The sequence below is a fragment of the Nautilia lithotrophica genome, assembly GCF_054656815.1.
In genome coordinates, this window is sequence record NZ_BAAHXN010000005.1 from 1 (window position 1) to 83,514 (window position 83,514).

Here is an 83,514-nt window from a genome sequence, read left to right on the forward strand (position 1 = left end):
ATTGAAGTTATTGAAGTTATTGAAGTTATTGAAGTTATTGAAGTTATTGAAGTTATTGAAGTAAATTGGTATATTAGGATATTTGTGTATTAGTTATTAAAGTTTTTAAAGTTGTTAGGGTTACTTTGGCGGTTTGTGTCTGCCGCTGTTAATTCCCAATTATTTCTCTACTCCAAATAAAATCTACCGATTTTTTTGGGACCCCGTTTTTTCTGCCCCATAAAATCTACCGATTTTTTGGGGACCCCGTTTTTTTAATTTTCATTGTTTAGTATTGTGTTATAATTAATAAAAAAGGTTTTAAATGAGGGTATTTTTACTTTTTATTTTAGCGCTATTTTTAAACGCAAAAACAATGATAGCAAGTTATTACGCAAAATATGGGATTTTCGGAACTATTGCAGAAGCAAACGCAATATACGAAACAAATGGAACAAATTATAAAATATTTACAGAAAGCAAGGCCCTGGGACTTGCCGCTACACTTTCAAAACATATGATTCAGACTTATTCAAGTATAGGTGTGATTAAAAACAATATCCTGATTCCCAATGCATATATATCCACAAGGAAAAAAGGTGATGATTTTTACAAAAGAATATATCTTTTTGACCATAAAAACAAAAAAATAATCCGTCTTAAATACAAAAATGGAAAACTTGAAGCAAACGAAACCATGCCTTATTATACCCCTGATGACGTGCTTAGTCTATATTTTAACCTCCCTACTTACTTAAAACGACTTCCTAAAAAAGAAATTTATACATTCTATGCATTAGGCGGTAGAAAAAGTGATGGAAAAGTTGATGTAACCTTTCCAAAAGGCAGGGAACTTGAAAAAGTAAAAGATACTTTTGACAACGCAAAAGGCGTATATATAAAAGCAAATTTATACAACAAAGTGTTTGCAGGTGACAAAGGTATCTTATATTTGGTAATTGATCCAAAGAATTGGGTAACCATTAAAGGAATGGTTAAAAATGTTTTAAAAATAGGGGATTTAAAAGGAGGAATTAAAAATTTTAAACTAATCCCTTAGTTTCCAGATATTTTGTATCGTAATTATTGTTTATGAAATCTTCGTTTTCAAGCATTTTAAGATGGAAAGGTATTGATGTTTTGATTCCGCTAACCTGAAATTCTTTAAGCGCTTCTTTCATTACATTGATAGCTTCATTTCTGTCTTTACCCCAAGTAATTACCTTAGCAATTAAACTATCATAATACTGAGGGATTACATATCCTGCATATACATGAGTATCAACTCTTACATCTTTACCACCAGGGATATAAAGTTTTTGAATTTTTCCTGGACTTGGAATGAATTTTTCAGGATCTTCCGCTAAGATTCTGCACTCAATCGCATGCCCTTTGATTTCCACTTCATTTTGAGAAGGTATTTTTTCACCTTCCTCAACTCTTAACATCCATTCTACAAGGTCTATTCCTGTAACCATTTCACTTACAGGATGCTCAACCTGAAGTCTTGTATTCATTTCCATAAAATAAAAGTTAAGATTTTTATCCACTAAAAACTCAATTGTTCCGGCACTATAATAACCAATAGCTTTTGCGGCTTTTACTGCAGTTTCATGCAGTTTTTTTCTTGTTTCTTCATCTAAAATATTTGCGGGTGATTCTTCTATAAGTTTTTGATGTCTTCTCTGAAGAGAACAATCCCTTTCACCCAGATGTATTACGTTTCCGTGTTTATCCCCTAAAATCTGCACCTCAACATGACGAGGTTTTTCAATATATTTTTCCATATAAATGGTAGGGTCCCCAAATGCGCTTTCAGCCTCACTTGATGCAGCAAGAAATGCGTTTTCGATGTAACTTTCATCCTCAACAACCCTCATTCCTCTACCGCCTCCACCACTTGCGGCTTTAAGGATTACCGGATATCCGATCTCACTCGCCACTTTTTTGGCTTCTTCAACAGAACTTATAGCACCTTCGCTTCCCGGAATTACAGGCACGCCTGCTTTTTTCATAACTTCTTTGGCTTTGGATTTATCGGCCATCAGTTCCATAACTTCAAGAGAAGGTCCTATAAAGGCGATATTGTGTGCTTTACAAACTTCAACAAATGTCTGGTTTTCACTTAAAAACCCGTATCCCGGAAATATTGCGTCACATTCTGTCATTTCGGCAGCGGTTATAATTGCAGGGATATTGAGATAACTTTCGTTACTTCTTTCCGGTCCTACACATACGGCACCATCCGCAAATTTAAGATATATAGCATCCTTATCGGCTTTTGAATATACACAAACAGCTTCTTTATTTAATTTATGAATAGCCCTGATTGCCCTAAGGGCAATTTCCCCTCTGTTTGCTATTAAAATTCTTTTCATTTATACCCTTTTAACCCTAAAAAGAGGGGTATCGAATTCCACTGGTTGCCCATCTTCAACAAGAACTTCCAATATTTCACAATCAAATTCGGCTTCAAGTTCATTCATTATTTTCATAGCTTCAATAATGCAAAGAGTTTGACCTTTTTTAACCTTGTCCCCAACTTTTACATATGGTGGTGAATCTGGACTAGGTGCTTGATAAAAAGTTCCAACCATTGGTGATGTAATAAGCTCACCTTCCATACACTCAACACTACTTTCGGTGCTTTGTGTATTAGCTGGTGCTGGTGCTGGTTGTGCAGCTTGGACTGGTTGAGGGACTACGTTTTGAGCAACATTTTGCACCTGTGTTGCAGATTTATCCAAATAAATTCTAAATTCTTCATTTTCATACTCTAATATGTTGGCCGTTGATTTATCAAATGCTTCAAGAAGCTTTTTAATTTCTCTTAAATCCATTTATACTCCTTATTTCTTTAGTTTATCTAAACATTCGTTTACAGCAAAACTAATTACTTCTTTTGCCTTTTGCTTATCTTGCAAAGCGGTAATAAATTCATTTAATGTATATTTATTTTCTATTGCATTTAATGTGCAGATACAATAGTTTTCCATGTCTTTATTATTTCCTATGCATCCTTTTAAATAATTATATTCTGCTACCATTGGATATCTAGCAGCAAAAAGCATGCCTGCTACACTTAATAAAACTAATATCTTTTTCATTTATTCTCCTTTAGTATTTTAAAATAATAACATAAATTTGATACAATTTTAAATAATTGTAATGCTGAAATTATGGTGATATAGCAACTATAAAACTATTAAACAAAGGAAAAATATGGGTGTTAAATCCGATATATGGATTAGAAACATGGCTAAAAATTTTGATATGATATCCCCTTTTGAAGAAAAACAGGTTAGAAAAGGAATTATAAGTTACGGGGTAAGTTCATATGGATATGATATTAGGGTCAGTGACGAATTTATGGTATTTACAAACATCAATTCCACGGTTGTAGATCCTAAAAATTTTGACGAAAGAAATGTGGTAAACATAAAAGGCGACTGCATTATTCCCCCAAATTCATTTGCTCTTTGCAGAAGTGTGGAATATTTTAAAATGCCAAGAGACGTGCTTGCTATTTGCGTTGGCAAAAGCACATACGCTAGATGCGGCATAATCGTAAACGTAACTCCGATAGAACCTGAATGGGAAGGACACATAACGATAGAAATAAGTAACACAACACCTCTTCCGGCAAAAATTTATGCAAATGAGGGTATCGCACAGCTTATTTTCTTAGGCGCTGATGATAACATATGCGAAACAAGCTATGCGGACAAAAGCGGAAAATACCACGGACAAAAAGGAATAACATTACCTAAGGTAGACAAATGAAACTTTGTATTGCATTAGACAATCCGTCAAAAAAAGAAAATCTGAAACTCGCAAATGAATTAAAAGAATATGCAAAAGACTTATGGCTTAAAATAGGTTTTAGAAGTTATATTAGAGACGGAAATGAATTTATAAAAGAATTAAAGTTAATGGGTTATAATGTTTTTCTGGATCTGAAACTTTACGATATCCCAAACACTATGGCAGATGCGGCAGAAGAAATAGCAAATCTGGAAGTAGATATGTTTAATGTCCATGCAAGTGCCGGTATAAAAGCATTGCAACAGGTTATGAAAAGAATTGAAAAATATGAAAAAAGACCTTTAGTGCTTGCCGTTACGGCTCTTACCAGTTTTACTGATGAAGAGTTTAAAAAAATTTATGGTGAAAGTATTGAAAAAAAAGCAAAAGAATTCGCAAAACTCTCACACGAAGCGGGGCTTGATGGTGTAGTGTGTTCAGCGTTTGAGAGTAAAATGATTAAAGAAATAACCAATGAAAATTTTATTACCTTAACACCCGGAATAAGACCTTTTGGAGAAAATGCAGGGGACCAGGCAAGAGTTGCTGATATTAATCTAGCAAAAGAACAAAAAGTAGATTTTATAGTTGTAGGAAGACCGATATATAAAGATGAAAACCCAAAAGCAAAAGTTGAAAAAATATTAAATAAAATCAAGGAGATTTAATGAAAAAAATTATTTTAAGTTTAAGTATTGCAGCAAGTTTATTTGCAAGTGACAAATTACTTTCTCAAAAAGAACTAAACGAAGTTTTAAAAGCAAGTTTAATATATCCAAAACTATCACAAGACATCAAAAAAGGAATAGTTAAAGTAAGAGGCGTATTTAAAGACGGATTTTATATTATAAATATCAAAACGCCAAGAGGAGCGGGAAATATATATATTACAAAAGACAAAAAATACACAATACTCGGAAACGTTCTAAACAATAAAAACGGAAATCCATTAACAGCAAACTTTCCGGTTAATAAAAAAATAGTTCAAGAAGGTGTAATTTTCACATTCGGAAAAGGTGATAAAGAAATATATTTAATAACAGACCCTGAATGTCCTTACTGCAGAATGATGGAAGCCAAAACAAAAGAAAACTTAGAAAAAAACTATAAAGTTCACGTAATTTTATTTCCTCTGTCATTCCACAAAAATGCAAAAGCTATGAGTTATTACATTTTAGCAGGTAAAAATGACGCGGAAAAAGCGAAAAGATTCAGAGAGGTGCTAAGTGGTAGCAATGCATGGAAAAATTACCATCCTTCAAAAGAGGAAAAAGCAAAATTTGATAAAATATTAAGTAATTCAAAAAAAGCGGTAGAAGAATTGGGTGCAAGAGGCACACCTAGCGTATATGACAAAGATTTCAACAAAATCAACTGGACTACATTGGGAGAGAAAAAATGAGTTTTATTGACGCTACATTATGTGCAAGTCTCAAAATTATAAGAGCTCTTCATGAAGAAGAAAATATTTTTGAAGAAAAAGGTATAGGTTTTGGCGGGGATAGAAGTCTTAATATTGACCTTATAGCTGAAAAAATATTTATAAAAGCTCTTAGTGATTACGGAAATATTTTAAGTGAAGAAGCAGGTTTTATAGACAACGGAAAAGATAAAAAGATAATAATAGACCCTATTGACGGAAGTTACAACGTTTCAAACCATATTCCTTATTTTGGATGCAGCGTATATCTTGAAAATGAAGCGGCCGTTGTTGTAAATTTAAGCAATGGTGATTACTTCATAAGAGATAAACACGGAAAAAAATTCGACAATCTTTTTAGAAAACCTTTTGCGGCCAATTACAGACACGATGTGATTATTTTTGAAAAAGCTTATAAAAATCCTGATATCGTTCAAAAATTAAGTAATCACTCTCTTAAATTCAGAGCGCCGGGCGCACTTAGTTTGTCTTTATGTTATGGAGAGTTTGCAAAAGCGGTTATTTACAAAGGTGAAATAAGAGAATTCGACATAGCAGCTGCAAAATTTTATAATAGTGAGTGTCATTGGCATTTTGAAGATGATTTAATTTTAATGAGTCCTAAAAAGCAAGATTTAGAGGAAGTTTTGAGTATAATAAAGGAATAAAAATGGGATTTAGCAACTTTTTAAAAAAATTTAAAAAACCTCAACCCACCAAACAGGAAAAAAGCACAACATGGATAAAATGTCCGGCTTGCGGTGCCATCAGTTTTTATAAAGAGGTTCAAAAGGAATTTAATACATGCCCTAAGTGTGAATATCATTTCAGAATGAGTGCACAGGATAGAATAAATCTGCTTGCAGATGAAGGCACTTTTGTGGAATTTGACAAAAATCTAGAACCAAATGACCCTTTAAACTTCGTTGATAAAAAAAGTTACAAAAAGAGGGTCGAGGAAAACTACAAAAAAACCGGAAGAAAATCATCCGTTATTAGCGGTGAATGTAAAATTAACGGCATTCCTACACAGCTTGTTGTATTTGACTTCGCATTTATGGGTGGAAGCCTTGGAAGCGTTGAAGGTGAAAAAATAGTAAGAGCCGTAAACAGGGCAATAGAAAAAAACCATGGTTTAGTGATCGTATCCACTTCAGGCGGGGCAAGGATGCAGGAGAGCACATTTTCTTTAATGCAGATGGCAAAAACGTCTGCGGCACTTGCCAGCCTTGCAGAACATAACCTGCCATATATTTCTGTTCTTACGGATCCTACATTCGGAGGGGTTAGTGCTTCATTTGCGTTTTTGGGTGATTTTATTATTGCAGAACCGGGTGCTATTATCGGATTTGCAGGACCTAGGGTTATTAAACAGACAATTGGAGAAGACCTTCCTGAAGGTTTCCAAAGAGCCGAATTCTTACTTGAACATGGTCTAATTGATATGGTAATCAAAAGAAATGAATTAAAAGACACTATCGGGAACTTATTAAAATATACATTAAAACAAGTTAGCTAATCCCTTTTCTTTCTTCACAACTTATCCACTTACCTACTTCACAACTTAATAACTTTTTACTATAATTCGCCAAAAAGGCAATATGTGGCTATATATGCTCTTCTGGACTGGGACACTTTAAAAAAATATGATGTTTCAATAAAAGATTTCTGTAAAACAGCAAAAGGCCTAAAAGCCAAAATACTACAATACAGAGATAAAAATTCACCATTGGAAGAAAAAAAAGAGCGTCTTTTTGAAATAAGAAAATACTGGAAAAAACCATTAATAATCAATGACACCATTGAACTGCTCCCTTACTGCGACGGAATTCATATAGGACAGGAAGACCTCAAAAAATTATGTGATACTTACAATTTGTCTGCTTTTGAAATAATATATGCCATAAAAAATGGAGAATGGAGAATGGAGAATGGAGAATTTAAAATTATTAAAAATAATTCCCGGTTTATGAATCAAAACTCTCAATTCTCAATTCTCAATTCTCAATTCATAATTGGTCTTTCCACCCACAACAAAGAAGAAATCCTTGAAGCAAACAAACTGCCGTTAAATTATATCGGACTTGGTGCATATCGCCCCACTAAGACTAAAAATACATCAAATATTATAGGAGAAAAAGTTATAGATTTAATAAAATTTTCTAATCATCCCGTCGCTGTTATCGGAGGCGTTAAAATTTATGATAAAATTCCGTCAAAATTTAAAGTGATAGGAAGCGATATATGCAGATTAACGTCTTCTCGATTGAGAAAAAAGAAGATTTTCAAAATGAAATAAAAGATTTTATAAAAAAGTCAAAACCTTTCGCTGATGTTAAAAACCACATTTTATACTCCAATAAACTTGCCAAATCAGAAAACCCGAAATCAGAGTATTCAAAAATATTTGCAAAATATGTTAATGACGGATATAACGTTATATTAACCCCTGAGGGGAAATTAATGGACTCTTACGAATTTGCAAATATTTTCGAGCACTCTAAAATTAATTTTTTTATAGCAGGTGCTTGGGGTTTTGATGATGAATTCAAAAAAAAGGGAATTAACATATCGCTAAGCCCTCTTACTATGAGCCATAAAATCGCAAAATTAGTTTTGTTCGAACAAATTTACAGGGGGTTAAGTATAAAAAACAATCACCCATACCACAAATAAGGAGAAGGAATGAATATGAAAAAGTATCACTTATACAAGGAAATGCTGCTGATGAGAAAGGCCGAACTTGAAAAAATATTAAGCAGTCTTTCAAACGAAATAAAAGATATAAACAAATGCGAAATAAACGATGAAGCGGATTTTGCTGCCGCAAGCATGGATAGCGGAAGAGATTATCAGATATATTTAAACCAAAAAAAAGAACTTGAAGAAATAAACGACGCACTTAAAAAAATAGATGAAGGCACATACGGAATTTGTGAAATGTGTGAAGACCCTATTCAGGAAGCAAGACTTAAAATTAAACCATATGCAAAATATTGTATAATATGTAGAGAAATAATCGAAAAAGAAGGAAAATAACATAAAATGAAAAAATATACTCTTTTTAGCATAATTTTAATCGCATTAATTACTTTATTAGTATATATGGAAGAAAATAGTGTAACAACATTCAGTCTGCTTGGAATAAACATTACACTACCAAATGCAGTTTGGACTGCAATATTTTTGGGTATATTTTTTCTTTTTTCAATTATATTTTTCGGTGTTCTGAATATAAAAGAATATTTTTATAAAAAAAACATACAAAAAGATATTGAAATTTTAATAACAAATATTAAAAACAGAATTCTTTTCAAAGAGCCTCTAAAAAAAGAGGTAAAAATCCTAAAAAACTGCAACAATTTCGTAAATAACATAAACGGGCTTGAAATAAAACCCAAAAAATGTGAAAGATTTGAGTTTTTAGAAGATATAGAAAAACTTATAAACGGGGAAGTAATAGAAATTAGTAAATATAAATTAAATGAAGATAATCCGTGGTTTATCCAAAATATAAAAAACAGACTCAAAAAAGATGAAAACTTTGCAAAAGAGGTTTTAAAAAAATACAAAAATGAAGAGCTGAAAAAACTGGCATTTAAGATTTATGCAAAAAACGCAAGTATAAATGAGATTTTAAAATATGACTATGAAATTGACGTTGAAACAATTAAAGCACATTTAAAAGACCCTGACGTAAAATTATTATTTGAAAAAGCCTCTTTAACACCTAAAGAAGAGATTGAAATAGCAAAAAGCATTCATCAAACACTTGATCCTGACAGAGAATTTGAAATAGTAGAACCCCTTAAATGGGCAAGTGCGTATTTAGCGTTAAAATACGAACACATAGAAAAAGCTAAAGAAATAATTGAAGAAAACGAGCTTAAATTTTTTGAATATTTCTTAAAACTCAGAGAAGCGGGTGTGAGGGCGGATATTGATGAATATATCGATTCTGAAATCTAATCCCCCCTATTTCTTTTTAGCTCCCCTGGCCGGTTATACCGATTTACCTTTTAGAAGCGTTGTAAAAAAATTCGGATGCGATATGACATTCAGTGAAATGATAAACGTAAACGCCGTTGCTTATCATAATGAAAAGACAAAAAAAATGATGGAAAAATCTCCTCTTGAAACACCTTATTTTGTGCAAATTGCAGCAAACAACATAGAAAACGCCATTAAAGCCGTAGAAATTATAAATGAAATCGAATGGATAGACGGAATAGACATAAATTTAGGCTGTCCCGTAAACAAAGCAAGACGCAGCGGTTTTGGAGGCGTGCTTCTTAAAGATGAAAACAGGGATTTTTTAAAAGAAGTTGTTGGTGCCATTGTCAAAACATCAAAAAAACCGGTAAGTGCAAAAATGCGTATAGGATTTGACAAGAGTGTCGTGGAAGACAGGGCTAAACTGCTTGAAGATTTAGGCGTAAAGTTTTTAACGATACACGGAAGAAGCGTTAAACAGATGTATAAAGGCAAAGCCGATTATGACGAAATAAAAAAAGGCGTAAAAGCGGTAAACATCCCCGTAATAGCAAACGGCGACATTACTGATTATGAAAAAGCGAAATTTGTCATTGAATATACCGGGGCAGCCGGAGTGTCAATCGGAAGGGGGGCTGTCGGAAAACCTTGGATTTTTCTTGAAATGAAACAACAAGGTGCCATAACCCCTAATCAAAAAAAAGAAGTAATACTTGAACATTTCAACCAAATGGTTTACTGGTATGGTGAATATGGGGTAATATTATTCAGAAAGCATGCACATGCATACTCAAAAGGTATTGCAAAAGCAAGTGAATTCAGAAGCAAAATGAATGAAGTAAAAGACCCTGAGACTGCAAGAAAACTTATTGAGGAATATTTCAATGTTTAACGGACTTATAAGGGAAACGGCAAAAATAAAAAGTTTTGGAAACAATAAATTAAGAATTTTGGCAAAATACAGACCCAAAATAGGTGATAGCATTGCAATAAACGGCGTGTGTCTTACAGCCACAAAAATATATCCGGACGGATTTGAAGTAGAACTTTCGCCTGAAACCCAAAAAATAGTCCCTCTTGAAAACTATCAAGCCGGAAAAGAGGTGCATATAGAACCGGCCCTCAGATTTGGTGACAGAATTGACGGACATCTAATTCAAGGACATGTGGATGCAATTGGTGAAATACTTGAAATCAAAAAAAACGCCAATTCTTACGATGTAATCATAAAAACCGACCCTAAAATAATGAAATACATCGCCCCAAAAGGCTCGATTGCAATAGACGGCGTCAGTCTGACCGTCAATGAAGTCTTCAGTGACAGATTCAGACTTACCATTATCCCCCATACTTTTGAAAACACTCTTTTTAAAACATATAAACTTCCCCAAAAAGTAAACATTGAAACAGATATGTTCGCAAGATATATCTATCATATGCTTAAACATTCTCCCGATGATATCAATGAAAAAATTCTTGCTTGGTGGTGATAATCAAGTTATGGAAGTTAGTTAAAGTTATTGATGTTAGTTATGGTTATAAAAGTTAGTTAAGGTTGTTGTGGTTAGTTAAAGTTGTTTAACTTTTATTATTGAAAAACCCTAATTACCAATATACCAACTACTAATACACTAATAACAAATATACTATTTAACTAATTAAAAACTTAACCAACTTTAACAACTCAATGACCCTAAAAAACCCTTCCTTATTTTAAATTTTTCAAAAACTGCTTGGCTTCATCCAAATCCATAAGGGGTATAAGTTCGCCCTCTTTTACGTAATACCACTCCCTTTTATCTATTTTTCTGCCAGTAGTTAGCCTTGTCTCAAGCACGTCATTTTCGAAAATCTCCACATCCCAGTCTTCTTTATAAGATTTGCTTTTTTTGCACCACTCTTTTCCGTTTGAGTGTATAAAATCCCTTTCAATCTCATCACCTGAAAGATATAGTTTAGCAACATAAGCAGGACCGAATTTAGGAATAAAACACCCGTTGGTTTTAAAATGAATCCATTTTCCTTCTCTTCTTTTAGCAAGTTCAACTTTTGCTTTTTCTATAATATCGATTAATTCTTCGTCAGTATATTTTGAAAAATCCATTCAAACTCTTTTTTATTCGAATGATATTAAAAAGATACAATTTTAAGCAAACTTTAAGAAATTTAATATTTTTAATCCATTTTTAACCCTGATGTTGTATACTGATAGCGGGAAATTAACTTTTAAGGAGTGGAAATGAAGAAATTAATTATGGCTGTAAGCGTTAGTGTAGCTTTAATGGCCGGAAATTTAAATTTAAAAGTGGATAATTCAGCTATTCAAAGAATAGCACCAAATCAAAACGGCCTTGTAATGTCATACTCTTCGGTAGTTCAGAAAGTAATTCCGAGTGTTGTAAACATTTCAACGGAAAAAATGGTTAAAACTAAAATACCGGAACAATTCAGAAAATTTTTTGAAGATCCTTTCTTTAAAAGATTTTTCGGACCTTTTGGAGAGATGCCAAAAGAGCCTAAAGAACACAAAGAATATGCACTCGGAAGCGGTGTGATTGTTACAAAAGACGGATATATAGTTACAAATAACCATGTAGTTTCAGGTGCTACCAAAATTATTGTAAAACTGCATGACGGAAGAAAATATACGGCAAAACTTATAGGAACGGATCCTAAAACGGATATTGCGATTATTAAAATAGACGCCAAAAATTTAAAACCGATAACAATTGCCGATTCAAGCAAAATAAAAGTGGGAGATATCGTCCTTGCAATAGGAAATCCGTTTGGACTTGGGGAAACGGTTACTCACGGAATAATAAGCGCTCTTAACAGAACGTCAATAGGGCTTAATGATTATGAAAATTTTATCCAGACAGACGCCGCAATCAATCCAGGAAACAGCGGGGGAGCACTTGTAGATCTTAAAGGAAGACTAATAGGTATCAATTCAGCAATTATAAGCAGAAGCGGTGGAAACAATGGTATAGGATTTGCAATTCCGAGTAATATGATGAAATTCGTAATCACATCACTTATCAAACACGGAAAAGTGGTAAGAGGATATTTAGGCGTAATGATAAGCAATATTGATTCAGGTAAAGCAAAACTTTACGGAATAGACCATGGTGTGCTTATCAATAAGGTAGAACCAAAAAGTGCGGCAGACGCGGCAGGGCTTAAACCTGGCGACATTATTGTGGCGGTAGACGGGGAAGAAGTTAAAAACGCAGGGGAACTCAGAAACAAAATAGCTTTCAAAGGACCGGACGCAAAAGTAAACATCAAAGTATACAGAAACGGAAAATATATTACTTTAACGGCAAAATTAAAAGCACTTAAAACCAAAGTGGAAACAATTGAGAGCATAAAGCTTCTTGAAGGAATAACACTTAAAGAAGACAAAAACCAAATCGTAATCGATAAAGTAGCACCAAATACATATCCTGCAATGGTTGGATTACAAAAAGGTGATATAATCCTAAGAATAAAAACAATTAAAACAGGAAAATGGATTGATGTAAAATCAATTGATGAATTAAAAGAGCAATTAAAAGATCTTGATAGAGGTGATGTTCTTCTTGAAATAAAAAGAGATAATTCAATCTTTATAATTCAGATGTAAGGAAATAAATGAAAATACTTTTAGCACCGAGCGAGAGAAAAACGTTAGGGGGAGAGAATCCCCCTATTTCAAAAGAGAGTTTCATCTTCCCAGAAATTTACGAAAAAAGAATAGAAGCCGTTAAAAAATACGACGAATTTTTAAAAACAACCGATGATATAAAAAATTTTGGAGATGATAAAACTTCCGTATTTAAAAGACCTACAAAAAAAGCAATACTCAGATACAGCGGGGTTGCATTTGATCATTTAAAATATAACGAACTTGATGAAGATTTCCAAAAATGGATAGATGAAAACGTATATATCTTTTCCAATCTTTTCGGAGTGATAAGCGCCGGAGATATGATTCCTCACTATACCTTAAAACAGGGGGCAAAACCCGGATTTGACATCTATTCATATCATCACAATCTATTTGCGCCAATACTTGAAAAAATCAATGAAAACGAGCCTTTTATAGATTTAAGGGCTAAATTTTATGAAAAAATATATAAACCAAAAAACGCAATTACTTTTAAATTTATAAAAAACGGCAAAGTGGTAAGTCATTTTGCAAAAGCTTACAGGGGAAAACTTACAGCAATTATCGCAAAACACAAACCAAAAACTTTGGAAGATGTGCTTAAAATTCCTTTTGAAGATATTAAAGTAATAGAAATTCAGGAAAAAAAGGGAGTTAAAGAGATAATTTGCGAGGTTGATTAAACGTCAAAATCATCCAATCCTTCAAAATCGTCAAACCCTCCCTCAAAATCATTATCTGCTATTTCATCTTCATAACTCTCAAAATATTCGCTCGTCATAACATCTTCATCAAGGTCCGCAGACACATCGTCAAGTTTAGCGTCAAGCTCTTCAAGCTTAGAATCTATCTCATCAAGTTTTGAATCTATTTCACTTAAATCGTTTTGCAAAACCTCGTTTATTTCACTACTATCCATTCCCAAACTCTCCCCCATCTGAACAGGAGAAACATTATGGTTAAAAAGCAGGTTATAAAGCCCCATCCCCGCCATTGCACCGGTTAAAGACCCTAAAAAGCTACTTCCAAAGCCACTTGATAAACTGCTTGAAGTCGAATTTGTCTGAGTTTGAGGTTTTACTTTGAGATCCTCGCTTGAAAACTTTTTTTCATCTTTTCCTTCAAGTTTTGCCACTCTTTTATCCAATTCATCAACTTTTTGAACAAGTTTTTCTAGAACAAGCCCCATTTTTTTAAGTGTATTTTCAATATTTTGAGTATCCATTACTACTCCTTTTTTTTAATTATATCTTTATTTTTAGTTTTTTGTAACTTTTGAAGAGGTGTTTCTACGACATAAAAAAATTCCGGATTCAAATCATTATAAAAAAGTCTGACTTTTGCTTCCTGATACAATTTTTTCTGTTTTATTTCGGTTATTTCACCTACCCTTGCACCCTGATAAAAAACGCCGTCAAGCCCGCTTGTTATCACCAAATCACCTATATTTATCTGTTTAAATTTCGGAATGTATTTTATTGTGTTTATTTTTCCGTAAAAAATTCCCGGAATTTTATCTTTTCCTATATATACCGTGTAAGAAGTTTTCTCATTAGAATTTAAAAGTGCCAAAGAGTAATTTGAATAGTGTTTAACAACAATACCGGCAGCCAGATTATTATAAACCAGTCCTCTAGGTGTTGTAAAAGGTTTGCTGTAATTTACATAAACCTGCGTAAAATCAGGAAGTTTTGCATAAGAAATCACCTGTGTAAAAACTACATTCGGAACATCCAGACTCTTAAAATATTTCAAATCTTTACATGTGGCGTATTTAACGGCAATTTTTTGTATTTCGTCTTTTAAAAATTTATTTTCTATAAGAAGTTTTTGAAGCGTGTCTTTTTGGTCTATATATTCTTCGTAAATCTCTTTCCATGTTGTTAAAAGGGAAGAAAAAGAACTTTTAAGAGCGTTTGCGCTCTCAAGTGTGTATTTTTTAATAACCGGAATCTGAAAAAACAACACTATTACAATAGTTAATATTAATAATAAGCGTCTACTCATCAAGCGTTGCTAAAATTTCTATTTCATCCAGGACTTTACCCGTTCCTTTCGCTACCGCCAAAAGAGGCTCTTCAGCAATATAAACCGGAAGCAGCACAAGATCGCTAAGATATTTATCAAGCCCTTTAAGAAGTGCACCACCACCTGTAAGCACTATTCCGTTTTCAACAATATCTCCGGCAAGATCGGCAGGCGTTTCTTCAAGAACCTGTTTAACGGCTTCGCCTATCTCTTTTACCGGTTCTTTAAGTGCTTCTCTTATATCTTCACTGGTAACCGTGATTGTTTCAAGAAGACCCGAAATTCTGTTTTTACCCTGAACTTGCATTTTAAGCTCTTCTTCGAGTTTAACCGCACTTCCGATTTCCATTTTAATCTCTTCGGCTACTCTTTCACCGATGATTAGGTTGTATTTTTTATTTATGTAATCGACGATGCTCCTGTCAAACTTATCACCAGCAACCCTGATCGACTTACTTACAACAAGTCCGCCTAAAGAAATAACGCCTATTTCGGTCGTTCCTCCTCCGATATCAATAACCATACTTCCCTGAGGTTCTTTTACTGGAAGTCCTGCACCAATTGCTGCAGCCATAGGCTCTTCAATCAGATATACTTCCCTAGCCCCTGCACTCATTGCAGATTCTTTTACGGCCTTTCTTTCAACCTGAGTAAGTCCGTAAGGAACGCATATAACAATTCTGGGTCTAATTAGACCTTTCCTGTTATGAACTTTTTGAATGAAATATCTTATCATTTCTTCCGTTACGCTGAAATCGGCAATTACCCCGTTTTTCATAGGACGGATGGCTACAATGTTTTTGGGCGTTTTACCCACCATCTCTTTTGCGGCTTTTCCGACGGCTAAAACTTTCTTTTTGTGTTTGTCGTCTTTAATAGCTACAACGCTTGGTTCGTTTATTACTATCCCTTTGCCTTTTACGCTAACAAGCGTATTGGCGGTCCCTAAATCTATTGCAAGGTCGTTACTGAAAAGTCCAAGTAATTTATTTAGCATTTTCTTCCTTTTTGATTAAAATAGGCTCGGCTTTGTTTTCAATTACATCTTTTGTAATAATAATTTTATATCCTCTATATTCCGGAAGGTTGAACATAATATCAACCATTGCTTCTTCTAAAATAGCCCTGAGTCCTCTGGCTCCGGTTCCTCTTTTAATTGCTTTATCGGCAATTGCTTCAAGGGCTTCCCTTTCAAATTCAAGTTCAACGTCGTCAAGTTTAAACAATGCCTGATATTGCTTAATAAGAGCGTCTTTAGGCTCTGTTAGAACCCTGATTAAATCATCCCTTCCGAGTTCCCTAAGAGTCGCAATTACCGGAAGCCTTCCTATAAGTTCCGGAATAAGGCCGTATTTGACTAAATCTTCCGGCTCTACAAGTGCAAAAATGTCGTCTTTTGTAAGTTTTTCTTTTGTTTTACCTAAAAATCCGACCGTAGCGCCTTCGAGTCTTTTTTGAATAATCTCTTCAAGCCCGTCAAACGCACCGCCGCAGATAAACAGGATATTTGAAGTGTCTATCTGAATAAATTCCTGATTAGGGTGTTTTCTTCCTCCCTGAGGCGGAACGTTAACAATTGATCCTTCTATAATTTTAAGCAGTGCCTGTTGAACACCCTCGCCGCTTACATCCCTTGTAATGGATCTGTTTTCGGAAAGTCTTGAGATTTTGTCTATTTCGTCTATAAACACAATACCTCTTTGGGCTTTTTCGATGTCATAATCGGCCGCCTGGATAAGTTTCAAAAGCACGTTTTCTACATCTTCTCCTACATATCCCGCTTCCGTTAACGAAGTGGCATCGGCTATTGCCAAAGGAACGTCAAGAAGTTTTGCAAGAGTTCTTGCTATAAGCGTTTTACCGCTTCCGGTAGGTCCTATCATAAGGATGTTTGATTTTTGAATTTCCACATCCGTTTTTGCACCAAAAAGTATTCTTTTATAGTGATTATATACTGCTACCGAAATAATTTTTTTGGCTCTTTCCTGCCCTATTACATACTCGTCCAAATGCGATTTTATCGCTTTTGGCGTTAAGAGTTTTATGTCTGCCGGTTTTTTATTCTCTTTTTTTTTGTTTTCGGCACCCATTATTATTTCATATGCGGTTAATACGCAGTTTTTACATATAAACGCCGCATCATCAGGCGCCGCCAATAGCGGATTGTCTTCTGTTTCAAGACTGCCGCAGAAACTACACTTTTCTATCATATGGTATTCCCCTTTTCGAATTTAATACGAATTCGCATAAATGTTTTACATATTCGTTATCTGTATTTTCAATTATCTCTTTTGCCGTGTCTTTAAGCGGTTTTCCGCTTTCAAACAGAGCTTTATACGCCTTTTTAATAGCATCTATATCACTTCTGTTTTCAAATCTTCTTCTAAGTCCCGTAAGATTAAGACCTCTTAGTTTAGCTCTGTTGCCTTCCGCTATTGTAAACGGCGGAATATCCTGTGCAACGGCGCTTGCACCGCCTATCATGGCATGTGCACCTATTTTTACAAACTGATGAATAGGCGTCATTCCTCCCACTACTACAAAATCTTCCAAAACCACATGTCCTGCAAGTGTTGCCGCGTTTGCCAAAATGCAGTTATTTCCTATGATTACGTCATGAGCCACATGGACATATCCCATTAAAAGATTGTTATCACCTATTTTAGTTACGGCCCCTCCGCCTTCGGTTCCGGGGTTAATAAGTGTAAATTCTCTGATTTTGTTGTTGTTTCCGATAATAAGTTCCGTTTTTTCCCCGTGATATTTCAAATCCTGCGGCTCGCTTCCAAGCACCGCGTGAGAATAAATATGATTATTATCCCCTATTGTCGTATATCCGGTAATAATTGTATACGGGTCAATTATATTATTATCACCTATTACTACGTTTTCGTCAATTATTACGCCTTCACCTATTTTGCAGTTTTTGCCTACTTTACCTTTTATAATCGCTTTCATTAATTCTCCATTCTCAATTCTCTATCTATACCCCAAAAAGTTTACCAACTTTTCGGGGACCCCTTTTTTAAATTCTCTATTCTTCATTTTTAATTATTTATCCATTATCATGGCTTTAAGCTCGGCTTCGCTTACCAGCTCTCCGTCCACATAAGCTTCACCTTTAAGCTGCCAGATTTTTCCTCTGTGTTTTATCGTAGAAACTTTATATACCAGTTTATCACCCGGAAGCACAGGTTTTCTGAATTTAGCTTTGTCAATACTCATAAAATATACCACTTTGTCGCTTAATTCTTCTTTACTCATAATTGTAAAAGGTAAAATCGCACCCGTTTGCGCCATACCTTCGATTATTAATACACCTGGATATATCGGATGTCCCGGAAAATGCCCCTGAAATACCTGGTTTGTAATGGAAATATTTAAATAACCTTCAACATATTCGCCTTCTTTAACTTCCGTAATTCTGTCAACCAATAAAAACGGATATCTGTGAGGAAGCATCTCTTGAATCTGATTAATATCATAAACCATATATTATCCTTTTTTATTAAAATTTTATCAAAATTTCTCTTACATCAGGATAAACTTTTGCTTCAATATCGACTTCATACTTTTCTTTAATCTCATCCACAACAATTATCGGCGACAAAGAGTATTTGGTATTGGTTATTTTTTCCCTAAACTCAATCTCTTCTTCAACACTTGGGGGATTTTTGATTATTTCTTTAACATTTTGGTATTTTTTATTTAAAATTTCATTAAATTTCGCAATTTCCACAAAAATTATCTGCATTCTGTTAAAATACCCGATCCCGTCTTTTACAAAATCAATTCTTCCTCTCGCAGGTCTTTGAAGATACGAATAAAACAGAATATAACTATCCACAATTTCCCACTTTGCATCTTTACCCCAAAAAGTCTCAGGACTTTTCGGGGACCCCTGATTTTCCATTTTCCATTTTACATTTCCTCGCAGCAGTCTGTAATTGAGGAAATTTTCTTTGATTATTTTATATTCTATACCTTTATCTTCATATTCAAGCCTCTTTTTATAAATCTCTAACCTTTCTTCTATGCTTGCAGGAAGCGTTTGTCCGGTTATGGGATTTAAAAGTTCATCTATTATTTCCTGATGCCGTTTTTGCTGCCAGATACCATAAATACAACCGCAATAATCCTGCCTATACATCTGAGTTTCTTTTGCAAACTGCTGCTGAGCCTGGGTTCCGCCTTTTTTTCGGTAATCGGGAGCGTAAAAATCAATGCCGTATTTTCTTTTTATAACTTTTCCGATTGAATTTAACTGCTCTTGTGATTTCATGGGTGACATTAAAAGAGATGTTGTTATTTTATTATCCCCCGTTTTTTGTGCAAACTTTGCGGTAGCTTCCAAAGAATGGTCAAAACATATAGAGCATCTAACACCCTTTTCCGGCTCGTTCTCTTTTCCCTTCACGGCGTTAAGCCAGCTTTCATAATCATATTCGCCTTCAACATATTCTATTCCGAGCTTCTTGCAAATCCTTTCGGTATCAAGAGAACGAAGTTTAAATTCGGAATAAGGATGAATATTAGGGTCATAAAAAAAACCGATTATTCTTTCATTAGGAAATTCTTCTTTTAATCTTTTTAAAAAATATCCGGCATCAACACTGCAGCAAAGATGGGCAACCATTAAATTAGCCTTTTTGTAAGATTATAACAAAAAAGCCCTCAGCTAACGCCAGGGCAAGAGAGTTCAACATAAATTTTAAATGTATCCTCTTCTTCATTTACAAAAAATCTGTGTTTTTTACAAAAATTTCCATTCATATAATTTGCAATTTTTAAAGATTCAAATTCGGCTTCTTCTTTTGTATCAAATGTTTTTGGAAACTCAAGATTACTATTTTTTATACATCCACACATTTTTTCTACATCGATTTTATACATTTTTACTCCTTTAAGATAATTTTTGTCCGAAATATATCAAATTTTTTTGCAATTTCAAATTTTTTTGATATATTAAGCCAAAAAAAGGATAATAATGACTCAAACTCAAAAAGAGATGATGGCTCTTGTAGGTGCATGCACACAGGAAGCCGGTGATAAATTTTTAGTTCCAAGCGAACTAAACGGGGAATTTAATAAAATTCTTACTAAAAAATTCGAAATTTTTAATGAAGACACTCAGGAAAAATATGATCTGATTATTGAAGAAAAACCGGGTGATTTAATAAAAATTTACGAAAAATTAAACGATAAAGGCATATATATTACAACAGCCTCTTCTTTGGAAGACAGAGATCTTTTTGCAAATCTCAGCAAACTTTTTTATATCGTAATGCCTTATTATTTCATTGAAGATAGCGGAGAAAGAAAAGCTTTGGTTTTTGCAAGCAAAGAGATTCATCCTACAGCCGACCTAATAAGACACAGAAGCGACTTCGTAGAAAACACCCATTATTACCATACGGATATTCATCTTGCAAGCTTCGTTCTGCCTAAATATATTTTTGAAAATATCAAAGACGTTATTAAATTATAAGTGAAAAGTGTAAAGTGAAAAGTGAAAAATTTTCTAATGCAATCGTATTAACAGGCGGCATAGGGACGGGCAAAAGCACCGTCGCCTCCTTTTTGAGGATGTTTGGTTATAAAATAATAGACGCCGATAAAATAAGCAAAGAGGTATTTGAAGAAAAAAAAGAAAAAATAAAAGAAATTTTCAAAACTACAGATAGGAAAAAACTAAGAGACATCGTATTTAACGATAAAGAAAAACTAAAAACACTCGAAAGCATCATTTTGCCGGAAGTTAGAAAAAGAGTAATAAACCTCGCCGAAAAATATGAAAAAGACGGCGTTAAATATTTTGTGGATCTGCCTTTGTATTTTGAAAAACAAAATTATCCCGAATTCAATAAAGTTTTAGTAATTTACGCCCCAAAAGAACTGCAGATAAAAAGGGTAATGCAAAGGGATTGCGTGAGTGAAGAGCAGGCCCTCTCAATTTTAAACAACCAGCTTGATATTGAGCTTAAAAAGCAAAAAGCCGACTACGTTATCGACAATTCAAAAGATTTAAAACACCTCCAAAAAGAGATAGAAAAATTTATAAAAGAGATATGAAAAAGTTATTAAAGTTAGTTAAGTTTTTAAAAGTTATTAAAGTTAGTTAAGTTTTTTAAGTTATAAACCCAAATTAACTTCAATTAACCTTAACTAACTTTTATAACCTTAACTGACCTCAATTAACTTTAATTAACCATAAAAACTTCTTCCCATTTTTTTCATTTTCCTTTAATAAAGTGCTATAATATTTCAAAGGATTGAGATGAAAAGAATATTCGATCTGGATAGAGAGGCATATTTAATTATCGAAAATGCCGATAAAGAAATAAAAAAGCTTTTTGATGAGTTCGAAAAAGAAAAAAAAGAATTTATAACTAAATTTAAACAAGATCTTGTGATATATGAAGAATCTTTGAAAAAAGAGATGGATTCAAATTTAAAAAAATATGAAATTTCTTTACAAAAAAATCTTCAAGAAAAAGAAAAAAAACTGATATCCGTTTCGGTTGATAAAAACAAACTTTTTCAAAAAATAAAAGAAGAAATATGCGGGCATTAAAATACGCTTACGTAAACGCGCTTGTAAGAAGCCTTAAAAGTGAATTTTTAGATAAAAGCAAGCTTCTTTTATATGAAAACAGCGCCGATTTATACAATATGTTAACCCAAACCCATTATAAAAACATTTTAACATCCCCCGAAAAAGTGCATATTGATTTAGACACACATTTTAACAAGCTTTACAATAAAATAACAAAACCCTTAAACAAAGATGAAAAAAATCTGTTTTATCTATTTTTTTCAAATGAAAAAATAGACAAAAAAATAGCAAACTTAATAAAAACCTCTATTGATAAAATCTCTTCAAAAGACCAAAGGGAATTTAAAAACATTATCGGTAAATATTTTGATCTAATCAACATATTTACAATATTGAAATACAAAATAATATATAATCTCAAAATAGAGGATTTTTTTCACTCTTTGCTGCCCTATGGCAATTTGGATAAAAACAGACTTCAAACCCTAAGTTCGTCAAACAACTTATACGAATTTGCTACAAATTTACAAAACCTAATCGACATTCCTAATAAAAATTACAATTTTACTTTATTAAAAAAAGAACTTTTTACAAATTATTACAAATCACTTAACGGCGTCTGGTTCGGATACCCCTTTAAACTCTCCGTTCCTTTTGTGTTTTTGATGCTTAAAAAAAGAGAAATATCAAATATAAAAGCCGTTTTTACGGCGTTTAGTTATAATCTCTCAAAAAATGAAATTGAAGAGATGGTGGTATAAGATGTTTTTCCCGGAAAAAATGTTCAAAGTAACGTTTGAAATCCCCAAAGAAAAAATAGACACGTTTTTAGAAACTCTGGGGAAAGAAAAAATATTTCACATTAAAAAAGATTCCGTTAAAAAACACCCCTTAATTTATAAAATCAACAATTTAATAAAAAAAACGGCCGATCTGCTTTCAATTATAAACGAACCGTTACCTTCACCCAAAAAACACGAATTTACCATTGAAAATATTGAAAACATCCTGTCTTTACTGATTTCAGTATATGAAAACGTGTCATTCCGGGAAAAAGAGTATCAAAGGAAAAAAGAATCCCTTCAAAAACTTGAAAAGTTTTTGAGTATATTTAACCTTTCAAAAGAAGAATTAAAATTCAAATTTTTAAAATTCAAAGCATTTTACGCCGGTTATGAAAATTTTGAGGAAATAAAACTCGTATTGAGTGCTTATGATATATTGTGCGTTTATGAATATTTAAACGATTTCATCCCCGTGATTGCCGTTTACACGCCAGGTTCGGAAGAAAAAACCTCAGAAATTTTGCAAAAATTCACAATTACCCCTTTTAACGACGATTTATTCAATTTGGACATTAAAGATTTGGAAAAAGAACTTGCGCTAATTAATGAAGAAAAACAAAAAATAATAAAAGAAAAAGAAACCCTTAAAAAAATATATGCCCATTTGTTGTATCTCAAAAACCTTTATGAAGTTAAAACACACTTAAAGGAAAAAAGGGATTTTTATATTTTAGAAGGGTGGATACCAAAAAGTAAATTTAAACCCATGCCTTTTATAAAACATAAAGAAATAGATTATATAAACGCCCCTACATTGCTAAACACACCGGAATTTTTCAAACCTTTTGAAAATCTCGTAAAGACATATTCCCTTCCGAAGCCTTATGAAATAAACCCTACAATGTTTTTTGCCGTAATTTTTGTGTTTTTATTCGGACTTATGTTCGGGGATATAGGACAGGGGGCGGTTTTGGCCGCAATAGGTTATTTTTTAAAAACAAAACAAGAAATTCTTGGAAAAATTATGTTTTTAAGCGGCCTTTCGTCAATGGTTTTCGGTGCAATTTACGGACATTTTTTCGGTTTTGAGCTTTATCATCTGTTTTCCCCTATGGAAAACATCAATACGCTTATAGCTTTAAGTATATTCGCCGGCGGTGTAATCATTTCAATAGGCTTTGTTTTATATATGACCACAAATTATAAAAAAGGCGATATTAAAAAGCTTATTTTTGGCGAAAACGGGCTCTTGTCTTTTAGTATTTATCTGCTTCTGTTATGGATAGGCGTTAAAATGTTTATTTTACACACGGATATCAAACTCGATTTATTTATTTTAGCAGGCTTGTTTATTGTGTTTACCGGCTATACAATATATGAAAGCAAAAAAACATCCCAATCCCTTTTTCATTCCGTTATAGCGCTTTTGGAAAATATCACAAACACCGTATCCTTTGTAAGGACAGGTGCTTTCGCACTGGCTCACGCGGCACTTTTTTTAGCGGTGTTTACCATTGCTGAAATGATGAATAAAACGGGATACTGGATTACGATTATTTTAGGCAATATATTCGTTATAATACTTGAAGGGGTAATCGTTACCATTCAAACGTTAAGACTTGAATATTATGAATTTTTTAAAAGATTTTACGAAGGAGGAGGATATGAATACAAACCGTTCGAACTATAAAAAAATGGCGGCAATACTGCTATTCTTACCTATGATATTGTTTGCGGGTGATAACTCTTATGCTTATATAGCTTCCGCACTGGCTGTGGGACTTTCAAGTATTGCAGCCGGAATAGCGGTAGGAATGGTGGGAGCGGCTGCTATGGGAAGTATAGGTGAAAAGCCTGAGATTTCTACAAAAGCCCTGATTTTCTTAGGGCTTGCGGAAGGTATAGCGATATACGGACTTATCGTATCAATTATGATTTTAGGAAAAATATGAAAATAACTTTTATTGGAAACAAAGAAGAGTGCCTTGGTTTTTCACTTTGCGGGATAGAGACTATTGAGGTTAAAAATTTTGAAGAAGATCTTCAAAAAGTTTTAAAAAACAAGCAGATCGGACTGGTTATCGTAGCGGACAGATATTACGAAACCTTTAAAAACAAATTTTCTAATTACACCAAAAAAAACGCTCTTCCTGCCATTGTTTTTATTCCGTCATTCGAAAAAACATACATGCAAGAAAGCATAAAAGGATATCTCTCAAATGTTCTCGGAATCAGACTTTGAAAAATTAAAAATAAAAGCCTTAAAAGAGGCTGAAAATTTGGCAAACCGAAAAATAAATAAAGCAAAAGAAAAACTGCAAAAACAAAAAGAGCTATTTTTTAAAAGCTTTGATATGGATAAAGAAAAAAAACTATTAAAACTGAAATACGAAAAAATATTGAAAGAACAAGAACTGCTCTTGCAAAAAAAATACGAATCGGAATTTAAAACGATTTATGAAAAAGTTTTTGAAAAAACCAAAAAAGAGCTTTTGGAAAAAATACGACAAAACGCCCCAATCCTTTGCAGATGCTTTCTTAATAAAATTGACGAATATGAAGGCTGCCTTATATTGCCTAAATATTTAAAAGGAAAATGTAAGAGCCGTTTTGAAATAACGTATTCGGACAATGACTGCTTCATTTTTAAAACCGAAAACAAATATATCGTGTTTGACCCGGAAGAAAGTATCGAAAACGTATTAAAAGGCCTATTATGCTTAAAATAATTTCCGTTAACGGACCTATAGTAAAAGCTCTTTATGAAAACGAAACGCCTTTAATGTTTGAATTCGTATATATAGGGCAAAACAGACTAATCGGCGAAATAATCGGAATTGACAAAAAAATCATCACCATTCAGGTTTATGAAGACACTACATCGTTAAAATTAAACGAACCGGTTTACCTAACCGGCAATCTTTTAAGCGCCACTCTCGGGCCCGGACTTCTTGGAAACGTATATGACGGAATACAAAGGTCTCTTTTTTCAATGCCCGAGAGGATTCAAAAAGGCACAAAATCAAAATCTTTGGATGAAGAAAAAAGATATTTTTTTAAAGCTTTAAAAAGCAAAGGTGATGAGGTAAAAAAAGGAGAAATAATAGGCGAAGTTGATGAAAACGGAATAAAACACAAAATTTTAAGCGATTACGAAGGCGTTATCGAAGAAATTGAAGACAAAACCTGCACTATTAAAGACACAATAGCAACAATCGGCGGCAACACCCAAACAATGATCAAAAAAAGACCCCTGAGAATTCCCGCTTCTTTTGAAAAAAGACTCTCACCAAAAATTCCTCTTATAACCGGACAGAGGGTAATTGATTTTATGTTTCCGATTGCAAAGGGAGGGTCGGCTTCGATACCAGGCGGATTCGGGACGGGCAAAACCATTTTGCAACAGACACTCGCAAAATACTGCGATGCGGATATAATCATTTATATCGGTTGCGGTGAGAGGGGAAATGAAATGACGGAGGTTTTGGAAGAATTTCCAAAACTAACGGACCCTTACACCGGAAAACCTTTAATGAACAGAACCGTTTTAATCGCCAACACTTCGGATATGCCGGTATCCGCAAGGGAAGCTTCCATTTATCTCGGTATTACCATAGGCGAATATTATAGAGACCAGGGCTATCATGTGGCTCTTATGGCAGATTCCACATCCAGATGGGCTGAAGCTATGAGGGAACTTTCAAGCAGAATGGGAGAGCTGCCTATGGAAGAAGGATATCCTGCGGATATTTCATCAAAAATAGCATCTGTCTACGAAAGGGCTTCAATCGTCCAAACACACAGCTCAAAAATCGGCTCGCTTAGCATAATAGGTGCAGTCTCACCGGCCGGCGGCGATTTTTCGGAACCCGTAACCATACACACCAAACGCTTTACAAGCGTATTTTGGGCCCTTGACAAATCCCTTGCGAATGCAAGGTTTTATCCGGCGATAAATTACTTAAACAGCTATTCGAGCTATGAACTTGACGAATGGTGGGAAAAAATCGGAAATCAAAAAGAGATAAAGCAGTTTTTTAACGATATACTTCAAAAAGACGCAGCACTACAAAAAATCGTCCAGCTTTTGGGCGTTCAGGCACTCCCTGAAGAGGAAAAAATCACACTTTATACCGCAGAACTGATAAAAGAAGCATTTTTGCAGCAAAACGCTTTTGACGAAATTGACGCATTCTGCACCGCGCAAAAACAGATGGAAATGGCAAAAACTATAGTGTTAATACACAATATGTGGCAAAAAGCGTTTTTAAGCAAACAGATTCCTATAGACATACTTAAAAACCAGCCTGTAATTTCTGAATTTATAAGGGCAAAATATGAAATTCCGAATGAAGAGTATAAAAAATATGAAACGTTAAGAGAAAAAATAGAAACTTTTTACAATGAATTTATAAAAAATTACGGAGAATGATATGAGAGTAGAATACGAAGGGGCCGTAAAATTAAAAGGAAACCTGCTTTTTTTCGAAACTATTGAAGGCGTGGGTTACAATGAAAGCGTAACATTAAGATACGGAAATAAAACCCTCAAAGGGATAGTAAGCGCAATAGATGAAAAAATAAGCGTTATAGAAATTTTAGGTGACACATACGGGCTTGATATAAACAAAATAAAAGCCGAATTTCATTTTAAGCCTCTAAAAATAAAACTAAGCGAAAATTTAATAGGCAAAACACTTGACGCATTTGCCAATCCTATTGACGGGATAACGGAATATTACGAAAAAGAATCGGATATTAACCTCGGTGCTTACAATCCGGCTTACAGGGAATACCCAAAAGATATAATTCAAACCGGATTCAGCGCTATTGACGGATTAAACACTCTTATAAAAGGGCAGAAATTACCCGTTTTCGCTTTAAGCGGTCTGAAAAACGACGAATTTGTAGCAAAACTTGCTACACAAATATCCATAGAAAATTCCCTTATAGTTTTAGCCGCAATAGGTATGAGATTTGAAAGAGCCGAATATTTAATTAACAACATATCCTCAAAAAATTCACAAATTACCATTTTCTTAAATCTTGCAAACGAACCTACGATAAACTCCCTGCTGCTGCCAAGATCCGCCCTGACATTTGCCGAATATATGGCTTTTGAAAAGGGTAAAAACGTTATAGTAATATTATACGATATGACAAATTACGCCAATGCACTACGCGAAATTTCATCCAAAAAAGAAGAAATCCCCGGCAAAAAAGGATACCCGGGATATATGTATAGCGATTTGGCATCAATATATGAAAGAGCCGGAATTATAAAAGGCAAAAAAGGCTCAATTACCCAGATTCCTGTTTTGACCCTTCCGGATGACGACATAACCCACCCGATAGCGGATCTGAGCGGATATATTACGGAAGGTCAGATTGTATTTAGCCGCTCTCTTCATAAAAAAGGGCTCTTTCCGCCTATTGATGTATTAAGTTCTCTTTCAAGACTGATGAATTCGGCTATTGATTCAAGACATAAAAAATTTGCCTCCCAGCTTTATTCGTCTTATGCAAATGCAAAAAAAATAGAAAGTTTCGCTTCAATCATCGGTGAAAGCGAACTTAGCGAGCTTGAAAAAAATTATCTAAAGTTCGCAAAAAAGTTTGAAGAAAACTTCATAAGCCAGGACCTTCCGAGAAATATAAACGAAACTTTTGAAATTGCGAAAAAACTATTAAAAATATTGCCTCAAACCGAACTTACAAGACTTTCACAAAAAGAAATCGGAGAAATATATGATTAAAAACAAATCAACTCTGATTGAGCTTAAAAAAGACCTTGAAATTGTCCATGAAGGGGAAGAGATTTTAAGCAAAAAAAGAGATTTATTACTTAAAGAAATTATGCAGATAGTGGATATTGTGGATAAAAGAAGAAAAGAATTAAACGAAACAATAAAAAGCAGTTATAACATACTGATTAAAGCTCTTATGGAAAACAAAAATTTATCGCCCGTTCCATTTGTAAAAACGGAACTCAAAGTCGTTCAAAAAAGTTTTTTAGGAATTGTAATTCCGAAAATAGATTTTAAAATTACAAGCCGGCCCCAAATAGAATTAAATACAAATATTTTTGAAGATTTGGCAAGGGAAAGTTTTTTTAAAAGCTTAAAAATGATACTGGAACTTGCCGAACTTGAAATAAAAATATGGAAACTTTCAGTAGAGTTAAAACAGACCCTAATAAGGGTAAACGCATTAAAATACCACTATATACCAAAATATGAAAAAGAGATAAAAGAAATCAAAACATATCTTGAAGAGAGTGAAAGGGAATTTATAGCCGTAATTAAAAAGCTGAAATAAAAGTTATTTAGCTAATTGGTATATTTGTTATTGGTATATTGATAAGACTCTGGAAAATATTATTTTGAGAAAACATCTGCAGCGTAACGGTCAAAATTTTAGAAAATTTTGGGCACCGTAGCGAAGCCGTTTGAAAAAAATAATATTTTTCAGAGAAGAGGATTAATATATTTTTTCATTTTTTACATCTAAAATGATATAATTAATCAAAAAAGGGCTTCACATGAAAACAAACACAATAATTGCGGAATTTCCACTGGCTAATACCAAAGAAGGACTTATAACAGTTTCACATATTAACGAGCCATACGGGGAAGGAAGTAAACCGGTGGTAAGTATAGGTATATCTTTAAACGGAGATAATGAAAAACCCGACTGGAAAGCACATATTCCTTATGAAAACATTGATGACGTAATTGCGGCGCTTAAAGCTGCAAAAGAGAAATTTTCAAAATAACGGATGAGATTTTTCTTTTTGGTTTTACCGGTTCTGTTGTTTTTGGGATGTTCGAGTAAAATAAATCTTGCCGATTACAGACCGACTTTCGTTCCTAAAAATAGCGTGGCACCTACAGATTTTTCACCGAAAATAAAAAAAATATCCATTGTCAGATTTCCGAAATACAATTACAGACATTTAGATTTGAGTCAAAACGCAACATACAGATTAAGTTTTTTACTGCAAAATTCCAAATTTGTAAAAGTATTAAGAATCATAGACGAAAATCAGATAAATGACGAAATAAAAACTGCAGAAATAGCAAAGGAAACAAAAAGCGATATCGGGGCCGATTATTTGATTAAAGGCTCAATCCTAAACGTCACTTACACACCAAAATATCACCGAGGCTATTACTATTACGTAAAGAATAAAAACGGACAAAAAATCAGAAAATACTCACCTCCGTATTATTCATACGAAGCCTGCACGCAAATAAATATCCAGATATTTAACCTTCCTGAATTCAATAACGATTACGACAGAATTTTCAGTGCATGTTCGTATTATTCCGATAATATCTCATATACAAGGTTTTATTCAAATTTAATAATCAAAGCTTTAAATAAAACCATTTCAAACGCTTATAATTCCATCAAAAAATTTTTCGCACCGAAAGGTTACATATACGAAGTAAGAAAAAACGGGGATGATTTAATAGCCAAAATCACACTCGGAGCCAATCAGGGAATGTATGAAGGATTGAAATTAAATATTTACGATTTGAAAAAAGACCCAGTGACCGGCGAAATTGAAAAATATAAAATAGGTGAAGGCGAAGTCAGTAACATAATATTTGGCAATTCATGCTGGATTACCATAGACCTGGACGATAATAAGCAATTAAAAATAGGTGACATGGTAGAGCCTAATTTTGATACCTCTTTTTGGGATCTGTTCTGATGAAAAAATGGCTGGTTTTATTAACTATTTTTTTTATTTCCTGCACAAATCCGCAACCTCCAAAATGGTATATAAATACACCAAAAGATAATCCAAACTTTTTTTACGCCTCTGCCGAAGGATATACAAAAGAAAATGCCATCAAAAACGCTTTAAACGACATAGCTTCAAGAATAAATGTAAAAATCTCCTCCAATTTTGTCATAAACAAAGGTATTCACAACCAAAAAACATACAATGAAATATACCAGCAGATAAATACACAGGTAAACGATATAAGCTTTAACAATTATGAAATTTTAAAAACAAAAAAAGAAGATGATAAATATTATGTGCTCTTAAGGGTAAATAAACAAAAACTGATTCAAAATTTAAAAACAAAAATTCAAATCTCTCTTGCAAATATAAATTTTAACAATCAAAATGCAATAAACAACGTGATCTACGCATACAAAATCTTACACAAACTAAAAAAATTAAAAAGCGAAATTTTTATACTTGAATCACTTGGATTAAATATTTCCAATTACATTGATAAACTAAAAAATATCGAAACAAAAGCTATGAATATTATATTAAACACAACTTTTAAAATTAAAACAAACATGTTTAAAAACCAGACAATCGAAGCTTTTTCAAAATATATCGTTATTTCCGAAAACTCGGAAAATATTATAAAAATAAAAATCGATATTCAAAAATATCACCTGCTTGAAAATTTCATAATAAAAGGCAAAGCTTTAATTTATATTGACAGACCTTATACCCTAACTTTTTTAGGCAATTCTGTTTCTTCTTATAAAGAAGCCCAAGCTTTCGCGAAAGAAGAATATAAACTCAGACTCTTAAAATTATTAAACAAAATTTTTAAATTCAGTGTTTTTTAATTTTTGCAAAATAAAACCCGGAATATGCACCTTTTGGCAAAATTCTTATGGTTTTGGCTACATCGGGATGATACTCTTTATCTTCCCATTTGGTAATTCCTCTTTGAATATTGTCAATCGGAAGATCTACCTCAACAACTTCCGCGTTGTCGTATCTGTTCAAAAGAAAATCAACACTTTCTTCATTCTCTTCAGGCGCAAATGTGCAAGTTGCAAAGATCATCTCCCCACCAGGTTTTAAGGATTCAAAAGCGGAAATAATAAGTTCTTTTTGAAGTTTGGCAAATCTCCTTACCCTTTTAAGGTTCCACCAAGTAATACCCTCACTGAAATCTATATGTGCCTCGCTGCTGCATGGTGCGTCCAAAAATACTTTATCAAACATTTCACCCGTCGCCTTATATACAAACCTTCCGTCTTTATTGTAAGTTTGTATGTTTTTTGCGCCGTGTTCTTTAAAATTCCTTTTCATTCTGAAAAACCTGTTTTTGTCAGGCTCTACGGCACTTACCTTGTTTGCCGTTTCGCTGAATATAAGACTTTTACCGCCGGGTGCCGCCGCCAGGTCCAATACCCAGTCGTTTTCGTTTACATCTAATGAAATAGCGGATATTATGGATGAAAGGTTTTGAATGTATATTTTATTGGCCGTGTATGTTTTTGATTTGGTAATTTTTTTTCTCTCTTCAATAGGAAGGGTATATACCCATTTGCTCCACTTAACAGGTTTTGGGTTATATCCTTCTTCTCTTAATTCATTAATAGCTTCAATTCCTGCTTTATGTTTGTTTATTCTAAACGAAAACTCATTTTTTTCTTTTAATCCTTCTAAAATTTTAGGATTTATTCTGTTTATTCTTTCAATAAAAATAGCTTCATTGTCTTTATTTCTCACTTATTAATCTCCTTTTATAATTTAGGAACTTTAAAAATATCGGGATGAAGAGGTGCAAGCTCTTCATTTCTGTCAATATTGCCATACCATTCGTGAAATTGATCGGCAACTTTAAAAAGCCAGTCTATAAGTTCTTCTTTTGCTTCTTTTTTTTCTCTGGCCTTATCAAGCACATCTTCCACAAAATGGGCAAAATTTTTAATTCTGTCTATTTTTAAATAAGCGACCGCTGATTTAAGATTATGAAACATTCTGAATAAATCATTAACAGCTTCATCGTAATCAGTATAAAGCCTCTCAATCGTTAAATCAAGATTGTCTTCCATAATATCAAGCATCATTAAAAATTCTTCAATGATATTAGAATCAAATTCATTGTATAAATAATCCTGAATTCCCATTTTAAGCCTCCTTTGCAATGAGAGGCAACTAAATTAACCTTTCATACTCTTCAAAATCCATTTTCCAAACTTTAGTCCCACAAAATCTGTCACCTTCCGGACATACAGGTTTAATACCTTCAATATATCTTAACGCACAAGGCGGCAGGAATTTATCTGCAGCTTTTATGCCTGCTTGTTTAAGCTCCATAACCTGCGCGTAAACAATATCGAATATCTCTTCCTGGGCGTTATAACAAAGCCTCATCTGAGCTTTGTGTGCAAATTCCTGGAAATCGTTATGTTCAATTATTTCAATATTGTGAGCATTTAAAAGCGCATAAGCGGCTTCGCAAAATCCGATAGATTCTTTTTGATTTTCAAAAAAGTCATATGAATACTCAACGGCCCTTAAATACAACTCTTTTACGCTGTTGCATATTTTCGGCATATAAAAATCTCTTTTATAAATACTTTCTAATTTCGGGCGAACTGCCGGGGAGCGTCTGTGACGCTGGTTTTGAGCATCAGCACTTAAAGAAAGTTTTATATATGAATTAAAACTTCCTAGTATCGCTTCGTCAAGATATATGTTTGAAACTCTTAAAACGCCCGCATAATTTGCGTTAAGTTCAAAATCGTAATCCACTATATCAAACACCTCAACTTTTTTGGTGACATTTTTTTCTTTTTTAATTTTTTCAATATCTATATTCGGAAATACAACTTCTTCATTTTCGGCAAATTCAATTAAAGGTGCAAGATTTTCGTCAATTTTTAACATTTCTCTTTTAAGCTGAGATATAAACTCTTTTGCTTCGGCTTTTGCTTCGGGTATCACCTTTACTGCGTTTATGTATCTTAAAGCCGTAATAATATTTATAGTATGGTAAAGATGTGCGTTCATTCCCATCGGAAGCAAATATCTGGCAAATTCCTGGGCTCTTTTTTTTGCTTCTTTTTGTTTGAATTTAGGAAGAACCTTTTCTATTTCAGGTGTAAGCTCTTCAATCAGCTTTTCATAATAAAAAAACATATTTTCATAGTATTTTTGCCACTTTTCTTTATCTGCATTTTTAGGATACGTAAAATTTTCTATTTTCATTTTGGCATATCTCTGGCTTACCTGCTCGGAATTGTAAAAAGGATGAGCATGTAAAAGCCTCCATATCAAAAGCCTGCTCATTCCTTCAATTAAAAAAGTAAAATTGTAATGCATAAGCGTAGTGTGGTGCCCCGCTTTGAATATGGAATTTAAAAGTTCATTTTTTTTATCCCACTTAGCCGCACTTTCAGGCGTCACTATATGCTTTCCGAAATAACAGCTTCTCGCACTTCCGACTGCTATATCCGTAGGTTTATATTTACTCTCAAGTGCTTTTACAATCATTAAAATCCTTTATACATTTCAAAATAAATTGGTTTTCCGTCATCTAAATAAATAAAATATTTACCATTTTTAATATAAACTTTGAATATTTTAACATTTTGCGCAAATTTATCCAAATAATAATTATTTGCGTCTGATAAAAAAGTAATCTTTTTTGGCAATTCCATTCTCATAAGTGCATTGTCTTTTTTACTTACATACCAAACCACATAAGGTGCAGGTATGTTATATAAAGAATTAGTCGTTTGCATTGATATAAAAGAATAGTTCTTTTTTTGAGAAACATTTATATATTTCGAATTTAAAATGTCATAATACAAAACTTTTAATGCAATGTTTTTATAATGTTCGTTTTGAAAATTTTTTTCAAGAATATTTTTTGAAACATTCATATTTTTAACGACATCACTCAAAATAAATACCATTATAGAAAGAATTACAATGGAAATCAAAATTTCTATCAGCGTAAAAGATTTTTTCATTTTATATCCACCGAATAATATATAACTTGATGATTATTGTTATAAACTTTAATTTTATTTATAGAAACATTTACATTTTTATTGTTGATATTTTCGTTCATTGAATAGTCAAGTTCTTTTTTTACATTTATTTTATCCCGTTTTAAAACATGAATAATTTTATCGTTACGAATATCAAAATCTTTCACTTTTTCATAAATATTTTTCCCGTTTCCAAAAATTGCGACACTTGATTTATATACGAAAGTATTGTAGTCCTTATTGATCAAAAATAAATGTTTTACATTTGAAGTAACTTCCAAAACTACACCCATTATAATAAAAACAATAACAACACTTATCATTATTTCTATTAAAGTAAACGCTTTTTTCAATAATAACTCCCGATTTTAGGAAAATATTTTTTGTTTAAAAACATCTCTTCAGCTTCTTTTTCAGTTTTTGCTTTTTTTATGCTAAAAGGTTTAAATACATACCATCCGTTTTGACATTTTAATATAAAACTATCCCCTACTCCGTTTACTACTTTATATTTAAAAACCGGTGTTTTTTCATCTTCTTTTTCATATAGTTTTTTTTCAAATTCTCCGTTTATAAATTCAAAAACTTCGGGGTTGTTACAATCAAAAACAACTTTTTTATTACTAACAATATCATCATTTTTATACACAACAATTTCACCATTTGGAGATAACTCATCTAATAAATCGCTAATTTTAGAAGTAAGATAAAAAGAAGGAAGCTTTACAGCTAAAAAACTGACAATGCCTATTATTAATACGACAATTATTAGCTCAACTAAACTAAAACCTAATTTGCGCATTCACTAAATTTTATGTCTTTATTTTCCCCGCTTCCGCCTTCTTTTCCGTCTGCACCCAAAGATATGATATCTACACTGCCGTCGTTGTTTACATAAATATAATCATTCCCCCATGGATCTTTTGGAAGTTTTTGCGAATTTAAAAATCCGTTTGCTGGATAATTTTTATATTTTTGCGCATCGGGATTGTGGATAAGCGCTTTAAGGCCTTCTTCGGTAGTTGGATATGCCCCTTCATTTACTTTAAACGAATCCAGTGCATCTTTTAGTGATTTCATCTGAACACATACAAGTTTTCTTTTAGCCTGTTCACTCTGTCCTATTAAATTTGGAACTACAAGTGAAGCAATAAGTCCCAAAATTACGACAACAATCATTACTTCAATTAAACTGAACGCTTTACGCATCTAAAACCTTTTTTAAAATTGTAACAAAAGAAAACTCCAAAAGGAGTTTATCTTATTGAAGAGGTTTATTTGAACCTATAGAAAGATCACCATTTGAAAAATTAACACTTACATAATATCCTGAATCAGAATCAATAAATACAAATTCGTTAGTCAAGTTACCATCTTCATCTCTTACTTGAGCAATACCGTTTAATGTAACATTATTATCTGTGCTTGGATCTCCATCCGGATCAATAGTTGGATTTAAAACCAATGTTCCGCTTCCTGAATCACTACTACCATCACTACACCATTCTGTTTGATAGTTAAATCCATTTTCATTAACACTTACTTTTCCATAACATTCTGTATCATCTGCCGCACTTGAATCATAATAGTAATAAGTTCCTTGTAAATCATTTGTTGTTAATGCTTTAGCTTCTACACCTATACCAAAGCCTCCATCAACATTATCTACTACAATACCAGCTCTTGTTGTTCCAGCTCTTATTATTACGTTCGCAATTTTCCCTCTTGCATCAAAAACATCTAAATGAGAACCATTTACTTCCCATGTTCCATTAGAACCATCTACATAATCAACCCACGTTCCATTTAAATCCGCAGTATTTGTTGAATTAATTTCTATAACACTAAAATAAATACTTCCATCTGTATCAAACTCCATATAATTATAAGTTTTATTAACTATTAAATTTAAATCATCAGCTGTAATATTTTTATCAGGCTGTTGTAAACCAACTACAAACGATGTATTCGTATCTGAAACTGGAATTACTGCAACACCCAAACTTCCTGAGAAGAAATAGAAAATATCACTATCATTTTTATCTCTAAAAAATACGTTTCCGTATAAGTTTTCAATTTCTCTACTTCCATTTACGTCGCCATATGCATTACCTTTGATTTGATAAGTAATAGTGCTGTTTTCCGAATTGTATGTAAATGTAGCATAATCCCCTGCTCTTGCAGCACCGTTAAAACTATAACTTGTAGCGCCAGTCATTGTCGGATTTAATGTTGCATATAAAGTCGCATTTACATCAGTTATAAGAACAGCATTTCCATTTCCATTTACATTTACATTTATAGTTGCAGAAGAATTTTGTTCTAAAATCTGCTTTACTTCATTTACAATTGGTAAATTAGAAGAAGTATTTACATCCACCGTTGTAACATTTGAAAAATCACACACATTACTTGTTAAATCACAACCAGCAATACCATGCAACATTGCACCGATATATGAAGCAATGGTTGAATTATTTTCAGCCAATACCGCAGGTGTAATTCTGTAACTATTTGTAGATACATTCAAATCAGCCAAAACACTATTTCCTATTTTAAGTTCCAATTCTACAGGTGCACTAGCGCCATTTAATGTAAAATGACCAGTTGAATCCGTTCTGACACAATTATCTGTGCCCTTTACACATACACTAATACCCTTTAAATAACTTGCTTCTATCGTTCCTGTCACACTAGATGAACTACTTCCACCGCCGCCACCGCAGCCAATCAATAATAAAGATGCAGTTACACCTGATAATATTAAACTTGTATACTTTTTCATTTTTTCTCCTTTTTTAATATTCATTTAATTATAATTCTTTTTGTGATAAAATGTCAATACAATAAAAAAAATTTAACCTTTAAAGGAAAAAATGAGAAAATCAATTGCTTTATTAATTACAATGTTTTTTTTACTTTCTATAATATTTATTTTGAATGTTATTCTTAATAAATACGAAATTTATACAAACAAAAATCACACAACTTATATAGCACAAAACTCCATAATCATCCGCAATACTTTAAAAACTTTATCAAAAATTTCCGATCAAGTAAAAACATCAGAAGATTTAAAAAAATTATTTACAACAATTCCTTTATCAAGTAATAAAGGTGATTTCAGGATTATTTACACAATTCAACCACTTTTTAATAAAATTGACATTAATGCTTTATTAAATCAAAATAAAATTAATACTTTTATAGAAAATTACATAGATAATATATTAAATTATTATCAGGTAAAAGATCCTGTTTTGTTTAAAGATTTATTATTAGATACAATAGATTCGGATGATAAAGAGAGAGAAGCATATAGTGAAATTATTATTCAAAACCCTTTTTTTCAAAACGGAAAAATTTATAATATTACACATTTAGAACAAATTGAACACTATTATTACAAAAAAACAAATGATAAAAATATCTTTAATATCCCATGGAATGAACTGATTTTTTTTGGAAATGGAAAAAAACACATTATTGAATGCAATTTAATAAATAAAAATGTCGCACAATTTTTAGGTTTAACCCGCAATAATGCAGATACATGTAAATCCTTACAAACGGAAGAAAATAATGAAACTATTAAAAATTTAAATATAATTGCATATGATGGTAATCAAAGTTTTTGGATAAAAACTAATATAACTTATTTTATAAACCAACAAAAACAAAATATAAAAATTACTTATGATTTACATAATAAAAAGGTGATTTCAATTGAGAGTAATCCTATATACTAAAGATTTTAACGAAAAAATTAACGAACCTGTTGATATAATTTTATCACCTCAATATTACTGGATTAAAAAAATTGATATCCCCTTAAAATCCTTAAAGGATGCTAAAAAAATAGCAAAAAGTTTATTTAATTTAGATAGCTCATATATTTACGACGCTTTTGAACTTGATAATAAATTTTTTGCTTACGCAATCAAAAAAGATCTAAAACTTAATATAGACAAAAAATATATCAATTCCATAAGATTAGCCCAAACTGAACTTTATAACTACGATAAAATAAACGTTTCAGAAAATCACTCAATCCAAAAAATAGATGATTTGCTTTTTTGTTTTCCAAATGTTGAAAACGCACCGGATATTAATGATATTATTAGTAAAATAGAATTATCAAAAAATACAATAAGCCTTTATAATCGAATAAATATTAACAAACCTTTATTAATAAGTGTCGGAATAATAATATTATTAATCAATATTTTCTTTTTTTTAGGATATATTCAAAATAAATATGCAATCAACAAATTAAATCAAAAAAAAGATAACTTACTCAAAAAATATAACTTGCCATCAACTACATTACAATTAAATTCTATATTAAACAATTTAAAAAAAGAAGATAAAAAACAGACACAATTAAGAAAAAATTTAGAATTTATAACCAATACACCATTAAAAAACAACGAAGAATTTTTAAATCTTTCATATGATAAAAATTTTAACTTAGAAATAAAAACGAATAGAAGTTTTGATGAATATTTTTCAAAAAAATTTAAAGTAACCTCATTTCTTAAAAATAATATATATAAAGCGATTTTATATGAATAAAAAATTACTGATTTTATTATCAATTGTATTATTACTTATCACTCTAAATATAATAAATTTATATGTAAAAAGCCAAAAAGAATTACAATCACAATACCAAAACTATCTTTTAATAAATAATAAAGTAAATCAAATCTTAAGCCTCAAAAAAAAATATTCTAATAATGCTTTAAAAATATTAACATCGATTTGCATTATCAAAGATAATCAAATAACTTGCAATAACCTTTCAAAATCTGATTTAAGAAAAATAAATTATTTTTTAAAATCTAATATTAAAATAAAAAAATTCAATCTTTTAAAAAAAGATAATAAATACATTTTTTATGCGGAGATTATTAAATGAAAAAATTTTTTGCAATACTTTTAGGTTTTATAATAGGATTTTATTTTTTTATGCCTAAGAAAAATTTATTTTATTTAATCCAAAATAAACTTTATCAAACCTACAATATAGCTTTAAAAACTGACATCAAATCAAATATTTTTAAATTATCACTAACAAATGGAAATATATATTTTAAAAATATTAAAATAGCCACATTTAAAAATGCTGATATTTATCCTTATATTATTTACAATAAAATTGAGATATCAAATATCAAAATTCCTATTAATAACCTAATAATATATAAAAGCAAACTTATCCAAACTATAACAAACCCATTAATTATAAAAATAAAAGCTTTTTCTAATTTTGCAAAAAAAATTTATGGTGAAATAGACATTTCAAAAAAAGAAATTAAATTATACTTTAACGACATAAAAAATAAATCTATTAAACAAATTCTAAAAAAAGATAAAAAAGGTTACTATTATTATGAAAAATTTTAAATATATTAATATATTCATTATATCTTTTTTATCAATGGGTATTATATGGGAAATTGTAAGTTTTTATTTACCTAAATATCCGGAAATATATAACTTAGAAAAAAATAATAACAATTTTTATAATATAAACATATCCAAAATTTTCATTTCCAATAAAAAAGTTACAAATACTAATCAAACAAATATTAAACAAATTTCAAATACACTAAATAATCTTGAATTAAAAGCAGTATATAATGATGGTAAAAAAGCTTTTATTATTGTAAAAGATAAAAAAAATACCATTTTTTTAGATTTATATCAAACATATAAAGAATATAAACTGATAAAAATATCAAGCACTTACGCAATTTTTCAAAAAAACAACAAAAAATATATATTGTCATTTAACAACAAACAAAAAAATAGAGTAAAAAAATATTCAAATTCTTCAACCAAAAAAATATCAAAAAAAGTAATTAATGAATATAAACACAATTTTTCAAAAATCTGGAATGAAATAGGAATAATAAGAAACAAAAAAGGTTACAAAATTACTTATGTAAAAAAAGGCGGAATTTTTGATAAATTAGGTTTAAAAACAGGTGATATAATTGTAAAAGTAAACGGTGAAGAAATAACAAATGATATACAGGCCTGGAATTTGTATAATAATATTGATAAATACAACTATCTCGAAATCGAAATTAGAAGAAATAATCAAACAAAGGTTATAAATTATGAAATTAATTAAATTATTCATTATTTTAAGTGTGATTCTTTACGGAGCCAAAATTGAGCTAAATTTTAAAAACTTACAACTTAACGATTTTATTAATATGGTTGCCAAAATAACAAATAAAAATATTTTATTAACAGACACATTAAGAGGCGAAGTTAATTTTATTTCCGTAAAACCTGTCGATGAGAGAGAAATTTATGACATATTATTAAATGTTTTACGCTCAAAAGGTTATACGATAGTATCGGAAAACGGATTTTTAAAAGTGGTTAGATCATCCGAAGCGTTAAAAGAAGCACCGGTTTTAAACAATTCAAAATATTTTATGACTACCAATATAATTAAACTGAACAATATTCCCGTTAGAACAGCTTATGCAACAATAAATTATTTAAAAAGCAAATACGGCAAAATTGTAATAAACAAAGAACAAAACATATTAATTATTACTGATTACCCAAAAAATATCAAAACAATAAAACAACTATTAAAAAAAATTGATACCAAAAGAAAAAATGACATTATATTTTATGATCTAAAATATACTCAAATTTCTAAAATTTATTCAAAAATCACTGATATTGCCGCCTCTTTATTTGATCCAAAAATATATACATACAAAATTATAAAAAACGAAAACAGCAACGGAATTATTTTAGTCGGAAACAAAAAAATAATAGAAAAAATATTACAAAACATACAAAAACTAGATACAAAACCAAAACAATTGGATCAGATAACAGAAATAATTACACTTAAAAATTCAGACGTTTCAAATATGGCAAAAATAATAAATAAAATAGCTTCGCTTAAATATAAAAAAAACACACCTTCCATTACAGAAGACAAAGAAACAAACTCACTGATAATAATAGCAACACCAGAACAGATGGATACAATAAAAACAATAATCAAAGCTCTTGATATTCCTAAAATGCAGGTTTATGTAAAAGCAAGAATATTGGAAATAAGCAATCTTAAAGCATCACAAATCGGATCAAAACTGGGTCTTTTCGGCGGAAGTGCAGGAAGTAGCGGTTTATACACAATGAGTGCAAATATGGGAGGTCCAGCGATTGCATTTGATGTCACTTCTTTAGGATTGAGTATTCCGACAATAAAACAAGGATTAGCACTTGGAGCAACTATAGATTTATTAGAAACATTCGGTGCCGCAAAAAAATTAAGCGAACCATCAGTTCTATGTATAAACAACACACCATCTACAATTTACGTAGGAAAAACAATTTCAGTAAAAACAGGACAAACTACTTCAACATCAACAAGTATTTCTTATTCAAGACAAGACATAGGTTTAACTTTACAAATCAAACCAAGAATAGATAGCGACAATAAAGTTTCATTAGATGTAAAAGCGGTAGTAGAAGACATTTTACCTGGTTCTCCAGATCTTACACTCCCTACAACATCAAAAAGAGATATTAAAACAACTACGATTGTAAATAACGGGCAAAGTATTATAATAGGTGGTCTTGTTAGAAACAATAAAGATATAACTATTAAAAAAGTTCCTTTTTTCGGTGATATACCAATTCTCGGCGCTTTATTTAGACATAAAGAAGTTAATGAAGACAAAACAACACTTGTAATAGTTTTAACTCCTTATATCGTTAAAAAAAGTATTGATTTAGATAAATTAAGATTAACTCTTGGAAAATTAAACGAGCTTGAAAAAAAATTTGCACTTGAATATATTAAAAAAAGAAAAATCAAATGAAACAGATAAATAATATAAATCCAAAAGCTCTGCAAATTGAAAATTTCAATATAGAAGACGGAATTAAATATTCCCTTCTACCCGGAATTTACGAAGAAAAAAAATTTTTTTTCACAACACAAAACTCATTAATAGATGCACTAAATTTTTACAATAAAACAGACATTCCTTTAGAATTGATAATTACAGATGAAGAGTCTTATAATAGACTTTTAAATCAATTTTTAGAAGTTAAAACACAAAAAGAGTTGCAAAACAGCGATATTGAAGTGGAAGAAGAACTAACTCTAGATGATTTTATAAAAGGCGGACTTGATATATTAAATTCCGAAAATTCAGCTCCTATTATAAAATTTGTAAACTCAATGTTTTTTCAGGCCATCAAAAAAAGAGCCAGTGACATACACATAGAAACACATGAAACATTCGGAAGTATAAGATTTAGAATTGACGGCATTTTGATTACTCAAACAACACTTCAAAAAAATATAATAAACCTGATAATCAACAGAATAAAAGTAATATCAAATTTAGATATTAGCGAAAAAAGAATTCCTCAAGATGGTAGAACTCAAATCAAAATAGCAAATAAATCAACGGATATAAGAGTTTCTATTATTCCTACATATTTTGGTGAAAAAGCAGTATTAAGACTCTTAATGGAAAGTGAAAATATTCCGACTCTTGAAGAGTTAGGATTTAATTTGGAAATTACAAACGGATTTCAAGAACTGCTTGAGCATTCATACGGAATGATACTTGTTACTGGTCCTACCGGAAGCGGAAAATCAACGACTCTTCATAGTTTTTTACAAACAATTGCGACACCAACAAAAAACATTATTACAATAGAAGACCCGGTAGAATATAAAGCAAATAATATCAATCAAATTCAGGTTAACAATAAAGTAGGACTGACTTTTAGTTCTGGGCTTAGAAGCATATTAAGACAAGATCCGGATATAATCATGGTAGGTGAAATAAGAGATAAAGAAACGGCTAATATTGCAATACAAGCCGCACTTACAGGGCATTTAATGTTATCAACCCTTCATACAAACAATGCTGCCTCAACAATAACAAGATTAATGGATATGGGTATAGAACCTTTTTTAATCGCCTCATCCCTTATAGGAATATTATCTCAAAGACTTGTAAGAATACTTTGTGATTGTAAAATTGAAGACGATCCTACAAAATTTGAAAAAATAATTAAAAAAAATCCTTTACTTTCTCATTATAAACCTGAAAAAATTTATAAAGAAAAAGGTTGTCCTAAATGTAATTTTACTGGATTTATAAAAAGAAAAGCTGTAGGTGAACTTTTTATTATGAATGATGAGGTCAAATCTTTAATAGCTAAAGGAACAAACGATATAGAAATTAAAAATAAAATGATCGCAATGGGAATGAAAACATTAAAAGAGAATATTGCCGAAATGGTAATTAAAGGTGAAACATCAGTATCAGAAGCAATAAGAGTTGGAATTAAGGATTAATTGTGGTCTTTAAATATGAAGGTTTTGATAAAACCGGAAAGAAAATAAAAGGAAAAGTAGAATCAGATAACATAGAAAACGCTAAAGAAAAATTAAAAGATCTATATTTAACTGACATTAAACCTATAAAAAAAATAAATTTTGATATTTCATTTTCAAAAGTTCCCAAAAAAGAATTAATCAAAACATTTAATACCTTAGGATTATATTTAAAATCATCTATTCCTTTGGTTAGCGCATTAAACTTAACCAAAAACCAAAGTGAAAATCAAAAGATAATTAAATTTCTGGACTTTTTACAAAAATCTGTCAAGGAAGGGAAATCCTTACATTCATCCTTAGAATTGCAAAAAATTATTAAACTACCAAAATACATAACAAATACAATAAAAGTAGGAGAGGAAAGCGGAAAATTAGATATTGTTTTAATTGAAATTGCCAAATTTTTAAAAGATGAAGATAAATTAACATCCAAAACTTCACAGGCATTAATATATCCGTTTTTTATTATTATCGTTGCCATTTTTACAGTAAGTTTTATGCTTACCGCTGTAGTTCCGAAAATAGTAAAAGTTTTTGAAAACCTACATCAAGATTTACCGACGATTACAAAAATAGTAATTTCAAGCGGAAACTTTATAAAAAACAATTTTTTATTGATTATTTTATTTATAACTATTATTTCTTTAATTTTTTATTTATTCTATATCAAAAATTACAAATTCAAATTATATATACACAAATTACTTTTAAAATTACCAATAATTAAAAATATCATAATCGCAAAAGAACTCGGAAGATTCAGTTATCTAACCTCAACGCTTGTAAATTCTGGAGTTAATTACATTAATGCGGTAAATTTAGCCGTAAATACAATTCAAAACGAAGCTATAAAAGAAAAATTCGAAAAAGCTTTAAATGATGTAGTAGAGGGTAAAAAATTATCAATCTCTCTTAAAAAAGCGGGATTTGATTATGATATAAGTTTTTTACAGGCAATTGCACTTGCTGAGGAAACGTCACAAATAGATGTTGTTCTTAAAAATTTGAGCGAAATCTATTTTGAAGATAATGAAGCAAGAATAAATACTCTTTTAAGTTTAATAGAACCGACCCTAATAATAATTGTAGGAGGAACAATAGGATTCATAGTAGCAGCAATGCTGCTTCCTATGTTTAGTATGAGTATTATTAAATAGCTATTTTTCTATTTTTTCGCTGTCTATTTCTATTATCGTATGAACGTTTCCTCTGGGGTTAAAATCCATTGTTATTTTCATATATTTTGGTTTTAGTTTATTATAAAGTGTATCGAATATTTCGTTGGCGCTGTCTTCATGAGAGATGTATCTGTTCATAAATGAATTTATATAAAGCTTTAAAGCTTTAAGTTCCACTACCCATTCATTAGGAATATATTCCAAATACACTGTCGCAAAATCCGGATAACCGCTTCTTGGACATTTACACATAAATTCGGGAAGGGTAATTTTGATTAAATAGTTTTTTTTATGCTTATTAGGCCATATTTCCATATTTTCCGGATTAAATTCAAGTATTTCCCTCTCTCCGTATCTGATTTCACTCATCACTTTCCTTATACGTCTATATTTTCTACTTCTTTTGCATTTGCCTGGATGAATTCACGCCTTGGCCCTACTTCGCTTCCCATGAAAAGTTCAAATTTTTCTGCGGCATTTTCTGCATCTTCCATAGTTACTTGGATAAGCACTCTGTTTTCAGGGTTCATTGTAGTTTCCCAAAGCTGCTCAGGGTTCATTTCCCCTAATCCTTTGTATCTTTGGATATGTGCGCCTTTTCTTGCTTTTTCTACAACCTCATCAAGAAGTTCAAGATAATCTCTGTCAATTATATCTTTGTATTCCTGAAGTTTTTGATATACCTTTTTAGCTTCAACAAACAGCTGATGATTTAAAAGTTTATCGTCAATAGTAATCTCTTCAAGCCCTCTGTTTGTCTGAATATAGTAATGGTTGTCATGTTTTGAAATAATATTAAACCCTAATCCTTCAAGGAATTTAGGAAGTTCTTCTAAGTTTCCGTTTTCAATTAAAAACCTGATAACTTCAGGGATATTGAATCTTTTTGAAAGTCTGTCAAGAAGCAGTTTGTAAAGCGCTGCGTATTTTAAAAGTTCTTTAAGTTCAGGCTTCCCTACTCCAGTAATATCGATAGAATTAATACCCTGCTCGATTAGAAACTCATTAAGTTCTTTGTCGTCTTTAAGGTATTTTTCTATTTTTCCTTTTTTGTATCTATATAACGGCGGCTGTGCTATATAAAGATACCCGTTTTCTATAACTTCCCTTAAATGATTGAAGAAAAACGTCATAATAAGCGTCTGGATATGGCTTCCGTCAACATCTGCGTCCGTCATTATAATGATTTTATTGTATCTGATTTTGTCTATGTCGAAATCTTCACCTATTCCTGTTCCGAGTGCTGTTATTATGTTTTTGATTTCTTCACTGCTGAGAGCTTTTGCATCAGTTGATTTTTGTGTATTTAAGATTTTACCTCTTAGTGGAAGAATAGCTTGGAATACTCTGTCTCTTCCTTGTTTTGCACTTCCTCCTGCACTATCACCCTCAACCAAATATAGTTCTGATTCGGTCGGGTCTTTACTTTGACAATCAGCTAATTTTCCCGGAAGTGTTCCAACTCCTACTTTTGCCTGTTTTCTTGTTAAATCCCTGGCTCTTTTGGCTGCAATTCTACTTCTTGCTGCCGCAATTGCTTTTTCCGCAATTATTTTAGCTTCGTTTGGATTTTCTTCAAAGTATCTGGTTAAAAATTCATAAGTCACTTTTTGAGTTATAGGTTTCACATAAGAGCTTCCGAGTTTTCCTTTAGTCTGTCCTTCAAACTGAGGCTCACTCATTTTAACGCTAACAATTGCGTTAAGCCCTTCTTTTACGTCATCACCCGTTACTTTGATGTTTTCTTTTAATTTGATATTTTTATTAATGTAATTAATTACTGCTTTAGAAAGTCCCGCTTTAAATCCGCTTTCATGCGTTCCGCCTTCAGGCGTTCTAATATTATTTACAAAACTTAAAACCTTTTCATCATAACCGCTGTCGTAACACAGAGCCACTTCAACATCTAATGCTTTTTCTTCATCGCTGTAATGGTCGTTAAAATATATTACATCCGTAATGCATTCTTTGTTTGTAAGTGTTTTTACAAAATCTTTTATTCCGCCTTCGTAATGATACTCTTCTTTTACGCCGTCATTTTCGTTTTCGAATTTTATGGTTATATTAGGGTTAAGATAGGCAAGTTCTTTTAGTCTTTTTTGAAGTATTTCACTTTTAAACGTAGTTGTTTCAAATATTTCTTCGTCAGGCCAAAATTGAATAGTTGTTCCGGTTCTGTTTGTGTTTCCGATAACTTCCAAATCGGTTACAGGTTTACCTCTTTCAAATTCCTGTCTCCATATTTTGCCGTCTCTTTTAATAGTCATTATAAGTTTTTTGGATAAAGCGTTTACTACGGATACCCCCACCCCGTGAAGACCGCCTGAAACTTTATATGTTTTATTATCAAATTTACCACCTGCATGTAATACGGTTAAAACCACCGTAGCTGCCGGGATTTTTTCTTCCGGATGGATATCAACCGGGATTCCCCTCCCATTATCTGATATTTCGGCACTTCCGTCTTTGTTTATTTTTACTTTTATTTCATTGGCATATCCCGCCATTGCTTCGTCAATAGAATTATCCACTACTTCATAAATTAAATGGTGAAGGCCTTTTACAGATGTATCCCCTATATACATTCCGGGTCTTTTTCTAACGGCTTCAAGACCTTTTAATACTCTAATATTTTTAGCACCATAATCGCTCATTAAATTCCTTTAATCTATGCTTTTTTAATATTATATCAAATATTAAGCGGCATTACTATTGTTATAAAATTATCGTCTTTGAGCACAAAAGGAATGTTAGGCTCATTTAGGCCTAAAACAAATGTATCGTTTTCTATTACGTTTAAAAAGTCCATAATATATCTGCTGTTAACGGCAAATGTAAATTCTTCTAATGGTGTATTTATTTCGAAACTTGTCTTAGCCAGCATTGTTTCATCACTGATACTTTCGAATATTATTTTGTCGTTGTTGATAGTTATTTTTACTTCATTTGAAATAATACTTACCTGCTTTAGATGTGAAAGAAAATCACTTTTTGGAATAGTTATTTCGTATTTTAAGCTTTGAGGAATAATTTTTTCATACGCAGGGAATTTTCCGTTTATTAGTTTTGTAAAAAACATAGTTTCTTGATTTTTTAATATTAAATATACATCGTCATAGAAGACTTCCATATCGTCTCTAACAACTCTTTTTATTTCGGCTATACTTCTTTTAGGAACTATTATTTTAGATTCTTTGGCACTGGCGTTTGAATAGTAAACTGCCAGTCTTCTTGTATCTGTAGATACAAAATTCGTTTTGTCTTTTAGATCAAATAAAGCTCCGTTTAGTTCGTATTTTGGATTGTTATTGTCAATTACAGGGTATATTTTTTTGATTGCTTTGTTTAACTCTTCTATTTGAATGTCAATTTTATTCATTTCATCTGTATTAGGAAATTCAGGAAATTCGCTTGCGTTAAATGAAGTTAGTTTGTATATGGAGCTTTCTTGGGTAATTGTTATTTGATTGTCTTGGGTTTTTATTTCTATTTCTTTATTTTGAAGTGTTTTGATAATGTCTAAAAATCTTTTGCCGTTTATTGTAATTGTTCCCGGTTCGATAATTTCAGCGTTGGTTACAACTTTTATACCTATTTCTTTGTCTGTGGCTTTTAAAATTATTTTTTCATTTGCCTTTATTAGTATATGTGATGTAATTTGTGTGTTGTCTTTTTTTTCGGTAAAAGGTATTATTTGGTTTAAAATGCTTTCAATTACCGGTTTTTCTATTTTGATATGCATTTTATCTCCTTTTAATTTAGATAATAGTAATAATAAGTCGCGTTAATATGTGAAAAGTTAATTTTTTCCCCATTATACCTAAAATTAAAGCGTGAATGTGAAAAACTTATTTTTTCACTTTATTCACTTTTTTTGATTTGAATTTTATTTTTAAGTTCTTCAATTTTAATTCTAAATTCGCTGTCTTCTTTTAATTTTTTATTAAAGCTTTTTATAGCGTGACTAACTGCGCTGTGATCTCTAAGCCCAAAATATTTTGCAATTATCGGTGTTGATTCTTTTGTAAATTCTCTTGCTAGATATATTGCGCATCTTCTGGCTGCAACTATGTTTTTGTTTCTGCTTTTTGAAACTATTTCGCTCGGTTTTATATTAAACTCTTTTGCTATAAGTTTTATAATGTCTTCAAGGGTAATGACCTCTTTTTTGTCTTTTATATGTTCTTTAAGGGCCTGTTTTGCAAAATCGAGGGTAATTTCTGTTATACCCAGAATTTTTGACATTGCGTTTATTTTAGTAATCATTCCTTCTATTTCTCTTATGTTAGAATCTAGTTTTGTCGCAATGTATTCTATTATTTCTTCAGGTAGATAAATTCCGTTTAGTTCGCATTTTTTTCTTATAATTTCAATTTTCGTTTCAAGTTCAGGCGGTTGAATATCTACGATCAGTCCCGCTTCAAACCTGCTTCTTAATCTATCTACAAGATCATATAGTTTTTTAGGCGGTCTATCAGCGGTTAAACAGATTTGTTTTTTTTGGTTATAAAGCTCATTAAATGTATGGAAAAATTCTTCCTGGGTTCTTTCTTTTCCTGCAAAAAACTGAACGTCGTCTATAAGTAAGACATCGCAGTTTCTGTATTTTTCATGGAATCTCTCAGGTGTTTTCATTCTGATGTTTTCGGTAAATTCGTTCATAAACTGCTCACTTGTTACATACAGGACGTTTAGGGAATTTTTCAGGTAATTTCCTATTGCCTGAAGCAGGTGTGTTTTACCAAGCCCTACCCCTCCGTAAATAAACAGAGGATTATAATTTTTGCCGGGATTTTCGGCTACGCTTTTAGCTGCTGTATATGCAAATTGGTTTGAGGGTCCTACTATGAAACTTTCAAAGGTATATTCCGGAATTAAAACGCTTGGTGTTGTCGGTTCTATTATTTCTTCAAGGGTTACAGGTTTATGTGTAATTTCTTTAGTGATAATATCTATTTTAGGTTTTATTCCTGTTTCTTTTTCATAAAGTTCGCTTATTTTATTAAGATATTTTCTTTTTACAAAATTAGCTATGAAAATATTAGGAGCTTTAATTATTAAATGTGTGGAAGTTGATTTTTTTTCGTCAAATTCCAAATTTTTTATAAATTTATTATAATTCACAAGGTTTTCACTTTTTAGTGAATCTTTTATTTTTTTAAATATACTCAATTCAATCCTTTGTGAATAGATTGTTTTTCACATTGTGAAAATTTTGTGAAAAATTATGTGAATTAAATTTTATCATATCGGAAAATAAATGTAAAATAATTTCATTCACATAGTGAATAAGATGTGAATAATTGTTGAAAACAATGTGAAAGGTATAAATGAAAATTTTAGGAATTGATCCGGGAACTATTAAATGCGGATATGCAATTATAGAAACAAAACCAAAATTAACCCTCATTGATGCAGGATTTATAAAAATTACCGAAAAGGAACTTCAATATCAGCTTACACAATTGATAGAAGGAATTGATATGATATACGATTCTTCTATTGATGAAGTGGCAATTGAAGATATTTTTTATGCATATAATCCCAAAACGGTTTTAAAACTTGCCCAGTTCAGGGGGGCTTTATCTTTAAGAATTCTTCAGATACACGGAAATTTCAGTGAATATACGCCTCTTCAGGTTAAAAGAGCGGTAACCGGAAACGGAAAGGCAAAAAAAGAGCAGGTGGCTTTTATGGTTAAAAGAATACTCGGAATAAAAGGTGATATTAAACCTTTGGATATAACTGATGCAATTGCTGTTGCAATTACCCATTCTCAGAGGGTGAAATGTTAGAAATAACCGATATTATAGGAATAATAGCTTTTGCAATAAGCGGATTTATCATAGGAGTAAAAAATAAACTTGATTTGCTCGGTATTACAATCAGTGCATTTTTAACAGCTCTTGGAGGCGGGATTATCAGGGATGTTTTAGCAGGAAGAAATATATACTCTTTTACCGATATCATTCCGGGAAGTATTGTTTTGGCTGTTTTGGTTGTAGGAATATTTTTTAAACTTCACAAATACGATTTTGAAAAAAACGATCTGTTTTTAATCAGTGATTCAATAGGGCTTGTTTCTTTTTCGATATCGGGAAGTATTGTGGCTTTAAATGCAGATTTTAATATATACGGGGTGGTGTTTTTGGCTCTGATTACAGCGGTCGGCGGGGGAATGATAAGGGATATTCTTATTAATAAAATCCCTTTTATTTTAAAAGAAAATTTTTACGGAAGTGTTAGTATTTTTGTAAGTGTTTTTTTATATATGTTTGGAATTACAGATAAGATAATTATATTAATTTTAATTATAGGCGTAATAATAAGAATAATTGCGCATAAAAAAAATTGGAAATTACCTACTTTTTGAGGTATAATTAATATACAAAATTAAAAGGAGACGGTATGAAAGTTGGAGATTTAGTAATTGTTGCAACTCTTGGTGAAATTAAAGCTTACAGAGCTAATCCAAGAACACCTGAAGCAGAAGCTGGTCTTAAACCAAATGAAGTAAAATTAGATTTAATAACAGCAATAGATATAGTTGAAGCGCATAAAAAAGTTCAGGATTTGGTAACAGGAATTGAAGGTGCTAATAAACCTGGATTTTTAAATAGAGCTTTTAGCGGAGAGAATCATAATTTAAAAGCAGAAATATATAAAGAAGCAGTAAAAGCTGTAGCTGAAGATATAGATATGTTAATAGATCAATATGGTGATAAAAAAGTGTTTTTATCTTTGCCTAAAGTAATTGCAAAAGATGTTTTGGATAACCTTAAAAATTCTTCAAAAATATATAGACTTGTAGAAAAAGATCTTTTAAAAATTGATAAAAACAAACTTATTGATGAATTTAAACCTGAAATTTTAAAATAAGAAGGGCTATTTAAGCTCTTCTATATCAAATGGTTTTGAAAAATGATAGCCTTGGGAGGCGTCCACATTAAGTTTAATAAGCTCTATATATAATTCTTCATTTTCAACAAATTCCGCAATAGTTTCAAAGTTAAATTCTTTTGCTATTTCAACTATCTTTTTAAGAAGTTTTTTCAGTTTTTCATCTGCTAAAATATCTTTAACAAGAGTTCCGTCTATTTTTATTGTATGTATAGGTAAATTTTTAATTAAATATACAAAATTTGAATATCCGCTTCCAAAATCGTCTATAGCGATTTTTACTCCCATATTTGAAAGTTTATGGATTATTTCATTTACTTTTTTGTCTGAAATCATTTCTTCATCTTCAAGAAGCTCTATCGTTAATTTATTTGCAATATTATATTTTTCTATCTGTTTGATTAAATAATTTACAAACTGGTCATTTTTAAGATCTCTTAATGAAAGATTTATTGAAAAATTATAAGGAAGTTTTGAAAATTTTTTAAAACATTTTTCAATTATTATTTTTTGAAGCGTTTCATATTGGTGAGTTTTTTTTGCTATTTCAAGAAAATGGTAAGGAGTGTAAATTTTATCTTCATATTTTATTCTCATTAAACATTCATATTTTTCTACTTTTTTTGTTTTATTATTTATAATTGCCTGTATATAAGGAATAACTCCATTGTTTTCAATCGCATCATTAATTATTTTTTTCCACTTGAGATTTTCTTCGAATTCTTTTAATATAGGGAGATTTTTATTATAAACAATTACTTGTTTTTTTCTTTTTTTGGCATATTTTAGTGCAGTATCCGCTTCTGAAAGTGTTTTTCCAATTCCTACAGTTATGTTTATTTTAATTTCTTCATTGCCAATTTGGAATTTTTTATCTTTAAGTTTATTTATTATTTTAGTTGCTATATGTTTAAGTGCTGCTGGTTTTTCAGCTATCATTGCATATTCATCACCTGATAACTTATATGTTGTTTCTATATTGTTTAAAAATTCTCCAAATTCTTTTATAAGTTTATCTCCCTCTTCTATTCCAAAAAAGTCGTTAATTTCTTTAAAATCATCTATATTTATAATTGCAATATATTTGTTTTCAAAATCATTTATTAATTTTTCCCTATTAGGAAGATTTGTAAGATTATCCGTAAACATGTTTTTTGTTAATTCGTCAGATTTTTTTATAACTTCATTCATTAAATTTTTATTTAAATGTTCTAAAAGATTATTTTTTTCTTTAAGTTTTCTTTCAAATTCATCCGTTATTGTTTTAATGATTCTGTTTTCTTTTTTGACTATGTAATATGTTATAAGTAACATTATTATATATAAAGCAACATAATACTTAATAAGTTTTTTAATTTCTTTATCAAACATTGCTTCTTTTTGGGCTAAAACTTCATTAATATCATCTATAAAAACACTTGTGAAAATTAACCAATTCCAAGGTTTATAAAGCTTAACATAAGAAATTTTTGGTCTAATTACTTTATCAGAGTATTTATAAAACCAATAACTTACAAATCCTTCGCCAGTTGTATTGGCGATTTTTAAATATTCTTTTCTATAAAGTTTACCTTTTGCGTCTTTTTTATCATCACTTAAAAGTTTTCCGACCATTGAAGGTTTAACTGGAAGAGCGACTACTTTTGCAAAGTTTTTACCGCCTTTATAATTAAGTATTTCAGCGATTGAAATGTATCCTTCGTTTTTTGCACCAAATCTAATGTTATAAATAATATTGGTGATTACTTTTTTAATAATTTCATCTGTCTCATTTTTAAACATAGCTGATGTAAGAAGATATTTATCAAAAATGTGTTGAAATGTTATTTTTTCTCCATTTTTTGTATTGTGTTTGAAATAAATATGATTTAATTTATTTTTAAGTAAAGTATGAATGAGATTTAATCTTTTACTTTTATTAAAATCATTCATACTTAGATAAATTATATTTGCATTTAAATCTGTTAAAGCCCAGTGAATTGAAGGTGTCATTTGATCTATATTGAATAATATTTTTTTGATTTTTTGAATATTGTTTATATCCATTTCTATAATATTTGCAGTATGAATATTGCTATTTTTTAATAATGTTTTTACTTCGTGACATTCTTCGTGTCTAAGAGTTTCTATTAATTTAATTATATTATTAACTTGATGTTTCATGATGTTTTTTTGATTTTCAATATAATTATTTTTTATTATATTTATTTCAGTTTTGTATTTTTCATAAATAATATAGTAAGTAATAAAAAAAGAGGCCAAAGTAATAAAAGTGAGAATAATAAAAATTGAAAATGTATTATGTCTTAAAATTTTATCTTTTAAATTTTCAATTTTACTCATTTTTTCATATTTTCCTTAGCAACTCTGTCTAAAATTCCGTTTATGAAACTTTTTGCTTTATCTTCAGAAAAATTTTTAGCTATTTTTACAGCTTCGTCAATTACTATTTGATAAGGTGTATCGGTATATAAAAGCTCGTAAATTCCGACTCTTAAAATTTGTTTGTCTACTTTGTCAAGTCTGTCAAAATCCCAGTCAATTAAATGGTTTTTGATAATTTCATCTATTTTATTTAAATGTTCTAAAACCCCACTTAATAACTTTTTTGCAAATTCAGCTTTACTGCCTTTGACTTTTTTATCTTTCAGTATTTCTTCAAATTGTTCAATTGCTTGATCATTTCCCATTTCTTGTGCATAAAGAGTTTGTATTACAGCTTCTCTTGCGTGTGTTATTGTTGCCATTTAATGCCTTTCAATATTTTTAAAGCTATTAATATTAGTAAAATTACTATTTCAAATAATAATATATATGATAAATTATTAACAATTTCAGGGGTTAAGGTATATTTAAAAAACCTTAAAAAAGCCCCTGTTAATATGAGAATTATAGCAGAAAGTATTAATGCTGTATCAATCATTTATTTATATTTTATAATTCTTTATATAAATTTATCATTTCAATAAGTCCAAGCATTGCCTCAAAACCTTTGTTTCCGGCTTTTGTTCCAGCTCTTTCTATTGCCTGTTCTATAGTATCGGTTGTCAATAGACCAAATGTAACTGGAATATCGGCTTGAAGTGTTGTATTTGCAATACCTTTTGTGGCTTCTGCTGCAACATAATCAAAATGAGGTGTAGCACCTCTTATAACGGCACCTACACAAACAATTCCATCATATTTTCCGGTTTTTATTGCTCTTTTCAGTCCAAAAGGAAGCTCAAACGCCCCAGGAACTAAAATAAGTTCAAGATTTTCTTCTTTTCCTCCATTTCTTAAAAATGCGTCTTTGGCACCTTCTACAAGTCTGTCTGTTATTAAGTGATTAAATCTACTTGCAATAATAGCTATTTTTTCATTTCCGTTTAATTGTAAATTTCCTTCAATAATTTTCATTTATTCTCCTTGACATTTTGTTATGCAGTCTATTTCTTTTAAGGTTTTTTGCAAAGTTTCTGGTGTGATCATATTAGGTCCGTCACTTAAAGCTTCATCAGGATTGTAATGAGTTTCAAAGAAAAATCCGTCAATTCCGACTGCTGCTGCAGCACGGCTTAAAACAGGGACGTATTCTCTTTTTCCACTGCTTTTACCGCCTGCGCCACCAGGCATTTGAACAGCGTGTGTTGCATCAAATATAACAGGTGCGTATTCTCTCATAATATAAAGACTTCTCATATCTACTACAAGATTTCCATACCCAAAAGTAGTTCCTCTTTCAGTTAGCCATACACCATATTTTTTAGAATTTTCAAAATTTGCTTCACTGCAGCCTCTTGTTTCCAGCACTTTTAAAACAGAATATTTCATATCGGCAGGGTTCATAAACTGCCCTTTTTTTATATTTACGATTTTATCAGTTTTAGCTGCCTCTACCAAAAGGTCTGTTTGCCTGCATAAAAAAGCAGGTATTTGAAGCACATCTACAACTTCAGCTACTTTTTTAACCTGCCATGTTTCGTGAATATCTGTTAAAAGTTTGTATCCGAATTTATCTTGCACCTCAGCAAGTATTTCAAGTCCTTTATCTATCCCCGGACCTCTGTAGCTATTCAGTGAGGTTCTGTTTGCTTTATCGAAACTTGCCTTAAAGTAAAAATCGTATTTTTCGTTGTAAGGTTTTAAATATTCGGCTATTTTAAAAATCTGCTCTTTACTTTCTATTACACATGGTCCGGCAATAAGAATCATTATGAAACCTTTGAATTTTATTAAAATTATAACAGATATTTTTAATTTAACATTTAATGATATAATACTTCAAAAAGAAAGAATATAAAAATGTATAAAAATAAATCGAAACTTATACCGAAGCTAATAATAGCACTACCGGTAATTTCGGTTTTACTTTCAATAATTTTTATTAGTTTCGGAACTATTTATACAATAAAACATACCTTTGAAAAAGAACTTGTTCAAACAGAAGAAGAGTTTTTTAAAAATCTTAAATTTATAACTAAAAAGAGAATTGATTTAACATATAATATAATTGATGCACTTTATAAAAATAATTCAAATGATATTAATAAAACCATAAATTTAATTAAAAAAGTTATGGATAAATTTAAATGGCCTAATAACGGCTATGTATTTATTTTTGATTCAAAAGGCAATACGATTTATCATATTAATCATAAATTTATAGGTCAAAACAGATGGAATGTGCAAAGAAACGGACAAAAAATAGTTCAGATGATTATAAGTAGCGCTTTAGAACATCCTGAAGGTGCATTTGTAAGATATTCGGCTTATTTTCCAAATGGAAAATCAATGGAAAAAATATCATATGTTAAATATTATAAACCTCTTGATATGATTATTGGAACAGGTATATATTTAAATTATTTAGATAAAGATTTATTAGCTAAAAAAGAAAAACAAAAAGAATTACTTAATAATTTAATCAAAATAATAGTTATAGTTTCTTTTATTTCTATGATAATTACAATTATAATAATGTATGTATTCTCCGTAATTGTAAATAGAATTTTTAAAGTTTATGACAATGCATTACAAACGGAAAAACATAAATTATTTTTAAGGGCCAACTATGATAATTTAACTGGTCTTTGTAATAGAGAATGTTTTATGCAAAAATTAAAAGATGTTTTTTATGAATCAAAAAGAGAAAATAAAAAATTTGCCATCCTTTTTATTGATATAGATTATTTTAAACAGATAAACGATTCGGATGGACATAAAGTTGGTGATAAAGTTTTGAAAATTTTGGCAAATAGACTTAAAGAGTGTGTGAGAAAAACTGATATTGTTGCTAGGTTTGGAGGTGATGAATTTTTAATTGTTTTAAAAGATATCCATAATATAGAGGATGTAGCCGTTAGAACTCAAAAGATACTTCAAAAAATAAGAGAAGAAATTGTTATTGAGAATAAAAAATATTTTGTTTCCGGGAGCATTGGTATTAGTATTTTCCCTGATAATGGGGATGATTTAGGTAAATTGATAGTATTTGCAGACATTGCTATGTATAAATCTAAAAACGATGGAAAAGATAGGTTTAACTTTTATAATATCGAGTTTAATAAAAAAGCGGAAAATTTTATTACTTTAAAACAGGAAATTATTAAAGGAATTGAAAAAGGTGAGTTTGAAGTATATTTTCAACCTCAGTTTGATAGAAATGAAATATTATATGGAAGTGAAGTTTTAGTTCGCTGGCATCATCCTAAAAAAGGATTTATGTATCCCGATGAATTCATTCCTTTGGCAATTGAAATGGGATTAATAGATAAAATTGATTTATTTGTATTTGAATCAGCTGTTAAAATTTATAAAAATTGGTATGAAAAAGGGTTTAATCCTGGTATTCTTTCGTGGAATGTAACAATGTATCAGTTGCAAAAAGATGAGTTTTTTTCTCAAATTAAAAATATAATTGATAAATACAATATAAATCCGAATATATTAAATTTAGAAGTTACAGAAGAAAGCATTATGAATAATCCCAAAGTATCTTTAGAAATGCTGCATTTAATTAAAAATTTAGGTATTAGTATTAGTATTGATGATTTTGGAACAGGGTATTCATCTCTTGCGTATCTTAAAAAATTACCGATAGATAAAATTAAAATAGACCAAAGTTTTGTCAGTGATATTCCATATAACAGAGATGATGTTATAATTACAAAAACCATCATAAATTTGGGGAAAAACCTTGATTTGAAAGTTGTAGCCGAAGGTGTTAAAACTAAAATACAAAGGCAGTTTGTAATTGATAAAGGTTGTGATTTTATACAGGGTGAGTATTATTCCATGCCAATAAATGCAAAAGAATATGAAGAAAAATATTTAAAGGTAATATATGGTAGTTAGTAAATATAGTGCGAGTGGAAATGATTTTGTAATTTTTCATACATTTTTAAAAAAAGATAGAAGCGAGCTGGCTAAAATTTTATGTGACAGGCAAAATGGAGTAGGGGCTGATGGTTTAATAGTTATTTTACCGCATGAAAAATATGACTTTGAGTGGCAGTTTTACAATGCCGATGGAAGTGAGGCTGAAATGTGCGGCAATGGGAGTAGGGCAGCTGCTCATTATGCATATAAAAACGAATTGGCACCAAAAAAAATGAAATTTTTAACTTTGGCAGGTGTAATTGAAGCTGAAGTGGATGGTGATGTAGTTGAATCTCAATTAACTGCTCATAAAAAAATAAAAGAAATGGGTGAATGGAATTTATTTGATACCGGTGTTCCTCATTTAGTGAAAATTGGAAATATAAACAATTTCGATATTGAAGAGTGCAGAAAATTAAGATATGAGCATAATGCTAATGTTAATCTTGCTGAAGTAAAAAATGGCAATTTATATGTAAGGACATATGAAAGAGGTGTAGAGGATGAAACATTGGCTTGCGGAACGGGAATGTGCGCGAGTTTTCTTTTAGCAAAAGAAAAGGGGCTTGTGGGAAACGAAGTAACAGTTTATCCAAAAAGTGGTGAAAAGTTACAAATTAAATTAAAAAACGGACGTTTATATTTTAAAGGAAAAGTAAAAAATACATTTATTGCAAACTTTATGTAACAATTAGTAACAATTCTTCAATAAAAGATAAAAATACTCTTTTTCTTTCTTTCTTTTCTGTTATACTTCAATAAAAAAAGGATTAAACATGCCAACATTAACAAAATTAAAAGGAAATGACGTAGCACTTTACGGAAATCAGGTAAATGTAGGAGATAATGCTCCAATAGTTACTTTACCAAATAGTGCATTAGAAGAGGTAACAATAGGTGGTGCACAGGATAAAGCTCAATTAATCGTAGCTGTTCCAAGTTTAGATACTCCAGTATGTGCAATGGAAACAACTAAATTTAACAATCAAGCGGCATCTGTAGAGGGTGCGACTGTTTACGTTGTATCAATGGATTTACCATTTGCAGCTAAAAGATTCTGTTCAACAGAAGGAATTGAGAATCTGCAAGTTCTTAGTGATTTTAGAGATAAATGTTTCTCAGCTGCATACGGAACTTTAATAGCTGAAGGACCTTTAAGAGGACTTAGTGCTAGAGCGATTTTTGTAGTTGGAAAAGATGGCAAAGTCGTATATAAAGAATTGGTTGACGAAATTACTGCAGAGCCAGATTACGAAGCTGCTTTAAATGCTTTAAAAGAAGCGGCAAAATAATCTCTCTTCTTTTCTTCTTTCTTAGTTTCTTATTTTAATATAACTTGACTTAATTAATTACACTTGCAATAATTGCATAATCAATTGAAAGGATTTCCAATGCAATATAATAAGGAAACATCAGTAGGTTATGCATTAACAACGACATTGAATTTACTTAGAAAAAATTTCAATAGAGAAATAAAAAATTTTGATTTAAGCTCTGAACAATATGGTGTATTAAAATTAGTTTCAGAAGCTAAAAAATTAACACCTACTCAAATTGCGGAACTTCTAAATCGAGATAAAGCAACTATTACTAGAATTATCAAGTCTTTGGATAGTAAAAAATTGATAAAAAAAGAGAGTATTAATAATCGCTCATTTTATATAAAATTAACCAAAAGCGGTAAAGAAATGTTACAAAAAGCTGATGAAATAGCTATAAAGTATCATAAAATTATTATGGAAAAAGTAGGGGAAGAAGATATAATGCATATGCTTCAAACATTAAAAAAAATAAGAGAAATATTTTAAAGGTTGTTTATGAAAAAAATAATATTTAGTTTAAGTTTGATTTTTTTATTACATGCGGAGGTAATTGATAAAATTGTTGCAACGGTAAATAATATTCCTATAACATCATATGAAGTAGAAAAACTTTCTAAAAATTTAAATATTTCATATGATAAAGCGTTGCAATATTTATTGGATCAAAAACTTATCCAAAGCGAAATAAAAAAAAGAGGAATTGAAGTTGATGATTTTGAGATTGAAAATGCAATGGAAAAAGTAGCAAAACAAAATGGGCTAAGTTTATTTGAATTTAAAAATATTTTAATGCAAAAAGGTCAATACGATCAGTTAAGAAATAAAATAAAAGAAGATTTGTTAAAAGAAAAATTATTCAATGAAATAGTTCAAACAAAATTAAAAATAACCCCGGATGAAATTAAAAATTATTATGATAACCATAAGGATGAATTTAAAGTATTTAAAAGTATCCAAGTTACTAAATATACTGCAAATAATAAACAAGCTTTAAATGATATCAAAAAAAACCCTTTGGCAAATTATAGCATTCAAACTCAAACAAAAGTATATGATTTTAATGAATTACCTTTAGGTCTTTTGTTTTTATTTAAACAGACAAAAGTAGGGGAATTTACGCCTATTATAAACGATGGATTAAATTATAGTATGTATTACATAGCTAGAAAAGACGGAGCTAATTATATTCCATTTGACAAAGTTAAAAATATTATTGCAAATAAACTAATTGCACAAAAAAGAGAAATGATTTTAAAAGATTATTTCAATAAACTTAAGAACAGAGCATATATAAAATTTTATAATTAAATTTTACAAGATTTATTATTAATTTCTCCTTCTATTTTTTTAAATCCATTATCATATACCCAAATTTCAAAATTAATACTTTCTTTTTCTAAAAGCTTTTTAATCTCATCTTTATTAGTTGTAAGTATGGAAACACCACAATCTTCAAAAATATCATTTGGCGTGGGAATCGATTTAATGTTATGTTTTTTTAAAAGTTTTTCAGCCTTTAAACCGGTTGGAATGTCTTCAAAATGAAAATAATAATATTTGGTTAAATCGTCAGTAATCTTATAAAAAATTTCTTTAATATGAAGTCTTATACCTGCTGGTAGATATTTTAATTCGGCCATTTTAATCCTTTAATTATTGATTTCTTTTTCTCTAAGTTGTCCACAAGCTGCAGAAATATCCATTCCTTTACTTTTTCTTATTGTGCACATAATTCCTTTATTTATTAAAAAATCTTGAAATTTTTTCATTGTTTTATCATCCGGTCTTTTAAAATCTGTTCCTGGATAAGGATTAAAATAAATAAGATTTACTTTGCTTGGTATTCCGTTTAAAAGTTTTACAAGCTTTTTGGCTGATTCAATATCATCATTCACATCTTTAATTACTAAATATTCAAACATAACTTTTTTTCTTTTATCAATAGGAAATTCTCTTATTGCATCTATTACACTTTGGATATTGTATGCCTTATTTAAAGGAATTAATTTTTCTCTTAAATCATCATCTACAGCATGCAATGATATTGCTAAATTTACACCTAAATTTTCGTTTCCTAATTTTTTAATTTTAGGTGCAATTCCTGATGTTGAAACGGTTTGCCTTCTTGTTGCTATATTCATTCCATCCGGATTTGCTAATATTTTAATAGCTTTTATTAACGCATTATAATTATCAAGTGGTTCTCCCATTCCCATATATACTACATTTAACGCTTTATTTTCATCAAAATTTTTAAATTTTTTCATCCACCAAACTTGTGCAACAATCTCTCCTGCACTTAAATTTCTTACAAAACCCCCTTTTGCAGTTAAACAAAAAGCACATCCTACTTTACAGCCTACTTGTGTCGAAACACAAACGGTGTATTTTGCTTCTTTTATTTTTCCGTCTTTAATTTCTTCGTCTCTCATTTTAATTAATACGGTTTCAACCGTATGATTGTCATGCATTTTAAATAAAAATTTTTCCGTCCCGTCGCTTGCTGTTTCATGATTAATAAGCTCAAGCGGATTTATAATAAATTTTTCGTTTAATTCTTTTCTTAACTCTTTTGGTATATTTTTCATTTCTTCAAAATTATCCACATATTTTCTATATACCCAATTATAAAGCTGTTTTATTCTGAATTTTGGCTGTATCCCCATCCCTAATAGTTCTTCAGGCAGATAGTCCATAAATATTTTTTTATCCATCTATTTCCTTTATAATTTTTTTATCTAAAAGTCTTTGAATAAGCAGTTCTTTTGCCTTTTTTATATTTGAAATGTATTCTTTATGTGCATCCTTATGGCAGTAATTCGTTACAACAAAAATTCCTAATGTAGGTATTTCAAATTCTTTTGCCACAGACATAACGGAATAAAATTCCATATTTTCCAATTCAATATTTAATTTTAAATACTTTTCAGCAATATTTTCATTTGTTGTAATATAATTGGATGAATTTACAATGGTTTCACGGGAAACATCTTTTGCAAAGGAAATTATATTTTCAAGAGGTGTATAACAATTTTTTTGTATAAAGCAGTTTTCAATATTTGATGCACTTCTGCTTTCTACTATATCAAATATTTTTTTATTTCCATAACTTCCGGCAGTTCCGACAAAAATTATATAATCAGGTCTATCAAATAAACATAATCTTGTTAGATTAATAGTAGAATTTACTAATCCTATACCAATTGGTATGGCAAAATCAAATATTTCTTTATTGCCCGCACTAACTATGATTATTTTTTTATTTTCCATTTTTTTCCATTAGAATTTTGTTTCACGTGAATCATTTACATTTCAAAATAATTTTATATTTAATACTTAAATTAGTCGGTTTTGTTATGAATTTATCTTGATCAGGCGTAATAAAAATAATTTTTTTAATTTTGCAAGTTTTATAAATCTGTTTTGTTTTAGTGATAATTTTGTATTGTATTTTATCAAAATTTATTTTTGCAAATTTTATTGTTTTAAATTTAGCATCATCAGGTGCATAAAATTCATTGTAAAGCCACATATTAATTTGATCAATATTTCCGTATAAAATATATCCGTCATTAGTTTTAATATAAGGAAAAGGAAAAGTTAGTCCATCTTTTTTTGTAATTATTTTAATCGCTTCTTTTTGTGGAACAATATATTGTGTATAAACCTTAGTATATTCCACCTCAAAAGCAAAAAGTAAAGTAGTAAATATTAAAAATAAAAAAATTCTCAATTTTCCATTCTCCATTCTTAATTAATTCTAACGCTGATATTATTATTTTTTAAATATTGTTTTAGATCCATAATATCGATTTCCTTGAAATGGAATATGCTTGCGGCAAGCGCGGCATCTGCTGAATGTTCAAAAACTTCTTTAAAATGTTCCATTTTTCCTGCACCGCCGCTTGCAATTACGGGAACGTGAACAAGTTTTGAAATAATCTCGGTTATTTCAATATCAAATCCGGCTTTTGTGCCGTCGGTATCCATTGAAGTAAGGAGTATTTCACCCGCACCTCTGTCAACTACTTCTTTTGCCCATTCAATTGCGTCGATTCCAGTATCTTCCCTGCCGCCTTTTATAAAAACATGCCATTTATTATCTGTTATTTTTTTTACATCTATTGCAACAACTATACATTGACTTCCGAATCTTTTACTTGCTTCGTTTATAAAATTCGGGTTTTTGACGGCTGCGGAGTTTATGGATACTTTATCACAACCTACATTTAATAAATCATATATATCATTAAGTTCACTTATCCCTCCACCAACTGTCAAAGGGATAAAAACTTCTTTTGCCACTTCTTTTACAATATCGACTATCGGTTTTCTTCCTTCATGACTTGCAGTAATATCTAAAAATGTTAATTCATCAGCACCTTCTTCATTATATCTTATTGCAGCTTCGACCGGATCACCTGCATCTCTGAGTCCCACAAAATTAACACCTTTTACAACCCTGCCGTCTTTAACGTCAAGACAGGGTATAATTCTTTTAGCAAAATATTCCATTCAGTTCCTTTATGCTTTTTATATAATATATTTTCTATTATCTCTTTTTTGATATAATTTTATCAAACTATTTACATTTAGTAAAAGGATATGATATAATCAAGGCAAAGAAAAAATTTGGACAAAACTTTTTAAAAGACAAACATTATTTGGAAAAAATCGTCCAAGCGATGCCCAATACCGAAAATCTGGTTGTAGAAATTGGGCCTGGCTTAGGCGATTTGACAGAAAAGCTGCTGGAAAAAAGAAGAGTAACAGCTTATGAAATTGATAAAGATTTATGTGAAATTTTAAAAGAAAAATTTCCAAATCTTAATTTAAAGTGTGGTGATGTATTAGAGTTTTGGCAAGAAACTCTTGAAAATGAAAAGTATGATTTGATTGCAAATTTACCTTATTACATTGCAACAAATATAATTTTAAAAGCATTAAAAGATAAAAATGCAAAAAACATACTTGTTTTAATTCAAAAAGAAGTTGCGGATAAATTTTCTGCAAAAGCGGGGGATAAAAATTATTCATCTTTAGCGATACTGGCTCAAAGTGTAGCAAAGGTGAAAAAGCTGTTTGATATACCGCCGGGTGCATTTGTTCCTGCACCTAAGGTAATAAGCAGTGTGATACTTTTTGAAAAATTTGAAGACTCTTATAATGAGGAGTTTGCAAAATTTTTAAAAGTCGCTTTTGCGAATCCGAGAAAAACACTTAAGAAAAATTTATCCGCAAAATACAAGGATTTTGATCCTGAAAAATTCTCACTTGCCAAAAACATAAGACCTCATCAGGTGGACGGCTCTACTTTTTTCCAGCTCTTTTCTAATGTGCGCTAAGGCAAAAGAAAGGAGAATAAATGGAAGAAAAAAATCAAAAAGCCGTTGTTAAATCTAAAAAACCAGTTCAACAGCAAAAAAAAGTTGACCCTAAAAATTTTGTATGGTTTAAAGATTTAAATAAAGCCTTCAATGAAAACGAAAAAATTCAACAAGCAAGATTAAATTCTCATAATAAAATTGATACTAATGCAAAAGGGTGGGTGAGATTCACTCCACTTGGGGGATTAGATGAAATCGGCGGAAACTGTGCCGTGTTAGAAACAGAAAACAGCGCTATAATTATAGACTGCGGTATGAGTTTCCCTAATGAAGACATGCATGGGGTGGATATATTAATACCCGATTTCAGTTATCTTAGAGAAATAAGACATAAAATAAAAGGTTTGATTATAACCCACGGACATGAAGATCATATCGGTGCAGTGCCTTATCTGTTTAAAGAAATGCAGTTCCCGATTTACGGGACTTCTCTTCCGCTTGCAATGATTGAAAACAAATTTAAAGAACATAAATTGCTTCAATACAAAAGCTATTTCAGAAGTGTTAAAAAACGTCATCCGATTCAAATAGGCGATTTCAAAATAGAATGGATTCATATGACGCACTCTATTATTGACAGCTCGTCTCTTGCAATTCAAACACCTGTGGGAACTATAATTCATACGGGGGATTTTAAAATAGACCATACACCGATAGACGGATACGCACCTGATCTGCACAGATTTGCGTATTACGGCGAAAAGGGTGTTTTGGCACTTTTCAGTGATTCTACGAATTCGTATAAACCAGGGGTTACACCGAGTGAAAGCGTAGTGGGAAATACGTTTGACGATTTGTTCCTTAAAGCCAAAGGAAGAGTGATAATGTCCACGTTCTCGTCAAATATCCACAGGGTTTACCAGGCAATTGAAAGAGGTATTAAATACGGAAGAAAAGTTTGTATCATCGGAAGAAGCATGGAACAAAACCTGAATGTTGCAATGGATTTAGGATATATTAAACTCCCACGCGATATATTTATAGATCCTTATGAAATAGGTAAATATGAAGATCATGAAATTTTAATAGTAACAACAGGAAGCCAGGGTGAGAGTATGAGCGCCCTTTACAGAATGGCGATTGATGAACACAGACATGTTAAAATCAAAGAAGGCGACCAGATCGTAATCAGTGCAAAGGCTATTCCGGGGAATGAGCCGACCGTATCACAGCTTATAAACTTTTTGATGAAAAAAGGTGCAAAAGTAGCATATCAGGATTTCAGTGAAATACACGTATCAGGACATGCCGCTCAGGAAGAACAAAAACTGATGCTGCGTCTTGTAAAACCTAAATACTTCTTTCCGGTTCACGGGGAATACAACCATTTAATGAAACACAGAGAAACCGCAATGAGTATCGGGATGGACGAAAACAACATATTTGTGATGGAAGACGGCGAACAATGGGAGATTACACCTAAAAGGGTCAGAAAAGTAAAATCCGTAAAAGTAGGAAAAATTTACATAGACAATCAGATAAATGAAAAAATAGAAACCGATATAGTTCTTGACAGACAAAAACTCGCAAACGAGGGAATTATTATGATTGTGGCTCAAGTTGACAAACAGAAGAAAAAACTAATTTCTCGCCCTCGTGTTACAACATACGGAATTATTGCCGATAAAGAGGATAAAAATTTTGCAAAAGAGATGGAAGATATTTTAATCAACTATATAGACCATGCAAAAGATTATGTATATGAAAAAACAAGAATTTTTGAAAACGAACTTAGAAACGTAATCAGAAAGCATGTATTCAGAAAAACAAAAAAATATCCTACAATAGTTCCGGTGGTTTACTTTATGTAAACCGGCTTTTCTTAACTTTTCCTTAAAAATTTGGTATAATATTAAACAATATATAAGTTTTAAGGAGGATAGTTATGTCTAAAGAAAAAAAAATAGAATATCCAAGAATGTGGGGATTTAGAATAATAGGTGAAGATAAAGAAAAAATGAGAGCTGCCGTTAAAGAATGCATTCATAATCAGGAATGTAAAGTGGAAGACAACAGAACTCACGGCAAATATCATTCTCAAAAATTTGACGTATATGTAACGAGCGAGGAAGAAAGAAACGAGTTTTTCAGAAGGCTTCAGGAACATAAGGACATAAAATTCGTTCTGTAAAATTTTATAACCAGTATGCTTATGATTTGGCTGAAAAATATGATAATGCCGAAATGAATGAATTTTATAATTTTATAAGCCCGTATTTAAAAGGTAAAAGATTACTTGATATAGGTTGCGGAAGCGGTAGGGATATAGGATTTTATCTTCAAAAAGGTTTTGAGGTAGTCGGGATTGACCCTGCCGTTGAATTTTTAAAAATATGTAAATTAAAATATCAGAATCTTAAATTTTATAATTCTTCTCTTCCGAATCTTAAACTTCCCGTTAAAAACTTTGATGTAATTGCCCTTACAGCTGTTTGGATGCATATTCCAAGAATATTTTACACTTCTTCCATCAAATCACTTAAAAGATATCTAAATAAAAACGGCATAGTAATTCTCAGTTATTCGACTAATAAAAGAGAAGGATTTTCATATATTAATCCGAAATTTCTACAAAGAAAATTTTTAGAAAACGGGTTTGTTAAAATGAAAGAAAATTTTTCATATGATGCAATGAATAGAAATATAGAGTGGGTGACTCAAATCTATGCTAAAATTACATAAAAAAGGCTACAAATGATTAAATTAAACACTCCTATAGATATGCATCTGCATCTGCGTGAGGGTAAGATGCTGCGTGATGTGATACCATATACTTTCAATCAGTTTGCGGCAGCCGTTGTTATGCCAAATTTAGTTCCACCAGTTGATAATAAAGAAAGACTTGAAAATTACAGAAAAGAGATATTGGAAAATAGTGAAAATTTCACACCGCTTATGAATATTTTTATGAGGGAATATACAAAAGAAGAACTTGAAGAATTAAAAGACAAAATCTTCGCAATAAAGTTATATCCTGCCGGAATTACCACTAACAGCGAAGCCGGGGTTAAATCTATAGAAAACGTATATCCGGTGCTTGAAATTATGCAAGAACTTGGAATTCCTCTTTCCGTTCACGGAGAAACAAACGGATTTGTGCTTGATAGAGAAAGGGAATTTGCCGTAGTTTATGAAAAACTGGCACGCGATTTTCCGAATCTTAAAATTATAATGGAACATATCTCAACCTATAACCTTGTGGAACTTTTAGATAAACATGATAATTTATATGCAACAATCACCCTTCACCATCTTTTATTAACTCTTGACGATTTAATCGGCGGTAGTTTAAATCCTCACAATTTCTGTAAACCGGTTGTAAAAACACCTAAAGATAGGGATGCGTTGCAAGAAATTGTAAAATCGGGACATAAAAAGGTAATGTTTGGAAGTGACAGTGCTCCGCATTCTATTGAAAATAAATTAAAAGGTGCTGCTGGACTTTTCAGTGCTCCTATTATACTCCCGGCGTTAGCGGAATTTTTTGAAGGCGACAATGATACTTTCCAAAAATTTATAAGCGACAACGCAAGAGAAAATTTCAATTTAGATATTCCTGAAAGAGAAGTTATTTTGGTAGAAGAGGAGTATATAGCACCTCAAATGGTAGGAGAAGTCAAACCTATGTTTGCAGGTAGAAGATTTTCTTATAGCATAAAAAATTTTTAAAAAATTTTTTTTCTCTTTATTGCCCGAAAATAGGACAAAAAACTCTTATTAAGATAAAAATACTCCCGTAATCCCGGCATTTTTTAAGCGTTAATTAAGAAAAAAGGATATATAATTCTTATTATTATTGAACTAAAATTCAGGAGTAAAAATGAAAAAAGTAATTAAACGTGACGGCACTCCTCAAAATTATTTTCCTTATAAGATTGAAGATGCAATTAGAAAAGCTTTCGATGCTACGGGTGTAACGTATGATCCTCAGGTGTTTGAAGAAGTAATTAAACAGATTCAAAAAATTGAAATGCCTGAAGTTGAATATATACAGGACTTAATAGAACATTCTCTTTACAAACACGGCTATTTTGATGTAATGAAAAATTTTATGCTTTATCGTCATTTACATAAACTCCAGCGCGAAAATCTGCTTGATAAAGAAGCTACTTATATTAATTGTAATACGACAATTGATGAGTATATTTCCAAACAGGACTGGAGAATTAATGCAAACTCAAATACGGGATATTCCCATGCCGGGCTTATTAACAATACGGCGGGAAAAGTAATTGCTAACTACTGGCTTGATAAGGTTTATTCTCCGGCAGAAGGTAGAGCTCACAGGGATGGGGATTATCATATTCACGATCTTGATTGTCTTGCTCCGTATTGTGCTGGATGGAGTTTAAGAAACCTTTTAAACGAAGGGTTTAACGGCGTAAGGGGACGTGTCGAATCAAAGCCACCTGCTCATTTCAGAAGCGCTCTTGGACAAATGGCAAATTTTCTTGGAATTTTACAAAGCGAATGGGCCGGGGCTCAGGCGTTTAGCAGTTTTGATACATACCTTGCCCCATATGTATTTAAAGATAAACTCTCATATAATGAGATAAAAGAAGCAATTGAAAGTTTTGTATATAATTTAAATGTGCCGGCGCGTTGGGGACAGAGCCCTTTTACGAATATTACAATTGATTTTACTGTTCCGGATGATTTGAAAGATCAGATTCCTACTCGCAATAACAAACACCTTTTTGAAGGTATTGAAGATGAGGAACTTCTTAAAAGGCTTCAGAAAAGAAATCCTAAAATTAAAAAATTAACCGATGCGACATATAAAGATTTTGAACCTGAAATGCAGGAAATTATTAAAGCGTTTTATGAAGTAATGACAAAAGGCGATGCGATAGGACAGCCTTTTACGTTTCCTATCCCAACAGTTAACATAACCGAAGATTTCGACTGGGATTCACCTGCGGCACAGGCACTTTGGGAAAATACGGCAAAAATCGGTAGCAGCTATTTTCAAAATTTTATAGGAAGCCAGTATATTATAGATGAAAACGGAAACAAAGTCAGAAATCCAAATGCGTATGAGCCGGGTGCCGTAAGAAGCATGTGCTGTAGATTGCAGCTTGATTTAAGAGAGCTGTTAAAAAGAGGCGGAGGGCTTTTCGGAAGTGCTGAGATGACGGGAAGCATAGGGGTTGTGACCATCAATATGGCAAGGCTCGGATATCTATACAAAGGCGATAAAGAAGCAATGCTCGAAAGGCTTGCCGAACTTATGGATTTGGCAAAATCCACACTTGAGAAAAAAAGAAAATTTGTTCAGGAAATGTATGATAGGGGTCTTTATCCTTATACAAAAAGATATCTTCCTGGCTTTAACAACCACTTCTCAACCATCGGTGTAAACGGAATGAACGAAATGATTAGAAATTTTACAAATGATAGGGAAAATATTGCGACTGAATGGGGAGTGGAATTTGCAAAAGAGATTCTTGAATTTATGAGGGAAAGATTAAAAAAATATCAGGAAGAAACGGGTAATCTGTATAACCTTGAAGCAACACCGGCAGAAGGGACAACCTACAGATTTGCAAAAGAGGATAAAAAAAGATTTCCTAATATCATTCAGGCGGGGTTTGAAGATGCCCCTTATTATACGAACTCAACTCAGTTGCCGGCGGATTTTACTGATGATCCTTTTGAAGCTCTGGAACTTCAGGATGATTTACAGACTTTATACACAGGAGGAACCGTGCTTCATCTTTATATGAGCGAAAAGTTAAGCTCACCAGAAGCCGCTAAAAGACTTGTTAAAAAAGCAATAAGCAATTTTAGATTGCCTTACATTTCCATAACACCGGTATTTTCTGTATGTCCTAAACACGGATACATTGCCGGCGAGCATGAATATTGCCCTTATTGTGATGCGGAATTGCTTGAGAAAATTGAAAAAGGTGAAATAGATATTGAAGATTAAAATGGAGTTGTAAGAAGGTTCCCGAAAAAATCATGAGATTTTTTGGGTATAAAAACTAAAAAAGGAGTAAAAATGGAAGTAAAAGAAATGACTAAAGAGGAAATTTTAGAAAAACTTAAAGATAAAAGAAAAAAATGTATGGTTTATACAAGGGTTATGGGCTATCACAGACCTGTTGAAAGTTTCAATATCGGGAAAAAAGCCGAACATAAAGAAAGAAAATATTTTAAAGAATGTTAGGTATATATTCTATTCAAAAATTTTCTTCCCTTGATTTTCCGGGAAGGCTTTGTGCGATTTTATGGTTTAGCGGATGTAATATGCGCTGCCCGTATTGTTACAATAAAGACGTTGTTTTCGGTCAAAAACAGATAGAAGAAGATGAGGTGCTGAAATTTCTTAAAAAGCGCGTAGGACTGCTTGACGGGGTGAGTTTTACAGGCGGGGAAGCTACGCTTTACAAAAACCTGATACCTTTTAGCAGAAAAATCAAAGAGATGGGTTTTGAAATTAAACTTGATACCAATGGATTGAATTTTGATATAGTTAAACAGATAATTGATGAAAACTTGGTTAATTATATTGCGCTTGATTTTAAAGCCCCTCCCGGAAAATTTGAAGCCGTTACCAAAAACAGACATTTCGACAAATATGAAAAAACACTCGATTTTTTGATAAGTTCGGATGTTGAATTTGAAGTTCGCACTACGGTTCATACCGATTTACTTGATGAGAATGATATAAATGAAATAATCAAAATACTTCACAATAAAGGCTACAAAGGCATTTATTATCTTCAAAATTACTTCGAAACCGATAAAGAGACACTCGGAAACATAGGACCCCAAAAAAGAAAACTCGACACTTCTAAAATATTGGATTTAATACCTGTAGAATTTAGGAATTTTTAGTATAATCAAACAAAAAGAGGTTTTTTATGAATCTGTTTGATTTATATTATCAGGATTATGAAGAATGGTTTGAAAAACATTCAAAAATTTACGAGGAAGAACTGAAAACCATAAAAACTCTTTTGCCAAAAGGCAGAGGAATGGAAGTGGGAGTCGGAAGCGGCAGGTTTGCCACGCCTCTTGGTATTAAATTCGGAATTGAGCCAAGTAGTAAAATGGCAGAAATTGCAAGAAAAAGAGGTATTAAAGTTATTGAAACTACAGCTGAAGAGATGGATTTTGAGAATGAATTCGATTTTATTTTGATGGTAACAACTATATGCTTTGTAAAAGATCCTCTTAAAACTATCCAAAATTGCTACAAAGCTCTTAAAAAAGGCGGATATCTTTTGGTTGCTTTTGTCGATCTGGATTCGCCTCTTGGCAGAATGTATGAAAAAAATAAAGCAAAATCCAAATTTTACGCACCTGCTACATTTTTTACAAAAGAGGATATAATTAATCTAATGAAAAAAGCGGGATTTAGTGATTTTGAATGCAAAGAAAACCTTTACGGCAAAAGTCTTGATGATCTAAGGTTTGAAATAAATGAATGCAATGGTGGGGCTTTTAAGGTTGTTAGAGGAAAAAAATATTAAATATGATATTTTCAAATATTAATTTTTTCATTCGACTTCTATGGTTCCCGAAATTTTATAAAATTTCGACCGTTACGCTGCAGATGTTTTCTTAAATTAATATTTGAAAAATAATAGGAAAAAAAGGAAAAGAATATGAAATTTTCAATAGTTTTTGACAACTATACGGCAAACGAAAAACTTGAGAGTTTTTGGGGGTTTAGCTGTGTAATTAACGATTATTTTCTTTTTGATACGGGTAGTAACGGGCGTGCGCTTGTAAGAAATATAACAAAAATGGGATTTAATATTAATAACTTCAAATATCTTTTTATATCCCATCCTCACTGGGATCATATTGGCGGAATAGATTCTATTGTAGATGTAAACAGAAAAATGACACTAATTCTTCCAAATTCACTTTCAAGGCTTTATATCAGGGATTTAAAAACGCTTTCACGTGAAACAATTGTAGTTGGTAATGAACCGGGAAAACTTTTTGGAAGTTTTTATACTACGGGTGTAATGGAACCTGTAGGTGAGCAGAGTCTTGTAATTGATGAAGGTGAATTTAGCGTGGTTGTAACGGGATGTGCTCATCCGGGAATTGTAAATATTGTTCGTAGAGCAATAGAGATGCTTAATAAGCCCGTATTGTATGCTTTGGGAGGATTTCATCTGATGAGAAGTTCTGAAACTGAAATTCTTGAAACAATAGCAGAACTTAAAAGGTTAGGTGTAGAATATGTAACCCCTACTCACTGCAGTGGTGATTTGGCAATAGAAATGTTTAAAGAAGCTTATGGGGAGAATTATATTCCCGGCGGTGTCGGAAGGGTTATAGAGTTTTGAAAAAACTTATAATTTTTTTAGCCGTTTTTCTTTTTGCCAATCCTCTTTTTACCATTAACGAATACAGAAGTGCGGTAAGACTTAATCCTTTGGATGAAAATCCTTCTTTAACGCTTGCCGCCAAATGGCATGCGAAGTATATATTTGCCAATAATGAAATAACACATATACAAAGAAAATACGGGCGGTATTTTAGTGGTGCAACTCCTGCCGACAGGGCGGTATCTTGTGGATATGAAAGCAGATATGTGATTGAAAACCTCTCCCGGGGTGAAAAAAACTATAATGAATCTATAAAAGATCTATTCGGCGCTATATATCACAGGTTCGGGTTTTTAAATTTCAATATAAATGAAATAGGTTATTACAGACTTAACGATATTTATGTTTATGATATGGGTAATAGCTTTATAAATGGAGTCTGTAAGAAAAAAAGCAATTATAAAAGCGGGTTTGCAGGACTTTGCAGGGATAAAAACAAAATTATTCCAAAAGGTGTATATTACGACCAGATGAAAACAAATCCTCAGGTAATAACATGGCCCTATAACGGAATGAAAAACACTCCTGCCGTATTTTATGAAGAAATTCCGGATCCTCTGCCTGAATATGGAGTATGCGGATATCCTGTGAGTATTAGTTTTAATCCTTATTATTTTGAAAATAAAAAAATCAGTCTTATATCTTTTGAGCTTTATAAAAACGGAGAAAAAGTGCAAAAAACAAAAATACTAACTTCAAAAAATGACATAAACCATATGCTTAAAAAAACTCAGTTTGTTCTTTTCCCGCTTGAAAGGCTTGAATACGGGGCTCATTATGAAGCAAAGGCTGATTTTGTAATTGACGGCAGGATGAAAAGTTTTGAATGGGAATTTGATGTTGAGGAAAAAAGAATACCGGTAATTTCCGTAATAGGCACAAACGGGAAATATTTTATTAAACCTAATATCACATATTTAATCTATTTTAAGCCTTTAAATTCTAACGACAGGCTTTCCGGGTTGAAATATGAATATAAAAGAGGTTTGAGAATAAATAAGATTGGTTATAAGGATGCAAATACTATTTATTTAAATGTTTCCGGATATCCTGGTAAAATACTTAAAATTACTACCAAAAAAAGAAAAATTATTTTAGTTATAAAGGATTGAAATGAAAAATATAATTTTATTAATTTTAACAATATTGTTTATTGCAGGATGTGCAAGTAAAGAAATAAATAACACCAATACGATTCAAATACAAAAGCAGGATGCCCAAAAGGCATGGAAAGAACTGGATAAAGAGTAATTAGTTTTTATGTTTGTGTCTTACGCGTCTTAGTTCTTTTTGGATAATATCATCGTAAGCCCATTTTTTAAGTGTCTTTTCTATTAGATCTTCCGGCAGGGAAGGTGTATCATACATACCTTTTGCAGCTCTTTGTCTTTGTGCTTCATACAAGATTACGGCGTTTGCCACGGATACGTTTAAACTTTGGCTCATTCCGAACATAGGGATTATTACTTTTTTATCGGCATATTTTATACTTATGTCACTTGCTCCGTCCACTTCGTTGCCAAGGACTATTAAGGTAGGTTTGGTATAATCAACCTCCCTGAAATCAACCGTTTCTTCATCAAGCAAAGTTACCACAACCTGATAGCCTTCTTTTTTTATATTTTCGTAAAACTCTTCAATATTTTCAACATATTCATGAAATATCCACTTATGAGCACCCATTGTTATGTCGTTGTTTAGTCTGACTTTTCTTTGATGTCTGTAATAAAGTTTTCCAACATTTACGGCATCGCAGGTCCTTACAATTGCCGAGAGGTTGTGAGATGAGAATACGTAATCCATAAACACCCTCAGGGTATTTTGGCGTGTATTGAGTATGTTTTTCATTTTTTCAAGACGCTCTTCGCTTACTAGATACAAAACTATCCTTTTTTTGTTGAAATTATACTAATTTCTCTTAAACATACTTAAAAAAAGCCCCACTGCCGCAAGTATTACGATAACTGGGGTAGGGGCTAAATCGTAAAAATAGCTTATTATTATTCCCCCAATTATAAAAATAGTGGATAGAAAAGAGCTTAAAACTATCATCTGATAAAATTTTCTTGTAAATTTTTCTGCAATAAGTGGAGGAATGGTAAAAAGCGCGAGTATCAATATAATACCTATAGCCCGAACACTCATAACTATTGTAAGAGAGGTTAACACAAGAAAAAACGTATAAAGAATTGATGCGTTAATACCTCTAACTTTAAGAAATTCCATATCATAGCTAATAGCCAAAAATCTGTTATAAAGAATAATTATAGAAACCAATAGCAGAAGATCTACACCACTCATCATAAAAAGGTCGTTTTTTTCAATTAAAAGTATGTTACCAAAAAGATAACTAAGTGCATCCGCATTGTAACCGGGTGTGAGATTTAAAAATATAATACCGATGCTCATTCCAAGAGCCCATATCACACCTATAAGGCTGTCGGCGCGGTGTTGGTAATAAATTGTAATAACAGAGAGAAGCAGTGCTAAAAGAAGTGTAAATATGGTAGTTGAGAATAATATATTGACACCTAAAAATATACCAATTCCGATACCCCCAAAACTTCCGTGAGCAATACTTCCGGTAATTGCGGTTGCTTTATTTATAACTATAAGGCTTCCTATAATTCCTATCGCAATGCTGATGAGTATCCCTGCATATATAGAGTTTCCTATTAAATCCCACACGTTTCATCCTTTAAAAATTCTATAAGTTCAACTTCACAGAAATGTTTGTCTTTAGGGATATTTAGTTTTGGACCTTCATGGATAACCGCTTTTTTGTTGATAAATGCGATTTTGTCCACTTTTCTTAGAAGTATTTTTATATCATGGCTTACCACGACCCTTGTGATGTCAAGGTTTTCGATGAGGTCCAAAATCTCTTTTTGTCCCGTAGGGTCGATTGCGCTTGTCGGCTCGTCCATTATTATTATTTTAGGCTCGCTCACAAGGGCTCTTGCAATTAGAACTTTTTGTCTCTGTCCTCCTGATAGGTCTTTTATTTTTCTGTTTTTAAATTCTTCGATTTTTAGTGTTTTAAGGACTTCTTCGGCTTTTTCTTTGTCTTTTTTGTTGTAAAAAAACTTACCTTTCTTAAGTCTTCCCTGCAGCACTATATCAAATACCGTAATAGGAATATCAAGTGAAAAATTTGTATGCTGAGGAACGTAGCCCATAATTTCACTAACTTCCTGAGGGGATTTCCCATATATTTTAATCTCTCCTTTAAACGGCTTCAAAAATCCGAGTATCAATTTCAAAAGAGTCGTTTTACCCCCTCCGTTCGGACCGATTATAGCCATAAACTCTTTGTCTTCAAGATTTAGGTTTATATTTTCAAGCACTATTTCTTTGTCATATTTAAAATAGAGGTTTTTTATTTCAAGTGCTTTCATTTAAGCACCTCTATAAGTTGATTTATTGTATCTTCCGGTTTTTCGTTTAAAGGTGATATCACAACTACTTTCGCACCTATTTTGGCGGCTACAATTTTTGCGTATTTTGTCGGAAATTCAGGCGAAATTATTACCGTTTTTACGCCGTTTGCTTTTGCTAGTTTTATAATTTTGGCAAGGTATGCAAAACTTGGGGCTTTTCCTTCTTTTTGTATTGCGATCTGTTTAATGTGAAAATCTTTTGCGAAATAGAAAAATGAAGGATGAAACGTAATAAATGCTTTTTGGCGTATGTTTTCAAATCCTTTCATCTCAAAGTCCGCAAGGGTTTTAATATAGTTTTTGTAATTGTTTAGATAATATACTTTGTTTTTAGGATCACTTTTAATTAACGTATCAAGCACGATTTTTGCCTGAAGCTGTAAGAGGGCTGGGCTTAACCATATATGCGGATTGTTTGTGGTTTTTATGAGATTTCCAAAATATATTATTTTAATGTTAGGATTTATTTCTTGTATTTTAGAAAGATACTTTTTATCAAACGGCACACCTATTGTGAAATAAATATCTGATTTTTTCAGATATTTCAACTGCTTGAAATTAGGTGCGTATGTGGCGGGGGAATTTCCCGGAGGCACCATTACGTTAACGTTTACCCTGTCCCCTCCGATAGCTTTTACAACGCCTTTTTGAGGTAGTATCGTTACACTTATATTCAACGCAAAAAGCGGTAAAGCAAAAATTAAAAATAAAATAATTCTCAATTCTCCATTCTCAATTCTCAATTTTTTTGCATTCATCACATATTCCTTTAAATTTAACTTCAATTTCATCTATATCGTATTCGCTGTAATTGGAAAGACTTAAAATATCTTCGGCGTTAAATGGTTTAAGACAATAGATTTTCTTACAGACCCTGCATTCAAAATGCGGATGTATAGGGTTGTGAATTTTACAGTTCAGTTCATAAAAGCCCACACCTTCGCTGTTTTTAATTTCCCTTATTGTCTGTTTTTTAAGTAGGTGTTTTATATTTCTATATATTGTGGCTTTGTCAACATTTAAGATATTCTGCAACTCTTTTGCACTTAAAAGATGCCTTTCTTCTAACAACAAAGCTATTTTAAGTTCCGTTTTTCTAAGATTTTCTATATTTTCACAATTCATAATGAAATTATATCAAAATGCAACTGAGTTGCAAAATTAATGTTTTGGTGTAAATCCGAATACTTTTTTAAACTCTTTTATAAAGTGGCTTTGATCACTAAATCCGGCACTTACCGCAACGATTGAGAGGTTGTTTTCTTTTTTCATAAGTTCAAGTGCATAGTTTAATCGTTTAACTATAATATATTGATGTGGGGTAAGTCCAAGCTGGTTTTTAAAAAGCCTTAAAAAATGATATTTACTTAAATTTTCAGACTCTGCAAGGGTTTGTAGATTGAGTTTTTGCGTAAAGTTCTTATCGATTAACTGAATAGATCTTTTTAATTTTATATCGGGAAGTTCAATCTTTTGGATGTAAGAAATTAGTTTTTCAAAGAAGAAATATACCGCTTCTTCGTTTTTGTTATACATCTTGCAAAAAAGAGTATTAATTTCATTTGAGGTTATTTTGTTTTGAAAGTTTAGATCTTTTGCAGAGGCGATTTCAAAGGTTATTTGATTCACGAAATCTTTTTCCAATACAATACTTTTATATTCCCATATACCCGATTTTACATAGTGTATTTCATTCGGGTTTATGATTCTGAAATCGTTTTTTTCATAATTAAGGGTTTTGTTTTTAAATTCTACAACACAAGAGCCGTTTGTAATAAGTGAGAAAGAGTATGTCTGATGAAAATGCGGTTTAAATTCTGTATTATTGTAATTATTCTCGATATATGCTGCAGTTTTGCTAAATTTAATCATATATTTAACCTTTTTGAAATATTATTATTGTATCATTGAAATATAAAATTTAATAGAAAAAAATTGCGGAGAATGATATGTATAAAAAAGCCTTTTATCTGTGGCTTAATATTGCGATATTTATGTTTTTTATAATTGTGATTGATTTTATATTATTTGAAGATTTAATAATTTACTGGCATAAATTTTTTTATGTAAAAGAGATATTTATTTCGTTGTTTGCTGGAACAATATTAATCAGTATATTTGCAATTGGTTATTTTTTTGAAAAACAGGGGGTTATTTCATTCCAAAACAGATTTATTGGGTATTTAAAGCTATATTTTTCAATATTTTGGAGGGCTTTGATGTTTGTTGTGCCAATAATAGGATTGATTGCATATATATATCACGGCAGTATCGGAAGTAGAATAGCTACAATTTTTATTGAAATTTTAGCCGGTTTTCCTGCGATTTATTGGTATTTGAGAAAAATTTCAAAAAATTCTTGACACAAATTAATTTTTTGCATATAATTTCAATCCACATTCCGGCGTAGCTCAGTCGGTAGAGCAGACGGCTGTTAACCGTCGGGTCAGAGGTTCGAGTCCTCTCGCCGGAGCCATTCAAAGTCTGCTCATAATAGTGTCTGTCACTTTTATATGCCGGCGTAGCTCAGTTGGCTAGAGCAGCTGATTTGTAATCAGCAGGTCGGGGGTTCGAGTCCCTTCGCCGGCTCCACTTATAAATTCAGAATTATTAGTATTGTTAAATTATGTTTCATAAAATAAACATATAATATAAATGATTTCAAATTACGTATAACATACACAATAACAAGAAATATTAATTTATTGTAGTGCCAGAGAATAAATAAATTAGATGAAAAAATGTTTTTATCAATTATTTATAAATAAACTATTTATTAATAAACAATCATTACAATCAATTAGAGACAATTAATTAAAAAGTAAAATGAAGTTCAGAACTTAAATTGTGCCAGACACTTAAGTGTAAATTACCTAAAAAGGCCAAAAAGGCCTTATAGAGGAGGTTTTAAAACTTTTAAGGAGGGGAAATTGAGTTTGAATTATAACGAAAAAAGCTTAATTTTCGCTTAATTCTTTCTCAAATGATCTGCTTGTAATTACATATTTGTTATTCATAAACATAAATTCAAGATAATATGCGTGAAGCATAAGCCTTTTTGCCCCCGTTTTTTCAATACGTTCTTTTTCATCAATCAGTTTATTTAAGTATCTGTCGGCAAAATCGTTATCCACCCCGTATAGGGGATCTCCTACTATCGGATGCCCAATGCTGAAAAGATGGACTCTTATCTGATGCTGTCTGCCTGTGAGTGGAATGCATTCCACAAGCGTGTTTTCACCTATTTTTCTAATCGGTTTGATTATCGTAACCGATTCTTTCCCTTCAGGATGGATTAACACTTTTACTTTAATGTTTTCATCTTTATTAACGGCAATTGGTTTTTTTATTGTCAGCTCTTTTTCAAGATGCCCTTTTACCAAAGCTAGGTATTTTTTTTGAATTTCTTTATCTTGAAAGGCTTTTTTTAAGACTGATTCACTGAATTTGTTTTTACTGGCCATTACAAGACCGCTTGTTTCTTTATCGAGTCTGTGGACTAGGTTTGCGTCGTTTCCCCATAGTGATCTTACATCATCAAGTAGGCTTTTGGTATTTGCGAGTTTTTTGGGATGTATCGCGACGCCGCTTGGTTTGTCAAATACGGCAAAATGAGTCGTTTCAAATATCGGTTTTAGTCCGTATCCGTTGGGTTCGAATACGATACATTTCAGTTTGCCTGTAGCCCTTTGGGATTTTTTCGTAACTCTTTTATCGTTTACGCTTACTCTTCCCCTGTCAATCGCCCTTTTGGCTTCACGAATGTTGAAGCCCAGTTTTTTAACTAAAAAATCAAGAACTTTTTCATCTTTTATTTCAAATTCTTTGACAATGAAGCCCATTATTTAATCATATCCGAAAAATCTTTCTTTTTACCCATTGCGGTTAAATCATCAAGTGAAGTAAGACCTTTATTGATTTCTCCTACGTCTGTATCCACTTTTCTTTGCAGTTCTTCAAGCTGTTTTTTGTATTTTTGCATCTCTTCTTTCATCTCTTCAAGTTCGAGCTCACGTCTTATATCAGCCGTTGCGTCTCTCCACATTTTTTTGATTTTTCCTACAAACCTTCCTATCTGAACCATGGCTTCGGGAAGTTTGTCAGGGCCTAAAACAATAATGGCAATAACGGCAATAAACAGAATTTCGGTAAATCCCATATCTGGCATATCGGACCTTTTTTCCTGAATTATATCACAACTAAGTTAATTTGATACAATTACATTAAAAAAGGCAGGGTATGGTTGAAAGATATGCAAGAGAAGAAATGAAAAAACTTTGGGATATGAATGCTAAGTATCAGGCATGGCTTGATGTGGAAATAGCGGCGGTGAAAGCTTGGAATAAACTTGGGCTTATCCCTGATGAAGACGCAAAAAAAATAGAGCAGAACGCAAAATTTGACATTAAAAGAATTGATGAGATCGAAAAAGAAACAAAACATGATGTAATTGCGTTTTTAACAAGTGTGGCAGAGAGCCTCGGAGAAGAAAGCAGATGGGTTCATTATGGTATGACTTCAAGTGATACTATCGATACGGCTGTTGCTCTTCAGATGAGAGATTCGCTTAAAATTATAATAGATGATGTTAAAATGGTAATGGAATCAATTAAAAAAAGAGCCATGGAGCATAAATATACTCTGATGGTCGGAAGAAGCCATGGAATTCACGGAGAACCTATTACGTTTGGATTAGTGCTTAGCATTTGGTATGACGAAATGAAAAGACATCTTAAAAACCTTGAAGAAACGCTTGAAGTAATCAGTGTTGGTAAAATAAGTGGTGCTATGGGGAACTTCGCTCATGCACCTATTGAACTTGAAGAGCTTACTTGTGAATTTTTAGGGCTAAAACCTGCACCTATTTCAAATCAGGTAATTCAAAGAGACAGATACGCAAGATTAGCTTCCGCACTCGGCCTTCTTGCTTCAACTGTTGAAAAAATTGCAGTAAACATCAGACATTTTCAAAGAACTGAAGTTTATGAAGCGGAAGAGTATTTTTCTAAAGGACAAAAAGGCTCTTCAGCAATGCCTCATAAAAGAAATCCTGTTTTAAGTGAAAATATAACTGGACTTGCAAGAATTATCAGAAGTTATACAATTCCGGCTATGGAAAACGTAGCACTTTGGCATGAAAGAGATATAAGCCACAGCTCAACTGAAAGATTCTGGCTTCCAGATGCATTTATTACAACTGACTTTATGCTACATAGATTAAACAATATTATCGCAAACCTTGTTGTATATCCTGAAAATATGATGAAAAACCTTAATCTTACAGGTGGACTTGTCTTTTCTCAAAGAGTTCTTCTTGAATTACCGAAAAAAGGTGTAAGCAGGGAAGATGCATATAAAATTGTTCAGAGAAATGCTATGAAAGTATGGGAAGAGATTCAAAAAGGACATGCACCTCTTAATGAAAAAGGTGAGAGTTTGTTTTTAGAATATTTGTTAAAAGATGAAGATCTCAAGAAATACTTAAGCGATGAAGAAATAAGAGGACTTTTCGATTACAATTACTATACAAGAAACGTGGATAGAATTTACAAAAGAGTTTACGGGGAGTAATTAACAGTTAAAAATGAAAAGTGAAAAGTTAAAAATTGAGCTGGTAAATTTTAAAACGTCAAAAGATTACGAATATAACCTGAGGAGGGTGGTTGAAAATATAGAAAATTCGACCGCCGATTTTTTTCTTTTCCCTGAAGTTTGTCTAACTGGCTTTGATTATGAAAAGTGGGATGAAGTTAACTTATTTGGTGAATATGCTTTAAAAGAACTTTCAAAATTAAATAAACCTTTCGCGCTTACATTGATTTATAATAATAAGAACTACTTTTGTCTGTTTGATAATGGACTACAATATAAAAGGGCGAAATATAATCTTTTTGGTGATGAAAATAGATGTTTTGAAGTTGGAAAAAAACCTGAAATTTTTGAATTTAGAGGTTTAAAATTTGCAAGTCTTATCTGCTTTGAGCTTAGATTTTTGGAATATTGGCAGAATTTTAGAGGTATTGATTTGATTTTAGTTCCAGCAAGATGGGGAAAAGAAAGAATTGAACATTTTAAAACTTTAAATAAAGCCCTTGCTCTTTCAACTCAGTCACAGGTGATATCTGTGAACAGTGCAAACGAGTATTCTTGGGGATGCAGTTTTGATGCGTGGGGTGATGGTATTGAGGTTAGCAGTGAGAGAGGTATTGCGTTTATTGATTTGGATAAAAACAGAAAAATCAGAAAAAAATTAAATATAGGAATATCATGAGTAAAATATTGGCAGATAAAATAGCAGATTACGTGGAACTTGGACCCAGGGAATATAAAGCGTTTTGTGAAATAGACAGAAAATATTTTGTCCCAGCCGGGTTTGAGAGAAAAGCTTATGATATTACTCCGCTACCTCTCGCCGATGATTCTACAATCAGCTCTCCACTTACGATTGCGAAAATGACTTCATATCTTGAACTTGATGATGTGGATAGCATTCTTGAAATAGGATGCGGCAGCGGTTATCAAGCGGCGATTCTCAGTAAAATAGTAAGAAGGGTGTTTACTATTGACAGAATCTGCAGACTTGTTGAAGTTGCAAAAGAGAGATTTAAAAAATTAGGTCTTTATAATATTAATGTTAAATGTGATGATGGAAGATTTGGTTGGAGAGCTTATGCTCCGTTTGACAGGATACTTCTTTCTGCTTATATTGAAGATATGGAAAAAGAACTGCTCTCACAGGTTAAAGGTGATGGATTTATTCTTGCTCCTGTAAAAATAGGAAATGAGCAGGTTATTACAAAGTTTTACAAAGACGGCAGAAAAGAAACGCTTGAAGCATGTGAATTCGTCCCGGTAAAAAAAGGCGTTGTAAAATAGATAGAATATAATTTTTTAAAAGTGAACATTAAGAATATAAAAATTATTGTATATTAAATGGATAAAAGAAAACATTATCAAGTATAGAGAAGAAAAATACTGATTTGTATTATAGTGCCAGACACAATTTAAAGGGTTATTAAAGAAGTTAAAGAATAAAATTATTAAAAATTATATAATATATATAACTATAGAATGAAGAAATAGTATTAATAATTAGGTGCCAGACTCCATGTGATTAAAAAAGTAAGGAAGAGGTTAAAAGCGGAGTATAAGAAGGGGAAAAAGAGCAAAAAAAG

At 31.4% G+C, this 83,514-nt stretch carries 101 protein-coding genes and 2 tRNA genes; 62 read left to right on the forward strand and 41 right to left on the reverse strand.

Features of this window, described 5'->3' with window-relative positions; genetic code table 11:
• Window positions 1-304 precede the first annotated feature (304 nt).
• Entirely contained in the window at window positions 305-1,039 is a 735-nt protein-coding gene (locus ACYQ19_RS08620; protein WP_459979022.1) for a DUF3108 domain-containing protein, read from the forward strand.
• Here the strand turns inward: ACYQ19_RS08620 and ACYQ19_RS08625 are convergent.
• Genes ACYQ19_RS08625 through ACYQ19_RS08635 form a run of 3 tightly spaced genes read right to left on the reverse strand, consistent with a single transcriptional unit; the run spans window position 1,023 to window position 3,086 of the window.
• Entirely contained in the window at window positions 1,023-2,357 is a 1,335-nt protein-coding gene (locus ACYQ19_RS08625) for an acetyl-CoA carboxylase biotin carboxylase subunit (RefSeq protein ID WP_459979023.1), read from the reverse strand. The two genes, ACYQ19_RS08620 and ACYQ19_RS08625, sit on opposite strands and share 17 nt — an antisense overlap.
• Window positions 2,358-2,819 carry an acetyl-CoA carboxylase biotin carboxyl carrier protein gene (accB, locus tag ACYQ19_RS08630; protein ID WP_459979024.1) on the reverse strand — a complete coding sequence of 154 codons (462 nt, stop codon included), beginning with the start codon at window positions 2,817-2,819 and terminating at the stop codon, window positions 2,358-2,360. It abuts the gene before it with no gap.
• A gap of 9 nt (window positions 2,820-2,828) precedes the next feature.
• Window positions 2,829-3,086 carry a hypothetical protein gene (locus ACYQ19_RS08635; protein ID WP_459979025.1) on the reverse strand — a complete coding sequence of 86 codons (258 nt, stop codon included), beginning with the start codon at window positions 3,084-3,086 and terminating at the stop codon, window positions 2,829-2,831.
• A 115-nt stretch (window positions 3,087-3,201) separates the two neighbouring features.
• On the opposite strand from ACYQ19_RS08635, the gene dcd reads away from it, so the two are divergent.
• The 11 genes from dcd (at window position 3,202) to ribE (ending at window position 10,686) form a co-directional block, all read left to right on the forward strand.
• On the forward strand, window positions 3,202-3,762 hold the full coding sequence (gene dcd, locus ACYQ19_RS08640; protein WP_459979026.1) for a dCTP deaminase: 561 nt from the start codon (window positions 3,202-3,204) through the stop codon (window positions 3,760-3,762).
• The gene (gene pyrF / locus ACYQ19_RS08645) at window positions 3,759-4,451 is read left to right on the forward strand and encodes an orotidine-5'-phosphate decarboxylase (RefSeq protein ID WP_459979027.1); all 693 of its coding nucleotides are present in this window, start codon (window positions 3,759-3,761) and stop codon (window positions 4,449-4,451) included. Before dcd ends, pyrF begins: the two co-directional genes overlap by 4 nt.
• On the forward strand, window positions 4,451-5,185 hold the full coding sequence (locus tag ACYQ19_RS08650; protein ID WP_459979028.1) for a thioredoxin fold domain-containing protein: 735 nt from the start codon (window positions 4,451-4,453) through the stop codon (window positions 5,183-5,185). The genes pyrF and ACYQ19_RS08650 overlap by 1 nt, the downstream gene beginning before the upstream one ends.
• Window positions 5,182-5,871 (forward strand): FIG domain-containing protein, encoded by a 690-nt coding sequence (locus ACYQ19_RS08655; RefSeq protein WP_459979029.1) that lies wholly within the window; start codon window positions 5,182-5,184, stop codon window positions 5,869-5,871. The genes ACYQ19_RS08650 and ACYQ19_RS08655 overlap by 4 nt, the downstream gene beginning before the upstream one ends.
• A 2-nt stretch (window positions 5,872-5,873) precedes the next feature.
• Window positions 5,874-6,722, forward strand: a complete 849-nt coding sequence (gene accD, locus ACYQ19_RS08660; protein ID WP_459979030.1) for an acetyl-CoA carboxylase, carboxyltransferase subunit beta — start codon at window positions 5,874-5,876, stop codon at window positions 6,720-6,722.
• Between the two features lie 84 nt (window positions 6,723-6,806).
• Window positions 6,807-7,502: a thiamine phosphate synthase gene (locus ACYQ19_RS08665; protein ID WP_459979031.1), complete on the forward strand. Its 696-nt coding sequence runs from the start codon at window positions 6,807-6,809 to the stop codon at window positions 7,500-7,502.
• Entirely contained in the window at window positions 7,448-7,879 is a 432-nt protein-coding gene (locus tag ACYQ19_RS08670; protein WP_459979032.1) for a 23S rRNA (pseudouridine(1915)-N(3))-methyltransferase RlmH, read from the forward strand. Before ACYQ19_RS08665 ends, ACYQ19_RS08670 begins: the two co-directional genes overlap by 55 nt.
• Window positions 7,880-7,894: 15 nt before the next feature.
• Window positions 7,895-8,242 (forward strand): RNA polymerase-binding protein DksA, encoded by a 348-nt coding sequence (gene dksA, locus ACYQ19_RS08675; RefSeq protein WP_459979033.1) that lies wholly within the window; start codon window positions 7,895-7,897, stop codon window positions 8,240-8,242.
• A 6-nt stretch (window positions 8,243-8,248) separates the two neighbouring features.
• Complete coding sequence (locus ACYQ19_RS08680) at window positions 8,249-9,172, forward strand: hypothetical protein (RefSeq protein WP_459979034.1); 924 nt, start codon at window positions 8,249-8,251, stop codon at window positions 9,170-9,172.
• On the forward strand, window positions 9,147-10,088 hold the full coding sequence (locus tag ACYQ19_RS08685; protein WP_459979035.1) for a tRNA dihydrouridine synthase: 942 nt from the start codon (window positions 9,147-9,149) through the stop codon (window positions 10,086-10,088). Before ACYQ19_RS08680 ends, ACYQ19_RS08685 begins: the two co-directional genes overlap by 26 nt.
• Window positions 10,081-10,686, forward strand: coding sequence for a riboflavin synthase (ribE, locus tag ACYQ19_RS08690; protein ID WP_459979036.1), 606 nt, complete (start codon window positions 10,081-10,083; stop codon window positions 10,684-10,686). The genes ACYQ19_RS08685 and ribE overlap by 8 nt, the downstream gene beginning before the upstream one ends.
• 218 nt (window positions 10,687-10,904) lie before the next feature.
• Here the strand turns inward: ribE and ACYQ19_RS08695 are convergent, their stop codons facing one another.
• Window positions 10,905-11,300 carry a hypothetical protein gene (locus ACYQ19_RS08695; protein ID WP_459979037.1) on the reverse strand — a complete coding sequence of 132 codons (396 nt, stop codon included), beginning with the start codon at window positions 11,298-11,300 and terminating at the stop codon, window positions 10,905-10,907.
• A 135-nt stretch (window positions 11,301-11,435) separates the two neighbouring features.
• Between ACYQ19_RS08695 and ACYQ19_RS08700 the strand changes: the two genes are divergently transcribed.
• Together ACYQ19_RS08700 and ACYQ19_RS08705 are read left to right on the forward strand one after the other, a co-directional pair.
• On the forward strand, window positions 11,436-12,821 hold the full coding sequence (locus ACYQ19_RS08700) for a DegQ family serine endoprotease (protein ID WP_459979038.1): 1,386 nt from the start codon (window positions 11,436-11,438) through the stop codon (window positions 12,819-12,821).
• Between the two features lie 8 nt (window positions 12,822-12,829).
• Window positions 12,830-13,528, forward strand: coding sequence for a YaaA family protein (locus ACYQ19_RS08705; RefSeq protein ID WP_459979039.1), 699 nt, complete (start codon window positions 12,830-12,832; stop codon window positions 13,526-13,528).
• Here the strand turns inward: ACYQ19_RS08705 and ACYQ19_RS08710 are convergent.
• The 8 genes from ACYQ19_RS08710 to ACYQ19_RS08745 form a co-directional block, all read right to left on the reverse strand.
• Window positions 13,525-14,070, reverse strand: coding sequence for a hypothetical protein (locus ACYQ19_RS08710; RefSeq protein ID WP_459979040.1), 546 nt, complete (start codon window positions 14,068-14,070; stop codon window positions 13,525-13,527). The genes ACYQ19_RS08705 and ACYQ19_RS08710 overlap by 4 nt on opposite strands.
• Before the next feature lie 2 nt (window positions 14,071-14,072).
• Entirely contained in the window at window positions 14,073-14,852 is a 780-nt protein-coding gene (locus ACYQ19_RS08715) for a rod shape-determining protein MreC (RefSeq protein ID WP_459979041.1), read from the reverse strand.
• Window positions 14,845-15,870 (reverse strand): rod shape-determining protein, encoded by a 1,026-nt coding sequence (locus tag ACYQ19_RS08720; RefSeq protein WP_459979042.1) that lies wholly within the window; start codon window positions 15,868-15,870, stop codon window positions 14,845-14,847. The genes ACYQ19_RS08715 and ACYQ19_RS08720 overlap by 8 nt, the downstream gene beginning before the upstream one ends.
• A complete protein-coding gene (gene clpX / locus ACYQ19_RS08725; RefSeq protein ID WP_459979043.1) occupies window positions 15,860-17,083 on the reverse strand; it encodes an ATP-dependent Clp protease ATP-binding subunit ClpX in 1,224 nt (407 codons plus the stop codon). Before clpX ends, ACYQ19_RS08720 begins: the two co-directional genes overlap by 11 nt.
• Entirely contained in the window at window positions 17,067-17,831 is a 765-nt protein-coding gene (lpxA, locus tag ACYQ19_RS08730) for an acyl-ACP--UDP-N-acetylglucosamine O-acyltransferase (protein ID WP_459979044.1), read from the reverse strand. The genes clpX and lpxA overlap by 17 nt, the downstream gene beginning before the upstream one ends.
• A 93-nt stretch (window positions 17,832-17,924) precedes the next feature.
• Window positions 17,925-18,365 (reverse strand): 3-hydroxyacyl-ACP dehydratase FabZ, encoded by a 441-nt coding sequence (fabZ, locus tag ACYQ19_RS08735; protein WP_459979045.1) that lies wholly within the window; start codon window positions 18,363-18,365, stop codon window positions 17,925-17,927.
• 16 nt (window positions 18,366-18,381) lie between these two features.
• The gene (locus ACYQ19_RS08740) at window positions 18,382-19,509 is read right to left on the reverse strand and encodes an epoxyqueuosine reductase QueH (RefSeq protein ID WP_459979047.1); all 1,128 of its coding nucleotides are present in this window, start codon (window positions 19,507-19,509) and stop codon (window positions 18,382-18,384) included.
• Window positions 19,510-19,547: 38 nt separating this feature from the next.
• Window positions 19,548-19,766, reverse strand: a complete 219-nt coding sequence (locus tag ACYQ19_RS08745) for a hypothetical protein (protein WP_459979048.1) — start codon at window positions 19,764-19,766, stop codon at window positions 19,548-19,550.
• Between the two features lie 94 nt (window positions 19,767-19,860).
• Between ACYQ19_RS08745 and ACYQ19_RS08750 the strand changes: the two genes are divergently transcribed.
• The 14 genes from ACYQ19_RS08750 (at window position 19,861) to ACYQ19_RS08815 (ending at window position 30,821) form a co-directional block, all read left to right on the forward strand.
• Window positions 19,861-20,361 (forward strand): class I SAM-dependent methyltransferase, encoded by a 501-nt coding sequence (locus ACYQ19_RS08750; RefSeq protein ID WP_459979049.1) that lies wholly within the window; start codon window positions 19,861-19,863, stop codon window positions 20,359-20,361.
• 14 nt (window positions 20,362-20,375) lie between these two features.
• Complete coding sequence (coaE, locus tag ACYQ19_RS08755) at window positions 20,376-20,945, forward strand: dephospho-CoA kinase (protein WP_459979050.1); 570 nt, start codon at window positions 20,376-20,378, stop codon at window positions 20,943-20,945.
• Between the two features lie 205 nt (window positions 20,946-21,150).
• On the forward strand, window positions 21,151-21,447 hold the full coding sequence (locus ACYQ19_RS08760) for a hypothetical protein (protein WP_459979051.1): 297 nt from the start codon (window positions 21,151-21,153) through the stop codon (window positions 21,445-21,447).
• Window positions 21,435-22,190, forward strand: coding sequence for a V-type ATPase subunit (locus ACYQ19_RS08765; RefSeq protein ID WP_459979052.1), 756 nt, complete (start codon window positions 21,435-21,437; stop codon window positions 22,188-22,190). The genes ACYQ19_RS08760 and ACYQ19_RS08765 overlap by 13 nt, the downstream gene beginning before the upstream one ends.
• Window positions 22,165-23,904 (forward strand): V-type ATP synthase subunit I, encoded by a 1,740-nt coding sequence (locus ACYQ19_RS08770; RefSeq protein ID WP_459979053.1) that lies wholly within the window; start codon window positions 22,165-22,167, stop codon window positions 23,902-23,904. The genes ACYQ19_RS08765 and ACYQ19_RS08770 overlap by 26 nt, the downstream gene beginning before the upstream one ends.
• The gene (locus ACYQ19_RS08775) at window positions 23,879-24,166 is read left to right on the forward strand and encodes an ATP synthase subunit C (protein WP_459979054.1); all 288 of its coding nucleotides are present in this window, start codon (window positions 23,879-23,881) and stop codon (window positions 24,164-24,166) included. Before ACYQ19_RS08770 ends, ACYQ19_RS08775 begins: the two co-directional genes overlap by 26 nt.
• Window positions 24,163-24,456, forward strand: a complete 294-nt coding sequence (locus ACYQ19_RS08780) for a V-type ATP synthase subunit F (RefSeq protein ID WP_459979055.1) — start codon at window positions 24,163-24,165, stop codon at window positions 24,454-24,456. Before ACYQ19_RS08775 ends, ACYQ19_RS08780 begins: the two co-directional genes overlap by 4 nt.
• Window positions 24,434-24,943 carry a hypothetical protein gene (locus ACYQ19_RS08785; protein WP_459979056.1) on the forward strand — a complete coding sequence of 170 codons (510 nt, stop codon included), beginning with the start codon at window positions 24,434-24,436 and terminating at the stop codon, window positions 24,941-24,943. Before ACYQ19_RS08780 ends, ACYQ19_RS08785 begins: the two co-directional genes overlap by 23 nt.
• Window positions 24,931-26,646, forward strand: coding sequence for a V-type ATP synthase subunit A (locus tag ACYQ19_RS08790; protein WP_459979057.1), 1,716 nt, complete (start codon window positions 24,931-24,933; stop codon window positions 26,644-26,646). The genes ACYQ19_RS08785 and ACYQ19_RS08790 overlap by 13 nt, the downstream gene beginning before the upstream one ends.
• Before the next feature lies 1 nt (window position 26,647).
• Window positions 26,648-27,970 (forward strand): V-type ATP synthase subunit B, encoded by a 1,323-nt coding sequence (locus ACYQ19_RS08795; RefSeq protein WP_459979058.1) that lies wholly within the window; start codon window positions 26,648-26,650, stop codon window positions 27,968-27,970.
• Entirely contained in the window at window positions 27,963-28,532 is a 570-nt protein-coding gene (locus tag ACYQ19_RS08800; RefSeq protein WP_459979059.1) for a V-type ATP synthase subunit D, read from the forward strand. Before ACYQ19_RS08795 ends, ACYQ19_RS08800 begins: the two co-directional genes overlap by 8 nt.
• Before the next feature lie 223 nt (window positions 28,533-28,755).
• Window positions 28,756-28,989, forward strand: a complete 234-nt coding sequence (locus tag ACYQ19_RS08805; RefSeq protein ID WP_459979060.1) for a hypothetical protein — start codon at window positions 28,756-28,758, stop codon at window positions 28,987-28,989.
• A 3-nt stretch (window positions 28,990-28,992) separates the two neighbouring features.
• Window positions 28,993-29,934: a hypothetical protein gene (locus ACYQ19_RS08810; RefSeq protein WP_459979061.1), complete on the forward strand. Its 942-nt coding sequence runs from the start codon at window positions 28,993-28,995 to the stop codon at window positions 29,932-29,934.
• Window positions 29,934-30,821 (forward strand): LPP20 family lipoprotein, encoded by an 888-nt coding sequence (locus ACYQ19_RS08815; protein WP_459979062.1) that lies wholly within the window; start codon window positions 29,934-29,936, stop codon window positions 30,819-30,821. Before ACYQ19_RS08810 ends, ACYQ19_RS08815 begins: the two co-directional genes overlap by 1 nt.
• Here ACYQ19_RS08815 and ACYQ19_RS08820 read toward each other — a convergent pair.
• Genes ACYQ19_RS08820 through ACYQ19_RS08855 form a run of 8 tightly spaced genes read right to left on the reverse strand, consistent with a single transcriptional unit; the run spans window position 30,808 to window position 36,774 of the window.
• Entirely contained in the window at window positions 30,808-31,716 is a 909-nt protein-coding gene (locus ACYQ19_RS08820) for an RsmB/NOP family class I SAM-dependent RNA methyltransferase (RefSeq protein WP_459979063.1), read from the reverse strand. The two genes, ACYQ19_RS08815 and ACYQ19_RS08820, sit on opposite strands and share 14 nt — an antisense overlap.
• Window positions 31,717-31,730: 14 nt before the next feature.
• Complete coding sequence (locus ACYQ19_RS08825) at window positions 31,731-32,117, reverse strand: Hpt domain-containing protein (RefSeq protein WP_459979065.1); 387 nt, start codon at window positions 32,115-32,117, stop codon at window positions 31,731-31,733.
• Window positions 32,118-32,145: 28 nt separating this feature from the next.
• Window positions 32,146-33,486, reverse strand: coding sequence for an FAD-dependent thymidylate synthase (locus ACYQ19_RS08830; RefSeq protein ID WP_459979066.1), 1,341 nt, complete (start codon window positions 33,484-33,486; stop codon window positions 32,146-32,148).
• Window positions 33,486-33,968 carry a prepilin-type N-terminal cleavage/methylation domain-containing protein gene (locus ACYQ19_RS08835; RefSeq protein ID WP_459979068.1) on the reverse strand — a complete coding sequence of 161 codons (483 nt, stop codon included), beginning with the start codon at window positions 33,966-33,968 and terminating at the stop codon, window positions 33,486-33,488. The genes ACYQ19_RS08830 and ACYQ19_RS08835 overlap by 1 nt, the downstream gene beginning before the upstream one ends.
• On the reverse strand, window positions 33,965-34,342 hold the full coding sequence (locus ACYQ19_RS08840; protein WP_459979070.1) for a type II secretion system protein: 378 nt from the start codon (window positions 34,340-34,342) through the stop codon (window positions 33,965-33,967). Before ACYQ19_RS08840 ends, ACYQ19_RS08835 begins: the two co-directional genes overlap by 4 nt.
• Window positions 34,339-34,791 carry a prepilin-type N-terminal cleavage/methylation domain-containing protein gene (locus tag ACYQ19_RS08845; RefSeq protein ID WP_459979072.1) on the reverse strand — a complete coding sequence of 151 codons (453 nt, stop codon included), beginning with the start codon at window positions 34,789-34,791 and terminating at the stop codon, window positions 34,339-34,341. Before ACYQ19_RS08845 ends, ACYQ19_RS08840 begins: the two co-directional genes overlap by 4 nt.
• Window positions 34,779-35,198 (reverse strand): type II secretion system major pseudopilin GspG, encoded by a 420-nt coding sequence (gspG, locus tag ACYQ19_RS08850; protein ID WP_459979073.1) that lies wholly within the window; start codon window positions 35,196-35,198, stop codon window positions 34,779-34,781. Before gspG ends, ACYQ19_RS08845 begins: the two co-directional genes overlap by 13 nt.
• Before the next feature lie 52 nt (window positions 35,199-35,250).
• Window positions 35,251-36,774, reverse strand: a complete 1,524-nt coding sequence (locus ACYQ19_RS08855; RefSeq protein ID WP_459979074.1) for a hypothetical protein — start codon at window positions 36,772-36,774, stop codon at window positions 35,251-35,253.
• 91 nt (window positions 36,775-36,865) lie between these two features.
• Between ACYQ19_RS08855 and ACYQ19_RS08860 the strand changes: the two genes are divergently transcribed.
• The 8 genes from ACYQ19_RS08860 to ACYQ19_RS08895 are packed head-to-tail and all read left to right on the forward strand — an operon-like array spanning window position 36,866 to window position 44,555.
• Window positions 36,866-37,738 carry a hypothetical protein gene (locus tag ACYQ19_RS08860; RefSeq protein ID WP_459979075.1) on the forward strand — a complete coding sequence of 291 codons (873 nt, stop codon included), beginning with the start codon at window positions 36,866-36,868 and terminating at the stop codon, window positions 37,736-37,738.
• Window positions 37,716-38,564, forward strand: coding sequence for a hypothetical protein (locus ACYQ19_RS08865; protein ID WP_459979076.1), 849 nt, complete (start codon window positions 37,716-37,718; stop codon window positions 38,562-38,564). Before ACYQ19_RS08860 ends, ACYQ19_RS08865 begins: the two co-directional genes overlap by 23 nt.
• The gene (locus tag ACYQ19_RS08870) at window positions 38,557-38,910 is read left to right on the forward strand and encodes a hypothetical protein (RefSeq protein ID WP_459979077.1); all 354 of its coding nucleotides are present in this window, start codon (window positions 38,557-38,559) and stop codon (window positions 38,908-38,910) included. The genes ACYQ19_RS08865 and ACYQ19_RS08870 overlap by 8 nt, the downstream gene beginning before the upstream one ends.
• Window positions 38,907-39,398, forward strand: coding sequence for a hypothetical protein (locus ACYQ19_RS08875; RefSeq protein WP_459979078.1), 492 nt, complete (start codon window positions 38,907-38,909; stop codon window positions 39,396-39,398). Before ACYQ19_RS08870 ends, ACYQ19_RS08875 begins: the two co-directional genes overlap by 4 nt.
• Window positions 39,385-40,131 carry a PDZ domain-containing protein gene (locus ACYQ19_RS08880; protein WP_459979079.1) on the forward strand — a complete coding sequence of 249 codons (747 nt, stop codon included), beginning with the start codon at window positions 39,385-39,387 and terminating at the stop codon, window positions 40,129-40,131. Before ACYQ19_RS08875 ends, ACYQ19_RS08880 begins: the two co-directional genes overlap by 14 nt.
• The gene (locus ACYQ19_RS08885; RefSeq protein ID WP_459979080.1) at window positions 40,118-41,857 is read left to right on the forward strand and encodes a secretin N-terminal domain-containing protein; all 1,740 of its coding nucleotides are present in this window, start codon (window positions 40,118-40,120) and stop codon (window positions 41,855-41,857) included. Before ACYQ19_RS08880 ends, ACYQ19_RS08885 begins: the two co-directional genes overlap by 14 nt.
• Window positions 41,854-43,356 carry a GspE/PulE family protein gene (locus tag ACYQ19_RS08890; RefSeq protein ID WP_459979081.1) on the forward strand — a complete coding sequence of 501 codons (1,503 nt, stop codon included), beginning with the start codon at window positions 41,854-41,856 and terminating at the stop codon, window positions 43,354-43,356. Before ACYQ19_RS08885 ends, ACYQ19_RS08890 begins: the two co-directional genes overlap by 4 nt.
• A gap of 2 nt (window positions 43,357-43,358) precedes the next feature.
• Window positions 43,359-44,555: a type II secretion system F family protein gene (locus ACYQ19_RS08895; protein ID WP_459979082.1), complete on the forward strand. Its 1,197-nt coding sequence runs from the start codon at window positions 43,359-43,361 to the stop codon at window positions 44,553-44,555.
• On the opposite strand, the gene queF is transcribed toward ACYQ19_RS08895, so the two are convergent.
• From queF to dnaA, 4 genes are all read right to left on the reverse strand, one after another.
• Window positions 44,556-44,936: a preQ(1) synthase gene (gene queF / locus ACYQ19_RS08900; RefSeq protein WP_459979125.1), complete on the reverse strand. Its 381-nt coding sequence runs from the start codon at window positions 44,934-44,936 to the stop codon at window positions 44,556-44,558.
• A 17-nt stretch (window positions 44,937-44,953) separates the two neighbouring features.
• Window positions 44,954-47,230: a DNA topoisomerase (ATP-hydrolyzing) subunit B gene (gyrB, locus tag ACYQ19_RS08905; RefSeq protein WP_459979083.1), complete on the reverse strand. Its 2,277-nt coding sequence runs from the start codon at window positions 47,228-47,230 to the stop codon at window positions 44,954-44,956.
• Between the two features lie 35 nt (window positions 47,231-47,265).
• On the reverse strand, window positions 47,266-48,318 hold the full coding sequence (gene dnaN, locus ACYQ19_RS08910) for a DNA polymerase III subunit beta (protein WP_459979084.1): 1,053 nt from the start codon (window positions 48,316-48,318) through the stop codon (window positions 47,266-47,268).
• Between the two features lie 119 nt (window positions 48,319-48,437).
• Window positions 48,438-49,748, reverse strand: a complete 1,311-nt coding sequence (dnaA, locus tag ACYQ19_RS08915; protein WP_459979085.1) for a chromosomal replication initiator protein DnaA — start codon at window positions 49,746-49,748, stop codon at window positions 48,438-48,440.
• A 158-nt stretch (window positions 49,749-49,906) separates the two neighbouring features.
• On the opposite strand from dnaA, the gene ruvC reads away from it, so the two are divergent.
• The 3 genes from ruvC to ACYQ19_RS08930 are packed head-to-tail and all read left to right on the forward strand — an operon-like array spanning window position 49,907 to window position 51,455.
• Complete coding sequence (gene ruvC, locus ACYQ19_RS08920) at window positions 49,907-50,371, forward strand: crossover junction endodeoxyribonuclease RuvC (protein WP_459979086.1); 465 nt, start codon at window positions 49,907-49,909, stop codon at window positions 50,369-50,371.
• Window positions 50,365-50,949, forward strand: a complete 585-nt coding sequence (locus ACYQ19_RS08925) for a trimeric intracellular cation channel family protein (protein WP_459979087.1) — start codon at window positions 50,365-50,367, stop codon at window positions 50,947-50,949. The genes ruvC and ACYQ19_RS08925 overlap by 7 nt, the downstream gene beginning before the upstream one ends.
• Before the next feature lie 35 nt (window positions 50,950-50,984).
• Window positions 50,985-51,455 carry a hypothetical protein gene (locus tag ACYQ19_RS08930; RefSeq protein WP_459979088.1) on the forward strand — a complete coding sequence of 157 codons (471 nt, stop codon included), beginning with the start codon at window positions 50,985-50,987 and terminating at the stop codon, window positions 51,453-51,455.
• 6 nt (window positions 51,456-51,461) lie between these two features.
• Here the strand turns inward: ACYQ19_RS08930 and ACYQ19_RS08935 are convergent, their stop codons facing one another.
• The 4 genes from ACYQ19_RS08935 to kdsA all read right to left on the reverse strand — a co-directional run bounded on the left by ACYQ19_RS08935 (window position 51,462) and on the right by kdsA (window position 55,670).
• Window positions 51,462-53,819: an EAL domain-containing protein gene (locus ACYQ19_RS08935; RefSeq protein WP_459979089.1), complete on the reverse strand. Its 2,358-nt coding sequence runs from the start codon at window positions 53,817-53,819 to the stop codon at window positions 51,462-51,464.
• Window positions 53,816-54,223 carry a transcription antitermination factor NusB gene (nusB, locus tag ACYQ19_RS08940; RefSeq protein WP_459979090.1) on the reverse strand — a complete coding sequence of 136 codons (408 nt, stop codon included), beginning with the start codon at window positions 54,221-54,223 and terminating at the stop codon, window positions 53,816-53,818. The genes ACYQ19_RS08935 and nusB overlap by 4 nt, the downstream gene beginning before the upstream one ends.
• Before the next feature lie 187 nt (window positions 54,224-54,410).
• Complete coding sequence (gene ribH, locus ACYQ19_RS08945) at window positions 54,411-54,875, reverse strand: 6,7-dimethyl-8-ribityllumazine synthase (RefSeq protein WP_459979091.1); 465 nt, start codon at window positions 54,873-54,875, stop codon at window positions 54,411-54,413.
• Window positions 54,876-55,670: a 3-deoxy-8-phosphooctulonate synthase gene (gene kdsA / locus ACYQ19_RS08950; protein ID WP_459979092.1), complete on the reverse strand. Its 795-nt coding sequence runs from the start codon at window positions 55,668-55,670 to the stop codon at window positions 54,876-54,878. It abuts the gene before it with no gap.
• 90 nt (window positions 55,671-55,760) lie between these two features.
• Here kdsA and ACYQ19_RS08955 point away from each other — a divergent pair, with 90 nt between their 5' ends.
• The 5 genes from ACYQ19_RS08955 to ACYQ19_RS08975 all read left to right on the forward strand — a co-directional run bounded on the left by ACYQ19_RS08955 (window position 55,761) and on the right by ACYQ19_RS08975 (window position 60,466).
• Complete coding sequence (locus tag ACYQ19_RS08955) at window positions 55,761-57,812, forward strand: EAL domain-containing protein (protein ID WP_459979093.1); 2,052 nt, start codon at window positions 55,761-55,763, stop codon at window positions 57,810-57,812.
• Window positions 57,802-58,524, forward strand: coding sequence for a diaminopimelate epimerase (dapF, locus tag ACYQ19_RS08960; RefSeq protein ID WP_459979094.1), 723 nt, complete (start codon window positions 57,802-57,804; stop codon window positions 58,522-58,524). Before ACYQ19_RS08955 ends, dapF begins: the two co-directional genes overlap by 11 nt.
• An 88-nt stretch (window positions 58,525-58,612) precedes the next feature.
• Entirely contained in the window at window positions 58,613-59,128 is a 516-nt protein-coding gene (gene tpx / locus ACYQ19_RS08965; protein ID WP_459979095.1) for a thiol peroxidase, read from the forward strand.
• A 99-nt stretch (window positions 59,129-59,227) separates the two neighbouring features.
• Window positions 59,228-59,644, forward strand: coding sequence for a MarR family winged helix-turn-helix transcriptional regulator (locus ACYQ19_RS08970; RefSeq protein WP_459979096.1), 417 nt, complete (start codon window positions 59,228-59,230; stop codon window positions 59,642-59,644).
• Between the two features lie 9 nt (window positions 59,645-59,653).
• Complete coding sequence (locus ACYQ19_RS08975; RefSeq protein ID WP_459979097.1) at window positions 59,654-60,466, forward strand: peptidylprolyl isomerase; 813 nt, start codon at window positions 59,654-59,656, stop codon at window positions 60,464-60,466.
• On the opposite strand, the gene ACYQ19_RS08980 is transcribed toward ACYQ19_RS08975, so the two are convergent.
• Genes ACYQ19_RS08980 through hisF form a run of 5 tightly spaced genes read right to left on the reverse strand, consistent with a single transcriptional unit; the run spans window position 60,463 to window position 63,673 of the window.
• Complete coding sequence (locus ACYQ19_RS08980; protein WP_459979098.1) at window positions 60,463-60,798, reverse strand: putative Se/S carrier protein; 336 nt, start codon at window positions 60,796-60,798, stop codon at window positions 60,463-60,465. The genes ACYQ19_RS08975 and ACYQ19_RS08980 overlap by 4 nt on opposite strands.
• 9 nt (window positions 60,799-60,807) lie before the next feature.
• Entirely contained in the window at window positions 60,808-61,872 is a 1,065-nt protein-coding gene (gene rlmN / locus ACYQ19_RS08985) for a dual-specificity RNA methyltransferase RlmN (protein ID WP_459979099.1), read from the reverse strand.
• Window positions 61,865-62,410 carry a phosphorylase family protein gene (locus tag ACYQ19_RS08990; protein ID WP_488199485.1) on the reverse strand — a complete coding sequence of 182 codons (546 nt, stop codon included), beginning with the start codon at window positions 62,408-62,410 and terminating at the stop codon, window positions 61,865-61,867. The genes rlmN and ACYQ19_RS08990 overlap by 8 nt, the downstream gene beginning before the upstream one ends.
• 49 nt (window positions 62,411-62,459) lie before the next feature.
• Window positions 62,460-62,891 (reverse strand): hypothetical protein, encoded by a 432-nt coding sequence (locus ACYQ19_RS08995; RefSeq protein ID WP_459979101.1) that lies wholly within the window; start codon window positions 62,889-62,891, stop codon window positions 62,460-62,462.
• 17 nt (window positions 62,892-62,908) lie between these two features.
• Window positions 62,909-63,673, reverse strand: a complete 765-nt coding sequence (gene hisF, locus ACYQ19_RS09000; protein WP_459979102.1) for an imidazole glycerol phosphate synthase subunit HisF — start codon at window positions 63,671-63,673, stop codon at window positions 62,909-62,911.
• 95 nt (window positions 63,674-63,768) lie between these two features.
• Here hisF and rsmA point away from each other — a divergent pair, with 95 nt between their 5' ends.
• The 12 genes from rsmA to ACYQ19_RS09060 all read left to right on the forward strand — a co-directional run bounded on the left by rsmA (window position 63,769) and on the right by ACYQ19_RS09060 (window position 74,150).
• Window positions 63,769-64,503 (forward strand): 16S rRNA (adenine(1518)-N(6)/adenine(1519)-N(6))-dimethyltransferase RsmA, encoded by a 735-nt coding sequence (gene rsmA / locus ACYQ19_RS09005; protein WP_459979126.1) that lies wholly within the window; start codon window positions 63,769-63,771, stop codon window positions 64,501-64,503.
• Window positions 64,504-64,523: 20 nt separating this feature from the next.
• On the forward strand, window positions 64,524-66,356 hold the full coding sequence (locus ACYQ19_RS09010) for a ribonuclease J (RefSeq protein ID WP_459979103.1): 1,833 nt from the start codon (window positions 64,524-64,526) through the stop codon (window positions 66,354-66,356).
• 74 nt (window positions 66,357-66,430) lie between these two features.
• Window positions 66,431-66,676: an HP0495 family protein gene (locus ACYQ19_RS09015; protein ID WP_459979104.1), complete on the forward strand. Its 246-nt coding sequence runs from the start codon at window positions 66,431-66,433 to the stop codon at window positions 66,674-66,676.
• Between the two features lie 26 nt (window positions 66,677-66,702).
• Window positions 66,703-67,227: a class I SAM-dependent methyltransferase gene (locus ACYQ19_RS09020; RefSeq protein WP_459979105.1), complete on the forward strand. Its 525-nt coding sequence runs from the start codon at window positions 66,703-66,705 to the stop codon at window positions 67,225-67,227.
• Window positions 67,228-67,239: 12 nt separating this feature from the next.
• Complete coding sequence (gene pyrC / locus ACYQ19_RS09025) at window positions 67,240-68,214, forward strand: dihydroorotase (RefSeq protein ID WP_459979106.1); 975 nt, start codon at window positions 67,240-67,242, stop codon at window positions 68,212-68,214.
• A 151-nt stretch (window positions 68,215-68,365) separates the two neighbouring features.
• Window positions 68,366-70,477 (forward strand): ribonucleoside triphosphate reductase, encoded by a 2,112-nt coding sequence (locus ACYQ19_RS09030; protein ID WP_459979107.1) that lies wholly within the window; start codon window positions 68,366-68,368, stop codon window positions 70,475-70,477.
• Window positions 70,478-70,564: 87 nt separating this feature from the next.
• Window positions 70,565-70,717 carry an anaerobic ribonucleoside-triphosphate reductase gene (nrdD, locus tag ACYQ19_RS09035; RefSeq protein ID WP_459979127.1) on the forward strand — a complete coding sequence of 51 codons (153 nt, stop codon included), beginning with the start codon at window positions 70,565-70,567 and terminating at the stop codon, window positions 70,715-70,717.
• A complete protein-coding gene (locus ACYQ19_RS09040) occupies window positions 70,711-71,388 on the forward strand; it encodes an anaerobic ribonucleoside-triphosphate reductase activating protein (RefSeq protein WP_459979108.1) in 678 nt (225 codons plus the stop codon). Before nrdD ends, ACYQ19_RS09040 begins: the two co-directional genes overlap by 7 nt.
• A gap of 26 nt (window positions 71,389-71,414) precedes the next feature.
• Window positions 71,415-72,026, forward strand: coding sequence for a class I SAM-dependent methyltransferase (locus ACYQ19_RS09045; protein WP_459979109.1), 612 nt, complete (start codon window positions 71,415-71,417; stop codon window positions 72,024-72,026).
• Window positions 72,027-72,161: 135 nt separating this feature from the next.
• Window positions 72,162-72,857, forward strand: coding sequence for an MBL fold metallo-hydrolase (locus ACYQ19_RS09050; RefSeq protein ID WP_459979110.1), 696 nt, complete (start codon window positions 72,162-72,164; stop codon window positions 72,855-72,857).
• Window positions 72,854-74,011: a CAP domain-containing protein gene (locus ACYQ19_RS09055; RefSeq protein WP_459979111.1), complete on the forward strand. Its 1,158-nt coding sequence runs from the start codon at window positions 72,854-72,856 to the stop codon at window positions 74,009-74,011. The genes ACYQ19_RS09050 and ACYQ19_RS09055 overlap by 4 nt, the downstream gene beginning before the upstream one ends.
• A gap of 1 nt (window position 74,012) precedes the next feature.
• Window positions 74,013-74,150, forward strand: coding sequence for a hypothetical protein (locus tag ACYQ19_RS09060; RefSeq protein ID WP_459979112.1), 138 nt, complete (start codon window positions 74,013-74,015; stop codon window positions 74,148-74,150).
• Here ACYQ19_RS09060 and ACYQ19_RS09065 read toward each other — a convergent pair whose 3' ends face one another.
• The 6 genes from ACYQ19_RS09065 to ACYQ19_RS09090 are packed head-to-tail and all read right to left on the reverse strand — an operon-like array spanning window position 74,151 to window position 78,211.
• Complete coding sequence (locus tag ACYQ19_RS09065; protein ID WP_459979113.1) at window positions 74,151-74,780, reverse strand: TrmH family RNA methyltransferase; 630 nt, start codon at window positions 74,778-74,780, stop codon at window positions 74,151-74,153.
• Between the two features lie 27 nt (window positions 74,781-74,807).
• Complete coding sequence (locus tag ACYQ19_RS09070) at window positions 74,808-75,587, reverse strand: metal ABC transporter permease (protein WP_459979114.1); 780 nt, start codon at window positions 75,585-75,587, stop codon at window positions 74,808-74,810.
• The gene (locus ACYQ19_RS09075; protein ID WP_459979115.1) at window positions 75,575-76,297 is read right to left on the reverse strand and encodes a metal ABC transporter ATP-binding protein; all 723 of its coding nucleotides are present in this window, start codon (window positions 76,295-76,297) and stop codon (window positions 75,575-75,577) included. Before ACYQ19_RS09075 ends, ACYQ19_RS09070 begins: the two co-directional genes overlap by 13 nt.
• A complete protein-coding gene (locus ACYQ19_RS09080; protein WP_459979116.1) occupies window positions 76,294-77,097 on the reverse strand; it encodes a metal ABC transporter solute-binding protein, Zn/Mn family in 804 nt (267 codons plus the stop codon). The genes ACYQ19_RS09075 and ACYQ19_RS09080 overlap by 4 nt, the downstream gene beginning before the upstream one ends.
• Window positions 77,072-77,464 carry a Fur family transcriptional regulator gene (locus tag ACYQ19_RS09085; RefSeq protein ID WP_459979117.1) on the reverse strand — a complete coding sequence of 131 codons (393 nt, stop codon included), beginning with the start codon at window positions 77,462-77,464 and terminating at the stop codon, window positions 77,072-77,074. The genes ACYQ19_RS09080 and ACYQ19_RS09085 overlap by 26 nt, the downstream gene beginning before the upstream one ends.
• Before the next feature lie 36 nt (window positions 77,465-77,500).
• Window positions 77,501-78,211, reverse strand: coding sequence for an AraC family transcriptional regulator (locus tag ACYQ19_RS09090; RefSeq protein WP_459979118.1), 711 nt, complete (start codon window positions 78,209-78,211; stop codon window positions 77,501-77,503).
• Window positions 78,212-78,288: 77 nt separating this feature from the next.
• Between ACYQ19_RS09090 and ACYQ19_RS09095 the strand changes: the two genes are divergently transcribed.
• The 3 genes from ACYQ19_RS09095 to ACYQ19_RS09105 all read left to right on the forward strand — a co-directional run bounded on the left by ACYQ19_RS09095 (window position 78,289) and on the right by ACYQ19_RS09105 (window position 78,931).
• Window positions 78,289-78,702 (forward strand): hypothetical protein, encoded by a 414-nt coding sequence (locus ACYQ19_RS09095; protein WP_459979119.1) that lies wholly within the window; start codon window positions 78,289-78,291, stop codon window positions 78,700-78,702.
• Window positions 78,703-78,739: 37 nt separating this feature from the next.
• A tRNA-Asn gene (locus ACYQ19_RS09100) sits at window positions 78,740-78,815 on the forward strand.
• A gap of 39 nt (window positions 78,816-78,854) precedes the next feature.
• Window positions 78,855-78,931, forward strand: a tRNA-Thr gene (locus ACYQ19_RS09105).
• A 365-nt stretch (window positions 78,932-79,296) separates the two neighbouring features.
• Here the strand turns inward: ACYQ19_RS09105 and ACYQ19_RS09110 are convergent.
• Window positions 79,297-80,181, reverse strand: coding sequence for an RluA family pseudouridine synthase (locus ACYQ19_RS09110; RefSeq protein ID WP_459979120.1), 885 nt, complete (start codon window positions 80,179-80,181; stop codon window positions 79,297-79,299).
• Entirely contained in the window at window positions 80,181-80,507 is a 327-nt protein-coding gene (gene tatB, locus ACYQ19_RS09115; protein ID WP_459979121.1) for a Sec-independent protein translocase protein TatB, read from the reverse strand. The genes ACYQ19_RS09110 and tatB overlap by 1 nt, the downstream gene beginning before the upstream one ends.
• Window positions 80,508-80,578: 71 nt before the next feature.
• Between tatB and purB the strand changes: the two genes are divergently transcribed.
• From purB to ACYQ19_RS09130, 3 genes are read left to right on the forward strand one after another with little or no spacing between them, the layout of a single operon-like run.
• Window positions 80,579-81,910, forward strand: coding sequence for an adenylosuccinate lyase (purB, locus tag ACYQ19_RS09120; RefSeq protein WP_459979122.1), 1,332 nt, complete (start codon window positions 80,579-80,581; stop codon window positions 81,908-81,910).
• Window positions 81,911-81,923: 13 nt separating this feature from the next.
• Entirely contained in the window at window positions 81,924-82,610 is a 687-nt protein-coding gene (locus ACYQ19_RS09125) for a carbon-nitrogen hydrolase family protein (protein WP_459979123.1), read from the forward strand.
• Window positions 82,607-83,215, forward strand: a complete 609-nt coding sequence (locus ACYQ19_RS09130) for a protein-L-isoaspartate(D-aspartate) O-methyltransferase (RefSeq protein ID WP_459979124.1) — start codon at window positions 82,607-82,609, stop codon at window positions 83,213-83,215. The genes ACYQ19_RS09125 and ACYQ19_RS09130 overlap by 4 nt, the downstream gene beginning before the upstream one ends.
• The last annotated feature ends 299 nt before the right edge of the window (window positions 83,216-83,514 follow it).

Bases quoted from the DNA above. Each gene is read 5' to 3' on its own strand.
- rlmN (WP_459979099.1), bottom strand. From the start codon at position 61,872: ATGGATAAAAAAATATTTATGGACTATCTGCCTGAAGAACTATTAGGG.
- ACYQ19_RS08685 (WP_459979035.1), top strand. From the start codon at position 9,147: ATGAATATATCGATTCTGAAATCTAATCCCCCCTATTTCTTTTTAGCT.
- gspG (WP_459979073.1), bottom strand. From the start codon at position 35,198: ATGCGTAAAGCGTTCAGTTTAATTGAAGTAATGATTGTTGTCGTAATT.
- ACYQ19_RS08875 (WP_459979078.1), top strand. From the start codon at position 38,907: ATGAAAAAATTTTTTGCAATACTTTTAGGTTTTATAATAGGATTTTAT.
- ACYQ19_RS08625 (WP_459979023.1), bottom strand. From the start codon at position 2,357: ATGAAAAGAATTTTAATAGCAAACAGAGGGGAAATTGCCCTTAGGGCA.
- ACYQ19_RS08800 (WP_459979059.1), top strand. From the start codon at position 27,963: ATGATTAAAAACAAATCAACTCTGATTGAGCTTAAAAAAGACCTTGAA.
- fabZ (WP_459979045.1), bottom strand. From the start codon at position 18,365: ATGGTTTATGATATTAATCAGATTCAAGAGATGCTTCCTCACAGATAT.
- ACYQ19_RS08635 (WP_459979025.1), bottom strand. From the start codon at position 3,086: ATGAAAAAGATATTAGTTTTATTAAGTGTAGCAGGCATGCTTTTTGCT.
- ACYQ19_RS08890 (WP_459979081.1), top strand. From the start codon at position 41,854: ATGAAACAGATAAATAATATAAATCCAAAAGCTCTGCAAATTGAAAAT.
- ACYQ19_RS08740 (WP_459979047.1), bottom strand. From the start codon at position 19,509: ATGGTTGCCCATCTTTGCTGCAGTGTTGATGCCGGATATTTTTTAAAA.
- ACYQ19_RS08830 (WP_459979066.1), bottom strand. From the start codon at position 33,486: ATGATTGTAAAAGCACTTGAGAGTAAATATAAACCTACGGATATAGCA.
- lpxA (WP_459979044.1), bottom strand. From the start codon at position 17,831: ATGAAAGCGATTATAAAAGGTAAAGTAGGCAAAAACTGCAAAATAGGT.
- ribH (WP_459979091.1), bottom strand. From the start codon at position 54,875: ATGAAAATTATTGAAGGAAATTTACAATTAAACGGAAATGAAAAAATA.
- ACYQ19_RS09125 (WP_459979123.1), top strand. From the start codon at position 81,924: ATGAAAAGTGAAAAGTTAAAAATTGAGCTGGTAAATTTTAAAACGTCA.
- ACYQ19_RS08670 (WP_459979032.1), top strand. From the start codon at position 7,448: ATGCAGATTAACGTCTTCTCGATTGAGAAAAAAGAAGATTTTCAAAAT.
- ACYQ19_RS08955 (WP_459979093.1), top strand. From the start codon at position 55,761: ATGTATAAAAATAAATCGAAACTTATACCGAAGCTAATAATAGCACTA.
- ACYQ19_RS08805 (WP_459979060.1), top strand. From the start codon at position 28,756: ATGAAAACAAACACAATAATTGCGGAATTTCCACTGGCTAATACCAAA.
- ACYQ19_RS08835 (WP_459979068.1), bottom strand. From the start codon at position 33,968: ATGAAAAAATCTTTTACGCTGATAGAAATTTTGATTTCCATTGTAATT.
- ACYQ19_RS08790 (WP_459979057.1), top strand. From the start codon at position 24,931: ATGCTTAAAATAATTTCCGTTAACGGACCTATAGTAAAAGCTCTTTAT.
- clpX (WP_459979043.1), bottom strand. From the start codon at position 17,083: ATGATAGAAAAGTGTAGTTTCTGCGGCAGTCTTGAAACAGAAGACAAT.
- ACYQ19_RS08695 (WP_459979037.1), bottom strand. From the start codon at position 11,300: ATGGATTTTTCAAAATATACTGACGAAGAATTAATCGATATTATAGAA.
- ACYQ19_RS08620 (WP_459979022.1), top strand. From the start codon at position 305: ATGAGGGTATTTTTACTTTTTATTTTAGCGCTATTTTTAAACGCAAAA.
- ACYQ19_RS08795 (WP_459979058.1), top strand. From the start codon at position 26,648: ATGAGAGTAGAATACGAAGGGGCCGTAAAATTAAAAGGAAACCTGCTT.
- ACYQ19_RS08980 (WP_459979098.1), bottom strand. From the start codon at position 60,798: ATGGCCGAATTAAAATATCTACCAGCAGGTATAAGACTTCATATTAAA.
- ACYQ19_RS08925 (WP_459979087.1), top strand. From the start codon at position 50,365: ATGTTAGAAATAACCGATATTATAGGAATAATAGCTTTTGCAATAAGC.
- ACYQ19_RS08855 (WP_459979074.1), bottom strand. From the start codon at position 36,774: ATGAAAAAGTATACAAGTTTAATATTATCAGGTGTAACTGCATCTTTA.
- ACYQ19_RS08720 (WP_459979042.1), bottom strand. From the start codon at position 15,870: ATGCTAAATAAATTACTTGGACTTTTCAGTAACGACCTTGCAATAGAT.
- ACYQ19_RS08880 (WP_459979079.1), top strand. From the start codon at position 39,385: ATGAAAAATTTTAAATATATTAATATATTCATTATATCTTTTTTATCA.
- ACYQ19_RS08935 (WP_459979089.1), bottom strand. From the start codon at position 53,819: ATGAGTAAAATTGAAAATTTAAAAGATAAAATTTTAAGACATAATACA.
- ACYQ19_RS08825 (WP_459979065.1), bottom strand. From the start codon at position 32,117: ATGGGAATTCAGGATTATTTATACAATGAATTTGATTCTAATATCATT.
- tatB (WP_459979121.1), bottom strand. From the start codon at position 80,507: ATGCCAGATATGGGATTTACCGAAATTCTGTTTATTGCCGTTATTGCC.
- ACYQ19_RS08655 (WP_459979029.1), top strand. From the start codon at position 5,182: ATGAGTTTTATTGACGCTACATTATGTGCAAGTCTCAAAATTATAAGA.
- ACYQ19_RS08705 (WP_459979039.1), top strand. From the start codon at position 12,830: ATGAAAATACTTTTAGCACCGAGCGAGAGAAAAACGTTAGGGGGAGAG.
- ACYQ19_RS09080 (WP_459979116.1), bottom strand. From the start codon at position 77,097: ATGAATGCAAAAAAATTGAGAATTGAGAATGGAGAATTGAGAATTATT.
- ACYQ19_RS08650 (WP_459979028.1), top strand. From the start codon at position 4,451: ATGAAAAAAATTATTTTAAGTTTAAGTATTGCAGCAAGTTTATTTGCA.
- accB (WP_459979024.1), bottom strand. From the start codon at position 2,819: ATGGATTTAAGAGAAATTAAAAAGCTTCTTGAAGCATTTGATAAATCA.
- ACYQ19_RS09030 (WP_459979107.1), top strand. From the start codon at position 68,366: ATGAAAAAAGTAATTAAACGTGACGGCACTCCTCAAAATTATTTTCCT.
- ACYQ19_RS09060 (WP_459979112.1), top strand. From the start codon at position 74,013: ATGAAAAATATAATTTTATTAATTTTAACAATATTGTTTATTGCAGGA.
- ACYQ19_RS09050 (WP_459979110.1), top strand. From the start codon at position 72,162: ATGAAATTTTCAATAGTTTTTGACAACTATACGGCAAACGAAAAACTT.
- pyrC (WP_459979106.1), top strand. From the start codon at position 67,240: ATGATTAAATTAAACACTCCTATAGATATGCATCTGCATCTGCGTGAG.
- ACYQ19_RS09095 (WP_459979119.1), top strand. From the start codon at position 78,289: ATGTATAAAAAAGCCTTTTATCTGTGGCTTAATATTGCGATATTTATG.
- dapF (WP_459979094.1), top strand. From the start codon at position 57,802: ATGGTAGTTAGTAAATATAGTGCGAGTGGAAATGATTTTGTAATTTTT.
- purB (WP_459979122.1), top strand. From the start codon at position 80,579: ATGGTTGAAAGATATGCAAGAGAAGAAATGAAAAAACTTTGGGATATG.
- ACYQ19_RS09010 (WP_459979103.1), top strand. From the start codon at position 64,524: ATGGAAGAAAAAAATCAAAAAGCCGTTGTTAAATCTAAAAAACCAGTT.
- ACYQ19_RS08970 (WP_459979096.1), top strand. From the start codon at position 59,228: ATGCAATATAATAAGGAAACATCAGTAGGTTATGCATTAACAACGACA.
- pyrF (WP_459979027.1), top strand. From the start codon at position 3,759: ATGAAACTTTGTATTGCATTAGACAATCCGTCAAAAAAAGAAAATCTG.
- nusB (WP_459979090.1), bottom strand. From the start codon at position 54,223: ATGGCAACAATAACACACGCAAGAGAAGCTGTAATACAAACTCTTTAT.
- ACYQ19_RS09090 (WP_459979118.1), bottom strand. From the start codon at position 78,211: ATGATTAAATTTAGCAAAACTGCAGCATATATCGAGAATAATTACAAT.
- ACYQ19_RS08975 (WP_459979097.1), top strand. From the start codon at position 59,654: ATGAAAAAAATAATATTTAGTTTAAGTTTGATTTTTTTATTACATGCG.
- ACYQ19_RS08815 (WP_459979062.1), top strand. From the start codon at position 29,934: ATGAAAAAATGGCTGGTTTTATTAACTATTTTTTTTATTTCCTGCACA.
- ACYQ19_RS09075 (WP_459979115.1), bottom strand. From the start codon at position 76,297: ATGAAAGCACTTGAAATAAAAAACCTCTATTTTAAATATGACAAAGAA.
- ACYQ19_RS09040 (WP_459979108.1), top strand. From the start codon at position 70,711: ATGTTAGGTATATATTCTATTCAAAAATTTTCTTCCCTTGATTTTCCG.
- ACYQ19_RS08710 (WP_459979040.1), bottom strand. From the start codon at position 14,070: ATGGATACTCAAAATATTGAAAATACACTTAAAAAAATGGGGCTTGTT.
- ACYQ19_RS08930 (WP_459979088.1), top strand. From the start codon at position 50,985: ATGAAAGTTGGAGATTTAGTAATTGTTGCAACTCTTGGTGAAATTAAA.
- ACYQ19_RS08870 (WP_459979077.1), top strand. From the start codon at position 38,557: ATGAATAAAAAATTACTGATTTTATTATCAATTGTATTATTACTTATC.
- hisF (WP_459979102.1), bottom strand. From the start codon at position 63,673: ATGGAATATTTTGCTAAAAGAATTATACCCTGTCTTGACGTTAAAGAC.
- ACYQ19_RS08680 (WP_459979034.1), top strand. From the start codon at position 8,249: ATGAAAAAATATACTCTTTTTAGCATAATTTTAATCGCATTAATTACT.
- dcd (WP_459979026.1), top strand. From the start codon at position 3,202: ATGGGTGTTAAATCCGATATATGGATTAGAAACATGGCTAAAAATTTT.
- ACYQ19_RS08700 (WP_459979038.1), top strand. From the start codon at position 11,436: ATGAAGAAATTAATTATGGCTGTAAGCGTTAGTGTAGCTTTAATGGCC.
- ACYQ19_RS09045 (WP_459979109.1), top strand. From the start codon at position 71,415: ATGAATCTGTTTGATTTATATTATCAGGATTATGAAGAATGGTTTGAA.
- dnaN (WP_459979084.1), bottom strand. From the start codon at position 48,318: ATGCATATCAAAATAGAAAAACCGGTAATTGAAAGCATTTTAAACCAA.
- ACYQ19_RS08860 (WP_459979075.1), top strand. From the start codon at position 36,866: ATGAGAAAATCAATTGCTTTATTAATTACAATGTTTTTTTTACTTTCT.
- gyrB (WP_459979083.1), bottom strand. From the start codon at position 47,230: ATGAGCGATTATGGTGCTAAAAATATTAGAGTATTAAAAGGTCTTGAA.
- ACYQ19_RS08750 (WP_459979049.1), top strand. From the start codon at position 19,861: ATGACTCAAACTCAAAAAGAGATGATGGCTCTTGTAGGTGCATGCACA.
- ACYQ19_RS09130 (WP_459979124.1), top strand. From the start codon at position 82,607: ATGAGTAAAATATTGGCAGATAAAATAGCAGATTACGTGGAACTTGGA.
- ACYQ19_RS08785 (WP_459979056.1), top strand. From the start codon at position 24,434: ATGTTCTCGGAATCAGACTTTGAAAAATTAAAAATAAAAGCCTTAAAA.
- ACYQ19_RS09015 (WP_459979104.1), top strand. From the start codon at position 66,431: ATGTCTAAAGAAAAAAAAATAGAATATCCAAGAATGTGGGGATTTAGA.
- ACYQ19_RS08885 (WP_459979080.1), top strand. From the start codon at position 40,118: ATGAAATTAATTAAATTATTCATTATTTTAAGTGTGATTCTTTACGGA.
- tpx (WP_459979095.1), top strand. From the start codon at position 58,613: ATGCCAACATTAACAAAATTAAAAGGAAATGACGTAGCACTTTACGGA.
- ACYQ19_RS08760 (WP_459979051.1), top strand. From the start codon at position 21,151: ATGAAAAGAATATTCGATCTGGATAGAGAGGCATATTTAATTATCGAA.
- ACYQ19_RS08715 (WP_459979041.1), bottom strand. From the start codon at position 14,852: ATGAGTAGACGCTTATTATTAATATTAACTATTGTAATAGTGTTGTTT.
- ruvC (WP_459979086.1), top strand. From the start codon at position 49,907: ATGAAAATTTTAGGAATTGATCCGGGAACTATTAAATGCGGATATGCA.
- ACYQ19_RS08765 (WP_459979052.1), top strand. From the start codon at position 21,435: ATGCGGGCATTAAAATACGCTTACGTAAACGCGCTTGTAAGAAGCCTT.
- ACYQ19_RS08745 (WP_459979048.1), bottom strand. From the start codon at position 19,766: ATGTATAAAATCGATGTAGAAAAAATGTGTGGATGTATAAAAAATAGT.
- kdsA (WP_459979092.1), bottom strand. From the start codon at position 55,670: ATGATTCTTATTGCCGGACCATGTGTAATAGAAAGTAAAGAGCAGATT.
- ACYQ19_RS08845 (WP_459979072.1), bottom strand. From the start codon at position 34,791: ATGCGCAAATTAGGTTTTAGTTTAGTTGAGCTAATAATTGTCGTATTA.
- ACYQ19_RS08780 (WP_459979055.1), top strand. From the start codon at position 24,163: ATGAAAATAACTTTTATTGGAAACAAAGAAGAGTGCCTTGGTTTTTCA.
- ACYQ19_RS08810 (WP_459979061.1), top strand. From the start codon at position 28,993: ATGAGATTTTTCTTTTTGGTTTTACCGGTTCTGTTGTTTTTGGGATGT.
- ACYQ19_RS08770 (WP_459979053.1), top strand. From the start codon at position 22,165: ATGAAATTGAAGAGATGGTGGTATAAGATGTTTTTCCCGGAAAAAATG.
- ACYQ19_RS09085 (WP_459979117.1), bottom strand. From the start codon at position 77,464: ATGAATTGTGAAAATATAGAAAATCTTAGAAAAACGGAACTTAAAATA.
- dksA (WP_459979033.1), top strand. From the start codon at position 7,895: ATGAAAAAGTATCACTTATACAAGGAAATGCTGCTGATGAGAAAGGCC.
- accD (WP_459979030.1), top strand. From the start codon at position 5,874: ATGGGATTTAGCAACTTTTTAAAAAAATTTAAAAAACCTCAACCCACC.
- ACYQ19_RS08775 (WP_459979054.1), top strand. From the start codon at position 23,879: ATGAATACAAACCGTTCGAACTATAAAAAAATGGCGGCAATACTGCTA.
- nrdD (WP_459979127.1), top strand. From the start codon at position 70,565: ATGACTAAAGAGGAAATTTTAGAAAAACTTAAAGATAAAAGAAAAAAA.
- ACYQ19_RS09110 (WP_459979120.1), bottom strand. From the start codon at position 80,181: ATGGGCTTCATTGTCAAAGAATTTGAAATAAAAGATGAAAAAGTTCTT.
- ribE (WP_459979036.1), top strand. From the start codon at position 10,081: ATGTTTAACGGACTTATAAGGGAAACGGCAAAAATAAAAAGTTTTGGA.